The 112591-nt window shown below is 72.2% G+C and carries 106 protein-coding genes, 3 rRNA genes and 1 riboswitch (1 of these 110 cut by a window edge); of the genes, 57 read left to right on the forward strand and 52 right to left on the reverse strand.

Translation table 11 applies throughout. The features are described from left to right. From DTB53_RS09780 to DTB53_RS09790, 3 genes are all read right to left on the reverse strand, one after another. Positions 1-1076, reverse strand: partial view of a TerD family protein gene (locus tag DTB53_RS09780; RefSeq protein WP_012381420.1) — the 5' portion only. The gene continues 139 nt to the left of window position 1, outside the view; only the first 1076 of its 1215 coding nucleotides appear in the window; it begins with the start codon at positions 1074-1076; its stop codon lies beyond the left edge, outside the window. A 75-nt stretch (positions 1077-1151) separates the two neighbouring features. Continuing rightward, positions 1152-1373: a hypothetical protein gene (locus DTB53_RS09785; RefSeq protein ID WP_012381421.1), complete on the reverse strand. Its 222-nt coding sequence runs from the start codon at positions 1371-1373 to the stop codon at positions 1152-1154. Between the two features lie 77 nt (positions 1374-1450). Then, positions 1451-2260 carry an NAD-dependent epimerase/dehydratase family protein gene (locus DTB53_RS09790; RefSeq protein ID WP_012381422.1) on the reverse strand — a complete coding sequence of 270 codons (810 nt, stop codon included), beginning with the start codon at positions 2258-2260 and terminating at the stop codon, positions 1451-1453. Between the two features lie 208 nt (positions 2261-2468). On the opposite strand from DTB53_RS09790, the gene DTB53_RS09795 reads away from it, so the two are divergent. Then, complete coding sequence (locus DTB53_RS09795) at positions 2469-3431, forward strand: 5-dehydro-4-deoxyglucarate dehydratase (protein WP_012381423.1); 963 nt, start codon at positions 2469-2471, stop codon at positions 3429-3431. Next, positions 3428-4603: a hypothetical protein gene (locus tag DTB53_RS09800; protein ID WP_012381424.1), complete on the forward strand. Its 1176-nt coding sequence runs from the start codon at positions 3428-3430 to the stop codon at positions 4601-4603. Before DTB53_RS09795 ends, DTB53_RS09800 begins: the two co-directional genes overlap by 4 nt. On the opposite strand, the gene DTB53_RS09805 is transcribed toward DTB53_RS09800, so the two are convergent. From DTB53_RS09805 to DTB53_RS09830, 6 genes are all read right to left on the reverse strand, one after another. Further along, positions 4589-5893, reverse strand: coding sequence for an MFS transporter (locus DTB53_RS09805; protein ID WP_012381425.1), 1305 nt, complete (start codon positions 5891-5893; stop codon positions 4589-4591). The two genes, DTB53_RS09800 and DTB53_RS09805, sit on opposite strands and share 15 nt — an antisense overlap. A 192-nt stretch (positions 5894-6085) precedes the next feature. After that, the gene (locus DTB53_RS09810; protein WP_012381426.1) at positions 6086-7006 is read right to left on the reverse strand and encodes an alpha/beta fold hydrolase; all 921 of its coding nucleotides are present in this window, start codon (positions 7004-7006) and stop codon (positions 6086-6088) included. A gap of 122 nt (positions 7007-7128) precedes the next feature. Next, positions 7129-8580 (reverse strand): peptidoglycan D,D-transpeptidase FtsI family protein, encoded by a 1452-nt coding sequence (locus DTB53_RS09815; RefSeq protein ID WP_003969926.1) that lies wholly within the window; start codon positions 8578-8580, stop codon positions 7129-7131. Between the two features lie 64 nt (positions 8581-8644). Then, a complete protein-coding gene (locus DTB53_RS09820) occupies positions 8645-8941 on the reverse strand; it encodes a response regulator transcription factor (protein WP_012381427.1) in 297 nt (98 codons plus the stop codon). 18 nt (positions 8942-8959) lie between these two features. After that, the gene (locus DTB53_RS09825) at positions 8960-9436 is read right to left on the reverse strand and encodes a GNAT family N-acetyltransferase (RefSeq protein WP_012381428.1); all 477 of its coding nucleotides are present in this window, start codon (positions 9434-9436) and stop codon (positions 8960-8962) included. Further along, entirely contained in the window at positions 9436-10206 is a 771-nt protein-coding gene (locus DTB53_RS09830) for an IclR family transcriptional regulator (protein WP_003969928.1), read from the reverse strand. The genes DTB53_RS09825 and DTB53_RS09830 overlap by 1 nt, the downstream gene beginning before the upstream one ends. A gap of 210 nt (positions 10207-10416) precedes the next feature. Here DTB53_RS09830 and DTB53_RS09835 point away from each other — a divergent pair, with 210 nt between their 5' ends. The 4 genes from DTB53_RS09835 to DTB53_RS09850 all read left to right on the forward strand — a co-directional run bounded on the left by DTB53_RS09835 (position 10417) and on the right by DTB53_RS09850 (position 14594). After that, positions 10417-11937: an aldehyde dehydrogenase (NADP(+)) gene (locus DTB53_RS09835; RefSeq protein WP_012381429.1), complete on the forward strand. Its 1521-nt coding sequence runs from the start codon at positions 10417-10419 to the stop codon at positions 11935-11937. Beyond that, a complete protein-coding gene (locus DTB53_RS09840; RefSeq protein ID WP_003969930.1) occupies positions 11934-12545 on the forward strand; it encodes a DUF1349 domain-containing protein in 612 nt (203 codons plus the stop codon). The genes DTB53_RS09835 and DTB53_RS09840 overlap by 4 nt, the downstream gene beginning before the upstream one ends. A gap of 183 nt (positions 12546-12728) precedes the next feature. After that, positions 12729-13445 (forward strand): DsbA family oxidoreductase, encoded by a 717-nt coding sequence (locus DTB53_RS09845; protein ID WP_012381430.1) that lies wholly within the window; start codon positions 12729-12731, stop codon positions 13443-13445. Between the two features lie 90 nt (positions 13446-13535). Continuing rightward, a complete protein-coding gene (locus DTB53_RS09850) occupies positions 13536-14594 on the forward strand; it encodes an aminotransferase class V-fold PLP-dependent enzyme (RefSeq protein WP_012381431.1) in 1059 nt (352 codons plus the stop codon). 16 nt (positions 14595-14610) lie between these two features. Here the strand turns inward: DTB53_RS09850 and DTB53_RS09855 are convergent, their stop codons facing one another. Beyond that, entirely contained in the window at positions 14611-15117 is a 507-nt protein-coding gene (locus tag DTB53_RS09855; RefSeq protein ID WP_003969933.1) for a MarR family winged helix-turn-helix transcriptional regulator, read from the reverse strand. Between the two features lie 152 nt (positions 15118-15269). On the opposite strand from DTB53_RS09855, the gene DTB53_RS09860 reads away from it, so the two are divergent. Beyond that, a complete protein-coding gene (locus DTB53_RS09860) occupies positions 15270-16340 on the forward strand; it encodes an alkene reductase (protein WP_012381432.1) in 1071 nt (356 codons plus the stop codon). On the opposite strand, the gene DTB53_RS09865 is transcribed toward DTB53_RS09860, so the two are convergent. The 6 genes from DTB53_RS09865 to DTB53_RS09890 all read right to left on the reverse strand — a co-directional run bounded on the left by DTB53_RS09865 (position 16316) and on the right by DTB53_RS09890 (position 22204). Beyond that, positions 16316-17353, reverse strand: a complete 1038-nt coding sequence (locus DTB53_RS09865) for a VOC family protein (protein ID WP_030705052.1) — start codon at positions 17351-17353, stop codon at positions 16316-16318. The two genes, DTB53_RS09860 and DTB53_RS09865, sit on opposite strands and share 25 nt — an antisense overlap. Before the next feature lie 102 nt (positions 17354-17455). Beyond that, positions 17456-18349, reverse strand: a complete 894-nt coding sequence (thpD, locus tag DTB53_RS09870) for an ectoine hydroxylase (RefSeq protein WP_003969936.1) — start codon at positions 18347-18349, stop codon at positions 17456-17458. Between the two features lie 6 nt (positions 18350-18355). After that, complete coding sequence (locus tag DTB53_RS09875; RefSeq protein WP_003969937.1) at positions 18356-18754, reverse strand: ectoine synthase; 399 nt, start codon at positions 18752-18754, stop codon at positions 18356-18358. An 84-nt stretch (positions 18755-18838) separates the two neighbouring features. Then, on the reverse strand, positions 18839-20101 hold the full coding sequence (ectB, locus tag DTB53_RS09880; RefSeq protein WP_003969938.1) for a diaminobutyrate--2-oxoglutarate transaminase: 1263 nt from the start codon (positions 20099-20101) through the stop codon (positions 18839-18841). Between the two features lie 157 nt (positions 20102-20258). Continuing rightward, entirely contained in the window at positions 20259-20789 is a 531-nt protein-coding gene (ectA, locus tag DTB53_RS09885; RefSeq protein WP_003969939.1) for a diaminobutyrate acetyltransferase, read from the reverse strand. A 308-nt stretch (positions 20790-21097) separates the two neighbouring features. Next, the gene (locus tag DTB53_RS09890; RefSeq protein ID WP_012381434.1) at positions 21098-22204 is read right to left on the reverse strand and encodes a pyridoxal-phosphate-dependent aminotransferase family protein; all 1107 of its coding nucleotides are present in this window, start codon (positions 22202-22204) and stop codon (positions 21098-21100) included. 77 nt (positions 22205-22281) lie between these two features. On the opposite strand from DTB53_RS09890, the gene DTB53_RS09895 reads away from it, so the two are divergent. Together DTB53_RS09895 and DTB53_RS09900 are read left to right on the forward strand one after the other, a co-directional pair. Continuing rightward, on the forward strand, positions 22282-23382 hold the full coding sequence (locus DTB53_RS09895) for an amidohydrolase family protein (protein ID WP_012381435.1): 1101 nt from the start codon (positions 22282-22284) through the stop codon (positions 23380-23382). 306 nt (positions 23383-23688) lie between these two features. Further along, entirely contained in the window at positions 23689-24645 is a 957-nt protein-coding gene (locus DTB53_RS09900) for an SCO1860 family LAETG-anchored protein (protein WP_030705047.1), read from the forward strand. Between the two features lie 60 nt (positions 24646-24705). On the opposite strand, the gene cobC is transcribed toward DTB53_RS09900, so the two are convergent. Next, complete coding sequence (cobC, locus tag DTB53_RS09905) at positions 24706-26307, reverse strand: Rv2231c family histidinol phosphate aminotransferase CobC (protein ID WP_012381437.1); 1602 nt, start codon at positions 26305-26307, stop codon at positions 24706-24708. A 160-nt stretch (positions 26308-26467) separates the two neighbouring features. On the opposite strand from cobC, the gene DTB53_RS09910 reads away from it, so the two are divergent. After that, positions 26468-27199: a ZIP family metal transporter gene (locus tag DTB53_RS09910; RefSeq protein WP_003969944.1), complete on the forward strand. Its 732-nt coding sequence runs from the start codon at positions 26468-26470 to the stop codon at positions 27197-27199. A 47-nt stretch (positions 27200-27246) separates the two neighbouring features. Here the strand turns inward: DTB53_RS09910 and DTB53_RS09915 are convergent, their stop codons facing one another. From DTB53_RS09915 to DTB53_RS09945, 7 genes are all read right to left on the reverse strand, one after another. After that, the gene (locus tag DTB53_RS09915; protein ID WP_012381438.1) at positions 27247-28599 is read right to left on the reverse strand and encodes a cobyrinic acid a,c-diamide synthase CobB; all 1353 of its coding nucleotides are present in this window, start codon (positions 28597-28599) and stop codon (positions 27247-27249) included. Next, positions 28593-29192 (reverse strand): cob(I)yrinic acid a,c-diamide adenosyltransferase, encoded by a 600-nt coding sequence (gene cobO, locus DTB53_RS09920; RefSeq protein ID WP_003969946.1) that lies wholly within the window; start codon positions 29190-29192, stop codon positions 28593-28595. The genes DTB53_RS09915 and cobO overlap by 7 nt, the downstream gene beginning before the upstream one ends. Then, positions 29192-31231 carry a putative cobaltochelatase gene (locus tag DTB53_RS09925; RefSeq protein ID WP_012381439.1) on the reverse strand — a complete coding sequence of 680 codons (2040 nt, stop codon included), beginning with the start codon at positions 31229-31231 and terminating at the stop codon, positions 29192-29194. The genes cobO and DTB53_RS09925 overlap by 1 nt, the downstream gene beginning before the upstream one ends. Next, on the reverse strand, positions 31228-32892 hold the full coding sequence (locus DTB53_RS09930) for a cobyric acid synthase (RefSeq protein WP_012381440.1): 1665 nt from the start codon (positions 32890-32892) through the stop codon (positions 31228-31230). The genes DTB53_RS09925 and DTB53_RS09930 overlap by 4 nt, the downstream gene beginning before the upstream one ends. Further along, positions 32889-33914, reverse strand: a complete 1026-nt coding sequence (locus DTB53_RS09935; protein WP_003969949.1) for a cobalamin biosynthesis protein — start codon at positions 33912-33914, stop codon at positions 32889-32891. Before DTB53_RS09935 ends, DTB53_RS09930 begins: the two co-directional genes overlap by 4 nt. A gap of 138 nt (positions 33915-34052) precedes the next feature. Continuing rightward, a riboswitch (cobalamin riboswitch) is annotated at positions 34053-34182 on the reverse strand. A 151-nt stretch (positions 34183-34333) separates the two neighbouring features. Next, on the reverse strand, positions 34334-34564 hold the full coding sequence (locus DTB53_RS09940; RefSeq protein ID WP_003969950.1) for a hypothetical protein: 231 nt from the start codon (positions 34562-34564) through the stop codon (positions 34334-34336). Positions 34565-34576: 12 nt separating this feature from the next. Beyond that, positions 34577-35836, reverse strand: a complete 1260-nt coding sequence (locus DTB53_RS09945) for an inorganic phosphate transporter (RefSeq protein WP_003969951.1) — start codon at positions 35834-35836, stop codon at positions 34577-34579. A gap of 277 nt (positions 35837-36113) precedes the next feature. On the opposite strand from DTB53_RS09945, the gene DTB53_RS09950 reads away from it, so the two are divergent. The 3 genes from DTB53_RS09950 to DTB53_RS09960 all read left to right on the forward strand — a co-directional run bounded on the left by DTB53_RS09950 (position 36114) and on the right by DTB53_RS09960 (position 39499). Beyond that, on the forward strand, positions 36114-36773 hold the full coding sequence (locus DTB53_RS09950; protein WP_012381441.1) for a class II aldolase/adducin family protein: 660 nt from the start codon (positions 36114-36116) through the stop codon (positions 36771-36773). A gap of 67 nt (positions 36774-36840) precedes the next feature. Continuing rightward, entirely contained in the window at positions 36841-37968 is a 1128-nt protein-coding gene (locus tag DTB53_RS09955; RefSeq protein WP_012381442.1) for an alpha/beta hydrolase, read from the forward strand. A 184-nt stretch (positions 37969-38152) separates the two neighbouring features. Then, entirely contained in the window at positions 38153-39499 is a 1347-nt protein-coding gene (locus DTB53_RS09960) for a hypothetical protein (RefSeq protein WP_003969954.1), read from the forward strand. 69 nt (positions 39500-39568) lie between these two features. On the opposite strand, the gene DTB53_RS09965 is transcribed toward DTB53_RS09960, so the two are convergent. Both DTB53_RS09965 and ypfJ read right to left on the reverse strand, forming a co-directional pair. Continuing rightward, positions 39569-39979, reverse strand: a complete 411-nt coding sequence (locus tag DTB53_RS09965; protein WP_003969955.1) for a VOC family protein — start codon at positions 39977-39979, stop codon at positions 39569-39571. A gap of 127 nt (positions 39980-40106) precedes the next feature. Continuing rightward, on the reverse strand, positions 40107-40997 hold the full coding sequence (gene ypfJ, locus DTB53_RS09970) for a KPN_02809 family neutral zinc metallopeptidase (protein ID WP_042497443.1): 891 nt from the start codon (positions 40995-40997) through the stop codon (positions 40107-40109). Positions 40998-41200: 203 nt separating this feature from the next. On the opposite strand from ypfJ, the gene DTB53_RS09975 reads away from it, so the two are divergent. The 3 genes from DTB53_RS09975 to DTB53_RS09985 all read left to right on the forward strand — a co-directional run bounded on the left by DTB53_RS09975 (position 41201) and on the right by DTB53_RS09985 (position 44299). Continuing rightward, positions 41201-42799, forward strand: coding sequence for an ABC-F family ATP-binding cassette domain-containing protein (locus DTB53_RS09975; RefSeq protein ID WP_003969957.1), 1599 nt, complete (start codon positions 41201-41203; stop codon positions 42797-42799). A 341-nt stretch (positions 42800-43140) separates the two neighbouring features. Beyond that, positions 43141-43362 carry a helix-turn-helix domain-containing protein gene (locus tag DTB53_RS09980; RefSeq protein ID WP_009337982.1) on the forward strand — a complete coding sequence of 74 codons (222 nt, stop codon included), beginning with the start codon at positions 43141-43143 and terminating at the stop codon, positions 43360-43362. A gap of 145 nt (positions 43363-43507) precedes the next feature. Further along, positions 43508-44299: an enoyl-CoA hydratase/isomerase family protein gene (locus DTB53_RS09985; protein WP_012381446.1), complete on the forward strand. Its 792-nt coding sequence runs from the start codon at positions 43508-43510 to the stop codon at positions 44297-44299. Between the two features lie 29 nt (positions 44300-44328). Here DTB53_RS09985 and DTB53_RS09990 read toward each other — a convergent pair whose 3' ends face one another. Next, positions 44329-45090, reverse strand: coding sequence for a hypothetical protein (locus DTB53_RS09990; RefSeq protein WP_012381447.1), 762 nt, complete (start codon positions 45088-45090; stop codon positions 44329-44331). Positions 45091-45183: 93 nt separating this feature from the next. Between DTB53_RS09990 and DTB53_RS09995 the strand changes: the two genes are divergently transcribed. Genes DTB53_RS09995 through amaP form a run of 5 tightly spaced genes read left to right on the forward strand, consistent with a single transcriptional unit; the run spans position 45184 to position 47511 of the window. Beyond that, a complete protein-coding gene (locus DTB53_RS09995) occupies positions 45184-45654 on the forward strand; it encodes an Asp23/Gls24 family envelope stress response protein (RefSeq protein ID WP_003969961.1) in 471 nt (156 codons plus the stop codon). 51 nt (positions 45655-45705) lie between these two features. Continuing rightward, complete coding sequence (locus tag DTB53_RS10000; RefSeq protein ID WP_012381448.1) at positions 45706-45897, forward strand: hypothetical protein; 192 nt, start codon at positions 45706-45708, stop codon at positions 45895-45897. Continuing rightward, on the forward strand, positions 45894-46247 hold the full coding sequence (locus DTB53_RS10005) for an Asp23/Gls24 family envelope stress response protein (protein WP_003969962.1): 354 nt from the start codon (positions 45894-45896) through the stop codon (positions 46245-46247). The genes DTB53_RS10000 and DTB53_RS10005 overlap by 4 nt, the downstream gene beginning before the upstream one ends. Continuing rightward, entirely contained in the window at positions 46244-46927 is a 684-nt protein-coding gene (locus DTB53_RS10010; RefSeq protein ID WP_003969963.1) for a DUF6286 domain-containing protein, read from the forward strand. Before DTB53_RS10005 ends, DTB53_RS10010 begins: the two co-directional genes overlap by 4 nt. Before the next feature lie 5 nt (positions 46928-46932). Beyond that, the gene (amaP, locus tag DTB53_RS10015; RefSeq protein WP_003969964.1) at positions 46933-47511 is read left to right on the forward strand and encodes an alkaline shock response membrane anchor protein AmaP; all 579 of its coding nucleotides are present in this window, start codon (positions 46933-46935) and stop codon (positions 47509-47511) included. A 52-nt stretch (positions 47512-47563) separates the two neighbouring features. Here amaP and DTB53_RS10020 read toward each other — a convergent pair whose 3' ends face one another. From DTB53_RS10020 to DTB53_RS10045, 6 genes are all read right to left on the reverse strand, one after another. Beyond that, positions 47564-48319, reverse strand: a complete 756-nt coding sequence (locus tag DTB53_RS10020; protein WP_012381450.1) for an SDR family oxidoreductase — start codon at positions 48317-48319, stop codon at positions 47564-47566. Between the two features lie 4 nt (positions 48320-48323). Beyond that, positions 48324-50117, reverse strand: a complete 1794-nt coding sequence (locus tag DTB53_RS10025; RefSeq protein WP_012381451.1) for a glycoside hydrolase family 15 protein — start codon at positions 50115-50117, stop codon at positions 48324-48326. A 68-nt stretch (positions 50118-50185) separates the two neighbouring features. After that, positions 50186-50992 carry an SURF1 family cytochrome oxidase biogenesis protein gene (locus tag DTB53_RS10030; protein ID WP_003969967.1) on the reverse strand — a complete coding sequence of 269 codons (807 nt, stop codon included), beginning with the start codon at positions 50990-50992 and terminating at the stop codon, positions 50186-50188. A gap of 78 nt (positions 50993-51070) precedes the next feature. After that, positions 51071-51304 (reverse strand): metallothionein, encoded by a 234-nt coding sequence (locus DTB53_RS10035; RefSeq protein WP_012381452.1) that lies wholly within the window; start codon positions 51302-51304, stop codon positions 51071-51073. A 63-nt stretch (positions 51305-51367) separates the two neighbouring features. Continuing rightward, complete coding sequence (locus DTB53_RS10040) at positions 51368-52399, reverse strand: DEDDh family exonuclease (protein ID WP_030705028.1); 1032 nt, start codon at positions 52397-52399, stop codon at positions 51368-51370. A 105-nt stretch (positions 52400-52504) separates the two neighbouring features. Beyond that, positions 52505-55093: an MXAN_6230/SCO0854 family RING domain-containing protein gene (locus tag DTB53_RS10045; protein ID WP_012381453.1), complete on the reverse strand. Its 2589-nt coding sequence runs from the start codon at positions 55091-55093 to the stop codon at positions 52505-52507. A 271-nt stretch (positions 55094-55364) separates the two neighbouring features. Here DTB53_RS10045 and DTB53_RS10050 point away from each other — a divergent pair, with 271 nt between their 5' ends. From DTB53_RS10050 to DTB53_RS10060, 3 genes are read left to right on the forward strand one after another with little or no spacing between them, the layout of a single operon-like run. Continuing rightward, complete coding sequence (locus DTB53_RS10050) at positions 55365-56312, forward strand: sterol desaturase family protein (protein WP_012381454.1); 948 nt, start codon at positions 55365-55367, stop codon at positions 56310-56312. Beyond that, on the forward strand, positions 56309-57025 hold the full coding sequence (locus DTB53_RS10055) for a lysoplasmalogenase (protein WP_012381455.1): 717 nt from the start codon (positions 56309-56311) through the stop codon (positions 57023-57025). Before DTB53_RS10050 ends, DTB53_RS10055 begins: the two co-directional genes overlap by 4 nt. A gap of 21 nt (positions 57026-57046) precedes the next feature. Further along, positions 57047-58105 carry a zinc-dependent alcohol dehydrogenase family protein gene (locus DTB53_RS10060; protein ID WP_012381456.1) on the forward strand — a complete coding sequence of 353 codons (1059 nt, stop codon included), beginning with the start codon at positions 57047-57049 and terminating at the stop codon, positions 58103-58105. Between the two features lie 70 nt (positions 58106-58175). Here the strand turns inward: DTB53_RS10060 and DTB53_RS10065 are convergent, their stop codons facing one another. Beyond that, on the reverse strand, positions 58176-59714 hold the full coding sequence (locus DTB53_RS10065) for a S8 family peptidase (RefSeq protein ID WP_012381457.1): 1539 nt from the start codon (positions 59712-59714) through the stop codon (positions 58176-58178). 333 nt (positions 59715-60047) lie between these two features. Here DTB53_RS10065 and DTB53_RS10070 point away from each other — a divergent pair, with 333 nt between their 5' ends. The 3 genes from DTB53_RS10070 to moaA all read left to right on the forward strand — a co-directional run bounded on the left by DTB53_RS10070 (position 60048) and on the right by moaA (position 63245). After that, positions 60048-60413 (forward strand): DUF485 domain-containing protein, encoded by a 366-nt coding sequence (locus DTB53_RS10070; protein ID WP_003969975.1) that lies wholly within the window; start codon positions 60048-60050, stop codon positions 60411-60413. Then, a complete protein-coding gene (locus tag DTB53_RS10075) occupies positions 60410-62053 on the forward strand; it encodes a monocarboxylic acid transporter (RefSeq protein WP_003969976.1) in 1644 nt (547 codons plus the stop codon). The genes DTB53_RS10070 and DTB53_RS10075 overlap by 4 nt, the downstream gene beginning before the upstream one ends. Before the next feature lie 202 nt (positions 62054-62255). After that, on the forward strand, positions 62256-63245 hold the full coding sequence (gene moaA / locus DTB53_RS10080) for a GTP 3',8-cyclase MoaA (protein WP_003969977.1): 990 nt from the start codon (positions 62256-62258) through the stop codon (positions 63243-63245). 108 nt (positions 63246-63353) lie between these two features. Here the strand turns inward: moaA and DTB53_RS10085 are convergent, their stop codons facing one another. Together DTB53_RS10085 and DTB53_RS10090 are read right to left on the reverse strand one after the other, a co-directional pair. Next, positions 63354-63611, reverse strand: coding sequence for a hypothetical protein (locus tag DTB53_RS10085; protein ID WP_012381458.1), 258 nt, complete (start codon positions 63609-63611; stop codon positions 63354-63356). Between the two features lie 242 nt (positions 63612-63853). Beyond that, positions 63854-64231 (reverse strand): DUF3099 domain-containing protein, encoded by a 378-nt coding sequence (locus tag DTB53_RS10090; protein ID WP_003969979.1) that lies wholly within the window; start codon positions 64229-64231, stop codon positions 63854-63856. Positions 64232-64452: 221 nt separating this feature from the next. On the opposite strand from DTB53_RS10090, the gene DTB53_RS10095 reads away from it, so the two are divergent. Then, positions 64453-64731, forward strand: a complete 279-nt coding sequence (locus DTB53_RS10095; protein ID WP_003969980.1) for a GlsB/YeaQ/YmgE family stress response membrane protein — start codon at positions 64453-64455, stop codon at positions 64729-64731. 79 nt (positions 64732-64810) lie between these two features. Here DTB53_RS10095 and tyrS read toward each other — a convergent pair whose 3' ends face one another. The 3 genes from tyrS to DTB53_RS10110 are packed head-to-tail and all read right to left on the reverse strand — an operon-like array spanning position 64811 to position 69048. Beyond that, entirely contained in the window at positions 64811-66082 is a 1272-nt protein-coding gene (gene tyrS / locus DTB53_RS10100) for a tyrosine--tRNA ligase (RefSeq protein WP_003969981.1), read from the reverse strand. Between the two features lie 51 nt (positions 66083-66133). Next, positions 66134-67528 carry a metallopeptidase TldD-related protein gene (locus DTB53_RS10105; RefSeq protein ID WP_012381460.1) on the reverse strand — a complete coding sequence of 465 codons (1395 nt, stop codon included), beginning with the start codon at positions 67526-67528 and terminating at the stop codon, positions 66134-66136. Then, positions 67525-69048 carry a TldD/PmbA family protein gene (locus DTB53_RS10110; RefSeq protein WP_012381461.1) on the reverse strand — a complete coding sequence of 508 codons (1524 nt, stop codon included), beginning with the start codon at positions 69046-69048 and terminating at the stop codon, positions 67525-67527. The genes DTB53_RS10105 and DTB53_RS10110 overlap by 4 nt, the downstream gene beginning before the upstream one ends. Positions 69049-69264: 216 nt before the next feature. On the opposite strand from DTB53_RS10110, the gene fabG reads away from it, so the two are divergent. The 3 genes from fabG to DTB53_RS10125 all read left to right on the forward strand — a co-directional run bounded on the left by fabG (position 69265) and on the right by DTB53_RS10125 (position 71313). Further along, positions 69265-69984: a 3-oxoacyl-[acyl-carrier-protein] reductase gene (gene fabG / locus DTB53_RS10115; RefSeq protein WP_003969985.1), complete on the forward strand. Its 720-nt coding sequence runs from the start codon at positions 69265-69267 to the stop codon at positions 69982-69984. A 5-nt stretch (positions 69985-69989) separates the two neighbouring features. After that, the gene (gene fabI / locus DTB53_RS10120) at positions 69990-70757 is read left to right on the forward strand and encodes an enoyl-ACP reductase FabI (RefSeq protein WP_003969986.1); all 768 of its coding nucleotides are present in this window, start codon (positions 69990-69992) and stop codon (positions 70755-70757) included. Between the two features lie 184 nt (positions 70758-70941). Further along, entirely contained in the window at positions 70942-71313 is a 372-nt protein-coding gene (locus tag DTB53_RS10125; RefSeq protein WP_012381462.1) for a hypothetical protein, read from the forward strand. 129 nt (positions 71314-71442) lie between these two features. On the opposite strand, the gene DTB53_RS10130 is transcribed toward DTB53_RS10125, so the two are convergent. Beyond that, positions 71443-72117 carry a FadR/GntR family transcriptional regulator gene (locus DTB53_RS10130; protein ID WP_012381463.1) on the reverse strand — a complete coding sequence of 225 codons (675 nt, stop codon included), beginning with the start codon at positions 72115-72117 and terminating at the stop codon, positions 71443-71445. A gap of 115 nt (positions 72118-72232) precedes the next feature. Here DTB53_RS10130 and DTB53_RS10135 point away from each other — a divergent pair, with 115 nt between their 5' ends. The 4 genes from DTB53_RS10135 (at position 72233) to DTB53_RS10145 (ending at position 74642) form a co-directional block, all read left to right on the forward strand. Next, positions 72233-73531, forward strand: coding sequence for a CynX/NimT family MFS transporter (locus DTB53_RS10135; protein ID WP_012381464.1), 1299 nt, complete (start codon positions 72233-72235; stop codon positions 73529-73531). Between the two features lie 17 nt (positions 73532-73548). Further along, a complete protein-coding gene (locus tag DTB53_RS37365; protein WP_007446146.1) occupies positions 73549-73665 on the forward strand; it encodes an SGM_5486 family transporter-associated protein in 117 nt (38 codons plus the stop codon). Positions 73666-73821: 156 nt separating this feature from the next. Next, the gene (locus DTB53_RS10140) at positions 73822-74031 is read left to right on the forward strand and encodes a hypothetical protein (protein WP_012381466.1); all 210 of its coding nucleotides are present in this window, start codon (positions 73822-73824) and stop codon (positions 74029-74031) included. Positions 74032-74123: 92 nt separating this feature from the next. Next, on the forward strand, positions 74124-74642 hold the full coding sequence (locus DTB53_RS10145) for a SixA phosphatase family protein (protein WP_003969992.1): 519 nt from the start codon (positions 74124-74126) through the stop codon (positions 74640-74642). A 228-nt stretch (positions 74643-74870) separates the two neighbouring features. Here the strand turns inward: DTB53_RS10145 and serB are convergent, their stop codons facing one another. Further along, positions 74871-76166, reverse strand: a complete 1296-nt coding sequence (gene serB / locus DTB53_RS10150) for a phosphoserine phosphatase SerB (protein ID WP_003969993.1) — start codon at positions 76164-76166, stop codon at positions 74871-74873. A gap of 410 nt (positions 76167-76576) precedes the next feature. Between serB and DTB53_RS10155 the strand changes: the two genes are divergently transcribed. Continuing rightward, positions 76577-79171 (forward strand): ABC transporter ATP-binding protein/permease, encoded by a 2595-nt coding sequence (locus DTB53_RS10155; RefSeq protein WP_012381467.1) that lies wholly within the window; start codon positions 76577-76579, stop codon positions 79169-79171. A gap of 116 nt (positions 79172-79287) precedes the next feature. Here the strand turns inward: DTB53_RS10155 and DTB53_RS10160 are convergent, their stop codons facing one another. The 3 genes from DTB53_RS10160 to DTB53_RS10170 all read right to left on the reverse strand — a co-directional run bounded on the left by DTB53_RS10160 (position 79288) and on the right by DTB53_RS10170 (position 82403). Continuing rightward, entirely contained in the window at positions 79288-80085 is a 798-nt protein-coding gene (locus DTB53_RS10160) for a transglycosylase SLT domain-containing protein (protein WP_003969996.1), read from the reverse strand. 273 nt (positions 80086-80358) lie between these two features. Beyond that, the gene (locus DTB53_RS10165; protein WP_012381468.1) at positions 80359-81681 is read right to left on the reverse strand and encodes an S-adenosylmethionine:tRNA ribosyltransferase-isomerase; all 1323 of its coding nucleotides are present in this window, start codon (positions 81679-81681) and stop codon (positions 80359-80361) included. Then, a complete protein-coding gene (locus tag DTB53_RS10170) occupies positions 81678-82403 on the reverse strand; it encodes an SDR family NAD(P)-dependent oxidoreductase (protein ID WP_012381469.1) in 726 nt (241 codons plus the stop codon). The genes DTB53_RS10165 and DTB53_RS10170 overlap by 4 nt, the downstream gene beginning before the upstream one ends. Before the next feature lie 241 nt (positions 82404-82644). Here DTB53_RS10170 and DTB53_RS10175 point away from each other — a divergent pair, with 241 nt between their 5' ends. From DTB53_RS10175 to DTB53_RS10185, 3 genes are all read left to right on the forward strand, one after another. Beyond that, a complete protein-coding gene (locus DTB53_RS10175; protein ID WP_003969999.1) occupies positions 82645-83790 on the forward strand; it encodes a GAF domain-containing sensor histidine kinase in 1146 nt (381 codons plus the stop codon). Then, positions 83783-84427, forward strand: coding sequence for a response regulator (locus DTB53_RS10180; protein ID WP_003970000.1), 645 nt, complete (start codon positions 83783-83785; stop codon positions 84425-84427). Before DTB53_RS10175 ends, DTB53_RS10180 begins: the two co-directional genes overlap by 8 nt. 144 nt (positions 84428-84571) lie before the next feature. Next, positions 84572-84823, forward strand: coding sequence for a chaplin (locus DTB53_RS10185; RefSeq protein ID WP_012381470.1), 252 nt, complete (start codon positions 84572-84574; stop codon positions 84821-84823). Between the two features lie 179 nt (positions 84824-85002). On the opposite strand, the gene DTB53_RS10190 is transcribed toward DTB53_RS10185, so the two are convergent. Next, a complete protein-coding gene (locus DTB53_RS10190) occupies positions 85003-85788 on the reverse strand; it encodes an Rv1486c family protein (RefSeq protein ID WP_012381471.1) in 786 nt (261 codons plus the stop codon). A gap of 132 nt (positions 85789-85920) precedes the next feature. On the opposite strand from DTB53_RS10190, the gene DTB53_RS10195 reads away from it, so the two are divergent. The 4 genes from DTB53_RS10195 to DTB53_RS10210 all read left to right on the forward strand — a co-directional run bounded on the left by DTB53_RS10195 (position 85921) and on the right by DTB53_RS10210 (position 89325). Then, a complete protein-coding gene (locus tag DTB53_RS10195; protein WP_003970003.1) occupies positions 85921-86718 on the forward strand; it encodes an ABC transporter ATP-binding protein in 798 nt (265 codons plus the stop codon). Positions 86719-86898: 180 nt separating this feature from the next. Then, on the forward strand, positions 86899-87327 hold the full coding sequence (locus DTB53_RS10200; protein ID WP_030704999.1) for an NfeD family protein: 429 nt from the start codon (positions 86899-86901) through the stop codon (positions 87325-87327). A gap of 165 nt (positions 87328-87492) precedes the next feature. Next, positions 87493-88473 (forward strand): SPFH domain-containing protein, encoded by a 981-nt coding sequence (locus DTB53_RS10205; RefSeq protein ID WP_003970005.1) that lies wholly within the window; start codon positions 87493-87495, stop codon positions 88471-88473. An 84-nt stretch (positions 88474-88557) separates the two neighbouring features. Continuing rightward, the gene (locus DTB53_RS10210) at positions 88558-89325 is read left to right on the forward strand and encodes a sulfite exporter TauE/SafE family protein (RefSeq protein WP_042498842.1); all 768 of its coding nucleotides are present in this window, start codon (positions 88558-88560) and stop codon (positions 89323-89325) included. 62 nt (positions 89326-89387) lie between these two features. Here DTB53_RS10210 and DTB53_RS10215 read toward each other — a convergent pair whose 3' ends face one another. The 3 genes from DTB53_RS10215 to DTB53_RS10225 form a co-directional block, all read right to left on the reverse strand. Next, complete coding sequence (locus tag DTB53_RS10215) at positions 89388-89900, reverse strand: HNH endonuclease (RefSeq protein ID WP_003970007.1); 513 nt, start codon at positions 89898-89900, stop codon at positions 89388-89390. A gap of 138 nt (positions 89901-90038) precedes the next feature. Then, on the reverse strand, positions 90039-90575 hold the full coding sequence (locus DTB53_RS10220) for a YbhB/YbcL family Raf kinase inhibitor-like protein (protein WP_042497449.1): 537 nt from the start codon (positions 90573-90575) through the stop codon (positions 90039-90041). Between the two features lie 65 nt (positions 90576-90640). Continuing rightward, positions 90641-91423 (reverse strand): sporulation protein, encoded by a 783-nt coding sequence (locus DTB53_RS10225; RefSeq protein ID WP_003970009.1) that lies wholly within the window; start codon positions 91421-91423, stop codon positions 90641-90643. Positions 91424-91510: 87 nt separating this feature from the next. Between DTB53_RS10225 and DTB53_RS10230 the strand changes: the two genes are divergently transcribed. The 6 genes from DTB53_RS10230 to DTB53_RS37875 all read left to right on the forward strand — a co-directional run bounded on the left by DTB53_RS10230 (position 91511) and on the right by DTB53_RS37875 (position 100154). Continuing rightward, on the forward strand, positions 91511-92164 hold the full coding sequence (locus DTB53_RS10230; RefSeq protein WP_012381475.1) for a DNA-3-methyladenine glycosylase: 654 nt from the start codon (positions 91511-91513) through the stop codon (positions 92162-92164). Positions 92165-92851: 687 nt separating this feature from the next. Continuing rightward, positions 92852-94377: ribosomal RNA gene (locus DTB53_RS10240) — 16S ribosomal RNA — on the forward strand. A 306-nt stretch (positions 94378-94683) separates the two neighbouring features. Then, a 23S ribosomal RNA gene (locus tag DTB53_RS10245) occupies positions 94684-97809 on the forward strand. 111 nt (positions 97810-97920) lie between these two features. Next, a 5S ribosomal RNA gene (rrf, locus tag DTB53_RS10250) occupies positions 97921-98037 on the forward strand. The 16S, 23S and 5S rRNA genes sit together here, the layout of an rRNA operon. A gap of 315 nt (positions 98038-98352) precedes the next feature. Beyond that, positions 98353-99456 (forward strand): hypothetical protein, encoded by a 1104-nt coding sequence (locus DTB53_RS37980; protein WP_198409281.1) that lies wholly within the window; start codon positions 98353-98355, stop codon positions 99454-99456. Beyond that, positions 99453-100154, forward strand: a complete 702-nt coding sequence (locus DTB53_RS37875; RefSeq protein WP_012381477.1) for a tetratricopeptide repeat protein — start codon at positions 99453-99455, stop codon at positions 100152-100154. The genes DTB53_RS37980 and DTB53_RS37875 overlap by 4 nt, the downstream gene beginning before the upstream one ends. 71 nt (positions 100155-100225) lie before the next feature. On the opposite strand, the gene DTB53_RS10265 is transcribed toward DTB53_RS37875, so the two are convergent. Then, positions 100226-101506, reverse strand: a complete 1281-nt coding sequence (locus DTB53_RS10265) for a DUF1015 family protein (protein ID WP_003970013.1) — start codon at positions 101504-101506, stop codon at positions 100226-100228. Between the two features lie 70 nt (positions 101507-101576). Between DTB53_RS10265 and DTB53_RS10270 the strand changes: the two genes are divergently transcribed. After that, entirely contained in the window at positions 101577-102608 is a 1032-nt protein-coding gene (locus DTB53_RS10270; protein WP_012381478.1) for an HAD-IIA family hydrolase, read from the forward strand. A 319-nt stretch (positions 102609-102927) separates the two neighbouring features. Next, entirely contained in the window at positions 102928-103728 is an 801-nt protein-coding gene (locus tag DTB53_RS10275; RefSeq protein ID WP_030706100.1) for an ABC transporter ATP-binding protein, read from the forward strand. 140 nt (positions 103729-103868) lie between these two features. On the opposite strand, the gene DTB53_RS10280 is transcribed toward DTB53_RS10275, so the two are convergent. Further along, on the reverse strand, positions 103869-104216 hold the full coding sequence (locus DTB53_RS10280) for an SCP2 sterol-binding domain-containing protein (RefSeq protein ID WP_012381480.1): 348 nt from the start codon (positions 104214-104216) through the stop codon (positions 103869-103871). Positions 104217-104258: 42 nt separating this feature from the next. Here DTB53_RS10280 and DTB53_RS10285 point away from each other — a divergent pair, with 42 nt between their 5' ends. From DTB53_RS10285 to DTB53_RS10305, 5 genes are all read left to right on the forward strand, one after another. Beyond that, positions 104259-104558: a hypothetical protein gene (locus tag DTB53_RS10285; RefSeq protein ID WP_012381481.1), complete on the forward strand. Its 300-nt coding sequence runs from the start codon at positions 104259-104261 to the stop codon at positions 104556-104558. Positions 104559-104565: 7 nt separating this feature from the next. Further along, positions 104566-105381, forward strand: a complete 816-nt coding sequence (locus DTB53_RS10290; protein WP_012381482.1) for a TlyA family RNA methyltransferase — start codon at positions 104566-104568, stop codon at positions 105379-105381. 8 nt (positions 105382-105389) lie between these two features. Continuing rightward, a complete protein-coding gene (locus tag DTB53_RS10295; protein ID WP_012381483.1) occupies positions 105390-106295 on the forward strand; it encodes an NAD kinase in 906 nt (301 codons plus the stop codon). Between the two features lie 118 nt (positions 106296-106413). Then, complete coding sequence (recN, locus tag DTB53_RS10300) at positions 106414-108156, forward strand: DNA repair protein RecN (protein WP_012381484.1); 1743 nt, start codon at positions 106414-106416, stop codon at positions 108154-108156. Positions 108157-108393: 237 nt separating this feature from the next. Beyond that, positions 108394-109491 carry a glycosyltransferase family 4 protein gene (locus tag DTB53_RS10305; protein ID WP_012381485.1) on the forward strand — a complete coding sequence of 366 codons (1098 nt, stop codon included), beginning with the start codon at positions 108394-108396 and terminating at the stop codon, positions 109489-109491. A gap of 24 nt (positions 109492-109515) precedes the next feature. On the opposite strand, the gene DTB53_RS10310 is transcribed toward DTB53_RS10305, so the two are convergent. Together DTB53_RS10310 and DTB53_RS10315 are read right to left on the reverse strand one after the other, a co-directional pair. Further along, complete coding sequence (locus DTB53_RS10310) at positions 109516-111141, reverse strand: PucR family transcriptional regulator (RefSeq protein WP_012381486.1); 1626 nt, start codon at positions 111139-111141, stop codon at positions 109516-109518. Positions 111142-111281: 140 nt separating this feature from the next. Then, positions 111282-111626 (reverse strand): MerR family transcriptional regulator, encoded by a 345-nt coding sequence (locus DTB53_RS10315; RefSeq protein ID WP_003970023.1) that lies wholly within the window; start codon positions 111624-111626, stop codon positions 111282-111284. 60 nt (positions 111627-111686) lie between these two features. Here DTB53_RS10315 and DTB53_RS10320 point away from each other — a divergent pair, with 60 nt between their 5' ends. Then, on the forward strand, positions 111687-112493 hold the full coding sequence (locus DTB53_RS10320) for an aminotransferase class IV family protein (RefSeq protein ID WP_012381487.1): 807 nt from the start codon (positions 111687-111689) through the stop codon (positions 112491-112493). The last annotated feature ends 98 nt before the right edge of the window (positions 112494-112591 follow it).

The following is a 112591-nucleotide window of genomic DNA, read 5'->3' on the forward strand; positions in this document are numbered from 1 at the left end:
CCGGTGAGGTCGAAGCGGACCAGCTCCTCGCCGGACGCGTCGTCGATCAGCCGGCAGTAGGCCTTGGCCACCTCGTTGAACTTCTGGCCGGTGAACGAGTTCACGGTGAAGACCAGGCCGGTCGCCTCGGCGGGGATCCGGCCGAGGTCCACCATGATCACCTCGTCGTCGCCCGCGCCCTCACCGGTGAGGTTGTCGCCGGAGTGCTTGATCGCCCCGTTCAGGATGGTCAGCTTGCCGAAGTAGCAGCTGTCCAGGTGGTTGCGGTTGGGACCGTAGGCGATCACCGACGCGTCCAGGTCGATGTCCTTGCCGCGGAACGCGGGCTCCCAGCCCAGGCCCATCCTGACCCGCGAGAGCAGCGGTGCGCCGCCCTTGACGAGGGACACGGTCTGGTTCTTCTGGAGGTTGACCCGACCCTTGTCCAGGTTGATCTTCCCGGAGCCCGCGGGGGCCGCCGGGGGAGCGGGCGGAGCGGCCGGAGCGGGCGGCGCGATCCTCGGGTCGACGGGGGCGGCGACCGGGGCGACCGGAGCGGGGGCCGTCGGAGCGGGAGGGGCGACGGGGGCCGCGGGCTCCTCGACCGAGACGCCGAAGTCCGTGGCGATCCCGGCCAGCCCGTTGGCGTAACCCTGGCCGACCGCGCGGGCCTTCCAGGCCCCGTTGCGCAGGTAGATCTCGATGACCACGAGCGCCGTCTCGGTGCCCAGCCGCGGCGGGGTGAAGGTGGCGAGCGCGCTGCCGTCGTCCGCGTTCCGCACGGTGGCGGTGGGCTCGACGCCCTGGAAGGTCTGGCCCGCGGCGTCGGGGCTCGCGGTGACGACGATCTTCTCGATGCCGGGCGGGACGGCCGCGGTGTCCACCACGATCGCGTCGGGCGCGGAGCCGCCGCCGGAGCGGTAGGTCACGCCGGGGCCCGAGGGCTGGTTGTAGAAGATGAAGTCGTCGTCCGAGCGCACTTTGCCGTCGGCGGTGAGCAGCAGGCCCGAGACGTCGAGCCGCACCGGAGCGGCGACGTCCACCGCCACGCGGGCGGCGGAGAGAGGGATGTTCGAGCCGGGGGTCATTGCGGTCATGCACGGGGTAACGAACGACCCGGCTTTGCCGTTCCCTTACCTTCGGCCGTCCGGAGCACGGCCGCGCGAGCGCGCTCAGCGGCGGTTGCGCGGGTGGTTCCGGGCGGTGCGCTCGTTGCCGTGCTTGTAGGCGCCGGTCCAGCGCGCCATCACCAGCTGGGCGTCGCCCGAGCCCACCTCGGCCAGGAACTTCTCCGCCCGGCCGCCGCGCAGGGTGCCCGCGGGACGGCCGTGGTGGGTGATGGTGACGCTCCGGTCGTGGTGCTGTTCGTACTGGAATCCTGAAGGTCTCGGCATGCCCGTATCGTGCCCGCCCGGCCGTCCCCGCGTCGCCCGGATTTCCGCCGCCCCGCCCCGCCGCCGCCCGGGGCGGCTCAGTGCGGCCAGATCGGCGGGTCGGTCGCGAAGTGGCCGCCCACCCGGGCGTGCGCCGGGTTGTCCGGGGCCAGTTCGCCCTGCTCGGCGATGAGCTTCGCCGCGTACGGCTCCGAATCGTCCAGCGGCCGGTAGCCCAGCGCCCGCGCCGGGGCCAGATCCCACCACAGGCGGGTGTTGGCGGAGGACCCGTAGACCACGGTGTGCCCGACGTCCTCGGCGGTGAGGGCCGCGTGGAACAGCCGTGCGCCGTCGCCGGGGCTCATCCAGACCGACAGCATCCGCACCGAGGTGGGTTCGGGGAAGCAGGACCCGATGCGCACCGAGACCGTCTCCAGTCCGTGCCGGTCCCAGTAGAGCTGGGCCAGGTCCTCGCCGAAGCACTTCGAGAGCCCGTAGAAGGTGTCGGGGCGGCGGGGGGCGTCCAGGGCGATCGGCGGATCGCCCGGAGCCGGCCGAGGGGTGTGCCCGATGACGTGGTTGGAGGAGGCGGCGACGATACGGCGGACGCCCTCCTCGCGCGCGGCCTCGTAGAGGTGGTGCGTGCCCTGGACGTTGGCGCGGAGGATCTTGTCGAACGTGGACTCCAGCGAGATCCCCGCCAGGTGGACCACCGCGTCCACCCCGCGCACGGCCTCGCGCAGCGCCTCCCGGTCGTTCAGGTCGGCGGTGATCGCCTCGGGCGCGCCCTCCACCGGGACCAGGTCGAACAGCCGCAGGTCGTATCCGTACGCGGGCAGCAGCCCCCGCATCAGGGTGCCGAGGCCGCCTGCGGCGCCGGTGAGCAGGACGGTACGGGGAGCGGTCATACGGGGGTCTCCTCGGGGCGTACGCGGGCGCTGTGCGCAATCCTGGCTGGCATTCACATGCGTGGACAAGCTAAGGAGGCGCGGTGAGATGCGTCAAGAGCTCGCGTCCGCCTTGACCTGCCATCAGAGGCTGCCTTAGCGTTGCGCTGTTCAGAAATATGGACACCGATCAGAATTGTGCACGCCTGCATCTGTTCAGGGAGCGCCCGTGACCTCAGCCCCCCTTGCCGCCCGGCTCCGCGACGTCGCCGGGCCGCTCTTCTTCCCCGTGACCGCGTTCGGCCCGGACGGCGCCGTCGACCTCGCCGTCTTCCGCGCCCACGTGCGCGCGGGGATCGACGCCGGAGCCGCCGCGGTCTTCGCCTGCTGCGGCACGGGCGAGTTCCACGCGCTGACGCCCGAGGAGTTCCGCCTCGCGGTCGGCGCCGCCGTCGAGGAGAGCGCCGGACAGGTCCCCGTCCTCGCCGGGGCCGGCTACGGCACGGCGCTCGCCGTCCAGTACGCGCGGGCCGCCGAGGAGGCCGGTGCGGACGGGCTCCTCGCCATGCCGCCCTACCTCGTCGTCGCCGACCAGCAGGGGCTGCTGCACCACTACGCCGCGCTCGCCGCCGCCACCGGCCTGGAGACGATCGTCTACCAGCGCGACAACGCGGTCTTCACCCCCGAGACGGTCGTCGCCCTGGCCCGCACCCCCGGCGTCATCGGGCTCAAGGACGGCCACGGCGACCTCGACCTCATGCAGCGCATCGTCAGCGCGGTCCGCACCCACCGTCCCGGCGGCGACTTCCTCTACTTCAACGGACTGCCCACCGCCGAACTCACCGGCCCCGCCTACCGGGGCATCGGCGTCACCCTCTACTCCTCCGCCGTCTTCGCCTTCGCCCCGGACATCGCCCTCGCCTTCTACCGGGCCCTGGACTCCGGGGACGACGCCCTCGTCGACGGACTGCTCGACCACTTCTACCGGCCGCTCGTCGAACTGCGCGCCCAGGGCCGCGGATACGCCGTCTCCCTGGTCAAGGCCGGTGTCCGGCTCCAGGGCCTGGACGTCGGCGAGGTGCGCACCCCGCTCACCGAACCGACCGCCGCGCACGTCAAGGACCTCATCGAGATCATCGCGAGCGGCCGCGCCCTGCTGGCGGAGCACGCCGCGGCGGGAGGCGGCGCGTGAAGGCGGGCGCGTTCCTCTACCCGTGGGACGTCGTCGGGGACCCGGACGCCGCCGCCCGGATCGCCGACCTCGGTGTCCGGCAGGTCACGCTGGCCGCCGCCTACCACTCCACCCGCGCGCTGACCCCCCGCCACCCCGCCCACCGGGTCGTCACCGCCGAGCACGCCGCCGTCCTCTACCCGCCGGACCCGGACCGCTGGGCGGGGCGGGTCCCGGCCCCGCACCGCCAGAGCTGGACGGCAGGCGACGACCCGTACGGGGAGGCCGCGGGCGCGCTGGCCGCCGCCGGTCTCCAGGTGCACAGCTGGGTGGTCCTCGCCCACAGCTCGCGGCTCGGCGCGGAACACCCCGACACCTCGGTGGTCAACGCCTACGGGGACCGCTACCCGTGGGCCCCCTGCATCGCCCGCCCGGCCGTGCGCGCCTACCTCGTGGACCTCGCGGCGGAGGCCGCCGCCCGGCCCGGCGCCCACGGGACCGAGCTGGAGTCCTGCGGCTGGTACGGCTTCGCCCATCTGCACGCCCACGACAAGGTCGCCGGCGTGGGCCTCGGCGAGGCGGCGCAGTACCTGATGTCGCTGTGCTTCTGTTCGGTGTGCCGCGAGGGGTACGGGGAGGAGGGCGCCGACCCCGGAGACCTGTCCGCCGCCGTACGCCGCGCGCTGGAGCCGGTCTGGTCCGGCGCCGGCTCCCCGGAGTCCGGCCGGGACGGCATCGGGAGGCTGCTCGGACCCGGGCTCGCGGACGCCACCCTGCGATGGCGCGGCCGGATCGCCCGCGCGTTCCAGGAGGCGGTCGTCGCGGCGGTACGGGACGCGGCCCCGCCCGGCTTCCAGGTGCTGCTGCACGCCGACCCGGTCCCGTACCGCGCCGGGGCCAACGTCGGCGTCGACGCGGACCACATCCTGGCCGTGGCCGACGGCGTGGTGCTGCCCTGCACCGGATCCGACGCCGTCCGGGAAGCGGCCCTCGGGCCGTTCGCGGGCCGGGGCGGCGTGCGCGCCGCCAACTTCGGGATCGTCACCGGGATGGGCGGGAGCCCGCGCACCCTGGAGCGCGACGCGGCCCACGCCGCCTCGCTCGGCGCGGACGAACTGCGCCTGTACCACGCGGGACTGGCCTCGGGCCCGGATCTGGAGGCGGTCGCCGCGGCGCTCTCACGGCTGGGATGAGGGGTCGGCGTCCGCCCCCGCGTCGGCGCCCGCACCCGCGATTCCGGGCGCCCCGGCTGGTCCGGACTCCTGCGCGGGTCCGGACTCCGGCGGATGGCCGGTGCGGCGACGTGCCGCGCCCGCCACCGGCAGCGCCGCGGCCAGCAGCCCCGCCACCCCGGCCACCGCTGTCAGCACCCGCACGTCCACCACCGCGACGAGCCCCGCCCCCACCGCCAGGGCCACCGCGTTGGGCGCCGTCAGCAGCGAGCCGGCCGTCGCCGCCGTCCGCCCCAGCTCCGCGTCCGGCGTCTCCCGCTGCACCGCGGTCATCGTCGCGATCAGCACGCACGGCAGACCGAACCCGATCAGCGCGCTCGCCGCCATCGCCACCCCGTCGTGCGGCACCGTCCGCGCGCCCACCGCCAGCGCGAACAGCGCCGTCCCCGCCGCCGCGAACACCGGCTCCGGCAGCCGGCGCAGCAGTGGCCCCGCCAGCAGGCCGACCGCGACGGAACCGGCGCCCTGCACCGCGTACAGGACCCCCGCGTACTCCGGCGCCCGGCCGAGCACGTCGTCGACGTAGGCGAACGTCACGGCCCCGTTCACCCCGGCCAGCAGCATCGTCGCCGCCCCCGCCGCCACCAGCGGGCGCAGCACGGCCGAGGCGCGTATCCGACGCAGCCCGGCGAGGAGGTCACCGCGCCACGCCCCGGCCGGGGGCCGCGGAGCCTCCCGTACCCGGAGCCGGGCGAAGATCAGGGCGGCCAGGGCGCACGTCGCCGCGTCCAGCAGGGCCACCGCCGGGCCGCCGAACCGCGCGTACAGCCCGGCCCCCGCCAGCGGGGCGACCAGCTTCATGCCCTCGTTGGCCGTCGTCCGCAGCCCGTTGAAGTCCGCCAGCAGCGAGGCGTGCACGGTCCCCGCGACCAGCGCCGACTCCGCCGCGTCGAGCAGCACGCCGCTCGCCCCGTAGAGGACCAGCACCACGAAGACCAGCCAGACGGCGCGGCCCGAGTCCACCAGCACCAGCGTGGCCAGCAGGGCGGCCATCGCCAGGTTGACCCGGACCAGCAGCTTCTTGCGGTCCATCCGGTCCGCGAGCGCGCCGAGCGCGGGCCCGGCCAGCACCGGGGCCCACATCGCGCACACCGTCAGCGCCGCCAGACTGTTCGACCCCGTCAGCGACTTGACCCAGATCCCCGCCGTGAGCCACATCGCGGACGTACCGAACCCGGAGACGACCACCCCCGCGAGATACCGCCCCGCCGCCGGGTCCCGCAGGACCCGCACCGCCGCCGGACCGCCCATGCCGCCCCGCCCTCCGCCTCGTGCTCCGCGCCCCGTGCGTGCGGGCCGTGCGGCTCATGCTGCGGAGTAAGGCGGTGCGGCGGCATCGGGCGGATGCCCTAGGGGTATTGCCCGGTGAGGTGGGGGACGCACCGCGCCCCGGGGAGGGCCGGATCGGGGAGCACGTACTCGAACGGGCCCGGGCCGTCGCGCTCAGACCAGCAGCCGGCGGATCTCCTCGGCGAGTTCGGCGGCCGACGTGGTCAGCACCAGGTGATCCGCCTCGGGCAGGACCACGTGCCGCCCGTGCGGCGACTGCCGGGCCCGGTAGGCGTGCGAGGCGGTCGCCCGCTCCCGGACGGTCCTCGGCATGCCGGGCGACACCCGCCCCGCCGACACCACGGTCACCGGCAGCCCCGCCAGGCCCGGCGGGTTCTGCTTCAGGGCCCGCAGGTCGCCCGCCGTGTCCGCCAGTTCGCGGCCCCGGGTGCGGGTCATGGCGACGGTGTAGCCCTCGGCCCGCATGTCGGCGGCGGCGTCCGGCGGCAGCGCGGCGGTGAGCGCGCGGTAGGCGCGGCCCAGCAGTCCCAGCCGGGCCAGCACGACCGTCGCCGCCTGTCCGATCCGCTCGGTCCGCCGCACCGAGGGCTGGAACAGCAGCTCGCAGGACTCGTCGGTGGGGTCGACGAGCACCAGCCCCGCCACCCGGGCGGGCCCCGCGGCAGCCGCCAGCCGCACCAGCGGGCCGCCCCAGCTGTGGCCGACGAGGACGTAGGAGCCACCGGGTTCGACGCGGTCGAGGTGGTCGAGCAGATCACCGAGGTCGTCGGCGAGCGCGGCGAGTCGGCGCGAGGCCCCGGCCGGGGCGGCCGGGCTGCGCCCCAGCCCGCTGCGGTCGTACACCACGGTCGGCGCGACGTCGGCCAGCGCGGCCTGGACTCCGGCCCAGTAGGAGCGGCCGGCGGCGAGCCCGCCCTCGAAGACCACGGTGGGCCGCCCGGCCGTCCCGGCGGGACCCGGCAGCCGCTGGTAGTACAGCTCGCGCCCGTCGCGGGTGCGGGCCCGGGCCGCCTCGCCCTGGCTGTGTCCGGGGCCGACGGCGTCGGCCCCCGTCCCGTGCTTCGCCGAACCCATCCCCGTACCTCCAGCCCGCCCGCACGCACGCCCGACCCCCGGCGCTCCGGGACCGTCCGGAGCGCCGAGTAAGGGAAGGGTAACCTAAGTTAGGTCGGGTGGGTGTGCCCGGGAAGGAGCGCTCACCGCTCCAGCGCCGCCCGCATCGTCTTCTGCGCGATCGGTGCGGCCAGCCCGTTGCCGCTGATCTCGGAGCGCGCCGCCCCCGAGTCCTCGACGATCACCGCGACGGCGACCTCCTTGCCGCTGTCGCGGTCCTTCGCGTACGAGGTGAACCAGGCGTACGGGGTGTTGCTGTTGTCCACGCCGTGCTGCGCGGTGCCCGTCTTGCCGCCCACCTCGGCCCCGGGGATCCGGGCGTTGGTGCCGGTGCCCTCCTCGACGACTGTCACCATCGCACTGCGCAACTGCTCGGCGGTCGACTCCCTCACCACCCGCTCGGTGTCGCCGTCGGCGGTCTCCTCCAGCACCGTGCCGTCCCCGTCGGTCACCTGGGAGACCATGTGCGGCGCGGCCAGCTCACCGCCGTTGGCGAGGGCCGCGGTGACCATCGCCATCTGGAGCGGGGTCGCCGTGACCTCGAACTGGCCGATCCCCGTCAGCGCCGTCTGGGCCTTGTCCATACCGGTCGGGTAGACGCTCTCCGCCGCCCGCACCGGAACGTCCAGCTTCTCGGTGTCGAAACCGAAGGCGTCCGCCATCTTCTTGACCTCGTCCTGGCCGAGGTCGGCGGCGGCCTTCGCGAAGACGTTGTTGCAGGAGTACCGGAGCGCGGTGCGCAGGGTCGCGTTCTCGCAGGGGGCGGAGGCGTTCTCGTTGGGGAGCACGGTGCTGGTGCCGGGCAGGGTGTACGGGTCGGGGCTGTCGGTGCGCTCGTCGACCGAGCCGTACAGCCCGTTCTCCAGCGCGGCGGCCGCGACCACCAGCTTGAACGTCGAACCCGGCGGCAGCGGCTGCCGCATCGCCCGGTTGACCAGCGGCTTGTCCGGATCGTCCAGCAGGGCCTGCCAGGCGTCCTGGTCCGTCGTCCCACTGATCTTCGAGGGGTCGTACGAGGGGGTGGAGACCATGCCGAGGATCCGGCCGGTCCCGGGGTCGATGGCCACCGCCGCGCCCTTGGCGTCGCCGAGAGCCCCGTAGGCCGCCTTCTGGACGTCCGGGTCGATCGTCGTCAGCACATTCCCGGGGTCGGCCTGCCCGCCGGTGAGCAGGTCCTTCGGGTTCTTCAGCCGGTCGTCCGTGCCGTCCAGGACATCGCCGTAGATGCCTTCGAGCTGGTTCGCCCCGTACGCCTGCGAGCTGTAGCCGGTGACCGGCGCGTACAGCTCGCCCTGGGTGTAGGTGCGCTTGTACCGGAGGTCGCCGCCACTGGTCCCCTTCGATCCGGTGACCGGCGAACCGGCCACGATGATGTCCCCGAGCGGCTGCGCGTACTGCGCGATGGTGTTCCGCCGGTTGTGCTCGTCGTCTGCGAGCGCCTTGGCCTGGTAGCCCTGCACCCACGTCGCCCGCACCAGCAGGGCGAGCACCATGAGCAGACAGAAGACCGAAGCGCGCCTGATTGTCTTGTTCATCCCGCTGGAGGGACGAGCGGGCGCGCTCCGGTCGTTCCCGGCCGTGCCCCTTCTCACTGATTTCTCAGGTGGCCGGGCGGGCCCGGAGCCCGGCCGGCGGCTCAGCCCGGGGTGACCAACCGGCCTCGTACGCCACGATGACCGCCTGGGTGCGGTCCCGGGCGCCGGTCTTCGCCAGGACCGCCGCCACGTGCGTCTTCGCCGTCGCCGGGCCCACCTGCAGCCGGCCCGCGATCTCCGCGTCGGTCAGCCCCGCCGCCATCAGCCGCAGCACGTCCGCCTCCCGCCCGGTCAGCCCCGCCACCCACGCCGGAGCCCCGGCCGTCCGCCGTCCTGCCCGGCGACGATCCGTCTCCGCCACACGGGGGAGGGGCCCGCCTCAGCCGTCCAGAGTGACCAGGACCTCGTCGATCTCCTCGCCCCGCGCCCGGGCGAATCCGCGGTCCTTGCCGGTCACCGCGAAGCCGCACTTCTCCAGCACCCGGCGCGAGCCGAGGTTGTCGGCCGCCGCCCGCGCGTGCAGCGGGCGCGTGGGCGTCTCGTCGAGGTAGGCCCGCAGGGCGGCCGTCGCCAGTCCCCGGCCCCAGTGCGCGCGGCCGATCCAGTAGGTGACCTGGCGGTCGCCGGGGTCCCCGTACTCCCCGACGTGGCCCACCACCGCGCCGTCGGCCAGCACCGTGCGCATCACCACCCGGGACCCCGACCGGATCCGCGCCCAGTGGGCGTCGAACGCGGCCCGGTCGGTGGGGTCCTCGGCGGTGAACGCGGCGACGCGGGTCGCCTCGGGGTCGCTCATCCAGGCGAAGAACAGCGGCAGGTCCCCGTCCTCGACCGGGCGCAGGACGACATCGGCCATCAGAGTCTCCGGGTCGCGAGGGTCAGCCGGTCCCGCGCGTCGAACAGGGCGTCCTTCACCAGCTGTTCGTGGCCGGGGGTGAGCCGGGCGACCGGCACCGAGCAGCTGATCGCGTCGCGCGCGGGCGTCCGGTAGGGGATCGCCACGCCGAAGCAGCGCAGACCGACGGTGTTCTCCTCGCGGTCCACCGCGAAACCCTGCTCGCGGACCAGTCGCAACTCCTCGATGAGCCTCTCGCGGTCCGTGATGGTGTGCTCGGTCAGCGCCGGCAGCGACTCGGGCAGCATCTTGCGGACCTGCTCGTCGCTGTGGGTCGCCAGCAGCGCCTTGCCGAGCGAGGTGGAGTGCGCGGGCAGCCGGCGGCCGACCCGGGTGAAGGGGCGCAGATAGTGCTGGGACTGCCGGGTGGCGAGGTAGACCACGTTCGTCCCGTCGAGGCGGGCCAGGTGGATGGTCTCCGTGGTGTCGTCGGACAGCCGGTCCAGGGTGGGCCTGGCGGCGGCCACGACCTCGTCGCCGTCGATGTAGGAGGTGCCGACCAGCAGGGCGCGGACGCCGATCCCGTACCGGGTGCCCGTGGCGTCCGTCTCCACCCAGCCCAGCTCCACCAGGGTGCGCAGCAGCATGTAGAGACTCGACTTGGGATAGCCGACGGCCTCCTGGACGGCGGCCAGCGAGTGCATGCCGGGCCGCCCCGCGAAGTATTCGAGGAGCTCCACGGTCCGTACCGCGGACTTGACCTGTGCCCCACCGGACTCGGCGACCGACATCGCCCACGCCCCCTTCTCCAGCTCATCGACTTCTCGTCCGCGTCGGCGTCCGAAAAGCCGCCACACGATTGCCAACACGGAACGCCCGGAAATAGAGTCCAGGACATTCACGTTCAGGAACTCCGTTCAGAATACCGAACACTCGCCGACGTGCGGCCGAAGCCGCCCGGAAGTCGGCGGCGGACGGTCGCACCACGGGAGGTAATCACGGTGAGCGCAGCACCAGTCTGGAGTGTCGACCCCCGAACCGGGAACCCGCGCGAGCAGGTCGCGGTGGAGGCCACCGCCGAGGAGGTCGACCGGGCGGTCCGGGCGGCCCACGCCGTCCGCGACGCCCTCGCCGACCGCGCGGCGCGCGCCGCGTTCCTGCGGGCGGCGGCGGAGCTGCTGGAGGAGTCCGGGGCGCACATCGTCGAGGCGGCCGACGCGGAGACCGCCCTCGGTCCCGCCCGGCTCACCGGTGAACTGGCCCGCACCGCAGCGCAGTTGAGGTCGTTCGCCGAGGTCGTCGACGAAGGCGCCTACCTCGACGTGCACATCGACCACCAGGACGGCTCCCGCACCCCGCCCTGGCCCGACCTGCGCCGCTACAAGATCCCGCTCGGGGTCGTCGCCGTGTACGCGGCCAGTAACTTCCCGCTCGCCTTCTCCGTCCCCGGCGGCGACACGGCCAGCGCGCTCGCCGCCGGCTGCCCGGTCGTGGTCAAGGCCCACCCCGACCACCCCGCCACCTCCGAGCTCTGCGCCTCGGTCCTGCGCCGCGCGGCCGCCCGCACCGGACTGCCCGAGGACGTCGTGACCCTGGTGCACGGCTTCGACGCGGGCGTCGAGCTGATCCGCCACCCGCTGGTGAGCGCGGCCGGCTTCACCGGCTCGGTGCGCGGCGGACGCGCCCTGTTCGACGCCGCCGCCGCCCGCCCCGCCCCCATCCCCTTCCACGGCGAACTCGGCTCCCTCAACCCGGTCGTCGTCACCGGGGCGGCAGCCGCCGAACGCGCCGGGGAGATCGGGGCCGGGCTCGGCGGCTCGATGACCCTGGGCGCGGGCCAGTTCTGCACGAAGCCCGGCTTCGTCCTGGTCCCCGAGGGCGCGACCGGCGACCAGCTCCTGAAGGCGCTCACCGAGACGGTCAGCTCCACCGGCTCCGGCGTCCTGCTGGACCACCGCATGCGGGACGCCTTCGTCGCCGGCGTACGGGAGCGGGCCGCGCTGCCCGACGTCGTCGCCCCCGTCACCCCCGGCGCGGCCGGCGAGCACACCGTCTCCGCCGGATTCCTCACCGTGCCGGCCGCACGGCTGGCCGCGAAGGGCCCGCACGACGCGCTGCTGGAGGAGTGCTTCGGGCCAGTCACGGTGATCGCCCGGTACACCTCCGTCGACGAGATCGCCGCCGTCCTCGCCCGGCTGCCCGGGAACCTCACCGCCACCCTCCAGACCGCCACCGAGGGCGACGACCCCGACGCGGCGCGCCTGCTGGCCGCCCTCACCCCGCTCGCCGGGCGCATCCTCGTCAACGGCTGGCCGACCGGCGTCGCCGTCGCCCCCGCCCAGCACCACGGCGGCCCCTACCCGGCCACCACCTCCACCTCCACCTCCGTCGGCGCGACGGCGATCGAACGCTGGCTGCGCCCCGTCACCTACCAGTCGACCCCCGAGGCGCTCCTCCCACCGGAGCTGCGCGAGGACAACCCGCTGGGCCTGCCCCGCCGGGTGGACGGACGCCGCGCATGAGCCTTCACTTGGACACCCTTCCCTTCGCCCTGGACGCGGAGGGCCCCGACGGACGCTGGACCCACGCGGACGGCGTGCTGACCGGCCGGGCCGGCCCCGGCCAGGATCTGTTCGTCCCGCCGTCCGGCGACTCCCTGGACCCGGAATCCGACGCCCCGCGTCTGCTCGGGCCGGTGGGCGGGGGCGACTTCCGGCTGGTGGCCCGGGTGCGCCCGGGGCTGCTGTCGGCCGGTGACGCGGGCGCGCTGTACCTCCACGTCGGGGACCGCGCGTGGGCCAAGCTCTGCCTGGAGCACTCCTCGGACCTCCCGACCGTCTGCACCGTCGTGACCCGGGGCCACTCCGACGACGCCAACGCCTTCGTCGTGGAGGAGGGCGTCTGCTGGCTCCGCCTCAGCCGCACCGGCGGGGCGTACGCCTTCCACGCCTCCACCGACGGCGAGACCTGGACCTTCGTCCGCGTCTTCACGCTGGGCACCGAGACGGAACGGTCGGCCGCCCGCGCCGGCTTCCTGGTGCAGTCGCCCACCGGCGAGGGGTGCGGCGCCGTCTTCGACCGGATCGCGTTCCTGGCCGGGGGAGTGGCGGACCTGCGCGACGGGCGGTGAGGAGCGACGCGGCGGTCACGGGGGACGGGCGGCGGTGACGGGGGCGGGGCGGCCGGTCGTGGGAGGAAGAGGAGACGGGCGGGAAGATCCGGGAATCACCCGGTACGGATTCGCGTTCGACTCACTGACCCCACGCGGAGGATCCCTCCGTGCCCGCCGCCACCCCTGGAGAGCAGAAGAGTCATGCGCGTCGAGATCTGGAGCGACATTGCCTGTCCGTGGTGCTACATCGGCAAGGCCCGTTTCGAGAAGGGCCTCGCGGAGTTCGCCCACCGGGACGAGGTCGAGGTCGTGCACCGCTCCTTCGAGCTCGACCCGGGGCGGGCCAAGGGGGAGACGGAGCAGGTCCTCGACATGCTGGCCGCCAAGTACGGGCGGACCCGCGAGGAGGCCGCCTCGATGGAGGCCAACGTCGCGGCCAACGCGCAGGCCGAGGGCCTCGGCTACCGCACCGAGGGCCGTGACCACGGCTCCACCTTCGACCTCCACCGGCTGCTGCACCTGGCCAAGGCCCGTGGCCGCCAGGACGAGCTGCTGACCCTCGCCTACCGGGCGAACTTCGCCGAGGAGCGGTCCGTCTTCGACGACGCGGTGCTGCTGGCCCTCGCCTCGGAGGCCGGTCTGGACGCGGAGGAGGCCCGCGCGGTGCTCGCCGACCCGGAGGCGTACGCGGACGACGTCCGCGCCGACGAGCGCGAGGCGGCCGAGCTGGGCGCCAACGCCGTGCCGTTCTTCGTCCTCGACCGCCGGTACGGGATCTCGGGCGGCCAGCCGTCGGAGGTCTTCGTCCAGGCGCTGGAGCAGGCCTGGAAGGACCGCCCCGTCACCGCTCTCACCCCCGTGGGCGGGGAGGCGGCGGGCTGTGACGCGGACGGCTCCTGCGAGGTTCCGCGCGGCTGAACCACCCGGACGCGCTGTATAAGCGTTCCTTTGAAGCCCTCCTGAATCCGCGTGATTGACGTTGATTCACGGGGGCTTCAGGGTGGGCGTATGACGATCCTTGCGCCCATCCAAGCGGCAGCCGTCGAGTTCGCGCCCGAGGTCACCTACCTCAACACCTCCAGCTGGGGCCTGCTGCCCCGCCGCACGATCGCCGCCGTCAAGGCCCTGGCCGACGAGAACGCCGCGGGGCGCCGGGTGGGGGCGGGCAGCTTCGACGCGGTGGAGGCCGCCCGGAGGGGTTTCGCCCGGATCGCCGGGGTCCGCCCGGACCGGGTCGCCACCGGGAGTTCCGTCACCGTCCACGTCGGCCTGATCGCCGCCTCCCTGCCGCCGGGCGCCGAAGTCCTCTGCCCCGAGGGGGAGTTCTCCTCCGTGGTCAGCCCGTTCGCGCTCCGCGGTGATCTGCGCGTGCGGTACGCGCCGCTCGACGGGCTCGCCGGGGCCGTACGCCCCTCGACCGACCTCGTCGCCTTCTCCGCCGTGCAGTCGGCCGACGGCCGGGTGGCCGATCTCGCCGCCGTCCGCGCGGCCGCCGCGGCGCACGGCGCCCGGACCCTGCTGGACGGGACCCAGGCGGCGGGCTGGTTCCCGCTGGAGGCGGGGGCGTACGACTACACCGTGACCGGCGGCTTCAAGTTCCTGCTCTGTCCGCGCGGTACGTCGTTCCTGACCGTCACCGAGGAGGCGCAGGACACCCTGCCGCCCCTCTTCGCCGGCTGGGTCTCCGCCGGCGCTCCCTGGGCGAGCAACTACGGCCCGCTGGAGCGCCTCGCCCCCACCGCCCGCGGCTTCGACGAGCCGCCCGCCTTCCTCTCGTACCACGGGGCCGAGCACTCCCTGGAACTGCTCGGCGACGTGGGGGCCGACGCCCTGTACGCGCACGCCACCGGGCTCGCGGCCCGGCTGCGGGCGGGGCTGGCGGGGCTCGGTCACCGATCCGTTCCCGGGGAGTCGGCGATCGTCTCCGTGCCGGGCCTCCAGGGCCGTCACGGAGAGCTGGTGGATGCGGGGGTCGCCGTTTCCGCCCCGGCCGGGAACCTGCGGATCTCCTGCCACCTCTACAACACCGAGGCCGACGTGGACCGGGTGCTGGACGTCCTCGCCTGAGCCGCGCGGCCGCGGCTCAGCACCGGTCCGGGCAGTCCGCGGTCTCCCGGCAGAGGTTCTCCTCGACCTTCGCCAGCAGCCGGAGCAACTCCGTGCGCTCGGCCGGGTCGAGGCCCGCCAGCGTCTGCTCCTCCAGGCTGCCCCAGGCGTCCCGGACCGCGGTGTGCAGCGCGCAGCTCTCGTCCGTCGCCTCGACCAGCACGGCCCGCCGGTCGGCGGGGTCGGGGCGGCGGCGCACATGCCCGGTCTGCTCCAGCCGCTGGAGCATCTTCGTGACCGTGGACGGGTCCAGGTCCAGGGCCCTGATCAGCTCCGTCTGACGGACCGCGCCCCGGTCCCACAGGTGCATCATCAGCAACTCCTGCCCCGGATAGAGGTCCACCCCCTTGAGCGCCTTGCCCGCCGCGGTCCGGTGCAGCCGGGCCACCCGGGACACGGCGTGGCTGACGGGTCCGCTGAGCGCCGTCAGGGGCGGCGCGTTCGTACAGGCGTCTTCCGCGGGGGTGGCGCGGCCGGTGGTCATGGCGGGCTCCTGGGGGTCCTCGGTGGGGCAGACGGCGGTTCTCGATGATGCCCGACGGTTTCCCGCAACTTTACCTTGGTCGGCCAATTAATGGGCTACAGTTGCCGCTGTCGCCGATGCTTGGCCGACCACATACTTTCTTGGGAGCCCTTATGACCACCGCTTTCGACCCGATCGACCTGGCCGGCACCCAGCTGGCCAACCGGATCGCCCTGGCCCCGATGACCCGCAGCCGGGCCGGCGAGGGCGGTACCGCCACCGAGCTCACCGCCACGTACTACGCCCAGCGGGCCTCGGCCGGCCTCGTGATCACCGAGGGCATCCAGCCGTCCCTGGTGGGCCAGGGCTACCCCACCACGCCGGGGCTGCACAGCGCCGAACAGGTCGCCTCCTGGCGCAGGGTCACCGACGCCGTGCACGCCGAGGGCGGGCGGATCTTCGCCCAGATCATGCACGCCGGCCGCATCGGCCACCCGGTCCTGCTCCCCGACGGCCTGGTCCCGGTCAGCGCCTCCCCGGTCAAGGCCGAGGGGCAGGTCTACACCCACGTCGGCCCGAAGGACTTCGTCGAGCCGCACGAGCTGACGGACGCCGAGATCCACGCCACCGTCGCCGACTTCGTCACCGCCTCCCGCAACGCGGTGGAAGCCGGCTTCGACGGGGTCGAACTGCACGGCGCCAACGGCTATCTCATCCAGCAGTTCCTGGCCCCCAACACCAACCTGCGCACCGACGCGTGGGGCGGCTCCGACGAGGCCCGCATCCGCTTCGCCGTCGAGGTCGTCAAGGCCGTCGCCGCCGAGATCGGCCCGGAGCGCACCGCACTGCGCATCTCGCCCGGCAACCCCTACAACGACATCGACGAGCCCGCCCCGGAAGCCACGTACACCGCCCTGGTGCAGGCGATCGAGCCGCTCGGCATCGCCTACCTGCACATCCTGGAGGCCGCCCCGATCCGGGAACTGACCCTCGCCCTGCGCAAGGAGTTCTCCGGGACCGTCGTCATCAACGTGCACTCCGACGGCGCCACCGGACCCGACGACCACACGGTGATCGACGACGGCGTCGCCGACCTGATCTCCTACGGGGCCCTCTTCCTCGCCAACCCGGACCTGCCCGCCCGGCTCAAGGCGGGCGGCCCGTTCAACGCCCCCGACCCGTCGACCTTCTTCGGCGGCGACGCCGAGGGGTACACCGACTACCCGGCGCTCGACGCCGTCTGACCCTCCTCGCGAGGCCGCCCGTCCCACCGCCACGAGGTACGGCGCGGGTGGTCCGGCAGCGCGGCGCGACCGGTGGCCCAGAGCAGTACGGCCCACCGGTCGCCGCCCGCCGGGGCATCCGGGAAGAGCCGGGCCAGCACCCGGTCGCAGAGCGCCGGGGACGGCGACCAGTCCAGCCCCAGGCCCTCGGCCAGGTCATAGGTGTGCACCAGGGTCTCCACCACGCCCATCGCGGCGAAGCCCTCCGGGTCGGAGATCCCGTACCCGTGGTACGAGCGCACCTCGGGCGGGGTCGTCCGCACCATCGACGTCAGCAGCGCCCCGCTCGCCTCCAGCGTGGCCAGCAGCCCGCCGGGACCGGCGGCACGGTCGGCGAAGACCGCGTTGTGCGGACCGCCCTGCCGCTCGGGCGCCCACCGGTAGGGCACCTCGCGGTCCAGCGGAGGCGTACGCGGCCCCAACTGCACGGCGTACGCGAACAGATCGTCGCCCAGGTGCTCCACCGTCTCCCAGCAGGTCCAGTCGAGGCTTCCCGCGGGCGCGTCCCAGCGGTCCGCCGGGGCCCCGGCCAGCACGTCCACCGCGAGCCGCACCGCCGAGGCCACGTCGTCGGCGGTCACCGGCAGCCGGGCCCCGGTGAGCGCCGCCCGTTCGGCGGCGGAGCACTCCACGCAGAACTCGTTGCCCTCGGGATCGGCGAGCGTCGCCCAGCCGCGCCCGTTCGGCCTGCGGTGGTCGCCCACCAGGGTCGCGCCGAGCGCGAGCAGCCGCTCCACCTCCTCGTCCCGGGAGCGGTCCTGCGGCTGGATGTCCAGGTGGACGCGGTTCTTGGTCCGCTTCCTCTCGTCCACCCGGACGAAGAGGACGGCCGCGCCGGGGGCCTCCACCAGCGCCTCCGGGTCGCCGGGGGAGTCCTCGGCGGAGAGCGGCGCGTCGAGCACCCGGGCCCAGAATTGGGCGAGCCCGTAGGCGTCCGCGCAGTCGATCGTGATGTGGCGCACGTGGGAAGTCATGGCGGACACCCTCTCGGCCGGCCGGGCTCCGGTCCAGCGAGTTACGCGGACAGGGGCCGCGACGGCGTACCGTCGCGGCCCCTGTCCCACCCGTTCGTGCCGCTACCTCACCGGGGTGAAGTCGCGGGCCCCGATGAACTCGGGGCGGCGGATCGGAGCCGCGAAGGGCTCCTGCGCCGCGTTCTCCACGCTGTTGAAGACGATGAAGACGTTGCTGCGCGCGTACGGGGTGATGTTGTCGCCCGAGCCGTGCATGGCGTTGCAGTCGAACCAGGTCGCCGAACCGGCCTTGCCGGTGAACAGCCTGATGCCGTGGCGGTCGGCCATCTTCGTCAGCGCCTCGTCGGACGGGGTGCCGGCGTCCTGCATCTGGAGCGACTTCTTGTAGTTGTCCTTCGGCGTCTCGCCCGCACAGCCGAGGAACGTCTTGTGCGAACCGGGCATGATCATCAGCCCGCCGTTGGTGTCGAAGTTCTCGGTCAGCGCGATCGACACGGACACCGTCCGCATGTTCGGCAGGCCGTCCTCCGCGTGCCAGGTCTCGAAGTCCGAGTGCCAGTAGAAGCCCGAGGCGCCGAAGCCCGGCTTCACGTTGATCCGGGACTGGTGGACGTACACGTCCGAGCCGAGGATCTGGCGGGCCCGGCCCACCACCCGCTCGTCGCGGACCAGACCGGCGAAGACCTCGCTGATCCTGTGGACCTCGAAGACGGACCGGACGTTCTGCGACTGCTTCTCGACGATCGAGCGCTCGTCGGCGCGGACGGCCGGGTCGGAGATCAGCCGGTCCAGTTCCGCCCGGTAGACGGCGACCTCGTCCGGGGAGATGAGCTGGTCGACGGTGAGGAAGCCGTCGTGCTCGTAACCCTGGAGGTCCTTGGCGGCGACCGGACCCGGTGCGCCCGGCGCGGACCAGATGACCGGGTCCTGGCGGGGAGTGGTCATCTCGGCGGCGCCGCGCGAGGGGTACAGATCGGCGCGTACTTCGGTGGTCATGGTGGTTCAGGCCTCCTCGGTCAGCAGTGGGTAGACACCGTTCTCGTCATGGTCCTCCCGTCCGGTGACGGGAGGGTTGAAGACACACACGCAGCGGAAGTCCGTCTTGGGCCGCATGGTGTGCCGCTCGTGCCCGTCCAGCAGATACATGGTCCCGGGCGTGATCCAGTGCGTCTCGCCGGTCTCGTCGTTGGTGAGCTCGGCCTCGCCCTCGGTGCACAGCACCGCCTCGATGTGGTTCGCGTACCACATGGAGGTCTCCGTGCCCGCGTACAGCACGGTCTCGTGGAGCGAGAAGCCCACCTTCTCCTTGGCGAGCACGATGCGCTTGCTCTCCCAGGTGCCGGACGCGGACTTCACATGCCGGTCGGTGTTCTCGATGTCACTGAAAGATCGGACGATCACGGTGAGCGGTTGCCTTTCTCTCTGCAGAGTCCCGGGCCTCGCGGCCCGGGACCTCTCTTCTCCGCCTGCCCCGGCAGTGCCGGGTCAGGCCGTTTCGCGGACGGCGCGGGCCAGCGTGCGCAGGCCCTCGTCCAGTTCCTCGGGGGTGATGGTCAGCGGCGGCAGCAGCTTGACGACCTCGCTCTGCGGGCCCGAGGTCTCCAGCAGGAGCCCCAGCCGGAAGGCGCGGGCGCAGACCGCCGAGGCGCGCGCCGGGTCCTCGAACTCCATGCCCCACACCAGGCCCCGGCCGCGGAACTGCGCGGTCGGCTCCTCGGCGCAGATCGCCAGCAGCGTCTGCTCGACCTGCTCGCCGCGGGCCAGGGTCTGCTTCTCCATCTGGCCGTCCGCCCAGTAGGCGTCCAGCACGGCGGCGGCCGTGACGAAGGCCGGGTTGTTGCCGCGGAAGGTCCCGTTGTGCTCGCCCGGCTCCCAGATGTCCAGCTCCGGCTTGAACAGGCAGAGCGACATCGGCAGGCCGTAGCCGCTGATGGACTTCGACAGGGTGACGATGTCCGGGACGATGCCGGCCTCCTCGAAGGAGAAGAAGCCGCCGGTACGGCCGCAGCCCATCTGGATGTCGTCGACGATCAGCAGCATGTCCTGGCGGTGGCACAGCTCCTGGAGCGCGCGCAGCCACTCGGCGCGGGCGACGTTGATGCCGCCCTCGCCCTGGACGGTCTCCACGATCACGGCGGCGGGCTTGTTCAGCCCGGAGCCCTGGTCCTCCAGCAGCCGCTCGAACCAGAGGAAGTCGGGGACCGTGCCGTCGAAGTAGTTGTCGAACGGCATCGGGGTGCCGTGCACCAGCGGGATGCCGGCCCCGGCCCGCTTGAACGCGTTGCCGGTCACGGCGAGCGAGCCCAGCGACATCCCGTGGAAGGCGTTGGTGAACGAGACGACGGACTCGCGGCCCTTGACCTTGCGGGCCAGCTTCAGCGCCGCCTCGACGGCGTTGGTGCCCGTCGGGCCGGGGAACATCACCTTGTACGGCAGGTCGCGCGGGCGCAGGACCACGTTCTGGAACGTCTCCAGGAACGCCCGCTTGGCGGTGGTCGCCATGTCCAGGCCGTGGGTGATGCCGTCGCGCTCGATGTAGTCGATGAGCGCTCGTTTCAGCACCGGGTTGTTGTGGCCGTAGTTGAGCGAGCCGGCCCCGGCGAAGAAGTCCAGGTAGGAGTGGCCGTCCTCGTCGGTCAGCCGGGCGCCCTGCGCGCGGTCGAAGACGGCGGGCCAGCCGCGGCAGTAGCTCCGTACCTCGGACTCCAGGGTCTCGAAGACGCTCAGGGCGGGCGGGGTGATGGTCACAGCTGATCTCCTGCGTGAGGGGGGTGTGACGGGCAGTGGTCCAGTGCTCCCCGCCGCACGGATGCGGCCGGGACCGCGCCGATCGGTCGGTCGGCGCGAAAAGTCGGTGGGGCCCGGCGTACGGGTCGGGTACGCCGGAGTGCGGTGCCGGTGCGGCTCAGTCGGCGAACGGGCCTATCCGGTAGAGCACCTCGGGCAGGTGCGTCTCCTCGGGGAACAGCGCGCCGTCGAACAGCACCTCCTTCTCCAGCGCGACGTCGTGGCGCTGGGCGTAGGAGGTGAACAGCCGCTCGGAGGCGGTGTTGTCCGGCGTGATCGTCGTCTCCACGGACGCCAGGCCCTGGTCGGCGGCGACCCGGGCGGTCAGCGCGTCCAGCAGCGCGGCGGCCAGCCCCTTGCCCCGGTGGGCCTGGTCGACGGCCACCTGCCAGACGACGAGGGTCTGGGGGCGGTCGGGCCTGATGTAGCCCGTCACGAAGGCGATGGGCTCGCCGTTCTCGCCACGGGCGACGGCGGACGTCGCGGCGAAGTCACGGCACCACAGCAGGTAGCTGTACGAGGAGTTCAGGTCCAGGACCTTGGAGTCGCGGGCTATGCGCCAGATCGCGGCTCCGTCCTCCACTCGTGGCGCATCGATACTGAGGAATTCGCTTCGGGCACGGGCAAAATCTGCTGGTGCGGCGGTCATGCGAATTGAATTTACCCAGCAAATTTAGAAATTGCATCGACGCAGAGGGTTGGGTGAAGGGCGTTCATCTGTTATCAGGCGTGCGCGAGGTTCGCCGTGATTCGGGTACAACTTCCTGCACTTTGTCCTGAATTAATCGGGCATAATGCCGCTCTTGTGGAGTCGGTCACAGGGTTGTAACTCTCGCGAGACGTGTCCGAATCATGAAGTTCGAGGCCGGAAAAAACTGGCCCGTTTAGGTGACGGAAAAGCGGGCAGAAGAATGTGGGAAGCTGCTTTTAATAAAGCAGCTTCCCACACTATGAATATCAGAGGCTCGGCCAGGTTTCCGAAACAGCCCTACGGGCAGCCTCGATATCGACCGGCAGGCCCGCGTCGGCCAGCACCGCACCCAGAGCAGCGAGCGAGGACAGCACCGCGCCCCGCGTCGCATCCGCCCCGTAATGGTTGACCCGGATCATCTCCTTGGACAGCGCCCCGCCACCCGCGACCAGCGGCAGCGCGGGGTCGGCCGCCAGCGCCCCCGCGACGAGCACCGCCGCGTCCGTCCCCGCGGGGGCGCGCAGCGTCGTCGCCACCGGGGCCGCGTCCCGCGCCTCGTGGACGTAGGGCTCCAGCCCGCCGCCCAGGGCCACCGCCCCGGCCCGGGTCGCCGCGGCGGCCGAGGCGTGGCGGGCCATCACCGTCTCCGGGCCCTCGTCCTCGATCCGCGCCACGCAGGCCTCCAGGCCCAGCATCTCCAGCTGCGCCGGGGCGTGCGGCAGCGCGGTCCGGCCGGCGTCGATCCAGCGCTCCTTCCAGTCCAGGAGGGAGAGGTAGGAGCGGCGCGGTGCGGCCGGGTTGGCGGCGAGCCGCTCCCACGCCCGCGCGCTCACCGACACCGCGGAGACCCCGGCGGGCCCGCCCATGGCCTTCTGCGCGCCGATCACGCACAGGTCCACGCCCCAGGCGTCCGGCAGCAGCGGCTCGGCGCCCACCGAGGCGACCGCGTCGAGCATGAACAGCGCGCCGTGCCCCCGGACCACCTCGCCGATCTCCGCGACCGGATTGGTGTTGCCGGTCGCGGCCTCCGCGTGCACCAGCGAGACGAAGTCGATCTCCGGGTGGCCGGCGAGCGCCTCGGCGACTTGGTCGGCGGTGACCGCCGTGTGGAAGGGCACCGTGAGGTCGACGACCCGCGCGCCGCAGTCCCGCAGCCAGTTGCCGAAGGTCTGCCCGTACGGGCCCGTGACCACGTTGAGCGCGGTCGAGCCGGGCCGCGCGCCGCCGCGGATGCAGCCCTCCAGCGGCAGCAGCGCCTCGCCCTGGGTGATGACGACGTCCTGCTCCGTGGCGAGCAGCCGGGCCACGCGCCGCTCGATCGCCGCGAAGCGGTCGGCGGTGAGCGGGGGGAGGTCGAGGAAGGGGTGCGTCACGGTGGGGCTCTCTTCGGGTTCGGTCGACGTTCGGAATCGCACAGGCAGCCTACCGACGGCCTCGTACAGTGCCGCGTATGAGTGATCAGGAGGAGCAGCGGGTGCTGCGGGTGAAGGGCCGGGTGCTCGTCGGCCCGGACGAGGTGCGGGACGAGCTGTGGGCCGTGGGCGGTCGGATCACCTACGAGCGGCCGCCCGGGGCCGACGGCGCGGTCACGGTCCGGGGCTGGGCGCTGCCCGGCCTGGTCGACGCGCACTGCCACGTGGGCCTGGACCGGCACGGTCCGGTCGACGCCGCGACCGCCGAGGAGCAGGCGCTCACCGACCGGGAGGCCGGGACCCTGCTGATCCGGGACGCCGGATCGCCCTCCGACACCCGGTGGATCGACGACCGCGAGGATCTGCCGAAGATCATCAGGGCCGGCCGGCACATCGCCAGGACCCGCCGCTACATCCGCGACTACGCCCACGAGATCGAGCCGGGCGACCTCGTCGCGTACGTCGCCCGGGAGGCCCGGCGCGGCGACGGGTGGGTCAAGCTGGTGGGGGACTGGATCGACCGCGAGGCGGGCGATCTGACCGCCTGCTGGCCGCGCGGCGAGGTCGAGGCGGCCATCGCCGAGGCGCACCGGCTGGGCGCCCGCGTCACGGCGCACTGCTTCGCCGAGGAGTCGCTCACCGACCTGGTGGAGGCGGGCATCGACTGCGTCGAGCACGCCACCGGCCTCACCGAGGACACCATCCCGATCTTCGCCGAACGGGGGGTCGCGATCGTCCCGACCCTGGTCAACATCGCCACCTTCCCCGACCTCGCGGCGGGCGGCGAGGCCAAGTTCCCCCGCTGGTCGGCCCATATGCGGCAGCTGTACGACCGCCGCTACGACACCGTGCGCGCCGCGTACGACGCCGGGATCCCCGTCTACGTCGGCACCGACGCGGGCGGCTCCCTGGCGCACGGCCTGGTCGCGGGTGAGGTCGCCGAACTGGTCAAGGCGGGCATCCCGCCCCTGGAGGCCCTCTCCGCCACCACGTGGGGGGCCAGGCGCTGGCTGGGACGGCCCGCGCTGGAGGAGGGAGCTCCGGCGGATTTGGTCGTGTACGACGACGACCCGCGCGCGGACGTCCGGGTGCTGGCGGCCCCCCGGCACATCGTGCTGAACGGGCGGGTGATCGGGTGAGCCGTCACGGAGTTGACGTGCGGTGACGGATGCCGCCCCGGATCGTTGAACCACTTCTGCGCACGCTCCGGCGCGAACGCGCCCGGTAGGGCCCACGGCGGGTGAAACGAGGGACACCTGCGAACGCGCGTGCCGAAAGATTCGAATATGCGCGCGGAAACCCCCCTTTGGGGTGAACTCACGCCAGGTGTCCGTCAGTTCACCCTCAGTGCGTAAAGATTCACGGAGCCGAGGCCACCGGCGCAGGCTATGTCCCCCATGGGACTGTGCCGGTGGCTCCATGTCTCTTGTGGGGGTTCCACCATCTTGAACAGCAACACCTTCCGTCTCGCCGCCCTGGCCCTCGCCGCCGGCCCCGTCGCCCTGCTTGCCGCCGTCCCCGCGCAGGCGGCCCCGGCGACGCCCGCCACCGGCGGCGAGGGCCGGGCGAGCGCGGTCGTGCTCCGTACCGGACTCGACGTCTCGCTCCTCGACAAGTCCGTCCAGGTGCCCCTCAAGGTCACGCTCAACGAGGTGCAGGCACCGGCGAGCGCCGAGAAGACCGCGCTCACCGTGGACGTGGACGGAGTGGAGGGCGGAGCCCCGGTCAGCATCCTGCGCGCCGACGTGGCCACCGCGAACGCCACGGTGGACGCGCACCGGGCCGAGGGCCGCAGCAACCTGGCGAAGGCCCGGATCCATGTCCCCGGACTGCCGGTCCTCTCACTCGTCGAGGTCGAGAAGGTCACCTCCGAGGCGGTCTGCGAGACCGGCAGGAAGCCCGTCGCCGAGTCGAACGTGCTCGGCCATGTCGCGGTGCTCGGGAAGAAGGTGACGCTCAGCGCGGGCGGGCCGACCCGGGTGGCGGTGCCGGGCGTCGGCGAGGTCTCGCTCGACCTGTCCCGTACGGTCACCACCGAGCGCACGGCTGCCGCGACGGCACTGCGGCTCAAGGTCTCGGTCAACCCGCTGAACCTCAACGTCGCCGAGGTGGAGGGCGAGGTCACCCTCGCCGAGGCGACCTGCGAGACCCCGAAGGCGCCGAAGCCCTCCGAGGAGCCGAAGACGCCCGAGGAGCCGGGCTCCGCGGACGGCGGCTCCACGGGCGGCGACGTGAAGACGCAGACCGGCTCCGACACCGGCACCGCCCCCACCGGGGCCAGCCTCGCCGAGACCGGCGGCAGCTCCACCACCCCGTACATCGCGGGCGGCGCGGCCCTGCTCCTGGCCGTCGGCGCGGGCGCGACGGTGCTGGCGCGCAGGCGCTCCGGCAGCCGGGGCTGATACGTGCGAGCGGGGGCGGCGTTCGCACGACGAACACCGCCCCCGCCCCTGCCGGGGTCCTCAGCGCCCCGATCTCGTGGGCAGCGCCTGCACGGCCTGGTCCAGGGCCTGGAGGAAACGATTGGTCGTGGCCCGGTCGCGCACCGCGAGCCGCAGCCACTGCGGCCCCAGCCCCGGGAAGGTGTCCCCGCGCCGCGCCGCGAAGCCCAGCAGCCGCAACCGCTCCCGCACCTCCGCAGCCCGCTCAAGACGTACCAGGACGAATGGACCCAGGGCCGCGTCCACCACCTCCACCTCGCTGAACTCGGCCAGCCCGGCCAGCAGATGGGCCCGGTCCACCGTGATCCGGTCCGCCGCCTCGGCCGCCTCCACCAGCGCCCGCGGCTCCATACAGGCCTGCGCCGCCGCCAGCGCCGGGGTGGACACCGGCCACAGCGGCTGCGCCTCGGCGAGCCGCGCCACCGTCTCCGGCTCGGCCAGCACGTAACCGATCCGCAGCCCGGCGAGCCCCCACGTCTTGGTGAGGCTGCGCAGCACCACCAGCCCCGGGACGTCCGTCCGGTCGCACAGCGCCTCGCGCTCACCCGGCACCACGTCCATGAACGCCTCGTCGACCACCAGCGTCCGCCCGGGCCGCGCCAACCGCTCCACCAGCGCCGCCGGGTGCAGCACGGACGTCGGGTTGGTCGGATTGCCGATCACCACGAGGTCCGCCTCCTCCGGCACCGCCTCCGGATCGAGCCGGAAGCCGTCCTCGGCGCGCAGCAGCACCCGGTCCACCCCGTGCCCGGCCGCCCGCAGGGCGGCCTCCGGTTCCGTGAACTGCGGATGCACCACGACCGGGCGACGGGCCGGAAGGGCCCGGGCGATCAGGACGAACGCCTCGGCCGCCCCCGCCGTCAGCAACACCCGCTCCACCGGCAGACCGTGCCGGTCGGCGACCGCGGCGCGGGCGGAGGACCCGTCCGGGTAGGAGGCCAGCGAGGTGAGCGACGCGGCTATCCGTTCGCGCAGCCACTTCGGGGGAGTGTGGGTACGGACGTTCACGGCGAGGTCGGTCAGATTCTCACCGCGCACCTCCGCGTCGCCGTGGTGGCGCAGGTCGGGCCCTGCGCTCTCGATGTTCCACGTGGGGGGATTCATGGCAGCCATGGTGAACGGGTGGGAGCCCGGCGTCACCGGTGAGGTGGAAGTTTTCCTCCCGGAAACCTCGAAAGCACCGGCGACCGCCGGATACCGCCGGGCCACCGCACAGGTCGCCATCCCCCCGCCGGCCGCCTTCCCGCCCGGAGCGCGGGTCTTCGGCACCACCAGTTCGTCCGCCTCGATCAGCGCCGCCGCCTCCGCGACCGACGGGGTCCCCACCGCGGCGCCCACCGTGCCCGAGGGGTGCGGCACGCGGACCGCGGCCAGCGCCCCGGCCGGGTGGGTCCGCAGCGGCACCCCGAGCCGGGCCGCCGCACCCACGATCCCCGGATCGTCCGCCCTGGCGTCGACGGTCGCCACCTCCAGCACGTCCGCCGCGTCCAGCCCCGCCCCGCTCAGCACCGCCTCGATCAGGGCGAACACCACATCATCGGGGGCGCCCCGGCGCGCGCCGACCCCCACCACCAGACTGCGGCCCCCGGACTCCGGTCCGGTGCCGACGGATGCTCCGGTCATCGGCGGAGTCCTGCCTTTCAGGTCGTACGTCCCGGTGCTACGGGGGAGGAGGCGGGGCCGTTCCGTATACGGAGACGGGCGGTGGGAGGGGCGCGGCGGACGCGGCCGGTAAGGACACCCTGAGATGCGGAGGGAGGCCCGGATCGGCTAGCAAGGCCCCATGGCGGTGTTCGTCGCGCTCGGCGCGTTCCTGATGACCCTGGCCGGCGGCTGGGTCGCACAACGCGTCACCGACCGCCGTCATCTGGTGCTCGGCCTCGCGGGCGGGCTGATGCTCGGCGTGGTCGGACTCGACCTCCTGCCGGAGGCGATCGAGGCGGCGGGCACGCCCGTGTTCGGGGTCCCCGCGGCCCTGCTCCTGTTCGTCGGCGGCTTCCTGGCGGCCCATCTGGTGGAGCGGCTGCTCGCCGGACGCCAGGTGGCACACGGGGCGAGCGGTCACCACGGCGACCGCGTACCGCAGGTGGGGCTGACGGCGGCCGCCGCGATGGTCGTCCACAGCCTCATGGACGGCATCGCGCTGGGCGCCGCCTTCCAGGTCAGCGGCTCCATGGGCGTGGCCGTCGCGCTGGCGGTGATCAGTCATGACTTCGCCGACGGATTCAACACGTACACCCTCACCAGTCTGTACGGGAACGCCCGCCGCAAGGCGCTCCTCATGCTGTTCGCGGCCGCCGTGGCACCGGTCGTGGGCGCCGCGACGACGCTGCTGTTCACCCTTCCGGAGGAACTGCTCGGCGGCTATCTCGGCTTCTTCGGCGGAGCGCTGCTCTACCTGGCCGCTGCGGAGATCCTTCCCGAGGCGCACCACACCCATCCCGCCCGCTCCACCCTTCTCTGCACCATCGGGGGCGTGGGCTTCATCTGGCTGGTCGTCGGCGTCGCGGAGTGAGCCACGCGTACGCCCGCACACGTCGCCGAGATGCGTGCGCGGGCCGCTCACCGCGCCCGGCAGTGCCCGACGAACCGCCGGGCCACCTCGGGGGAGGCCGCCCAGTGGGTGTGCAGATAGCTCGCGTGCACGCCCCGCTGGACGTAGCCCTCGACCCGCCGCTCCGGCTGGTGCATGCCCCAGGCGGGCGTGGTCCCCGCCCCCGGCTCCAGCACCGTGCGGTGGAACTCATGACCGCGCATCCGGGTTCCCGCCACCGCCAGCGCGCTGTCCGACACGGCGACCGCCTGGCGGTACCCGAGGGTGAGCCGCTCGGACATCCGGGCCTCGGCGTCCAGCACCCCGCACATGGGCTTCCCGTCCAGCTCCCGCGCCAGATACAGCAGTCCCGCGCACTCGGCCGCCACCGGGGCGCCGCTCAGGGCCAGTTCCGTCACCGCCCGCCGCAACGGCTCGTTGGCCGACAACTCGGGGGCGTACATCTCCGGGAACCCGCCGCCGATGACGAGCCCCGCCGTGCCCGCCGGCAGCTTCTCGTCCCGCAGCGGGTCGAAGACCACCACGTCCGCGCCGGCCGCCGTCAGCAGCTCGGCGTGCTCCGCGTACGCGAAGGTGAACGCCGCCCCGCCCGCCACCGCGACAACGGGCTTCTCGCCGCCGGGCCCGGGGGTGTACGCGGGCTCCCACGGCTCGTCCGCCAGCGCGGGCGCCGTCCGCGCCAGCGCCATCAGCGCGTCCAGGTCGCACCCCGCGCGCACCCGCTCGCCCATCGCCGCCACGGCGTCCACCGCGTCGGCCCCCCGCTCGGCCACCGGGACCAGCCCCAGGTGGCGCGAGGGCGTCGCCACCTGCGGGGCCCGCCGGATCACCCCGAGCACCGGGAGCCCCGACTCGTCCAGCGCGTCCCGCAGCAGCGCCTCGTGCCGGTCGGATGCCACCTTGTTGAGGATCACCCCGCCGATCCGGACCTCGGGGTCCCAGGAGGCGAACCCGTGCACCAGGGCCGCCACCGACCGGGACTGCGAGGAGGCGTCCACCACCAGCACCACGGGCGCCCGCAGCAGCTTCGCCACCTGCGCGGTGGACGCCAGGTCCCCCTGCCCCGAGGCGCCGTCGTACAGCCCCATCACGCCCTCGACCACGGCGAGGTCGCACCCCGCCGACCCGTGCGCGAACAGCGGGGCGACCAGCTCCGTCCCGCACATGTACGCGTCGAGGTTGCGGCCGGGACGGCCCGTCGCCAACGAGTGGTAGCCCGGGTCGATGTAGTCCGGCCCCACCTTGTGCGGCGAGACGGCGAGCCCGCGCGCGGCGAAGGCGGCCATCAGGCCGGTGGCGACGGTGGTCTTGCCGCTGCCCGAGGCCGGAGCGGCGATGACCAGGCGGGGCGTACTCACCACTCGATGCCCCTCTGGCCCTTCTGCCCCGCGTCCATCGGGTGCTTGACCTTCGACATGTCGGTCACCAGGTCGGCGGCCTCGATCAGCGCGTCCGGCGCGTTGCGGCCGGTGATCACCACGTGCTGGGTGCCGGGCCGGTTCCGCATGACCTCGACGACCTCGTCGGTGTCGATCCAGCCCCAGTGCATCGGGTAAGCGAACTCGTCGAGGACGTACAGCTTGTACGTCTGGGCCGCGAGGTCGCGCTTGACCTGCTCCCAGCCCTCGCGCGCCTTCTCCTCGTTGTCGAGCTGCCCGTCGCGCTGGACCCAGGACCAGCCCTCGCCCATCTTGTGCCAGGCGACGGTGCCGCCCTCACCGCTCGCGCCCAGCACCTTCAGCGCGTTCTCCTCGCCGACCTTCCACTTCGCCGACTTCACGAACTGGAACACCCCGATCGGCCACCCCTGGTTCCAGGCGCGCAGCGCGAGCCCGAAGGCGGCCGTCGACTTGCCCTTGCCCACGCCCGTGTGGACGAACAGGAGCGGGCGGTTGCGCCGCTGACGGGTGGTGAGCCCGTCGTCCGGCACCGATGTCGGCTGTCCCTGCGGCATTAAGCGGCCCTCCCGGCTGCGGTGACGTCCTTGACGAGCCCGGCGATGGAGTCGGCCCGCAGCTCGTCGAGCGTGACGGCGGCGCCTCCCAGTTCCCGGGCCAACTCCCCGGCGAGACCGAGGCGTACGTACCCCGACTCGCAGTCCACGACGACGGACGCCGTCCCCTCCGAGCGGTGCAGCCGCCCGGCCCGGCCCGCGAGCGCCACCGGCTCCGGCCCGCCGGTCGCCCTGCCGTCCGTGACGACGACGAGCAACGGCCGACGCGAGGGATCGCGCAGCCGCTCCACCCGCAGTACGTCGTGGGCCTTGAGCAGCCCGGCGGCGAGAGGCGTACGGCCACCGGTCGGCAGCGACTCCAGACGGGAGGCGGCGGCGTCCACGGACGAGGTCGGCGGCAGCGCCACCTCCGCCTCCCTGCCCCGGAAGGTGACCAGGCCGACCTTGTCCCGCCGCTGGTAGGCGTCCAGCAGCAGCGACAGCACGGCCCCCTTGACCGCGCTCATCCGCTGCCGCGCCGCCATCGAGCCCGACGCGTCCACGACGAACAGCACGAGGTTGCCCTCGCGCCCCTCGCGGGTCGCCTGCCGCAGATCGTCCCGGCGCACCACGAGCCCCCGCCCGGAACGCCCGCGCGCCCGCTGGTGCGGGGCGGCGGCCTGGACGGTGGCGGCCAGGTGCAGCTTGGTCAGCGCCCCCTGCGGCCGGCGCGCGCCGGTCGTACGCCCATGCTCGGTACGCGCCCGGGAGCGCCGACCCGCAGCACCCTCGCCGAGCCCCGGCACGCTGAGCGTCTTCGTCCGGAACGGCTCGGCGGACGCCACCGGCCGCTGCTCGGCCCCGGTGGACCGGCCGGGCGCGTCGGGGCCGCCCTCGGGGGCCCCGGACGGCGCGTCGTCCGAGCCGCCGTCCGCCCGGGGCGGCGTACGGTCCTCCCCGTCGGCCTGCGGCGGCACACCGCCGCCCCCTCCGCCGTCGCCGTCCGGGCCGGGGCCGGGGTCGTCGTCGTTGTCGTCGTCCTGCCCCTGGTCCCCGGCCTCGTCCAGGGTCCGGTCGAGCTTGTCCTCGTCCAGACCGGGCGCGTCGAAGGGGTTGCGGCGACGCCGGTGGGGGAGGGCCAGCAGGGCCGCCTGCCGCACGTCGTCGGCGGTGACCTCCTCGCGGCCCGCCCAGGCGGCGAGCGCGGTGGCGGTCCGGGCCATCACGATGTCGGCCCGCATCCCGTCCACCTCGAACGCGGCGCAGGTCGCGGCGATCTGCCGCAACACGCCGTCGCCGAGCACGACGCGGGGCAGCAGGGCGCGCGCGGCGGCGATCCGCTCGCGCAGGGCGCTCTCCTCCGCCGCCCAGCGCGCGGCGAACCCCTCGGGGTCGTCGTCGTACGCGAGCCTGCGCCGCACGACCTCGACCCGCTCGTCGGTGTCCCGGGACGCGGCCACCTCGACGGTCAGCCCGAACCGGTCCAGCAACTGCGGCCGCAGCTCGCCCTCCTCCGGGTTCATCGTCCCGACCAGCAGGAACCGCGCCGCATGCCGTACGGAAACGCCCTCGCGCTCGACGTACGAGGCGCCCATGGCCGCCGCGTCCAGCAGCAGGTCCACCAGGTGGTCGTGGAGGAGGTTGACCTCGTCGACGTACAGGATCCCCCGGTGCGCGTCGGCCAGCAGGCCCGGCTCGAACGCCTTCACGCCCTCCGAGAGCGCCCGCTCGATGTCCAGCGCCCCCACGAGCCGGTCCTCCGACGCGCCGACGGGCAGCTCCACGGTCCGCGCGGCCCGCGACACACCGGCGGCCTCCGCGTGCGGCCCGTCGGGACACGCCGGATCGGGGGAGCCGGGATCGCAGGAGAACCGGCACCCGGGCACGACGGAGACCTCGGGCATCAGCGCGGCCAGGGCCCGCACGGCGGTGGACTTGGCGGTCCCCTTCTCGCCCCGCACGAGCACCCCGCCGACGGCCGGACTGACCGCGTTCAGCAACAGTCCGAGCCGCAGGTCGTCCTGCCCGACGATCGCGGTGAAGGGATACGGCGTACTCACAAGGCCTCCTCGTCGACATGAACATCAGCACCATCGCGCCCCTGGGGTCGTGGGGCCTTCCCCCGCGTCCCCGGGCGACCCGCTTCAAGCCCCTCCGGCGATCGAGGAGCGGGGGCCGGGGCGGCGCCCCGGCTCTCCGGCCCACCCGCCCCCGACGGCGGCGCCCCCGGCGGCACGAACGGCAACGCGGGCGGCGCCCCGCCCTCGATCAACCGCCACAACGCGTCCGTGTCCGCGTGCTCCTCCACCAGATCCCCGAGCCGGTCCAGCTGCTCCTCCCGCAGCTCCCCGAAGCTCGTGTCCGGCGCAGGCACGAACCGCCGCCCGGCGGCCCGCGCCACCTCCACCAGGAACCGCCGCCGGAACGCGTCGCTCTCCAGCGACCCGTGCCAGTGCGTCCCCCACACCGCCCCCACCCGGCACCCGTCGAGGAACGGCTCCCCGCCCCGCACGTCGGCCACCCCGTGGTGGATCTCGTACCCCTCCACGGGCTCGCCCAGCGCCGAACCGACGGGCCGCGCCAGCGTCTTGTCCCGGTCGAAGCGAATCCGTACGGGAAGGACCCCCAGCCCGTCCACGACGCCGGCCCGCGACTCCACCTCGTCCTCGATCCGCTCGCCGAGCACCTGGAACCCGCCGCAGATCCCCAGCACCGGCCGGCCCTCCGCCGCCCGCCGCACCAGCGCCTGAGCGAGACCGCGCTCGCGCAGCCAGGCCAGCGCCTTCACCGTGCCGCGCGTCCCGGGCACGATCACCAGGTCCGCGTCGGCCAGCTCCTCCGCCCGGTCCACGAACCGCACGACGACACCCGGCTCGGCGGCCAGCGCGTCCACATCCGTGAAGTTCGACATCAGCGGCACCGCGCAGACCGCCACCCGCAGCACGTCCTCGCCGTGCGGGGGAGCCACGACCGACTCCCGCACCGCACCCCGGAGGGAGACCCGCAGGCCGTCCTCCTCGTCGATGCCGAGCCCGTGGGCGTAGGGCAGGACCCCGTACGTCCGCCGTCCCGTCAGCCCGTACAGCATGTCCAGCCCCGGCTCCAGCAGGGAGACGTCGCCCCGGAACTTGTTCACCAGATACCCCGCGACCAGCGACTGGTCCTCGGGGCCCAGCAGCGCGGTGGTCCCGAAGAACGACGCGAAGACGCCGCCCCGGTCGATGTCCCCGACGACCAGCACGGGGAAGCGGGCGGCCCGCGCGATCCCCATGTTCACGATGTCCGTGCGCCGCAGGTTGATCTCGGCCGGGGACCCGGCGCCTTCACAGATCACCGCGTCGTACTCCGACCGCAACTGCTCCAGGCACTCCGTCACCGTGCCCAGCAGCGCCTCCTGCCGGCCCCCGTGGTACCCCCGGGCACTCATCTCGCCGACCGGCTTTCCCATCAGCACCACCTGGCTGGACCGGTCGCTCCCGGGCTTGAGCAGCACCGGGTTCATCAGCGCCGTCGGCTCCACCCGGGCGGCCTGCGCCTGCATCGCCTGGGCCCGCCCGATCTCCGCGCCCTGACGGGTCACGAAGGAGTTCAGGGACATGTTCTGCGCCTTGAAGGGCGCGACCTTCACGCCCCGGCGCACCAGCCACCGGCAGATCCCCGCCGTGACGACGCTCTTGCCCGCGTCCGACGTGGTCCCCGCGACCAACAGCCCACCGCTCATGCCCGTCCCCGCTTCCGTACCGCGTTCCGCGCCGCGCCGTTCACGACGGCCCCCGCTTCCGTGCCGGCGACGCCCCGACCCGCGACCACGCGCCCCGCGAGCATCCGCCCCGCCACGCACACGCCGAGGGCGAGCGTGCTCACCCGGCGGGACAGCCGTACCGCGCGCTCGATGTCCGCGCCCCGCACGTCCCGCCCGGACTCCCCGTTCAGCACCGGCCGGTGCTCGACGCGCCCCGCGTACGCCAGGGTCCCGCCCAGCCGTACGCCGAGCGCCCCCGCGAACGAGGCCTCCACCGGCCCCGCGTTCGGGCTCGGATGGCGTCCCGCGTCGGCCCTCCAGGCGCGGACGGCCGCCCGGGGCCGCCCGCCCGCCGCCACCGCCAGCGCGGCCGTCAGACGTGCGCCGGGCCACCCCGCGAGGTCGTCCAGGCGGGCCGAGGCCCAGCCGTAGCGGCGGTAGCGGGGCGACTTGTGGCCGACCATGGCGTCCAGGGTGTTCACGGCCCGGAAGCCGACGAGCCCCGGCACCCCGCCGATCGCCCCCCACACCAGTGCGCCGACGACGGCGTCCGAGGTGTTCTCGGCGACCGACTCGACGACGGCGCGGGCGATCCCCGGACCGTCCAGGGAGTGCGGATCGCGCCCGCACAGGTGCGGCAGCCGCTCCCGGGCCACCTCCAGGTCCCCGGCGGCCAGCGCGCCCCCGATGGCGCGGGCCTCCCGGCCCAGCGACGTACCGCCGACGACGGACCAGGCCGTGGCGGCGGTCAGCGCGACGGCGAGCGCCGGGCGACCCCGGACGGCGCGCGCGGTCAGCGCGGCGGCCCCCACGGCGCCTCCGGCGCAGACGAGGGTGTGCAGCGCGCCCCGGCCCCGGTCGTCACGCCACAGCAGGGACTCCACCCGCGCGGCGGCGCGGCCGAATCCGGCGACGGGGTGGCCCCGGCGGGGGTCGCCGAGAAGGGCGTCGGCGATCAGTCCGGCCGTGGCGCCGTACGCGAAGACGCGGTCGGCACGCACGGCTCAGCCGGCCGCGGGGCGAGGAGTTCCGGCGCGACGGCCTGTCGTGGGGGGTACGGGGAGCGGCGCACGGCGGCCGGGCATGGCGTAGGTCCTCACTCAGGGTCCGCGCCCTGGTTCGACGTGACCGGCGACGAGAGTCTCCTGGCTCCCGGATCCGCGGTTCCCCCGGCCTTCCAGCCCGCGTGGAGCGAGCCGTGACGTCCGATCTGGGGGAGTGCTCCCCGGTGACAGTGGCGGGACCGCGCCGGATTCGCACCGGCTTCCTCTGCTGTCGCCGTAAATGGCTCCGGCAGTCCACCACGCCCCGCGAACAGCCGTCAACTCACTGTTGACCTGCGAGGCTCCACTGTGGGCGGACGCACATCGGGCCGGACACACGAGAGTGTGTCCGGCCCGATGGAGTGCGGAGTTCGGGGTCAGGCGACGATCAGGTAGATCCCGTACGAGACGGCCGCGACGCACAGCGCGAAGCAGGCGTACGCGCCGGTGCGCGCCAGCGCTACCGACCCGCCGGAGGCGCTGCCCCCGGACGTGGCGGACTGCTTGGAGAGGGCGATGATGCCCACGGTGAAGACGCCGACCAGCGCGACGGTGACCACGAGGCTGACACCGAACACGGAGGCGAGAGCTGCCCAGTCGATTTTCATGCGGATCTGTCCTTACACCTTGGCCGGCGGCCGGGCCGGGTCGTCGGGAGCCGAGGCCGGGGCCGGGATGGTGGTCGAGAGGTCGGAGGCGGGACCGCCGACGGGCGGCGGCTGGACCGCGGCCATGGCGGTGGTGACGACGCCCTGGGGCTCGTCCTCGCCCGTGTCGTTGACGTTGGTGTGGTCGACCGGCTGGCGGCGCGAGGCCACCCAGATCGCGAACGAACCGCCCACCAGGATGACCGCCGTGACGGCGATGCCCCAGGGGCCCTGCTTCGTGAGGAACTCGGCGCCCGCGCCGACCAGGCCGGCGGCCGGGAGCGTCAGGCCCCAGGCGACGAACATCCGGGTGGCGGTGGACCAGCGGACCACACCGCCCTTGCGGCCCAGGCCCGCGCCCATCACGGCCCCGGAGCAGGACTGCGTGGTGGAGAGCGAGAAGCCGAGGTGCGAGGAGGCCAGGATGACGGTCGCCGCACTGGTCTGGGCGGCGAAGCCCTGCGGCGGCTGGAGGTCGGTCAGGCCCTTGCCCATGGTGCGGATGATGCGCCAGCCGCCGAGGTAGGTGCCGAGCGCGATGGCCACACCGGCCGAGACGATGACCCACATGGGCGGGTTGGAGCCGGGGGCGAGGACACCGCTGGTGACCAGCGCCAGCGTGATGATGCCCATCGTCTTCTGGGCGTCGTTGGTGCCGTGGGCGAGCGAGACGAGACCGGCGGAGGCGATCTGTCCGGCCCGGTAGCCCTTGGCGGTCGACTTGAGCTGACCCTCGTCGGTGACGTTCCGGTTGATCCGGTACGTCAGCCGCGTGGCCAGCATCGCGGCGATACCGGCCACCAGGGGGGCCGCGATCGCGGGGAGCAGCACCTTCGTGACGACGGTGCCGCCGTTGATCGAGGACCAGCCTGCCGACATGACGGCGGCGCCGATCAGTCCGCCGAACAGGGCGTGCGAGGAGCTGGACGGCAGGCCCAGCAGCCAGGTCAGGAGATTCCACAGGATGGCGCCGACGAGCGCCGCGAAGATGACCTCTGTTCTGATGCCGTCTTCGTTGACGATCCCGCCGGAGATCGTCTTGGCGACCTCCACCGACAGGAACGCGCCGATCAGGTTGAGAACGGCGGACATCGCCACCGCTGTCTTGGGCTTCATCGCGCCGGTCGAGATGGTGGTCGCCATCGCGTTGGCGGTGTCGTGGAAACCGTTCGTGAAATCGAACACGAGAGCTGTTACGACCACAATCGCAAGCAGCAGCGTGATGTGTTCCATTTACCCAGGCAATCGTTCGACGTCAGTGGCACGTGGACCGTAGGCAACCTGGATGAACGGAAGATGAACTGGGCAGGGCGTTGCGGTGACCCCAAACGGAGTGGGTGGCCTCCGCTTGTGCGCGGGAGGGGCTGCGCTGCGCCTGTGGGGCGGGTCGTGGGCTGTCCTTTGCCTCCGGTTGGCGAACATTTTGAACGGCTGTTCGGCACTCGGAAGAGACCTCCGTCACCCCGGATGTGACGTTCCGGTTGCGCCTCTTGACCCCTACGCTCGCCCCATGAGCGAGCAGCAGCCGGAATCCATCGGCCGGGCCTGGCTGGACGTCGTCGCGACCGCCCGTCGCAGCGCGGCGGACGGCCTGGTCGTCGGCACCTCGGGCAACGTCTCGGCCCGCGTCGGCGACCTGGTCCTGGTCACGCCCAGCGGGGTCCCCTACGACCGGCTCGGACTCCGGGACGCGGTCGGGGTCGACCTGGAGGGCCGCCAGGTCCTCGGCGACCTCGGGCCGACCAGCGAGCTCCCCCTCCACCTCGCGGTCTACCGCTCCACCGGCGCCGCCGCGGTGGTCCACACCCACGCCGTGCACGCCACCGCCGTCTCCACCCTCGTCACCGAGGTCCCGCTCGTCCACTACGCCGCCGCCATCCTCGGCGGCCCCGTCCGCACCGCCGCCTACGCCCGCTACGGCACCCCGGAACTGGCCGAGGCGATGCTCGGGGCCCTGGCGGACCGCACCGGCTGCCTGCTGGCCAACCACGGCACCGTCACCTACGGCGACACGCTCGACCAGGCCTACGAGCGCACCGCCCAACTGGAGTGGCTCTGCCGCCTCTGGCTCACCGCGAGCTCCGTGCCCGGCCGCACCCCGACCCTGCTCGACGCGGCCCAGCTGGACGAGGTGACGGAGGCGCTCAAGGGGTACGGCCAGCCCGGCTGAACCGCGCCACGGCCCCGGACGGCCCCGTCCGCTGGCAGCCCGCCCCGCGCCCCACGACACTGGAGCGGTGCGCCCGGTAACCGCGACGGCAGCGGCCGTCACCACGATCCTCGGCGCCGGCGCGACAGCGGTCGCGGCCGGCCGGTACGCCAGCGACGTCGCCCTCAAGGCGGCGCCCGGACGTCCCCTCCCCGCCGACCGCAGACTCACCGTGCATGCCACGGCGGCCGGACAGGTCACCCTGACCCGGTCCCTCCCGGCGCTCAGGCCCGGCACCTACGGCCTGTCCGGACCCGGCGTCCACGCGGTCGTGGGACCCGTCATGGAAGGCGCCTCCCAGGCCGCCGACACCGTCGTGCGCCGGCTGGAGAGCGTCGGCCGGGGCCTCCTGGAACCCGGCGGGAAAGTACGGCTCACCCCCGCGCTGTACGACGGGAACCCGAGCGGCGACCTCGGCCTGGACCACCAGGAGGTGGAGATCCCCGGCGAGCTGGGAACCCTGCCCGCCTGGTACGTCCCCGGCGCCCGCGACACCTGGGTCATCACCGTGCACGGCCTCGGCGCCACCCGCGCCCACCCCATGAACCTGATGGGCTTCCTGCACGAACAGCGCTTCCCCGTGCTCGACCTCGCCCACCGGGGCGACCCCGGGGCCCCCCGCCCCGCGGACGGCCTCGGCCACTTCGGCGCCTCCGAGTGGCGCGACCTCGACGCCGCCCTCCGCTGGGCCCTGCGCTACGGCGCCCGCAACGTGATCCTCCACGGCTGGTCCACGGGCGCCACCATGGCCCTGTACGCCGCCGTCGAGTCCCCGCTCCGCGACCGGATCAGCGGCCTCGTCCTCGATTCCCCGGTGCTGGACTGGACGGTCACCCTGCGCGCCCTGGCCGCGGCCCGCGGCGTCCCGGCGGCCCTGCTGCCGCTCGCCGTCCGCGCCGCCCAGGGCCGGACCGGGATGAGCCCCGCCCCGCTCCTGGAGACCTCGGCGCCCGCCTCCCTGCGCACCCCGACCCTGATCCTGCACGGCCCGGACGACACCATCGCCCCCTGGGGCGCCTCCCGCGAGCTCGCCGCCCGCCGCCCGGACCTGGTCAGCCTCCACGCCGTACCGCAGGCTCCGCATGCGTCGATGTGGAACGCCGACCCGGCCCGCTACGAGGAGACCCTGCGACGCTTCCTCACGCCCCTGATGTGAGCCGATGGGGTGAACTCTCCCGCTTGCCGCCGCACCGCGGGAACCTTTCCCGTACCGGTGAAACGCCTTCCGTTTGGGCTTTCGGGCCGTCAGGAGCAAGACTGCTCCCGTGACGTCCCGTACTCCGCGCGACTCCAGGCTGCGACTTGTCCGCCCGCGACCCCTCGCCACCGCCCGCAAAGCGGTGACGACCCGGCGTACCAGGCCGGCTCCCCGGCCCCCCGAGGGCACCCCGCCCCGGACGGAACTGGCCCGCCAGGCCAGGGCGGTACTCGCCGACGCCGTACGCATCGCCCACTGGGCGGCGGGCACCCCGGGGCCGGGCACCGCCGCCCCGCTCGCGGCCCACGCCCTCGAACGGGCGGCCACCGCCCTGGAACTCTCCCCGGCGCAGGTCCGCGCCGGCTGGGACCGGGCCCGGCTGGCCGGACTGATCGAACTGCACGGCGACACCGCCCGCCCCGGCTGGCGGCTGCGCGCCTGGGACCGGGACGACTCCGCCGTCCTGCGCGGCTGGGTGGCGCTCTTCGACGCCTGGTCGCTCGTCCACGCCGCACCCGCGGACATCGAGGCGGGCGCCGTCGCCGAAGCCGTCGAGGCCGTGCCGCAGGTGCTCTCCCTCCTCCAGCTCTCCGCGGGCCCCGTCACCGTCCCCGCCCTGCTGGACCTCCTCGGCCAGCGCGTCGCCGAACTCCAGGAGGAGCGCTGCGAGGTGCCCCTGGGACCCGGCAGAACCGCGCCCGCCACCCCGGCCGACACCCCCGCCGGGGCGGCGGCCGAGAACGGCGCCGGACCCGCCCGGAGCGCCGACCTCAACGCCCTGCTGCTCGACTGGGCCCTGGAAGGGCTCGCCGCCGTCGGGGCGCTGACGCTCGGCAACGGGCACGCCACCCTCACCCCGCTCGGCAACTGGGCGGTCTGGGTCAAGCTGGAACAGATCTGCGTCGCCGCCCAGAGCCCGGCCGGCAACATCGAGCAGTCCGCCGCCGACATGCTCCTCGGCTGCGCCCGGCTCACCCCCGGACCGGCCCGCGACGAATACCGCGCCTGGCTCGCCGCCCGCACCGTCGGCAGCGCCGTCGCCGAACTCCTGGCCGTCGCCCGCGGCGAGGACGCGCTGCTGCGCGGACTGGCCTTCGAGGCGCTGCGGGTCGTCGGCGCCCCCGCCGAGCCCGAGGTCCGCGCGGTGGTCACCGAGCCCTCGCTGCGGCCCTACGCGCTGCTCTGGCTCGCCGAGTACGAGGGCAACGACCCGGACGACGCCCAGGACGTCCTCAGCCGCGAGGAGTCCACCTGGCTCTGGGTCGACACCGCGGCGGCCGTCGCCGACCACGGGGAGATCGGGCTGCTGGTGCGCCACCTCGACTCCGCCGTCCAGGGCACCGTCCCGGCCCTGCTCGACGAGGTCAGAGCCGTCGGCCACCCGCGCACCGTGCAGGTCCTGGTCGCCCTCGCCGCGGCCCACCCGGACCCGGCCCTGGCCAAGGCGGTCCGCCGGGCCGCCTTCCAGGTGCACACCGGAGGAGCCTGAGCCGCGCCCCGGCGGGCCCCGGCGGCGGCCGAGCGAGAGCCCGGCCGCCGCCGGGGCCCGCCGGCCCGCTCAGCCGGACCCCGGGGCGTAGGTCCCGAAGCTCCACACATTGCCCTCGCCGTCCCGCGCCATGTAGTCCCGGGAGCCGTAGTCCTGGTCGGTCGGCTCCATGAGGATCTCCACGCCGAACTCCCTGGCCCGGGCGCAGTGCTCGTCCACCTCGTCGACCACCACGTACACCCCCGCGGGGCCCGCCCCCGCCATCGCCCGCGCGAACAGCCCCTCGCGCCCCCGGGAACCGAGCATCACCCTGCCGTTGCCCAGGGACAGCTCGGCATGCAGCACGCTGCCGTCCTCCCCCTCGTAGACCGCCTCCTCGGTGAAGCCGAGGCCCTGCGTCAGCGTCCTGATCGCGGCCTTCGCGTCGTCGTACAGGATCGTCGGGTAGATCGTGGGAACGCCGCTCGCTCCGCCTGTCATCGCACTCACCTCTCCCGGTGTCGCGTCCGCTGTCCGGACCACCCTGATGTGATCTGCGTCTCAGTCTTCCACCGGTCACCGGACATGCCCTCCCGGGAAGCGTTCCCGCCGCTCGGGCCGGTCCGGATCAGGGGAAGGTGTCGCACCGCGCCATGTCGCCCGTGCGGAACCCGGTGGAGAACCACTGCTGCCGCTGCGCGGCCGAACCGTGCGTCCACGACTCCGGGGTGACCCGCCCCTGGTACCGCTCCTGGATCCGGTCGTCGCCCACCGCCGCCGCCGCGTCCAGCCCGTCCCGGACGTCCGCCCGGGTCAGCTCGGTGACCAGCGGCCGGCCGGTCGACCCGTCCGGCGTGGTCGTGGCGTGGTGCGCCCAGACCCCGGCGTAGCAGTCGGCCTGCAACTCGACCCTCACCGCGTTGCTGTTCTCGCCCCGCCGCCCGTCCCGCGACCGGCCCAGGGTGCCCATCAGGTCCTGCACATGGTGGCCGTACTCGTGCGCCACCACGTACGCCTGGGCGAACGGTCCGCCGCTGGAGCCGAACCTCGTCCGCAGGTCGCCGAAGAACCCCAGGTCCAGATAGACCTTCCGGTCGCCGGGGCAGTAGAACGGCCCGACCGCCGACGTGGCGGCCCCGCACGCGGTACCGACCCGCTCGCTGAACAGGACCGTCCGGGCGGGCGTGTAGTCCGCGTCGCGCCGCCCGAACTCCAGCCGCCAGAAGTCCTGCACGCTGTTGACCACCGCCACCGTCCGGCAGTCCTCCCGGCTGTTCGCGTCCTGCCCCTTCAGGCAGCTCTCCTGCACCTGCCCGGCCGACGACGCGGTCGCCGCCGGGTCCGCCCCGTCGGAGGTGAGCCCGAGCTGATCCGGTCCGACGCCGAACAACAGGCCCAGGACCAGGGCGATCACCCCGGCGATACCGCCGCCCACGGTGGCCCTCCCGCCCGGGATCCGGCCACCGCGGACATCCTGGACCTCGGAGGTGTCCAGATCGGCGTCGTCGTCGAACCGCACGGTCGCACCACCCTCGGGCCGGGGCGGGCGACGGGGCGCCGCCCTGCGCCGAGTATCGGCCGGTTCGTCCCGGCGGGCACGCGGAAAAGGAGTTGCGTACCGCCAGTAGAATGGGCCGTATGGCCTTTCTCCTTGTGCATTAGCGGCGTCGAGAGACCTCCGCCCTCGTCCCTCCGCCGTCCATACTGCCCTGGAGTTTTTCCGTGATCACCGCTTCCGGCATCGAGCTGCGCGCCGGCGCCCGCATCCTCATCGAATCCGCTTCCTTCCGCATCGCCAAGGGCGACCGCATCGGCCTCGTCGGCCGCAACGGAGCGGGCAAGACCACTCTCACCAAGTGCCTCGCGGGCGAGGGCACCCCCGCGGGCGGCACCATCACCCGCTCCGGCGAGGTGGGCTACCTCCCGCAGGACCCGCGCACCGGCGACCTCGACATCCTCGCCCGCGACCGCATCCTCTCCGCCCGCGGCCTCGACACGATCCTGCGCAAGATGCGCGAGAACGAGGACCGGATGGCGAACGGGCAGGGCGCCACCCGCGAGAAGGCCATGAAGAAGTACGAGCGCCTGGAGACGGAGTTCCTCACCAAGGGCGGGTATGCCGCCGAGGCCGAGGCCGCCACCATCGCCGCCGCGCTCAGCCTGCCCGACCGGGTCCTCGGCCAGCCCCTGCACACGCTCTCCGGCGGTCAGCGCCGCCGCGTCGAGCTGGCCCGGATCCTCTTCTCGGACGCCGACACCCTGCTCCTGGACGAGCCGACCAACCACCTCGACGCCGACTCCATCGTCTGGCTGCGCGACTACCTCAAGTCCTACCGCGGCGGCTTCGTCGTGATCTCCCACGACGTCGAACTGGTCGAGACGGTCGTCAACAAGGTCTTCTACCTCGACGCCAACCGCTCCCAGATCGACATCTACAACATGGGCTGGAAGCTCTACCAGCAGCAGCGCGAGGCCGACGAGAAGCGCCGCAAGCGCGAGCGCCAGAACGCCGAGAAGAAGGCCGCGACCCTCAACGCGCAGGCCGACAAGATGCGCGCCAAGGCCACCAAGACCGTCGCCGCCCAGAACATGGCCAAGCGCGCCGACCGGCTGCTCTCGGGCCTGGAGGCCGTACGGGTCTCGGACAAGGTCGCCAAGCTGCGCTTCCCCGACCCCTCGCCCTGCGGCAAGACCCCGCTGATGGCCGAGGGCCTCTCCAAGTCCTACGGCTCGCTGGAGATCTTCACCGACGTCGACCTCGCCATCGACAAGGGCTCCCGCGTCGTCATCCTCGGCCTCAACGGCGCCGGCAAGACCACGCTGCTCCGCCTGCTCGGCGGCGCCGAGAAGCCCGACACCGGTCAGGTCATCGAGGGCCACGGCCTCAAGCTCGGCTACTACGCCCAGGAGCACGAGACCCTCGACCCGGAGCGCACGGTCCTGGAGAACATGCGCTCCGCGGCCCCCGACCTCGACCTGGTGGCCGTCCGCAAGACGCTCGGCTCCTTCCTCTTCTCCGGCGACGACGTCGACAAGCCCGCGGGCGTGCTCTCCGGTGGCGAGAAGACCCGGCTCGCCCTGGCGACCCTGGTCGTCTCCTCGGCCAACGTGCTCCTGCTCGACGAGCCGACGAACAACCTCGACCCCGCCAGCCGCGAGGAGATCCTCGGCGCCCTGCGCACCTACAAGGGCGCGGTCGTCCTCGTCACCCACGACGAAGGGGCCGTCGAGGCGCTCCAGCCGGAGCGGATCATCCTGCTCCCGGACGGCGTCGAGGACCTCTGGGGAGCGGACTACCGCGACCTCGTCGCGCTCGCCTGATCCACCGGGGCCCCGCCCGATCCACCGGGGATAGATCATTCGGCCTACGCGTGATCCGTCATCTGCGTGAGGACGTCTCGTACTCCGGTGGTGCGCCCGGCGCTCACCCGTCGTGCGCCCCTTTTCCGGCCACTCTTCCCCCTACGGCCCTGACCTGGATGTTCTTCCACCGGTCCCGGCCGTACGCCCTCGCGGGCCTTGCGGAATCGGGGATTCGAAGCGCGTCGACGCGCTTCGCGTCCGGGAAACCGCTCGCACCGACCTTGCCGAATGGGTGGCCAGGAAGGGCGGGAGGGGTGATCATGAGAAGTCCAGAGCGCACTTCCCATGAGGAGGCACGGGTGGCCGAGACTCTGAAGAAGGGCAGCCGGGTAACCGGCGCCGCGCGTGACAAGCTCGCGGCAGACCTGAAGAAGAAGTACGACTCCGGTGCGAGCATTCGGGCGCTGGCCGAGGAAACCGGCCGCTCCTACGGGTTCGTCCACCGGATGCTCAGTGAGTCCGGAGTGACGCTGCGAGGGCGCGGCGGCGCGACACGGGGCAAGAAGGCCACTTCGGCCTGAGGCCTCCGCGTTCCCGGTGCCTTCGGCGTCATACGGGCCCAACGGATTTCGGGGTGGCCACCCGGCTGACCGCAAGGTCGTCCGGGTGGTTACTGTTCAGTCACTTAGTTCTGAGTGCTGACTGCACCCGATCCGGAGGCGCCCCATGACCTCGCTCGACACTGTGCTCGACAAGGACGGCGTACGGCTCACCGTCGACGAAGCCGTCGCCACGGTGACGCTCACCCATCCGGCCAAGCGCAACGCTCAGTCTCCCGCTCTGTGGCGGGCGTTGACCGAGGCCGGAAGGGCGCTGCCCGGCACGGTCCGGGTGGTGGTGCTCCGCGGCGAGGGCATGTCGTTCTCCGCGGGCCTCGACCGGCAGGCCTTCACTCCCGAGGGCTTCGACGGCGAGCCGTCGTTCCTCGACATGGCGCGCGGCCCGGAGGCCGAGCTCGACGCGATCATCGCCGAGTACCAGGAGGCGTTCACCTGGTGGCGCCGCAACGACCTGGTGTCGATCGCCGCGGTCCAGGGCCACGCCATCGGCGCCGGCTTCCAGCTCGCTCTCGCCTGCGATCTGCGGATCGTCGCCGAGGACGTGCAGTTCGCCATGCGCGAGACCAGCCTCGGCCTCGTCCCCGACCTCACGGGCACCCACCCCCTGGTGCACCTCGTGGGGTACGCCCGCGCGCTCGAGATCTGCGCCACCGGCCGCTTCGTGCACGCCGAGGAGGCCGAGCGCACCGGCCTCGCCAACCTCGTGGTCCCCGCCGACCAGCTCGACGCGGCCGCCGGCGACCTGACCGCGGCCCTGGTGGCGGCGCCCCGCGACGCCGTCGTCGAGACCAAGGCCCTCCTGGCCGGCGCGCTCTCGCGCGGCTACGAGGAGCAGCGCGTCGCCGAGCGGGCCGCCCAGGGCCGCCGGCTCCGCGACCTGGCGGGCATCACCGACTGACGGACGCCGACCGGAGCGCCGAGCCGGGCTCAGCCGTTCGAGCCCGGCTCCACCACGTCCGTGACCAGCACCGACACCGGCAACCGCGCCTCCTTTGAGGCCGCCGCCACCGCCGTGCGCACCGACCGGGCGACATCCAGCGCCCGGCGGTCCCCGGCCGTCGCCACCTCGACCCGCACATGGTCGTGTGCGGTGTGCACCGGGCCGCCCAGGACCCGGGTCAGCGAGACGACCCCCGGCACCCCGGCGGCAGCCGCCGCCACCGGCCCCTCCGGCTTCGCGCCCGGGGCCGGCGACCCCGTCTCCGCGCCCGTCACCTGATCGGTCGCACCGTCCGCCAGCAATGCCGTGACCGTCAGGTCCACCTCGGCGATCTCCAGGCCCAGCCGGGTCGCGGCGGCCGTGAGCAGCGCCGCGCGCAGGGCCGCCGCCGCGTCGGGCAGCGGCCGGTCCGGGGTGGTGGAGAACTCCGCCTCGATGCGCAGCGCTACCGACGGCAGCGCGTTCGGCGGAGCCGGGGGCGGCGGCGCACCCGCAGCGCCCCGCGACGCGCCCCCGGCGCCCCCGGCCACCGCCGCCTGGACCGCCGCCTCCGTGGGGCCGATCCGCAGTTTGCCCAGCACCGTCCCGGGGCGGGCCGTCGCCCCGCGCAGCACCGCGGCGGCGGCCGTCTCGGCGATCCACGCGCCGTCCGCCGGGCCGCCCAGCGGCAGCAGTCTGCCCAGGCCCAGCCGTTGCCGTACCGCGGCGGTCCATCCGTCGACCCTCTGCGGGTCCCGCGCTGTTGTCATCGCCCCAGCCTGCCGCATCCACGGCGCGGGATGGGGAAAGCGCACTTAACGTGGGCAAGGAAGTCCAACCCTGTCCCGAAGGGAAGATCGGCGATGACTGAGAGCTCCCAGCGCAACAACCCCGACAGCGGCTCGGGCGGCAAGAACCTCGGCAAGCGCGGCGGCGGCGACCCCGGCACCCGGGGCCGCACCACCATCGCCGACGGCGTCGTGGAGAAGATCGCCGGAATGGCGGCACGCGATGTGGTCGGCGTCCACGCGATGGGGAGCGGCCTGTCGAGGACCTTCGGCGCGGTCCGCGACCGGGTCCCCGGCGGCGGCAAGTCCGTCACCCGCGGCGTGAAGGCGGAGGTCGGCGAGTCCCAGGCGGCCCTCGACCTGGAGATCGTCGTCGACTACGGCGTCTCCATCGCCGACGTGGCCCGTGACGTGCGCGAGAACGTCGTCTCCGCGGTGGAGCGCATGACCGGTCTCGAAGTCGTCGAGGTCAACATCGCGGTCAGCGACGTCAAGCTCCCCGACGAGGACGACGACGAGGACGAGTCCGAACAGCGTGTCCAGTAGCCCTTCCGCATTCTCCGTCGCACGCGCACGCCAGTTGAGGAGAGAAACACGATGAGCATGGCTGTCGCCGGTCTGTTGGCCGGCATGGCGCTCGGGTTCGCCGGGTACTTCGGCGGGTTCGGAGCCTTCGTACTGGTGGCCGCGCTGGGCGCGGTCGGCTTCATCGCCGGCCGCTTCCTGGACGGCGACCTGGAGCCCGGCGACTTCTTCCGGAGTCGCGAGCGCGGCGACCGGCGACGGTGACGGCGGTGACCGGCCGGGTCGCCGCCGCGGTACGGGGCGAGACCCGGATCGCCGACCGCGTCGTCGCGAAGATCGCCGCCCAGGCGGCGAAGGAAGCGGTCGACGAACCGCCCGCGGACGGGGCGTCGCCGCGGGCCACCGTCACGGTGCACCGCGACGCCGCCCGGGTCCGCGTCAGCCTGGAGCTCGGCTACCCCAGCGACATCGGCCGCCAGTGCGGCGCCGTACGCCGCCGGGTCGCCCAGCGGGTCAAGGCGCTGGCCGGCATGGAGGTGCCCGAGGTCGCCGTACAGGTCGAACGGCTGCACCCCGCCGGACCCGGCGCCGCCGCACAGGGGAGGATCCGATGACCGAACCCGGTGAACCGACAGGCTCCACCCGGCGGATGCCCACTGTGGGACAGGACGACGCCGGTACGGCCCGGCAGGCCCCGGACACCTCGGCCGACCGCCGCGAACCGGTCCCCACCCTGGAACAGGGCGACGGTTCCGCCGGCCGCTTCTGGTCCGCCCGCCGCGTCCCGGCCGCCCTGCTGGCCCTCGTCCTCCTGGGCGCGGCCGGGCTGCTCCTCTACGACATCGCCGCCGTCCGGGCCGACCACCCGGCCATGCAGTGGCGTCGCTCCCTCGCCGACGGCCTGGCCGAACGGCAGCTGGACGACGTCGCGGTGCTCGTCGGGGCGGGCGTGGCGGCGCTGATCGGCCTCTGGCTGATCCTCCTCGCCCTCACCCCGGGGCTGCGCGACCTGCTGCCGATGCGCCGCGACCGCGCCGACGTCCGGGCGGGCCTCGACCGCACCGCCGCCGCACTGGTCCTGCGGGACCGGTCCGTGGAGGTGTCCGGCGTGCAGTCCGTGCGGGTCAGGATGGGACGGCGCAGGGCGAAGGTGCGTGCGCTCTCCCACTTCCGGGAACTCGACGACGTGCGGACCGACCTGGACGCCGTGCTGGAGAAGGCCGTACGGGAGCTGGGCCTGGCGCGTCCGCCGGCCGTCTCCGTCGAGGTGCACCGACCGGCGAAGAAGGGATGAGCAGCATGCGCTCCACCGTCAACCGGGTCCTGCTGGCCCTGGCCGGGCTGGTGCTGGTCGTCGTCGGCGGAGCGGTGCTCGCCGCCGGCCTCGGCGCGTCCGTGCCCTCCTGGTGGCCCTGGGACGGCAAGACCGACGTCCTGCTGAGCACGGCCGACCGGCAGCGCTGGCGCGACGACGGCTGGTGGTGGCCGACGGTGATCGCGGCCCTCGCCGTCCTCGTGGTCCTCGCCCTGTGGTGGTTCCTCGCCCAGCTCCGCCGCGGCCGGCTCGCCGACGTCCTGGTCGACAGCGGCGACGGCGAAGGAGCCCAGCTGCGGGGCCGCGCCCTGGAGGGCGTCGTCGCCGGGGAGGCGGAGGCACTGGACGGAGTGGCCCGCGCCCAGGCGATGCTGACCGGCCGCCGGACCGCCCCCCGGGCCCGGGTCCGCCTGCTGCTGGAGCCGCACGCCGCGCCCCTGGGGACGCTGAACGCGGTCGCCGACGGGGCGCTGAGGCACGCGCGCACCTCGGCCGGCCTGGACGCGCTCCCCGCCGAGGTGCGCCTGCGGGCCGTCAAGCACCGTGCGGAGCGGGTGTCCTGACGGCCCTGGGCGTATGGACCCGCGGGGTTGTCGGCGCGGCTGATCGGGCGGGTCAGAACCCGTTCCGGGATCCGCCGTCCACCGGGACCATGATGCCCGTGAGATAGGAGGCGGCCGGGGAGAGCAGGAAGGCCGCGGTCCTCCCGAACTCCTCGGGCGTACCGTAGCGGCGCAGCGGAATCCGCGCCTCGTTCGCCGTGCGGGCCGCCTCCGCGTCGCCGGACAGGGCGTCCAGCTCACGGACCCGGTCGGTGTCGATCCGGGCCGGCAGCACGCCGACCACCCGGATGCCGCGCGGGCCCAGCTCGTCGGCCAGCGACTTGGCAAAACCGGCGAGACCGGGGCGCAGCCCGTTGGAGATGGTCAGCCCCGCGATCGGCTCATGGACCGATCCGGAGAGCACGAAGCCGATCACGCCGCCCTCGCCGAGCGCGGCGGCGGCCGTCCGGGCGAGGCGCACCGCGCCGAGGAACACCGTCTCGAACGCCGTCTGCCACTGGTCGTCCGTGTTGTCCGCGAGGAAGCCGGGGGCGGGTCCGCCGACGCTGATGAGGATGCCGTCGAGCCGCCCGAAGCGGTCCCGCGCGGTGTCCACCAGGCGCTGCGCGGCGGCCGGGTCGGCGTTGTCGGCGGCGAGCCCGACCGCGTCCGGGCCCAGCTCGGCGGCGGCCTCCACGACGGACTTCTCGTCCCGTCCGGTGATGATCAGCTTCGCGCCGTCGGCGGCCAGGGAGCGGGCCGTGGCGTTGCCGAGGCCCCGGGTCGCTCCGGTGACGATGTAGACGCGGTCCTTCAGTCCAAGATCCATGCCCCTATCCTGCCGGGTCCTCCCCGGCCAGGTCGACAGCGGAGTTCACCAGTCCGATGTGGCTGAAGGCCTGCGGGAAGTTGCCCAGCTGCCGCCCCGCCGCCACGCCGTACTCCTCGGCCAGCAGGCCCACGTCGTTGCGCAGCTCCAGCAGGTGCTCGAACAGCTCCCGGGCCTGGTCGGGCCTGCCGATCCGCTGCAACGCGTCCACCAGCCAGAACGAGCAGGCGAGGAACGCGCCCTCGTCGCCCGGCAGCCCGTCGACGGAGGAGCCCTGGGTGCTGTAGCGGCGGACCAGCCCGTCGCTGCCCAGCTCGGCGCGGACCGCGTCCACCGTGCCGATCACCCGCGGGTCGTCCGGCGGCAGGAACCCGGTCCGCACGATGAGCAGCGTCGAGGCGTCCAGCTCCCGTGACCCGTAGGACTGGGTGAAGGTGTTCCGCTCGGGGTCGTACCCCTTCTCGCAGACCTCGGCGTGCACGGCCTCGCGCATCGCCCGCCAGCGCTCCGCGTCGCCGGGCAGTTCGGGGTTCTCCTCCAGGGAGCGCACGGCCCGGTCGGCGGCGACCCAGGCCATCACCTTGGAGTGCACGAAGTGCCGCCGGGCGCCGCGGATCTCCCACAGCCCCTCGTCCGGCTCGCGCCAGGTCGACTCCAGGAAGCCGAGCAGGCTGAGCTGGAGGTTCCAGGCGTGCGGCTTGTCGTCGAGACCGGCGACGCGGGCGAGCCGGAGCGCGTCGATGACCTCGCCGTACACATCGAGCTGACGCTGCCGGACGGCCGCGTTCCCGGTGCGCACCGGCCGGGAGTTCTCGTATCCGGCGAGCCAGGGCAGCTCCGACTCGGGCAGCCGCCGCTCGCCGGCCAGCCCGTACATGATCTGGAGGTCGGCCGGGTCGCCGGCGACGGCCCGCAAAAGCCAGTCCCGCCAGGCCTCCGCCTCCTCCAGATAGCCGGCCGAGACCATCGCCCCGAGTGTCAGCGTGGCGTCCCGCAGCCAGCAGAAGCGGTAGTCCCAGTTCCGTACGCCGCCGATCTCCTCCGGCAGGGAGGTGGTCGGGGCTGCCACGATGCCGCCCGTCGGGCCGTACGTCAGCGCCTTCAGGGTGATCAGGGAGCGCAGCACGGCATCGCGGTAGGGGCCTTCGTAGGTGCAGTGGTCGGTCCACTTCGCCCAGTCGTGCAGGGTGTGCTTCAGCGCCTTGTGCGGGTCGATCAGCTTCGGACGCGGTGAGTGCGAGGGGTGCCAGGTCAGGACGAACGCCACGCTCTCGCCCTCGGCGACGGTGAACGAGGAGCAGGTGCTGAACTGCTGGCCCCACGTCTTGACCGGCGGTTCGCTGCGCAGCCAGACGGAGTCGGGGCCCGCGACGGCGACCCGGTGGCCGTGGGACTTGCGCACCCAGGGCACCACGGACCCGAAGTCGAAGCGCAGCCGCAGCACCGAACTCATGTCGACGGTGCCGCTGACGCCCTCGACGATCCGCATCAGGTCCGGCGCCTTGTCGCGCTGCGGCATGAAGTCGATGACCTTCACCGTGCCGGTCCGCGTCTCCCAGTACGTCTCCAGGACCAGGGAGTCCTTCACGTACGCGCGCCGGGTGCAGGTGTCCGAGGGGCCCGCCCCCTTGGGCGCGACGCGCCAGTGGCCGTTCTCCTCGGTGCCCAGCAGGGCGGCGAAGCAGGCGCCGGAGTCGAAGCGGGGCAGGCAGAGCCAGTCGACGGAACCGTTCCTGCCGACGAGCGCGGCGGTCTGGAGATCGCCGATCAGGGCGTAGTCCTCGATGCGTGGGGTCACGCCAGGCGTTTTCCCGAACCGGGCCCTTGTCAACCAGCCCCTGTGGCCCGATGGGTGTGGAGCGTGTCTCAGGCGCTCGCCGGTTCGGGCTGCTCGGGGGCGTCGGCCGTCGTGTTCCCGGCCGCGGCGGCCTGGTCGCGGTCGCGCTTCTCGCGGCGTACGAGAATGATCCAGCCGACCGGGACGGCGGCGACGAACAGCCACCACTGCACGGCGTAGGCCATGTGCGGGCCGATCGAGCTGTCGTCGGGGGAGGCGATCTGCTCGGGCAGGTCACCCGCCGGACGGGGCTCGGTCTGTTCGATGTATCCGCCGAGGACCGTGCGGGAGAGCAGCTGGGACTGCTGGTCGCTGTTGATCAGCATCACCTGCCGGTCCGGCAGCCCCGCCAGGTCCTTGATGCCGCTGCTGCCGGTCGTCTCGTCCGCCTTGAGGCGGCCGGCGACGGTCACTTCGCCGCGGGGCGCGGGCGGCACGTCGGGGAAGGCGGTCTGGTTCGGCGCGGCCGGCACCCAGCCGCGGTTGACCAGGACGGTGCCGCCGCCCTTGAGGTCCAGCGGGGTCAGGACGTGGACGCCGATGCGGTCGTCGTCCGAGGTCCGGCGGCGGACGACCACCTCGTGCTCGGTGTCGAACGTGCCCGTCGCGGTGACCGCCCGCCAGTAGTCCGAGCGCGGGACCGTGTGTCCCGGAGAGGTGAGCTCGGAGACCGGGACCGGCCGCGCTTCGAGGTTGCGCGAGATCAGCCCGTTCTGCTCGACCCGGTGCTCGTGCTTGTGGAACTGCCAGAAACCCAGCTCGATCATCGTCGGGATCAGCGCGAGGCCGAGCAGGGTGAGGATCACCCACTGCCGGGTCAACAGGAAGCGGTACACCCCATGACCGTACAACCGGGGCCATGGGGTGCGGCACTCAGGGGTGCCACCGGAGCGGCCCGGCGGCGGGGCGTTCCCTCACACTTTGTCCACGATGCCCGCCCTCCCCTCGGCGCGGGCGCAGTGGGCGCCGCAGTACCAGTGCCCGTCGGCCTCGACGCCCTGCCCGATCACCTGGACCCGGCAGTGCTCGCAGATCGGCGCCATGCGGTGGATGGCGCAGGAGAAGCAGTCGAAGACGTGCACCGCGCCCTGCGCGTGCACCTCGAAGGACATGCCGTAGTCGTTTCCGCAAACCTCACAACGTGCCATGCGCCACAGGGTGGGACGCCCGGCGGTCCCGGGCGAGCGGCTGCCGGGCGAGTCGCGGGCGGTTCACTCCGATGACGGGGTCGCTTCCGGTGGCGGCGGGGGCGCCTGCTGCGGCAGGACGGCCCCGCCGGCGGGGGCCACATCGCGCAGCAGATGGGTGAAGGCGCTCTCCTCCAGGATCGGCGTGCCGAAGGACTTCGCCTTCTGTGTCTTGGAGGTGGCCGCGTCCGGATCGTTGGTCACCAGCAGACTGGTCAACCGCGACACGCTGGTCGCCACATGGAGCCCGGCCTCGATCGCCCGGTCCTCCAGCAGCTCCCGGTCGATCGAGGTGTCCCCGGAGAAGGCCACCCGCATCCCCTGCTGGAGCGGCTTCTCCTTCTCGTACCGCCCCGGATTGGGATACGGGCAGGCCGGCCGCTTCCGCGAGGGCCGCCAGCTGTTCGGCTGCCGCGAGGGCTGGTACCCGACGCGCGGGGTGACGGGGGAGTCGGACCACTCCGTCAGCGGCCGGCACTCCAGCAACGGCAGCCGCACCCCGCCCCGGGCCGCCGCGTGCAGGCTCGGCCGGAACGCCTCGGCCAGCACCCGGGCGTCGTCCAGCGCGTGGTGGGCCCGCTGCTGGACGACGCCGAAGTGCGCGGCGAGGGAGGCCAGCTTGTGGTTGGGCAGCGGCAGCCGCAGCTCCTTGGCGAGCGCGATGGTGCACAGCCGCTGCTCGACCGGGGCGACGACCGAGGCCCGGGCGTACTCCCGGGCGATCATCGACCAGTCGAACGCCGCGTTGTGCGCCACGAGCACCCGGTCCGCGAGCCGCGCGGACAACTCCTCGGCCACCTCGGGAAAGAGCGGAGCCCCTTCGAGCACGTCGCTCGTCAGCCCATGGATCCAGACGGGCCCGGGGTCGCGCTCCGGGTTGACCAGCGTGTACCAGTGGTCCTCGACGTTGCCCAGGGCGTCCAGCCGGTAGACGGCGGCGGAGATTATCCGGTCGTCGCGGGCGAGGCCGGTGGTCTCCACGTCGACGACCGCGTACCCCTGGGGGTAGGCGGTCGGCCACGGTGCGGCTGTCTGGCGGTCGTCGGGCATGGTCACAGAGAATACGGGCCGCGACCGACAGTCCCCTATTCGGCCGGGTAGGGCCGTGCCCGGTGGGGCGCCGGGTCCCCGCAACTCCCGCCCCTGCCCGCCGCCTTCGGGTCAGCCGAGCGCGGCGACCAGATCGCCCGCGGTCACCCGGTCGAGACCGCAGCCGTCCACCGGCCCCGGCAGCAGCCGGTAGACCGTGCCGCTCACCCTCTCCGGGGCCGCGTCCCCGCTCACCAGGGCGAGCAGCACCCGCTTCCCGGCCGCCGTCCGTTCCGTGGCGGCGACCGCGCCCCCGTCCTCCGCGGAGTGCGGCTCCTTTTCGTCCGGGGTGCGGAGCACGCGTATCCGGTCGGCGAAGGCCGCCGTGTCCTCCCCGGCCGCCCGGCGGTAGCGCAGGAGGGCGTCCCCGCGGGAGACCGCCACCTCGTCGGTCCGGGCCGCCGCGTGCCACACCGCCAGATCCCACAACGTCGTACGCCCCGACGAGAAGTACTGGTACAGGTCCCTGCCCGCCCGGCCCAGTTCGTCGACGTGCCGGGCCACGCTGTGGTGGCCGTGGGACGGCGGCAGATGCAGATCGGTCCACAGGAAGGTGCGCCGCGCCACGTCCACCACCATCGGGACATGGACCCGCGAGTGACCGATCAGGTCGTAGCGCTGACGGACGGTGCGGGCGTCGAAGTGCGCCCCGCGCCCCTCCACCGACGGCAGCGCCATGAACCCGGCGAACGCGTCGGGCAGCAGCTCGAACGGCACGTTGTTGTAGCTGAACACCACCGGCATCGCGAACCGCACCCCGGCCGCGGTGAGCCCGCGCAGGTCGAGGTCCGCGTATTCGCTGGCGCCCCTCGGCGCGGGCGCGGACGTCAGGTCGCCGGAGTGCACGGCCAGCCGGTCCCCGTGGACCAGGTTGGTGTAGTCGCAGAGCCCGGTGTACTTCCAGTCGGCGTCGAAGAACGCCACCGACAGGTCGAGGTCGACGGTCGTCGCGGGCGGCTGCGTCCAGTGCAGGAACATCCGCAGCACTTCGCCCTCGGGCAGGTGCTGGGTACTGCCCCGGGGAACCGCCACCAGCGCCTTGGCCGCCGCGCTCTCGGAGGCCGGTACGGCGAGCGCGGCCAGCCCCTCGTCGAGCACCGCCAGATCGAAGCGGGAGGCGGCGGAGAGCCGCCGCAGCACTTCGCGCTCCAGCAGCGCGCAGACCCGTGCGACGGTCGCGGCCGGCAGCGGGGGACGGGTGTCGTCCAGGGTGAACGAGTGCGTCACCCGGCCCCGGGGGAAGAAGACCCGCCGGGCGCCGGGGACGTCACGGATCCTCAGCCGGCCCAGCGCCGCCAGCAGCGGACCGGGGCCGGCCCCGGCGAGTCCGCTCTCCAGCGCCTCGACCAGCGCGTGCGGCGGCTCCCCGTCCCCCGCCGCCCGCAGCACGTGGTCCAGTCGGCGCAGGAGGGTGCCCGGTCGCCGGGCGAGCAGCGCGATCGCGGTGTCGGTGTCGCCCGCGGCGAAGGCCTGCTCGACCCGCCCGGTCCAGGTGTCGGCCTTGAACAGCGCGCCGTCCGCACGGACCGCCCGCGGGTGTTCGGCTGCGGTACGCGCCAGGGTCGCCGCGAGCGGCTTCGTCACCGTGGACAGATGGGTGGCCCGCAGCACCGCGAAGGCGAGGGCGGCCCGGGGGTGGCGCGCGTGCTGCTCGTTGGGGTGCAGCGTCTCACCGGCCCGCTTCCACCGCTCCGGGTGCCGCAGCAGGTCCTCGACGAGTGAGGTGGGGGACAACCCGTCGAGTACGGCGAGGAGTTCGCGCCGGAGCCCGCGCGGCAGGGAACGGTTGCGAGGTGTGTCCAGCAGGTCCGCCCCGCCGCCCGACCAGACGGCGAGCAGCCGCAGCACGTCCGTGGCGGTGGTCAGCCGCTCGGGCAGCACCTCCCGCACCGCGTCCCGGGTCCGCCGGTCCCGCAGCAGCGTGCCGAGGACCAGCGCCTTCGTCTCCCGTACGGGAATCTCCTCGGGCAGCCAGCCGAGCCCCGCCGGAGTGTGGTCGAGCAGGCTCGCGACGTCCTCCCGGTCCTCCGGGGAGAGCGGGGTGCGCCGCGCCAGCAGCCGGCCGAGCGCCCGGACCGCGTCGGCCGCCGCGTCGGTGCCCAGGACCAGCGGCTGCACGGGGCCGGCCGCCGTCTCCACCGGCCGCCCGGGCGGCGAGGGCTTCAGGAAGGGGTCGTCGTCGGCGGTGCGGCGATGGCAGATCGGGCAGCCTGAGTAGTCGGCTCCGTCCCAGCACTCGCGGCACACGAGGTGGGCGCACGGAGCGACCGGTCGCACGCTGCCGACGGTGGAGCAGAGCACGCACGGCTGGTGCGGCCACTGGAACAGCAGGGTGAACACCCGGTCCACGTACAGCTGGAGCGTGTCGTCCGGCACGGAGGCCGGGAAGCTGCGGAAGAGCGGCATATGGGTGCGGTCCGCGCCCAGCTCCGCGTCGATGTGGCGCACCAACTGCTTTCCCGCGTCCGCCAGCCCGGTCGGCCCCAGCGAGGCGAGGGCGGTGTGCAGGGCCGGAGTCAGTGCGAACCCGCGGTCCAGGAGCTCGGCCTCCAGGGCCACCAGCCCGGTCGTCGGCGGAGGATCACCGGGCCGGCGCCCGGCCTCCCCGACGTACACCGTCCGAAGACGGCGGAGCAGCACGGACGACAGTGACGGCGACACGGACAAACAGGCCCCAGGGGAGGAGAGGGAGGAGGAAGGGGCGGGGGCGGAGAGTGGGTGCGCTACGGGTGTCGTAGAGGTGGAGAAGGAAGCACAACGCGGAGCCGCCCCCGCGCAGGAGGGAGCTTACGGAGGCGGGTAGAGGCGCGCCACGTGTTTAACGGCCCGTGGTTCCTTGGCAGAAGGTGCCAAAGACTGCTGACGGCAGGTCGCGCATACTTGTGGGTAACAACGTCTAGCCCTCGCCGACCCACGGCCCTACGGTGCTCGCATGGAGCCGAACCTGCCCGATGTCGTGCTGTGGTCAATACCGGCCTTCGTGCTGCTCACCGTGATCGAGATGGTCAGCTACCGCCTCCACCCGGACGAGGACGCCGCCGGGTACGAGACCAGGGACGCGGCCACCAGCCTCACCATGGGGCTCGGCAGCCTGGGCTTCGACCTGCTGTGGAAGATCCCCATCCTGGCGATCTACATGGGGGTCTACGAGCTGACACCGCTGCGGGTGCCCGTGGTGTGGTGGACCGTCCTGCTGATGCTCCTCGCCCAGGACTTCTTCTACTACTGGTCCCACCGCGGCCACCACGTGATCCGGATCCTGTGGGCCTGCCACGTGGTCCACCACTCCAGCGAGAAGTTCAACCTGACCACCGCGCTGCGCCAGCCCTGGACCTCCGCCACCGTCTGGCCCTTCTACCTGCCGCTGATCGCCTGCGGCGTGCACCCGGCGGCGCTCGCGTTCTGCCAGTCGGCCAACCTCGTCTACCAGTTCTGGGTGCACACCGAGCGCGTCGGCAAGCTCCCGCGCCCCTTCGAGTACGTCCTCAACACGCCCTCCCACCACCGCGTCCACCACGCCTCGCAGGGCGGGTACCTGGACCGCAACTACGGCGGGATCCTCATCATCTGGGACCGGATGTTCGGGTCCTTCGCGGCGGAGGTCGAGCGGCCCGTCTACGGGCTCACCAAGAACATCACCACCTACAACCCGCTGCGGGTCGCCACCCACGAGTACGCCGCCATCGCCCGGGACGTCCGGGCCGCCGGCACCTGGGGCGAGCGGGCCGGCCGGGTGTTCCGCGGGCCCGGCTGGCAGCCGGCGCCGAAGGCGGGGGCAGGGGCGGGAGCGGGGGTGGAGGCTCCGGCAGCCGCCTCCGTACCCGCCCGGGCCACCGCCTCCGCGTCCTCCGCCGCCCCGGCCCCGGAGCGCACCCCGTGACCGCCACCGCGTCCCGCACCGGCCGCATCGGGCACGGCGGTCGCGCCGAGCGCTTCGCCCGCCCCGTGCTCCTCGCCTTCCTCCTCGCCGCCGCGGTCGACCTGGCCGGGCTGATCGCCGGGGCCGAGACCGTCCACCTGGTCGCCAAGCCGCTGCTGATGCCGCTGCTCGCCGGGTACGCGGCGCTGAGCGGCGGGCCCCGACTGCTCGTCGCGGCCCTGCTGTTCGGATGGGGCGGCGATGTCTTCCTGCTCGCCGACAACGACCTGGCCTTCCTCGTCGGCATGGGCTCCTTCGCCGTCGGCCACGTCTGCTACCTGACGCTGTTCGGCCGCGACCAGGCCCGCGCGCCACTGGCCACGGGCGCCGGATACGCCCTCGTCCTCGTCGTCTTCCTCGTGCTGATCTGGCCGGACCTCCCGGCGGACCTGCGTATCCCGCTGACCGGCTACAGCCTGCTGCTCACGGCGGTGGCCTGGCGGGCCGGCGTGCTCGGCCGGTACGCGGCGGCCGGCGGGGCGCTGTTCCTGGTCTCCGACGCCCTCATCGCCACCGGCATCGCCGACTGGCCCCAGGCCCCCGCCCCCGACTTCTGGGTGATGCTCACCTACATCGCCGCCCAGGCCCTGCTGACCCTCGGAGTGCTCACGGCGGCCCCGGGCCGGAGAACCGGACGAACCGGCGCGTACGGTGAGGGGAGTACCAGCGGCTAGACCGGCAAGGACCCCCAACGTATGCGCGCCACCGTCATCCACGCCCCCCACGACATCCGGGTGGAGGAGGTGCCGGACCCGGGGATCCAGCACCCCACCGACGTGGTGCTCAGGGTGGTGCGGGCCTGTATCTGCGGCAGCGACCTGTGGGCCTACCGGGGCGAGTCGGCCCGGCGGCCCGGCCAGCGCATCGGCCACGAGTTCCTCGGCGTCGTCGAGGAGGTCGGCCCCGGGGTGAACGGCTTCGCCGTCGGTGATCTGGCCGTCGCCCCGTTCGTCTGGTCCGACGGAACCTGCGGCTACTGCGCCGAGGGCCTCACCACCTCCTGCGCCGAGGGCGGCTTTTGGGGCTCGGTCGGCCCGGACGGCGCGCAGTCGGACGGCGGCCAGGGCGAGGCGGTCCGCGTCCCCCACGCCGACGGCACCCTGGTCAAGCTCCCGGCCGCCGCGGCCTCCGACGACCGCCTGCTCACCGCCCTGCTGGCGCTCTCCGACGTCCTGGGCACCGGCCACCACGCCGCCGTCGGCGCGGGCGTCGGGCCGGGCGGCACCGTCGCGGTCGTCGGTGACGGAGCGGTCGGGCTGTGCGGGGTGCTCGCCGCCAAGCGGCTCGGCGCCGAGCGCGTCATCGCGCTCGGCCGCCACACCGCGCGCACCGACATCGCCCGGCGCTTCGGTGCGACCGACGTGGTCGCCGAACGCGGCGAGGCGGCCCTCGCCGCCGTCCGCGAACTGACCCGGGGCGAGGGCGCGCACAGCGTCATCGAGGCCGTCGGCACCGAGCAGTCGATGCGCACCGCCCTCGGCATCGTCCGCGACGGCGGCTCCATCGGTTACGTGGGTGTTCCGCACGGCAGCGCCACGGGCGTGGACCTGGGGGTGATGTTCGGCCGGAACATCGCCCTGCGCGGCGGCGTCGCCCCGGTACGCCGGTACATACCGGAGCTGCTCCCCGACGTACTGGACGGCACGATCGACCCGTCGCCCGTCTTCGACCGGTCCATCGGCCTGGACGACGTACCCGTCGGCTACAAGGAGATGGACGAGCGGACCGCGCTGAAGGTGCTCATCACGCCGTAGCGCCCCGACACGGGCGGGGGCCCGGGGAGGACGTCCTCCCCGGGCCCCCGGTTCCCGCGCGGTCAGGTGCCTACCAGCGCACCGCGTCCAGCGCGTCGACCACTCCGGCCCCGTAGAAGCCGTTGTCGTTCTTGCCGCCCTCGCAGACCGCGTCGATGACACCGTCACCGTTGATGTCGTACGGCTCACCGCACGCCTTCGCGTCCGCCTGGAGCGTCAGCAGCGCCTTCACCGCGGCCGGCGAGGCGTAGGGGTGACGGGACTTGATCAGCGCCACGACGCCCGCGACGTGCGGGGACGCCATCGACGTACCGGCCTTGTAGCCGAACCTGCCGCCCGGCAGCGTCGACAGGATCAGCCCGTTGACGGCCGGCGGCTCGGGGGTCTGGTAGACCGTCGAGTCACCGCCCGGGGCCGCCACGTCGATGATGCCCTTGCCGTAGTTCGAGTAGGAGGACTTGAGGCCCTTCGCACCCGTCGCCGAGACCGTCACGACGCCCGGCAGCATGGTCGGGATGTCCGGGCAGGCGCTCGGGTCGATCGTCCGCGTGACCGGTTCGGTGTCGTTCGGGCTGGTCGTGTCCTCGATCGCGTCGAGGGCCAGGTCGTGGCGGGAGTTGCCCGCCGCCGCGACGTTGACCGTGCCCCTGCGCTCCGCGTACTTCACGGCGCGGGTGAGCGCGTCGACCAGGGCGCCCTGGTCGGCGTCGTTCTTGCAGGTGAACAGCCACGGGTCGGTGTAGTAGCTGTTGTTGGTCACCTCGACACCGCGCTCGGCGGCCCAGATGAACCCGCAGACGACGGCCTCGGTGTAGAAGAACCCGCTGGGGTTCGACACCTTGATGCCCGACACCTTCACGCCGGGGGCGACGCCGGTGACGCCGCTGCCGTTCTTCGCCGCGGCGATGGTGCCCGCCACGTGCGTGCCGTGGTCGCTCTCGCCCGCCGCCGGACGCCAGGAGCCGGCGGTGGTGTCCGGAGCGCCCGACACGCAGTTCGCCGAGGCGCCGCTGTCGAAGTTCGGGGCCAGGTCCGGGTGGGTGTCGTCGACGCCCGTGTCGATGACGGCGACCGTCACCTTCTTCGAGCCGAGCGACTTCTGGTGCGCCTTGTCCGCCTTGATCGCGGGCAGCGACCACTGGAGGGGTTCCAGCGGGTCCTCGCCGGCCTTCGCGTCCGCGGCGGCGGCCGCCGCCTGCTCGGCGGTGAGCGGCTGCGCTATCGCGCCGACGTCCTTGGTGGCCTGCGGCACGATCGGGTTCGTCCGGGTGGCGCCCGCCGACTCCACGCCCCGAACCCGACGAATCGTTTCGCCGAAGGCCGGGTTCTGCGAGTGGACGACGATGACGCCGATCTGCTCGTAGGTGATGACGACGGTGCCGCCGGCCTTGGCGATCGCCTTCTCGACGTTCTTGACGGTGCCGTGTCCGCCCCGGGTGTTGACCACGTAGGACAGCTTCGGTCCGTCGGTCCGCACACGCGCGGCCGCCTGCTCCCCGGTGGGCGCCGCCGTGGCCGTCGCCGTCGGCAGGAAGCCGAGCGAGGCCGTCAGCGCGAGTCCGACGGGCAACGCGAGTGCGCGGGTCCGTCTCGATGCCAGATGAGCCATGGGGTCTCCACATCATCCGTGCCGAACGACCGGACACCTGGCGTGTTCGGTCGCGTACATGACGAGTGAAGCTATCGCTGATCATCCCGGCGCATCAACGCTTACGGGCAAGTGAGTTCGAAGAGTGACCTGCGCGGCTGAAGGCGAACGGGTGACTTCCGGGCAACCGGGCGCACCACCGCGCCTCCGGGAAGGCGAAAGACGCGGTGAACCGCTTCGTCGCGCCCTCCGTGCCGTTGTCCAGGAGGCACATCACCGTCCCCGTCGGTAACGAGGCTTCCCTTGACACCCAACGTCCCCCAGATCACCGCACCCGCGTCGCGAGGAGATTCCGTGGCTACCGATGCACCGCCGCCCGAGGGCACATCGCCCGCCGGCCCCGCCCAGCCCACCACCGAGGCGTTCGTCGCGATGCAGGCGAGCCCGGACTTCGCCGACCTGCGCCGCGCCCACCGCTCCTTCGCCTTCCCCCTGACCATCGCCTTCGTGACCTGGTATCTGCTCTACGTCCTGCTCTGCAACTACGCGGGCGGATTCATGGCCACCGAGGTCGTCGGCAACATCAACATGGCGCTCGTCCTCGGACTCGCCCAGTTCGCCACCACCTTCCTCATCGCCTGGCTCTACTCCCGGCACGCCGCCACCAAGCTCGACCCCAAGGCCGAAGCGATCAAGTCCCGTATGGAGGCCGACGTATGAGCGCCGCCCACGCCCTCTACCCCACCGTCCAGCTCGCCGCCACCGAGGGGGCGAGCGAGCACCGGCCGCTGATCATCACGCTGTTCGCCGCCTTCGTCGTGGCCACCCTCTTCATCACCGTGTGGGCGGGGCGCCAGACCAGGAGCGCCTCCGACTTCTACGCCGGCGGCCGCCAGTTCACCGGATTCCAGAACGGACTCGCGGTCTCCGGCGACTACATGTCCGCCGCGTCCTTCCTCGGCATCGCCGGAGCCATCGCCCTCTTCGGGTACGACGGCTTCCTCTACTCCATCGGCTTCCTCGTCGCCTGGCTCGTCGCCCTGCTCCTGGTCGCCGAACCGCTGCGCAACTCCGGCCGTTACACCATGGGCGACGTCCTCGCCTACCGGATGCGCCAGCGCCCCGTCCGCACCGCCGCCGGAACGTCCACGATCGTCGTCTCGATCTTCTACCTGCTGGCGCAGATGGCCGGCGCGGGCGTCCTCGTCTCGCTGCTCCTCGGCATCACCAGCGACGCCGGGAAGATCCTCATCGTCGCCCTGGTCGGCGTGCTCATGATCCTCTACGTCACCATCGGCGGCATGAAGGGCACCACCTGGGTGCAGATGGTCAAGGCCGTGCTGCTCATCGCGGGCACCCTGCTCATCACCTTCCTGATCCTGCTGAAGTTCAACTTCAACATCTCCGACCTGCTCGGCACCGCCGCCAGCAACAGCGGCAAGGGCGCCGCCTTCCTGGAGCCCGGTCTGAAGTACGGCGTCGACAACATCTCGAAGCTGGACTTCATCTCGCTCGGCATCGCCCTGGTCCTCGGCACCGCGGGGCTGCCGCACATCCTGATCCGCTTCTACACCGTGCCCACCGCCAAGGCCGCCCGTAAGTCCGTGAACTGGGCGATCGGCATCATCGGCGCCTTCTACCTGATGACGATCGTGCTCGGCTTCGGCGCGGCGGCGATCCTCAAGCCCGCCGACATCATCGCCTCCAACAAGGCGGGCAACACCGCGGCGCCGCTCGCCGCACTGGAGATCGGCGGCGGCTCCGGATCCACCGGCGGCGCCATCCTCCTCGCGGTGATCTCCGCCGTCGCCTTCGCCACCATCCTCGCCGTCGTCGCCGGACTCACCCTCGCCTCCTCCTCGTCCTTCGCGCACGACATCTACGCCAACGTCATCCGCAGGGGGAAGGCCACCGAGAAGGAAGAGGTCCGCGCCGCACGCTGGGCCACCGTCGCGATCGGCATCGTCTCCATCGGCCTCGGCGCACTCGCCCGCGACCTGAACGTCGCCGGGCTCGTCGCCCTGGCCTTCGCGGTCGCCGCCTCCGCCAACCTGCCGACGATCCTCTACAGCCTGTTCTGGAAGCGCTTCACCACCCAGGGGGCCCTCTGGTCCATCTACGGAGGCCTCGCCTCCTCCGTCCTGCTGGTGCTGTTCTCGCCGGTCGTCTCCTCCAAGCCGAGCTCGATGTTCCCGGACGTGGACTTCGCCTGGTTCCCGCTGGAGAACCCCGGCCTGATCTCGATCCCGCTCGGCTTCCTGCTCGGCTGGGTCGGCTCGCTGATCTCCAAGGAGAAGGCCGACTCCGACAAGTACGCCGAGCTGGAGGTCAAGTCCCTCACCGGCGTCGGAGCCCACTGAGCGCACCGGACCGGGCGGGCCCGTTCGGCCCATCGCCCACCACTCGCGGCCGGGCCGCGTCGTAGAGTCCTACGACGCGGCCCGGCCGCACCTCGTGGCAAACGCGCCACTCCGATGTCACACGACTCACGTAGGCTCGGAAGGACAAGAGGCCACAGGAGCGACCGCACCACCGCGGACACCACCGGGGGAGGGACCCACCGTGCTCATCGACACCTATGACCGGGTCGCCACCGACCTGCGCGTGTCACTCACCGACAAGTGCAACCTGCGCTGCACCTACTGCATGCCCGAAGAGGGCCTTCAGTGGCTCGGCAAGAGCGAGCTGCTCTCCGACGACGAGATCGTGCGCCTGATCCGTATCGCCGTCACCCGGCTCGGCATCACCGAGGTCCGCTTCACCGGCGGCGAGCCCCTGCTGCGCCCCGGCCTCGTCTCCATCGTCGAGCAGTGCGCCGCGCTCACGCCCCGCCCCCGCATGTCGCTCACGACCAACGGCATCGGGCTCAAGCGCACCGCCACCGCCCTCAAGGCCGCGGGGCTCGACCGGGTCAACGTCTCGCTGGACACCCTGCGCCCCGACGTCTTCAAGACCCTCACCCGCCGTGACCGCCACCGGGACGTGCTGGACGGCCTGGAGGCCGCCCGCGAGGCCGGGCTCACCCCGGTGAAGGTCAACTCCGTCCTGATGCCGGGACTCAACGAGGACGAGGCCCCCGAGCTGCTCGCCTGGGCCGTCGCCCACGACTACGAGCTCCGCTTCATCGAGCAGATGCCGCTCGACGCCCAGCACGGCTGGAAGCGCGACGGCATGATCACCGCGGGAGACATCCTCGCCTCGCTGCGCACCCGCTTCACCCTCACCGCGGAGAGCGACGAGTCCCGCGGCTCCGCCCCCGCCGAGCGCTGGACCGTCGACGGCGGGCCGCACCGCGTCGGCGTGATCGCCTCCGTCACCCGCCCGTTCTGCCGCGCCTGCGACCGCACCCGGCTCACCGCCGACGGCCAGGTCCGCACCTGCCTCTTCGCCCGCGAGGAGACGGACCTGCGCGGAGCGCTGCGCGGGGACGCGCCGGACGAGGAGATCGCCGAGCTCTGGAGGACGGCCATGTGGGGCAAGAAGGCGGGCTCCGGACTGGACGACCCGTCCTTCCTGCAGCCCGACCGCCCGATGTCGGCGATCGGCGGCTAGGCCCTGTCGTCGGGCGGGTTCCGTCCCTTCCCGTCGCCGCCCGCGGTGCGTCGCACGGCGGACGGGACCGGTCGGACCGGACCGGACCGGGGGATCAGGGCCCGGGAATCAGGCCCCGGTCTCCTTCCCGTCCCCGGCTTCCCAGTCCTCCAGCGCCACGACGTCCTTGAGGAAACCCCGTACACCGAGGAACGAGGACAGGTGCTCGCGGTGCTCGTCGCAGGCCAGCCAGGTCTTGCGCCGCTCGGGCGTGTGCAGCTTGGGGTTGTTCCAGGCGAGCACCCACACGGCGGCGGCCCGGCAGCCCTTGGCGGAGCAGAGCGGAGCGCCGGTGGGACTCTCGGCGGACGTCTCGGGAAAAATCACGTGGCCCAGCCTAAGTCAGGTGCTCCACGAGCCGAGGCGGGTGCTCCACGGGCCATCTGACGCATACCCGGCCGGAGAAAGGGCGACGCCGAGCAGCCACGGGGGGAGCTGCCCGGCGTCGGTCCGTCGCTCCGACGGGGGATGCGGAGCGCTTGGGAAGTATGTCACGGGGACCGGGGTGCGGTGCACCGGAACGTCATGATTGATCTGAGCTTTTATTGAGCTTTGAGAGACGTGCGAGCTCAGGTGTGCTCGTGCGGCGGCCGGGCCCCGCCGGACGCCCCTTCGGCGTCCCCCGACTCCGCGGGACCGGGCGCCGGGGCGGCCTCCAGAGCCGGTTGCAGCGGCATCTGCACGAACGTCGTCGGCAGCGAAGTCACGTTCTCCCGCCCGGCGTTGGCGATGACCACCGCCACGTACGGCAGCAGCACCCCCAGCACGAGCGCCACGATCGCCACATGCCGCTCCACATTCCACAGCACCGCGGCCAGCACCACCGACACCGTGCGCACCGACATCGAGATCACATAGCGTCGCTGTCGGCCGCGGACGTCGTCCGTCAGCCCCTGACGGGCGCCCGTGATCCGGATGACCTCCGTACCCGCGCTCTTCCGCAGCATGCTCCACCACCAGATCTCGTCGCCGGCCGCTCCCGGACCGGGCCGCATCCACGGTACGCCCGGCACCGGCCGGGCAGGCGACCGGGGCACGCCGTACGAAGGGCGCGGCCCCGGGGCGGGGCCGGACCGGGGCTCCACGGACGGCCCAACCGGGCATGCGCCACCCGGACGGCGGGCCGAGACTGGGCGGACGCGCACTCCGCGCCGCACGAGGAGGCGAAATGAGCTGGTTGTGGGCAATCATCGTGGGACTGGTGCTGGGTGTCATCGCCAGAGCGATCCTGCCGGGCAAACAGGACATCCCGCTCTGGCTGACGGCCGTGTTCGGCATCCTCGGCAGCATCCTCGGCAACGCCGTGGCCGGCTGGATCGGCGTGGAGGACACCAAGGGCATCGACTGGATCCGTCACCTGCTGCAACTGGCGGGCGCCGTGGCGGTCGTCGCCGTCGGCGACATGGTCTGGCAGTCCCTCCGCGGCAACCGTAGACAGCGGACCTGACCCGCCGGGGTCACACGGCGCCGCGGCCGGACACGCGTTCCTCGCGTGTCCGGCCGCGGCACGGTGACGCGGGGGAGGGTCAGCCGACCGGGCCGACCTCCACCGCCGCCAGGTTCTTCTTGCCCCGGCGCAGGACCAGCCAGCGCCCGTGCAGCAACTCCCCGGCGTCCGGTGCGACTTCGCCGTCGACGACCTTCACGTTGTTCACGTAGGCGCCGCCCTCCTTGACCGTGCGTCGGGCCCCCGACTTGCTGGGCGCCAGACCGACCTCCACCAACAGGTCCACCAGCGGACCCAGCTCGGCGACGGTCGCGTGCGGCACCTCGGACAGGGCGGCGCTCAGCGTCGCCTCGTCCAGCTCGGCCAGATCGCCCTGGCCGAACAGCGCCTTCGACGCCGCGATGACGGCCGCGCACTGCTCGCCGCCGTGCACCAGCGTGGTCAGTTCCTCGGCCAGGGCCCGCTGCGCGTTGCGCGCCTGCGGCCGCTCCTCGGTGAGCTTCTCCAGCTCCGCCAGCTCCTCACGGCTCTTGAAGCTGAGGATGCGCAGGTAGCGGGAGACGTCCCGGTCGTCCACGTTCAGCCAGAACTGGTAGAACGCGTACGGCGTCGTCATCTCCGGGTCGAGCCAGACGGCGCCGCTCTCGGACTTGCCGAACTTCGTCCCGTCCGCCTTCGTCATCAGCGGCGTCGCCAGCGCGTGCACGACCGCGCCCGGCTCCAGCCGGTGGATCAGGTCGATGCCCGCGGTGAGGTTGCCCCACTGGTCGCTGCCGCCCTGCTGGAGGGTGCAGCCGTGCCGGCGGTACAGCTCCAGGAAGTCCATGCCCTGGAGCAGCTGGTAGCTGAACTCGGTGTAGCTGATGCCCTCCTGCGACTCCAGCCGCCGGGCCACCGAGTCCTTGGTGAGCATCTTGTTGACCCGGAAGTGCTTGCCGATGTCCCGCAGGAACTCGATCGCGGACATGCCCGCGGTCCAGTCCAGGTTGTTGACCATCGTCGCCGCGTTCGGGCCCTCGAAGGTGAGGAAGGGCTCGATCTGCCCCCGCAGCCGCTGCACCCAGGCGGCGATGGTCTCCGGGTCGTTCAGCGTCCGCTCGGCGGTGGGCCGCGGGTCACCGATCTGACCCGTGGCCCCGCCGACCAGGGCGAGCGGCTTCAGGCCCGCCTGCTGGAGCCGCCGCATGGTGAGCACCTGCACGAGGTGCCCCACGTGCAGGCTGGCGGCGGTCGGGTCGAAGCCGCAATAGAAGGTGACGGGACCGTCCGCGAGAGCCTTGCGCAGTGCGTCCTCGTCAGTGGACTGGGCGAACAGCCCGCGCCACTTCAGCTCGTCGACGATGTCCGTCACGGTTCCGGTGCTCCTTACGAAAGCAGAGATGTAGAGGTCAGTCTAGGCGGGTCACACCCCCGGGCTGACCGAGCTCATGTTGAAGTCCGGGATGCGCAGCGGGGGCATCGCGGCCCGGGTGAACCAGTCGCCCCACTCGCGCGGCAGCGTCCTCTCCGTACGCCCCGCCTCCGAGGCCCGGGACAGCAGGTCCACCGGCGACTCGTTGAAGCGGAAGTTGTTCACCCCGCCGACCACCTCGCCGTCCTCGACCAGATAGACGCCGTCCCGGGTCAGCCCCGTCAGCAGCAGCGTCGCCGGATCCACCTCGCGGATGTACCAGAGGCAGGTCAGCAGCAGCGCCCGCCCGGTCGTCGCGGCGACCATCTCCTCCAGCGACCGCTCGCCGCCGCCCTCCAGCAGCAGGTTGTCGATGGCCGGGGCGACCGGCAGCCCGGTCAGGTCCGCCGTGTGCCGGGTCGTCGTCAGCCGCTCCAGCCTCCCCTCCCGGACCCAGTCCGTCGGGGCCAGCGGCAGCCCGTTGTCGAAGACGGAACCGCTGTCGCCGGAGGAGTGGGCGATCACGAACGGCGCCGACTCCAGACCCGGCGCATGCGGGTCGCTGCGCAGGGTGAGCGGCAGCGGGGCGAGCTTCTCGCCCAGCCGGGTACCGCCGCCCGGCGTGGAGAACACCGTCCGGCCCTCCACGGCGTCCCGCGCGGTCGACGACCAGAGCTGGTAGATCAGCAGGTCCGCGACGGCGGCCGGCGGCAGCAGCGTCTCGTACCGGCCGGCGGGCAGCTCGACGCGCCGCTCCGCCCAGCGCAGCCGCTGCGCCAGCTCCGCGTCCATCGCCGCCGGGTCGACGTCCCGGAAGTCCCGGGTCGCCCGGCCCGCCCACGCGGAGCGCGCACGGTCCGGCGACTTCGCGTTCAGCTCCAGCGTCCCGTTCGGCTGGTCGTGGCGCAGCCGCAGCCCCGTCGACGTCCCCAGGTAGGTGGAGGTCAGCTCGTGGTTCGCGAACCCGTACAGCTCGCGGCCCCCGGCCCGGGCGCGCGCGAAGGCGTCGCCGAGCGCCGGGGCGAAGCCGGCGAAGACCTCCGAGCCGGTCTCGGCGGGCGCGTCCGTGAAGCCGGGGGAGGAGGGGACCCCGCTCACCAGCGGCTGTGCGTCCTCCGCCGGATCCGCGCCCCGGGCGGCGGCCTCGGCGGCCCGCACCAGCGGCTCCAGGTCCTCCGTGGTCACCGCGGACCGGGAGACGACGCCGGAAGCCGTCCCCTTCGCCCCGTCCACGGTCGCGACGACGGTCAGGGTCCGTCCCCGGGTCACCCCGTTCGTGGTGAGCGCGTTGCCGGCCCAGCGCAGATTGGCGGAGGACTGCTCGTCGGCGATGACCACCAGGCCGTCCGTGGTGGACAGCTCCAGAGCCCGCTCGACGATCTCGTGCGGCTTGCTGACGCGGCTCATCGTCCGGCCTCCTGCGTCGTGTTGAGGATGTTGACGCCCCGGAAGAGGGCGGAGGGGCAGCCGTGCGAGACCGCGGCGATCTGGCCCGGCTGGGCCTTGCCGCAGTTGAACGCGCCGCCCAGGACGTACGTCTGGGGGCCGCCGACCTTCTCCATCGAGCCCCAGAAGTCCGTGGTCGTCGCCTGGTACGCCACATCGCGCAGCTGCCCGGCCAGCCGGCCGTTCTCGATGCGGAAGAACCGCTGTCCGGTGAACTGGAAGTTGTAGCGCTGCATGTCGATGGACCACGACCGGTCGCCGACCACGTAGATCCCGCGCTCCACCCCGCCGATCAGATCCTCCGTGGAGAGCCCGCCCGGGTCCGGCTTCAGGGACACGTTCGCCATGCGCTGTACGGGGACATGGCCCGGCGAGTCCGCGAACGCGCAGCCGTTGGAACGGCCCAGGCCCGTCAGCTTCGCGATGCGGCGGTCCAGCTGGTAGCCGACCAGCGTGCCGTCCTTCACCAGGTCCCAGGACTGCGCCTCGACGCCCTCGTCGTCGTAGCCGACCGTCGCGAGCCCGTGCTCGGCCGTCCGGTCGCCGGTCACGTTCATCACGGGGGAGCCGTACGCCAGCTTGCCCAGCTGGTCGAAAGTGGCGAACGAGGTCCCGGCGTACGCCGCCTCGTACCCCAGCGCCCGGTCCAGCTCGGTGGCGTGGCCGATCGACTCGTGGATCGTCAGCCACAGGTTCGACGGGTCGACGACCAGGTCGTACGTCCCCGCCTCGACGCTCGGCGCGCGCATCTTCTCCGCGAGCAGCCCGGGGATCCGCTCCAGCTCGTCGTCCCAGTCCCAGCCGGTCCCGGTCAGATACTCCCAGCCCCGGCCCGCCGGCGGTGCGACGGTCCGCATCGAGTCGAACTCGCCGCTCGTGCCGTCCACCGCGACGGCGGTGAACTGCGGGTGGATCCGCACCCGTTGCTGCGTGGTGACGGTGCCCGCCGTGTCCGCGTAGAACTTGTTCTCGTGCACGGCCATCAGGGACGCGTCCACATGCGCGACCCCCTCCGCGCCCAGCAGCCGCCCGCTCCACTCGGCGAGCAGCGCCGCCTTCTCCTCGTCCGGGACGGAGAAGGGGTCGACGTCGTACGCCGACACCCAGGTCCGCTCGTCGTGCACCGGCTCGTCCGCCAGCTCGACCCGCTCGTCGGAACCGGCGGCAGCGATCACCTTCGCCGACAGCTTCGCCATCGCGACCGCCTGCGAGGCCACCTTCGCGGCGGCGTCCATCGTCAGGTCGACGCCCGAGGCGAACCCCCACGCACCGCCGTGCACCACCCGCACCGCGTACCCGAGGTCGGTGCTGTCCGACGCGCCGGCCGGCCGCGCGTCCCGCAGCCGCCAGGTGGCACTGCGCACCCGCTCCAGCCGGAAGTCGGCGTGGGTCGCGCCCAGCGCCCGCGCCCGCGCGAGCGCCGCGTCCGCCAGCGCGCGCGACGGCAGGGCCAGGAATGACTGATCTACCTCGTGGGGCACAGGGAGTTCCCTTCTCGATACACCACGGCAGTGAACCACGCCGGAGGGTGACCGCACCGGGGGATATCGAGGACGCGTGGGCCGACCACCTACCCGCGTGGACTGTAGGAACCCGACAGCACCCCGGACAAGCCACTGTCAGGGCCCGATTCCTCGATCGGAGCACGGTACCGATAGGTTTTCGACGTACCAGACCGCCAAGGAAAGGGTGATCCGTTGAGCCGCTCGGTTCTCGTCACCGGAGGAAACCGGGGCATCGGCCTCGCCATCGCCCGCGCCTTCGCCGACAACGGCGACCAGGTCGCGATCACCTACCGTTCCGGAGAGCCGCCCCGGGCGCTCACCGACGCCGGTGTCCTCGCGGTCCGCTGCGACATCACCGACGCCGAGCAGGTGGAGCAGGCCTACAAGGAGATCGAGGAGAAGCACGGTCCCGTGGAGGTGCTGGTCGCCAACGCGGGCATCACCAAGGACCAGTTGCTGATGCGGATGTCGGAGGACGACTTCACCTCCGTGCTCGACACCAACCTCACGGGGACCTTCCGGGTCGTCAAGCGCGCCAACCGCGGCATGCTGCGCGCCAAGAAGGGCCGTGTCGTCCTGATCTCCTCCGTCGTCGGCCTCCTCGGCTCGGCCGGCCAGGCCAACTACGCCGCCTCCAAGGCCGGGCTGGTCGGCTTCGCCCGGTCGCTGGCCCGTGAACTCGGATCGCGGAACATCACCTTCAACGTCGTCGCCCCCGGTTTTGTCGACACCGACATGACCCAGGCGCTCACCGAGGAGCAGCGCGAGGGCATCGTGGCCCAGGTGCCGCTCGGCCGCTACGCGCGGCCCGAGGAGATCGCCGCCGCCGTGCGCTTCCTCGCCTCCGACGACGCGTCGTACATCACTGGAGCCGTCATTCCCGTTGACGGCGGATTGGGCATGGGTCACTGATCACCATGAGCGGAATTCTCGACGGCAAGCGCATCCTCATCACCGGGGTGCTGATGGAGTCGTCCATCGCGTTCCACGCCGCGAAGGTGGCCCAGGAGCAGGGTGCCGAGGTCATCCTGACGGCGTTCCCGCGTCCCACCCTGACCGAGCGCATCGCCAGGAAGCTGCCGAAGCCGGCCAAGGTCATCGAGCTGGACGTGACCAACCAGGAGCACCTGGACCGGCTGGCGGGCCTGGTCCGCGAGGAGCTCGGCTCGCTCGACGGTGTCGTCCACTCCATCGGCTTCGCGCCGCAGGACGCGCTCGGCGGCAACTTCCTCAACACCCCGTTCGAGTCCGTCGCCACCGCGATGCACGTCTCGGCGTTCTCGCTGAAGTCACTGGCCATGGCCTGCAAGCCGCTGATGAGCGAGGGCGGCTCGATCGTCGGCCTCACCTTCGACGCCCAGTACGCCTGGCCGCAGTACGACTGGATGGGCCCGGCCAAGGCCGCGCTGGAGGCCACCTCCCGCTACCTCGCCCGTGACCTGGGCAAGGACGGGCTGCGCTGCAACCTGATCTCCGCCGGACCGCTGCGTTCCATGGCCGCCAAGTCCATCCCGGGCTTCGAGGAGCTGGCCGACGTCTGGAACACCCGCGCCCCGCTGGCCTGGGACATGAACGACCCGGAGCCGGCCGGCCGCAGCATCGTCGCGCTGCTCTCCGACTTCTTCCCGCGCACGACCGGCGAGATCATCCACGTCGACAGCGGCGTGCACATGATGGGCGCCTGACCGCGCGCCACCCCGCCCGACGCCCCCGGCCGCGTACCCCCTCCCGTTCTCCGGAGGCGGTACGCGGCCGGGGGCCGTTCACGGTCCGTGGCCCCCCGGTGCCGCTCCGGTCGAAAAGTCGGCCGATCCACCGCAGAATGAGGAGGAACCGGACTTCTTGTCAGGCTGCGGGAGGGAGATCGCCGTGCGTCCCACGCGCCGCCGAACCCGTCTCCTCCTGGCCGCCCCGGTGGTCGCCGCCGCCCTCGCCGTCCCCCTGGGGGTCCACGCCGCCAGGGGTGCCGACGCCGGTACGGAAGCGGAGCCCCCGAAGCCGGAACCGGCCGGCTCGGAGTGCCGTACGGCCGTCGAGGGCTCCCGGGCCGTCGCCTACTGCCACAACCCCTACCCCTCCACCGACCTGGTCCGGCTGCACGTCGAGTGCGACCGCTGGTGGGACGTCGACGCGGACGGCGTGGCGGTCGCGGTGGAGCCCGGACGGACCGTGCGGCTGGAGGACCGCTGCTGGAAGGAGATCGCCACGGCGTGGGTCAGCCACCGCCCCGCCCCCGCCTGATCCGGGCGGTGCTCCGCCGCCGGGGTGCCGCTGTCCACGGACGCGCGGTGCTCCGCCGCCGCGGTGCGCCTGTCACGGCCGTTCCGCCGCCCGGGGTGCTCGCCCGTGCCGTAAGGGGCCCGACCGCCGCTACACGCGGTCCGTCAGGCAGGTCAGCGCGTGGCTCGCCGCCTCGGACGCCGCCGTCTCCGCGTCCCCGGCCCGGATCGCCTCGACCAGCCGCCCGTGGTCCATGTGGTTCTCCGGTCGCAGCTCGGGACCCACGTCGCCGCGCAGGTAGTCGCGCAGCAGATCGCCGAGGTCGGCGTAGAGCCCGGTCAGGACGTCGTTGTGCGAGGCCGCGACCACCGCCAGGTGCAGCGTCGCGTCCGCCGCCACGAACGCCTCCGCGTTCCCCGACGCCCAGGCCTCCTCCCGGCGCGCCATCAGGGTGTCCAGCTGCCGCAGGTCCCGCTCGGTGCGCCGGGCCGCCGCCAGCCGGGCCGCCGACGACTCCAGCGTCGAGCGCAGCTCCGCGATGTGCCGCGGATCGGCGGCCGCGAACCTGCGGTGCATCACTCCCGCCAGCTCGCTCGTGGCGATCACATAGGTGCCGGAGCCCTGCCGGATGTCCAGCAGCCCGTTGTGCGCGAGGGCCCGCACGGCCTCGCGGACGGTGTTGCGGGCTACGCCCAGCTGCTCGACCAGCTCGGGCTCGGTCGGGATCCGCGAACCGACCGGCCACTCGCCCGAGGTGATCTGATTCCTCAGCTGGGCGATCACCTGGTCGGCGAGTGCCGAACGCCGTGGAGACGTCAGCGCCATGATGCTCCTTGCTTCTGAGCCGTCGGGTCCGATCCGGATTGTCTCAGGGACTCCGGGGGATCAGGGGGTGGGACGGATTGGACAATCAATCATCCCATGATTCTATGATGGCCTCATGCCGGACGACGATACGCAGACCCCGACCCTGAACCGCGGCTCCGCCGCGCGCACCTCCCCCGAACTCCGCGCCCAGCGGCTCCCCGGTGCGGGCGAGGCCCCCGCGCCCTGGTTGCTGCGCCTCATCGCCGTGGGACTCGTCCTGGCCGCCCTGAACCTCCGCCCCGCCATCACCAGTCTCGGCGCCCTCCTCGAAGAGGTCCGCGAGGGGCTGAACATGAGCGGGAGCGTGGCCGGCGTCCTCACCTCCGTACCGCCGCTCTGCTTCGCGGTCTTCGGCGTCATGGCGCCCCGCCTGGCCCGCCGCTTCGGCGCGGGCGCCGTGGTCTGCGCGGGCATGGCCGCCATCGCCGCCGGCCTGGTCGTCCGCCCGTACATCGGCTCCACCGCCGGGTTCCTGGCCGCCAGCGCGCTGGCCCTGATGGGCATCGCCGTCAGCAACATCCTCATGCCGGTGATCGTCAAGCACTGGTTCCCCGACCGCGTCGGCACCATGACGGGCCTCTACTCCATGGCCCTGGCCCTCGGCACCGCCCTGGCCGCCGCGATCACCGTCCCCGTCACCGGGGCGCTCGGCGGCGACTGGCAGACGGGGCTCGTCGTCTGGGCCGTGCTCGCCGCCGTCGCCGTGCTGCCCTGGATCGTCCTCGTACGCGACCGGACCCCGGCCCCGGGCCGGCCCGCCCCGGCGGCCGCGACCGCCTCCGAGGCGCCCGCCCTGCGGATCACCCGCAGCCGCACCGCGTGGGGCCTCGCCTGCTTCTTCGGGCTCCAGGCCACCGCCGCGTACATCACCATGGGCTGGATGCCGCAGATCTTCCGCGACGCCGGGGTCTCCGCCGGCACGGCGGGACTGCTGCTCGCGGTCACCATGGCCATGGGCGTCCCGCTCGCCTTCGTCATCCCCCGGGTCGCCTCCCGGCTGAAGCAGCAGGGCCCCATCGTCGTCGTCCTCGGCCTGTGCGGTCTGATCGGTTACGCCGGCCTCTACCTCGCCCCCGCCGCCGGCGCCTGGGCCTGGGCCCTGCTCCTCGGCGTGGCCAACTGCGCCTTCCCGCTCGCCCTCACCATGATCGGCATGCGGGCCCGGTCCGGCGCGGGCGTCGTCCGGCTCTCCGCCTTCGCCCAGTCCACCGGCTACCTCCTCTCGATCCCCGGTCCGCTGCTCGTCGGCGTGCTCTACCAGCACAGCGGCGGCTGGGGGCTGCCGATCGCGCTGATGGCGGGCCTGATGATTCCCCAGATGGTGGCCGGGATCCTCGCCGGCCGGGACCGGACGATCGAGGACGAATGCTGAGATGCGACACTGGCCTCATGCCAGTGCTCGATCCGAATCCCCAGAACGGCCAGAAGAAGCTTCTCCTCGTGTTCGGGGCGATGCTCCTCATCACCGTCGTCATCGGCGTGATCGCCACGATCGCCTCGCCCTGACGCCCGAGGACCCCGAGAGACCCCGAGGGGTGGGGCCGGCCCCCCTACCCCTAGGGGGCCAGGGTCAGGGTGAAGTGGGTGGGTCACCGGATGGGACCGCCCGTCCCCGTTCCGTAGGTTCTTCGGTGACGACCCGATGACTTGACGGAGGCGGACATGCCGGCACCGACGCACACCAGGTCCCCCCGGCCGGCCGCGGACGGTGTCGAGATCCGGCTGCCCTGGTGGGCCGTCGCCCTGCCCGCCGTCGCGTTCGCCGCTCTGCTGCTGATGATCATCGCCCCCGGAGAGGCCCAGGCCGCCACCCCCGGCGATCCCGCACTCGGACAGCTGATCGAGCGGGCCCTCCAGCTGCTGTCCCGTTGAGGCGAATCAGCCCCGGACCAGCGCGCCGACTCCCCGCACGAGCCCGTCAACACCCTGCGCCAGAGGCCGCGTTTCGTGCGAAGCTGAGGTGTATGAGCGTCGAGACACCTCGCAGGATCGTCCTTCTCCGGCATGCCAAGGCGGAGTGGTCACAGGCTTCCGATCATGAGCGTCCGCTGGCCGAGCGCGGCCGCAAGGACGCGCCAGTGGCCGGCCGCAGGCTCGCCGATTCCGGCATCGATTTCGATCTGGCCCTCTGCTCCACCGCCGCCAGGACGCGGGAGACCTGGAAGCTGGCGGTCCACGAATTCTCCCGGCGACCCCGGACCGTCTACGAGGAGAGGCTCTACGAGGCCTCCCTCGGCGACCTGATCGCCCTGTTCAACGAGACCCCGGACGAGGTGCGCGACCTCCTGGTCATCGGCCACAACCCCGGGATGCACGGGGCCGCCGACGCCCTCTCCGGCTCGGCCGAGGGCGACACCCTGGCCCGGATGACCCGGGACGGCTTCCCCACCGCCGCGTACGCCGTGGTCGAGTTCCCCGGCTCCTGGAAGAGCGTGGAGCACGGGGCCGGCAGGCTCACCGAGTACTGGACGCCGAACGACTGAGCGCGGCACCGGCCGTCCGACGACCGGCCGCCCGGTACCGCCCACCACGGGGAACGCGCGGGCCCCGGCACCCATCACGTGCCGGGGCCCGCGCGCACGATCGCGTCAGGCCGGGTAGGACGGCCCGCGACCGTGCAGGGCAGTCTGCGGCGGTTCACAACCGCCTTCGACGGCGTACGGCCACCAGACCGGCGGCCCGGGTCTCGGCCGGTCCGCCGGTCCGGGGCTTCAGTCGACGAGACCGTCCGCCGCCTCGACCTCTTCCCGGGTGATGCCGAGCAGATAGAGCACGGTGTCCAGGAACGGCACGTTCACCGCGGTGTGCGCCGCCTCGCGGACCATGGGCTTGGCGTTGAACGCGACCCCGAGCCCGGCGGTGTTCAGCATGTCGAGGTCGTTCGCCCCGTCCCCGATCGCCACCGTCTGGGCCAGCGGCACCCCCGCCTGCTCGGCGAAGCTGCGCAGCAGCCGGGCCTTGCCCGCCCGGTCCACCACCTCGCCGACGACCCGGCCGGTGAGCTTGCCGTCCACCACCTCCAGGGTGTTGGCCGAGGCGAAGTCGAGGCCGAGCCGCTCCTTCAGGTCGTCCGTGACCTGGGTGAAGCCGCCGGACACGACGCCGACCTGGTAGCCGAGCCGCTTGAGCGTACGGATCAGGGTGCGGGCGCCGGGGGTCAGCCGTACCTCGGTGCGGACCTTGTCCACCACCGAGGCGTCCAGACCGGCCAGCAGCGCGACCCGGGCGTGCAGCGACTGCTCGAAGTCCAGCTCGCCGCGCATCGCCTGCTCGGTCACCCGGGCGACCTGCTCCTCGCAGCCGGCGTGCGCCGCGAACAGCTCGATCACCTCGTCCTGGATCAGCGTGGAGTCGACGTCCATGACCACCAGCCGCTGGGCCCGGCGGCTCAGCCCTGCCGAGACCACCGCGACGTCCACGCCGATCTCCGCGGCCCCGGTCGCCAGGGCGGTCCGCAACCGCTCGGTCCCGGTCCCCGAGACCGCGAACTCGACGGCGGTGACCGGGTACTTCGCCAGCCGGAAGATACGGTCGATGTTCCCGCCGGTCGAGGTGATGGTGGCCGCTATGGCGGCGGTCGACTCCGCGGTCAGGGGGTGCCCCAGCACCGTCACATGGGAACGGCCGTCACCGCGCGGGCGGTTGTCGCCGATGCCGGAGATGATCTCGGCCTGGAGCTTGAGCGATTCGGCCCAGCTGTGCACGGTCGCCCGCAGATCGCCCTCGGTGGTCCCGCCCGCCGTGGGGGAGGTGACCAGAGCGCACAGCACGATGCGGCCCCGGGTGACGACCTGCTCGATGTCCACGACGTCGACCGCGTACGCGGCGAGGGTGTCGAAGAGGCCGGCCGTGATGCCGGGACGGTCCTTGCCGAAGATCTTGACGAGAAGCGTGGGTGCGTCGCCGCCCGGAGGGGACCCGTCGCCGGGGCCGCCGACCCGACGGGACTCAGGGGGCTCAGGGGGCTCAGAAGGAGAGAGGGGCTGAGGTGGCTGAGATGCGCTCATGGTGCTCCCACCGTATCGGTCCCGCCGCTTCCTCCGGCCGCCCGTCCCGAGTGCCGGACGGATTCCGCCCGGGCGCCGTCCGCCGCGCCGAGCGGCGGTCTCCGCGCCCCCGCCCCGGGTACCGGGGGCGTCCCGGATCTGGCCGGTAGAGGTCTTGCGCTCGGCCGCGCCCACCGTCTCGTATCCGCTGCTTTGCGGTCGATGAACCTTCTCCGGGGGTTAACCGGTCCTTCATCCTTGCTTCGTCCGGTCCGTCCCTGTTTCGCTCTCCGGTATCGGGGCGTTCGCACCGGTCTCCGCGCGGTCTTCACCCGCCCGACTTTCGAATAGGGGACTGGTCCTGGAATAGTTCCCCACGATGTTCAGCATCCCTAGACTCCCTGCGACGGGGGTAACACGGGGGACAACAAGTGGGGCGCGGAGTGCCGGAACTCGTACTGGAATTGAATGGCAACACCTGGACGCTCGATCCGTCCAGGTCGTACACCCTTGGACGTGATCCGCAGGGAGACCTGGCGATCGACGACGCCAGGGTGTCGTGGCGGCATGCCACGATCAGCTGGAGCGGCCGTAGTTGGTTCATCGAGGACCACGGCAGCACCAACGGCACCTATGTGCGGGGTCAGCGGATCCAGCAGGTGGAAATCGGCCCCGGCTCGGTGCTGCACCTCGGCAACGCCACCGACGGCCCCCGGGTGAGCCTCAGCGCCGCCGCGGGCGCCGGTGCCGCCGGCGGCCACGCGGCCGGTGCACAGCAGGCCCCCCTGCAGCAGCCGCACCACCAGCCCCAGGGGAGCGGCGCGGGCTGGCACGGACAGCAGGCTCCCGCGCACCAGGCCCCCGCCCAGCAGCAGGCCTGGCAGCAGCAGCCGCAGGCACCGCAGCAGGTCCCGCCGCAGCAGTCCTCGCACCAGAAGGTGCCGCACCAGCAGAGCCCCGGGCATCCGGCCGGACCGGGACAGGGCGGTGCCGCGGGGGCGCCGCCGGTCTACGGCGACCGCAGCCCGACCACGTTCCACCAGCTGGCCCTCGGCCGGGTCATGCGCATCGGTCGTGCGCTGGAGAACGAGCTGGTCGTCTCCGACCTCCAGGTCTCGCGCCACCACGCCGAGTTCCACGCGACGCCCGACGGCCGCTTCGAGATCCGCGACCTCGGATCGCACAACGGCACCTACGTCAACGGTCTGCCGCTCCAGAAGTCCGGCTCGGCGCTCATCGGCCCGAACGACATCGTCGGCGTCGGCCACTCGACGTTCCGCCTGGTCGGGGACCGGCTGGAAGAGTTCGTCGACACCGGTGAGGTCTCCTTCTCCGCCCGCCACCTCACGGTGACGGTCGACGGCGGGAAGCAGATCCTCAAGGACGTCTCCTTCGGCGTCCCCGAGAAGTCGCTGATCGCGGTCATCGGCCCGTCCGGTTCCGGGAAGTCCACGCTGCTCAAGGCGCTCACCGGCTACCGGCCCGCCAACCAGGGTGACGTCCTCTACGACAACCGAAACCTGTACAAGCAGTTCGCCGAGCTGCGCCAGCGCATCGGTCTGGTCCCGCAGGACGACATCCTGCACAAGGAACTGTCCGTCACCAAGGCCCTCAAGTACGCGGCCAAGCTCCGCTTCCCCGCGGACACCACCGAGGCCGAGCGCCAGTCCCGGATCACCGAGGTCCTCGCCGAGCTCAAGCTCGACATCCACAAGGACAAGAAGATCACGTCGCTCTCCGGCGGCCAGCGCAAGCGCGTCTCGGTCGCCCTGGAGCTGCTCACCAAGCCCTCGCTGATCTTCCTGGACGAGCCGACCTCCGGCCTCGACCCGGGCATGGACCGCGATGTCATGCAGCTCCTGCGCGGCCTCGCCGACGACGGCCGCACGGTCCTGGTGGTCACGCACTCGGTCGCCGAGCTGGCGATCTGCGACAAGCTCCTCGTGATGGCCCCCGGCGGTTCCGTGGCCTACTTCGGCCCGCCGGAGGAGGCGCTGAACTTCTTCGGCTACACCAGCTGGGCCGACGTCTTCTCCGCCTTCGAGAACTACCGCGACTACGACTGGGCGGGCCGCTGGCGCGGTTCGCAGCACTACCAGATGTACGCCGCCGACATCGACGCGGTCGCGGCCCAGCCGGTCAACATGCCGCCCCCGCAGCAGATGCGCCCGCCGAAGCCGCAGGGCTGGGGGGCGCAGCTGTGGACGCTGATCCGGAGGTACTCCTCCGTCATCGCGTCCGACAAGGGCTTCATGGGCCTGATGCTGATCCTGCCCGCCGTGCTGGGCGTGGTCAGCGTGGTCATCCCGGCGGAGTTCGGCCTCGCGGAGCCCGACCCGCCGTCCCGGTTCAACGGCAAGGCCGGAACGATCATGCTGATCCTCGCGGTCGGCATGTGCTTCTCCGGCGCGGCCAACTCCGTACGAGAACTGATCAAGGAACGGGTCATCTACGAGCGTGAGCGGGCCACCGGCCTCTCCCGCTCCGCGTACCTGATGTCCAAGGTGATCGTCCTCGGCGTGATCACCGCCTTCCAGGGCGTGATCATCTGCGCCATCGGCTTCGCCACCCGCGATCTGCCCGCGGAGGGGCTGATCATGCCGCCGGCCGTCGAGATCTGCCTCTCGATCATCGCGCTGGGCTTCACCTCGATGATGTTCGGCCTGGTCATCTCCTCGCTGGTGAGGACCGCCGAGAAGACCATGCCGCTGCTGGTCATGTTCGCGATCATCCAGGTCGTCTTCACCGGTGTGCTCTTCCAGGTGTACGGGTCGCCCGGCCTGGAGCAGTTCGCCTGGCTGATGCCGTCCCGCTGGGCGATGGCCGCGGCCGGCACCACGCTGGACCTGGCGCACCTGATGCCGCCGTGGGACCCGAAGAACCCCACCGACCTGGACCCGCTGTGGGAGCACAGCGCGAGCCAGTGGGGCATCAACATCACCGTGCTGCTCGCGCTCGGCGTGATCTGCGGCATCGCGGTCGCACGCCTCCTGCGGCGCCACGAGCCCGAGGTCATGCGCAAGTAGTCAGGTCCGGGCCGGGTCCGGGTCCGCGGCGAGGTCCGCGGGCACCGACCCGGACAGGGACGACGCCGAGGCCGGCACCCCGCGGGGTGCCGGCCTCGGCGTGTGTACGGCTGGGCTCAGTACGCGCTGTTGACGTTGTCCATGGAGCCGTAGCGGTCGGCCGCGTAGTTGCAGGCGGCGACGATGTTGGCGACCGGGTCGTACAGGTCCTTCTTGGTGCCCGCCACGTGGTAGCGGTCGAAGGTCGGCTGGATCACCTGGAGCAGACCCTTGGAGGGGATGCCGTTCCGGGCGTTGATGTCCCAGTTGTTGATGGCCCAGCGGTTACCGCTGGACTCCCGGATGATGTTGCGGTGGATCCCCTCGTAGGAGCCGGGGATGCCTTCCTTCTTCATGATCGACATGGCCTCGCGGATCCAGCCGTCCAGGTTGTTCGCGTAGACGGGCTTGCGCGCGGTGGAGCGGTTCGCGGCCTCGGTGCCGCGCTTCTCCGCGTCCGCCTTGGCCTTGGCGGCCTTGTCCTTCGCGTCGGCGGCGGCCTTCGCCTTCGCCTTGGCGTCCGCGGCGGCCTTGGCCTTCGCCTCGGACGCGGCCTTCGCCTTCGCGGCGGCGGCCTTGGTCTCGGCGGCGGCCTTCGCCTTCGCGGCGTCGGCGGCCTTCACCAGCTGCTCGGCGGTGGAGTGCTGCTCCAGCATGCTGTTCTGCACGGTCTTGGCCTGGGCGGAACCCGCGGCGTTGGTGAAGGCGACCGGCGCGGCGGCTGCCGCCGCCTGCGGGGAGACCTCGGCCTCGGCGTTCGACGGGACGAGCGAGAAGGTCAGGGCGGCGACGCCCAGGGCCGACACACCGGCCACGGAGATCTTCTGGACCTTGTTCAGACGACGGACACGGCTGGGTATGCGAGTCGCAGACATGTAGGGCTACCTCTTCGAATGCTCAGGGTGTCCTCACGGAGGACGAGACCGGAGGCGGTGATGCGTACCTCCGTCGGGGACGAGAGCAATTCTTAGCGGCAGCAAAATCCTGTGGCAAAGGTGTGACGTACGAAGATGCGTAGTGGAACAGGGTCCCGTTAGTCCGAATTGACCCCCATGTGCTCCTGCTCGAATCGCCCTTATGCGCCCACTAGGGGCGTTCGTAAGTGACGTAGACCCTATGCCTGGGCTCACATCGGCGAGGCGGCGGTCTCACCATTCGTTGCTGAAGCAATTCGGAGCGTCACGTTCCTCATCCGGCAGGATGAGGTGGACGTCCCCGAACTCATGCCAGAGGTACCGCTCCTGGAGCGCCGCCTCGTACCCGAGGCGCAGCGCCTCGCGCCCCGCCACCGCCTCCAGCATCAGCAGATGCGAGGCCTCCGGCTCGTGCAGCCCGGTCAGCAGCCCGTCCACCACCCGGACGCCCCGCCGGGGCGTCACCACCAGGTCCGTCCACCCCTCGGCCTGCCGGACCACCCCGTCCGCCCCCGCCGCCGACTCCAGCGCCCGCACGGCGGTCGTGCCCACCGCGATCACCCGCCCGCCCGCCGCACGGTCCCCGCCGCGCGCCGCCCGCACCGCGTTCACCAGCCACGCGGTCGCCGCCGGCACCGCGAACCTCTCCGGGTACGGCGGCTCGTGCGCCTCCGCCGAAGCCACCCCCGTATGCAGGGACAGCGGAGCGAACAGCACCCCCCGGCGCACCAGCCCCGCCACCAGCGCGGCCGTGAAAGGGCGCCCGGCACTGGGCATCTCCGCCGAACCGCTCCCGTCCTGCGAGGGCGTCGCGAACACCGTCCGGTACGCCGACAGCGGCTGGTCCCGCTCCGTATACCCGTACCGGATCGGCCGTCCGTACCGCCGCAACAGCTCCGGCACCCGCTCCGGCGTCCGCGCCCACCACAGCCGCGCCCCCGCCACGGGCCCCAGCGGCTCCTCCAGGACCAGGGCCCGCCCACCCGGCAACCGCACCACCGCCCCCGCGGGCCCGCCCGGGCGCGGCCCGGTGGCCCCCGCCCGGCCCGGGGCCCGCAGCTCCACCGCCCACCGCCCGTCGGCACCCCGCGTGGAGAAGTGCACGACGACCCGCTCCCCGCCCACCCTTCCGTTCACGGCGGCGGGCAGCGTCATGGACGTGTTCACCACCAGCACGTCCCCGGCCCGCACCTGCCCGGGCAGCTCCCGGAACGCATGGTGCGACACCGCGCACCCGCGTGACACGAGCAGCCGTACGTCGTCACGCCCCGACCCCCGCTGCTCGGCCGGCACCCGGGCCGACAGGGCGTCCGGCACCCGCCACGCCACCGGGCTCTCCGGCCCGCGCGATGCCGCCGGAGCCTCCGGCCCGCGCGGCGCCACCGGGCTCTCCGACCCGCGCCACGCCTCCGGGGCCTCCGGCCCGTCGCCCCCGGCCCCCGGCCGCGCGGTTCCGTCGACCGGGGCCCCGCCCGCTCCTGCCGAGCCGGGGCCCGGCCCGCCGTCCCGCGCCCCGCCCGTCGCCACCCGCTCCGGGTACCGCTCCCGCCCGGTCACCGCGGGCCCCCGCCCGGTCCCGCCCATCCCTCCAGCAGGGCCGGAGCGGCGAACCGGCCGCCGGCCGGCCGCTCCCGGATCAGCCGCAGGAACGCGGGCGCCACGCTCTCCGGCGTCGGCCGCACCTCGTCCGCCTCCTCGGGGACCGCCGCGGCGTACAGGTCCGTACCCATGTCACCCGGGTCGACCGCCCACACCCGCAGTCCGGGCTCCTCCGCCCCCAGCACCGCCGCCAACTGGTCCAGCGCCGCCTTCGACGCCCCGTAACCGCCCCACGTCGGATACGGCTCCGCCGCCGCGTCCGAGCTGATCACCACCACCGCCCCCGCCTCCGCGGCCCGCAGCGACGGCAACGCCTCCTGCACGAGACCGAGCGCCGCCACCACATTCGTCTCCAGCGCCCGCCTCAGCCCCTCCAGCGGCAGCGCGTCCAGCCGGACCAGCGGTTCCGCGCCCAGCACGCTCGCGTTGCTGACCAGCAGATCGAGACCGCCCAGCGCCCCGGCGGCCGCCACCAGATCCGCCCGGTGCGCCGCGTCCGTGACGTCCCCGGGAACCGCCACCACCCGCGTACCGAACCGCCCGCGCAAGTCCCGCGCCGTCTCCTCCAGCACCCCGGCGGTCCGGGCGTCCAGCACCAGGTCCCACCCCTGCCCGGCCAGTTCCGCGGCCAGCGCGCGTCCCAGTCCCTTCGAACCACCCGTGATCAGTGCGACCGGCATGGCGACCGTCCCCTTCGTACCTCGGCGTCCGCCGGGAGGCCCCGGCGAATCCACCGTAGGAAGCCCCGGCCGCACCACGCCTCGCCCCGCGGCCGCAGCCGCCCCCGGTACTTCGGCTTAGGTCCCGAGCAGTCCTACGACCTCCGGCGGAGGGCTCCACCGCACGGACCTAGGCCACCCGCACACCCACCACCGACCCCGGTCCGATACGGCCGCGGGGCGCCGCCGGTACGGTGATCCCATGAGTCACCGCCCACCGTCGGGCCTCGCCGCGGTGAGTGCCGCGCTCCTCGCCATGAGCCGGCACCTGGAAGTGGGCGACGTCCTCAAGACGATCGTCGCCTCCGCCCGTGAACTGCTCGACGCCCAGTACGCGGCCCTCGGCGTCCCGGACGACCACGGCGGCTTCGCCCAGTTCGTGGTCGACGGCGTCAGCGACGAGCAGTGGAAGGCCATCGGTCCGCTGCCCCGCCAGCACGGCATCCTCGCCGCGATGCTCCACCAGGCGAAGCCCGAACGCCTCGCCGACGTCCGCGAGGACCCCCGCTTCGAGGGCTGGCCCGACGCCCACCCCGACATGTCCGACTTCCTCGGCCTGCCCATCACGGACGGCGACGAGATCATCGGCGCGCTGTTCCTCGCCAACAAGCTGTGCCCCAAGCCCGAGGGCGGCTGCGGCTTCACCGCCGAGGACGAGGAACTGCTCCAGATGCTCGCCCAGCACGCCGCCATCGCACTCACCAACGCCCGGCTCTACGAGCGCAGCCGTGAACTGACCATCGCCGAGGAGCGCTCCCGGCTGGCCCACGAACTGCACGACGCGGTCAGCCAGAAGCTGTTCTCGCTCCGCCTCACCGCCCAGGCCGCCACCGCCCTCGTCGACCGCGACCCGGCCCGGGCCAAGGGGGAACTCCAGCAGGTCGCCGCCCTCGCCGCCGAGGCGGTCGACGAGCTGCGGGCCGCCGTCGTGGAGCTGCGTCCCGCCGCCCTCGACGAGGACGGGCTCATCGCCACCCTCCGCACCCAGATCCAGGTCCTGGACCGGGCGCACGCCGCCGAGGTCGCCTTCGAGAGCGGCGGAGTGCGCGCGCTGCCCGCCGCCCAGGAGGAAGCGCTGCTCCGGGTCGCGCAGGAGGCCCTCCACAACGCCCTGCGCCACTCCGGTGCGGAGCGCGTGAGCGTCACCCTGGCCCGGCGCGGCACCGGCACCGTCCTCCGCGTCACCGACGACGGGGCGGGCTTTGACCCCACCGCCGTACGGAGGGCGGGCCGCCACCTCGGCCTCGTCTCCATGCGCCACCGGGCGAACAGCGTCGGCGGCCGACTCACCGTTGCCTCGGAGCCCGGCAAGGGCGCCACGATCGAGATGGAGGTCCCCGGTGGCTGACAAGATCATCAGGGTGCTGCTGGTCGACGACCACCAGGTGGTCCGCCGCGGACTGCGGACCTTCCTGGAGATCCAGGAGGACATAGAGGTCGTCGGCGAGGCGTCCGACGGTGCGGAGGGCGTGGCCCGGACCGAGGAGCTCCGCCCCGACGTGGTGCTGATGGACATCAAGATGCCCGGCACCGACGGCATCGAGGCCCTGCGCCGCCTCCGGGAGCTCGACAACCCCGCGAAGGTCCTCATCGTCACCAGCTTCACCGAGCAGCGCACGGTGGTCCCCGCCCTGCGCGCCGGAGCCTCCGGGTACGTCTACAAGGACGTCGACCCGGACGCCCTGGCCGGGGCGATCCGCTCGGTCCACGCCGGGCACGTCCTGCTCCAGCCGGAGGTGGCGGGAGCGCTGCTCGCCCAGGACGACGCGGGCACCGGCACGGGCCGGGGAAGCACGCTCACCGAACGGGAACGCGAAGTGCTCGGCCTCATCGCGGACGGACGTTCCAACCGCGAGATCGCCCGTGCGTTCGTCCTCTCGGAGAAGACGGTCAAGACGCATGTGTCGAACATCCTGATGAAGCTCGACGTGGCCGACCGGACCCAGGCGGCGCTGTGGGCGGTACGGAACGGAGCGGCGGGCTGACGTCGACGCCCCCGGGTTCCCGTCCGGACTGAGATTCATACTGTCGGGTGTATGTCACCCGTACGGCGCATCCTTCCGGGGTGCGGGGCGTTCTCCAGGGCGTGCTGCGACGGCTTGTCGCAGCCTTTCTAGGAGGAACCTGAAGTGAAGAACCTGAAGAAGGCCGCCGCCGTCACCATGATCGCGGGCGGGCTGATCGCCGCCGGCGCCGGAGCCGCCTCCGCCACCGGCCACAGCGGCGCCGACGCGCACGGCGTGGCCACCCACTCCCCGGGTGTCGCCAGCGGCAACCTCGCCCAGGTTCCGGTCGCCGTCCCGGTCAACGTGGTCGGCAACACGGTCAACGTGGTGGGCCTGCTCAACCCGGCCTTCGGCAACCTCGGCCTCAACCACTGACCCACCCCCAGCCCCTCCCGAAAGCCGGACGCCCCTGCACCCCCCAGGGCCGTCCGGCTTTCGCCGCCCCACGCCGGCGGGGCCCCGGCACCCCACTCCGGCCGCCCCGACACCCCACTCCAGCGGGCGGGCCGCACCCACTCAGCCCGTCCGGCGCTCGAGGACAGAGGCCCGCGGGCCTACCGCCGAACCTCCCCGCCCTCCACGTACGCGTTGTAGGCCGCCACCTGCGCCCGCCGAGCCACCCGTTCCACCGGCCGCAACGCCTCCCCCCGCGCCGCGATCTCCGACGCGCTCACCGCACCCCCGTGCCCGTTCTCGTACGCCACCGAGACCAGCAGCCCCACCCGCTGCGCCATCTCCAGCACCCGCACCGCCCGCGGCGGATACCCCGGCGCCAGCACCTCGCGCCCCCGCTCCGCCCGCGCCCGGTACGCGTCCACCGCGGCCTCCGCCACCGGTCCGGAACCGGCCACGTCCAGCCGCGACAGCACCGCCGTCGCATCCCGCAACGCCTCCGCCAGCTCCCGCTCCGCCTCACCCAGCGACGGCACGTCCGCGGGCGGCGCCTCCCGTACCGGCAGCACCCGCCACACCACCTCGACGTGGACATCACCGGCCGGCCCCGCCTCGGCGACCTCAGGCACCAGCCCGTACGGCACCCCGTAGGCGACCACCGCCTCCTCCGCCTCCAGCGCCCGCGCGTTGAAATCGGGCGGACCGCTCAGCCCCAGCGGATGCCCCGGCACCGGCAACGCGACCCGGAACCCGGTCGCCCCCAACCCCCTCAGCCGGCCGAGCGCCAGCGTGAGCCCCACCGGGCCCACCTCGCCCGGCAGTCCGTCGACGCGGTGCACCGCGTCCTCCCCGACAATCGCGAGGGCCGCCTCGTCCGGCGAGACGAGTCCCGCCAGAAGCGCGTTTCCCCAAGCGGCCAACAGTCCTGAACGTGGTTCGACAAGCATGCCGACAGCCTAGGCAACGCCTGGGAACGGCCCTCACGCCTGAAGCACTCGCGCGGTGGCGTAGGTTTTCCCTGGGAGCCGTGCCCACCGGCACGCGACGATCGACGAGACTGCATGGGGAGACAACGCGCCATGAGCGATGTACTGGAGCTGGTGGACGTATCCGTGGTCCGCGACGGACGCGCTCTGGTGGACGACGTCTCCTGGTCGGTCAAGGAGGGGGAGCGCTGGGTCATCCTGGGCCCCAACGGGGCCGGCAAGACGACCCTCCTGAACCTCGCCTCCAGCTACCTCTTCCCGAGCACGGGAACGGCCACGATCCTCGGCGAACAGCTCGGCGGCGTCGGCACCGACGTCTTCGAGCTCCGCCCCCGGATCGGCATGGCGGGCGTCGCGATGGCCGACAAGCTGCCCAAGCGCCAGACGGTCCTGCAGACGGTCCTCACCGCCGCGTACGGCATGACCGCCACCTGGCACGAGAACTACGAAGCCGTCGACGAGGAGCGCGCCCGCGCCTTCCTCGACCGCCTCGGCATGACCGAGTACCTGGACCGCAGGTTCGGCACGCTCTCCGAAGGAGAGCGCAAGCGCACCCTGATCGCCCGCGCCATGATGACCGACCCCGAACTGCTGCTCCTGGACGAGCCCGCCGCCGGGCTCGACCTCGGCGGGCGCGAGGACCTCGTACGCCGCCTGGGCCGCCTCGCCCGCGACCCGTTCGCCCCCTCCATGATCATGGTCACCCACCATGTCGAGGAGATCGCCCCCGGCTTCACCCACGTCCTGATGATCCGCCAGGGCAAGATCCTCGCGGCCGGCCCGATGGAGACGGAGCTCAGCTCCCGCAACCTCTCCCTCTGCTTCGGTCTCCCGCTCATCGTCGAGCACACCGGCGACCGCTACACCGCCCACGGCCTCCCGCTCTCCTGACCCCGACCCCGACCCCGCACCCGGCACACCGGGAGCACGCACCTGAGCCCGCAGGGCCGCCCTCCGGGCGACGACGGCAGCTCGACGACAGGACCCGGCGTCACGATCGGCCGACCGTGCACCGCAGTTGGGCACCCGTGCGCCCTGTCGGTGACGCACCGACAGTCCTACGATGACCATGTGGACATCGACGCATGGGTGTGGTGGCTGATCGGCGCGGTGGGGCTGGGCATCCCCCTCGTCCTGACCGCGATGCCCGAATTCGGGATGTTCGCCGTCGGGGCGGTGGCCGCATCGGCCGTCGCCGCCCTCGGCGGCGGAATCGTCGCCCAGGTTCTGGTCTTCGTCCTGGTCTCGGTCGCGCTGGTCGCCGTCGTGCGCCCGATCGCCGCGAGACACCGGGCCGGACAGACCGGGCACGCCAGCGGCATCGACGCCCTGAAGGGGCGTCAAGCCGTCGTGCTGGAACAGGTGACGGCCTCCGGAGGCCGTATCAAGCTCGCCGGCGAGGTCTGGTCGGCCCGCACGCTCGACTCCGACCAGGTCTTCGACCCCGGCAGCCAGGTCGATGTCGTGGACATCGACGGAGCAACAGCCGTCGTCATGTGACCGAAGCGCGCACGGGGCGGGCCCAGGTCTGCCAGAATCGAAGTCGATCATGTCGATCATCATGGAGAACCGGACCGGCCCGCAGCACGCCGACCACCGGCCGCACCTGAGGACCGACCCCGATAATTGCGATCCGCCGGCCAACCGAAGGGCACGAGAGACACCATGAATGCGATCGTCATCGTCCTGATCATTCTGGTGGTGCTCGTCTTCATCGCCCTGATCAAGACGATTCAGGTCATCCCGCAGGCCAGCGCCGCCATCGTGGAGCGGTTCGGCCGCTACACCCGCACCCTGAACGCGGGCCTGAACATCGTCGTCCCGTTCATCGACTCGATCCGCAACCGGATCGACCTCCGTGAACAGGTGGTGCCCTTCCCGCCGCAGCCGGTGATCACCCAGGACAACCTGGTCGTCAACATCGACACCGTCATCTACTACCAGGTCACCGACGCCCGCGCCGCGACCTACGAAGTCGCCAGCTACATCCAGGCGATCGAGCAGCTCACCGTCACCACCCTCCGCAACATCATCGGCGGCATGGACCTGGAGCGGACCCTCACCTCCCGCGAGGAGATCAACGCCGCCCTGCGCGGAGTCCTCGACGAAGCGACCGGCAAGTGGGGCATCCGCGTCAACCGCGTCGAGCTCAAGGCCATCGAGCCGCCGACCTCCATCCAGGACTCGATGGAGAAGCAGATGCGCGCCGACCGCGACAAGCGCGCCGCGATCCTCACCGCCGAGGGCATCAGGCAGTCCCAGATCCTCACCGCCGAAGGTGAGAAGCAGTCCGCGATCCTGCGCGCCGAAGGCGAGGCCAAGGCCGCCGCCCTGCGCGCCGAAGGTGAGGCCCAGGCCGTCCGCACGGTCTTCGAGGCCATCCACGCCGGGGACCCGGACCAGAAGCTCCTCTCGTACCAGTACCTCCAGATGCTCCCGAAGATCGCCGAGGGCGACGCCAACAAGCTCTGGATCGTGCCCAGCGAGATCGGCGACGCCCTCAAGGGCCTCAGCGGCGCCTTCGGCAACCTCGGCGGCGGTGTTCCCGGCTTCAACACCGGCGGCGACGGTGGCAACGGCGGGGGCCCCAAGGGCGGCATCCCCGCCCCCGCGGTGGAACGACGCGAGGAACCCCCGGTCTCCTGACCCGAACGCCTCTTCGTGCATGATCAGTGAGGCCCCTCGACCTTCATGGCGGGGAGGCGTCACTGACCACCGAAGGAGATGGCCTTGTCCATCTGGGAAATACTCGCCGTCTTCGCGGCGGGCATCGGAGCGGGCACGATCAACACGATCGTCGGCTCGGGCACCCTGATCACCTTTCCCGTCCTGCTCGCCACCGGCCTCCCCCCGGTCACCGCGACCGTGTCCAACGCGCTGGGCCTCATCCCCGGCTCCATCAGCGGGGCCATCGGCTACCGCAAGGAACTCGCCGGACAGCGCCGACGCATCATCAAGCTGAGCGTCGGCGCGGCGATCGGCGGCCTCTGCGGGGCGACCCTGCTCCTCGCCCTGCCCTCCACCGCCTTCGAGACGATCGTCCCGGTCCTGGTCGCCCTGGCCCTCGTCCTGGTGATCCTGCAACCACGCATCAGCAAAGCCGTCCAGCGCCGCCGCGAACACACCGGCGCCGCGCCCCGCACCGACGGCGGTCCGCTCCTGTTCGCGGGCCTGATGCTCGCCAGCGTCTACGGCGGCTACTTCACCGCCGCCCAGGGGATCATCTACCTGTCGTTGATGGGCATGCTGCTCGACGACACCATGCAGCGCCTCAACGCCGTCAAGAACGTCCTGGCGGCCGTGGTCAACACCATCGCCGCACTGTTCTTCCTGTTCGTCGCCCACTTCGACTGGACGGCCGTCGTCCTCATCGCGGTCGGCTCGGCCATCGGCGGCCAGATAGGCGCCAAGGTCGGCCGCCGACTGAGCCCCACCGTCCTGCGCGCCCTCATCGTGGCCGTCGGCACGGCGGCCATCGTCCAACTGCTGCTCCGCTGACACAGGTGGGCCCGCCCCCTCACAGGGACGGGCCCCTCCCTACATCACCAGGCGTACGCCGACTACGCCGCCGCGGCCGCCCGGTCCAGCCACTCCGGCAGCGCCGAGCGGTCGCCTGCCCCCATCGCCAGCAGCATCGCCTCGGCGGGGGAGGGGACGAAGGGCTGTTTCAGCAGCGGCATCCCCGCCTGGTCGGGTGTCCGGGCGGCCTTGCGGTGGTTGTCCTCGGCACAGGAGGCCACCGTGTTCAGCCAGGTGTCCTGCCCGCCCTGGGCACGCGGCACCACATGGTCGACGGTGGACGCCCGCCGCCCGCAGTACGCGCACCGGTGCTGGTCCCGTATCAGCACACCCCTTCTGGACCACGGCGCCTGTCTTCGGAACGGCACCCGTACGTACCGGCAGAGCCTGATCACCCGGGGCGCCGGAATGTCCACGGCGGCACCACGCATACGGAGCTCGGGATGCGACTGCTCGACGACGGCCTTGTCCGTCAGGATCAGGACCACCGCGCGGTTGAGCGTCACTGTCGACAGCGGCTCGAAGCTCGCGTTGAGAACCAGCGTGTCACGCATCCTGCCCACCTCCCGTGTGCCGCCCGCCCCCTGGCAGGCCCGGATCAACTCTGGCTGGGCAGGCCGCGATGGACAACGCAATAAAAAATGCCCTGCTCTGGTCTCTCCAAGACCAGAGCAGGGCAAACAGCGGACGAACTAATCGCCGGAGGGAGCCTCGTACTCACCGATCAGCTGAGCACGCCCCAACGTGTGGAAACGAAGGTTGAACCCGGCGACCGCGGGGGACACGTCACTGTCGATACCGAGCTTCTCGGTGTCCACCGCGTACACGGTGAACACATAGCGGTGGTTCTCCCCGGGCGGCGGCGCGGCGCCACCGAAATCCTTGGAGCCGTAGTCGTTACGGGCCTGGACGGCCCCCGCCGGCAGCCCCTCGAACGTGCCGCTGCCCGCACCGGCCGGAAGCTCCGTCACCGAGGCCGGGACATCGAAGAGCACCCAGTGCCAGAACCCGCTGCCCGTCGGGGCGTCCGGGTCGAAGCACGTGACGGCGAAACTCTTGGTCCCCTCGGGGAAACCCTCCCACCGCAACTGCGGCGAAGTGTTCCCACCCGCAAGCACCTGGGCATCGCCCAGTCCGGCCCCCGGGGCCAGGTCGTCGCTCACCACGGTGAACGCCGCCACCTCCGGATGGAAGTCGTGCGGCAGCGGGGCCCTCTTCGACTCGGTCACGTCTCGCACCTCTCCTGATCGATTCGTCTGCCTTCCCGTCCGACCCTAGGGGTCGGCACCGGGTCTCAGAGCCAGTTGCGCTGTCCGCCGACCTGGGCGAGCCACTGGTTGAGGTATGCGGCCCAGTCGGTGCCCTGGTAGTCGTGCAGCCCCACCTTGAACGCGCGGTAGGAGTCGCTGCCCTCGCTGAACAGTCCAGGCTTCTTGTCCATCTCCAGAATGACGTCCATCTCGCGGTCGTCGGCGACGAAGGTCAGCTCCACCTGGTGCAGCCCGCGGTACTGCGTCGGCGGGACGAACTCGATCTCCTGGTAGAACGGCAGCCGCTGGCGCGTGCCGCGGATGTGACCGCGCTCCATGTCCGCGCTGCGGAAGCCGAAGCCCAGCTGGCCGAAGGCGTTGAGGATGGCCTCCTGCGCCGGCAGCGGGTGAACGTTGATCGGGTCGAGGTCACCGGAGTCCAGCGCGCGGGCGATCTCCAGCTCGGTGGTCACCCCGATGTTCATCCCACGCAGCTGCTGGCCGCCGAACATGGTGATCGGCGTCTCCCACGGGATCTCCAGGCCGAACGGCACCACGTGCACCGCGCCCGCCTGGACCTCGAAGGCCCCGCCGAGGTTCAGCTTGGTGAACTCGATGTCCTGCTTGGTCTCCTGGTCCCCGCTCTCGACCTCGACCCGCGCCTGGAGCCCGACGTTGAGTCCCTCGATCTGCTGGGCGACCGAACCGCCCTGGATCCGGACCTCGCCCTGGACGATCCCACCGGGGACGACGTTCACCTCGGTGAGCTCGGTCTCCACCGAGGCACCGCCGGCACCCATGCTCGCGAGCAGCCGCTTGAAGCCCATAGTCACTCCTTCTAGGTTCTGACCCCTACATACGCGCCACGACGGTAGCCGGTTCCCGTCGGAGCGATCCCAGTACCCTCGGAGGCCATGACCAAAAGCCTGGACCGCACTCCACTGACGCGAGACTTCTTCGACCGCGACGTCCTGGAGGTCGCTCCGGACCTGCTCGGCCGCACCCTCGTACGCCGGGAGCCGGCGGGCACGATCGAGCTCCGCCTGACCGAGGTGGAGGCGTACGCGGGCGAGGTCGACCCCGGATCGCACGCCTTCCGCGGTCGCACAGCCCGCAACAGCACGATGTTCGGGCCGCCCGGCCACACGTACGTCTACTTCACGTACGGGATGTGGCACTGCCTCAACCTGGTCTGCGGCCCGGACGGACACGCCAGCGGGGTTCTGCTCCGGGCCGGCGAGATCGCCGTCGGCGCCCATCTGGCCCGCGACCGACGGGTCTCGGCCCGCAATGACAAGGAACTGGCCAAAGGTCCGGCCCGACTGGCCACCGCCCTCGATGTCGACCGTGCCCTGAACGGCAGCGATCTCTTCGGCGGCCCGGCCCCGGCCCTGTCCGTACTGCACGGCACCCCGCCGCCGCGTGACCTCGTACGGAGCGGCCCCCGCACGGGGGTGGGCGGCGACGGAGCCCACCAGCCGTGGCGCTTCTGGATCGACGGGGACCCCACGGTGAGTCCGTACCGCGCGCACGCACCGCGCCGCCGTCCGAGCCGCAAGGCAACTTGACGCGCCTGCGGCAGACGCCTAATGTAGTCCGAGCCGCTTGACACGGGTACAGCTATCGGCACAGTCCATCGGACCGAATCGAGCCACCTGAAGCGGCCAAACCACTACCTACGACTCACCCTGGCGGGTGCGAATTCGGCATGCCTGTATTCGCCCTATCGGCTCGATTATGAGTTGCCAAGCGAATCGGCTAACGTAGTGAACACGCCGAAAGGCAAGGCCTTCCGCAGGCCACCAGAAATCACCTTCGGACCGGAAACGGAACGAAAAAGAGTCTGGTAAAGTCGGACTCGCCGGAAAGGGAAAACGCGAAAGCGAAGGACCTGGAAAGCGAAACTGCACGGCCCGCTTCGACCGGGAATCGGACACGAAAGAGTCTGATAGAGTCGGAAACGCAAGACAGCGAAACAGAGCAGTACCGAAGGGAAGCGCCCGGAGGGGCCCGGTGAAACGGGACCGAAGGAAGCGTCCGTTCCTTGAGAACTCAACAGCGTGCCAAAAGTCAACGCCAGATATGTTGATACCCCGGCCTGCTTCGGCAGGTTGGTGGTTCCTTTGAAAGTCCTGTCGTTCCGCCCCGTTGTGGGTGGCGGCAGGCAATACACAGCGAGGACGCTGTGAACAACGGGTCTTATTCCGACCGGTTGTTCCGCTCTCGTGATGTGTGCACCCGATTACGGGTAAACATTCACGGAGAGTTTGATCCTGGCTCAGGACGAACGCTGGCGGCGTGCTTAACACATGCAAGTCGAACGATGAAGCCTTTCGGGGTGGATTAGTGGCGAACGGGTGAGTAACACGTGGGCAATCTGCCCTTCACTCTGGGACAAGCCCTGGAAACGGGGTCTAATACCGGATAACACTCTGTCCCGCATGGGACGGGGTTAAAAGCTCCGGCGGTGAAGGATGAGCCCGCGGCCTATCAGCTTGTTGGTGGGGTAATGGCCTACCAAGGCGACGACGGGTAGCCGGCCTGAGAGGGCGACCGGCCACACTGGGACTGAGACACGGCCCAGACTCCTACGGGAGGCAGCAGTGGGGAATATTGCACAATGGGCGAAAGCCTGATGCAGCGACGCCGCGTGAGGGATGACGGCCTTCGGGTTGTAAACCTCTTTCAGCAGGGAAGAAGCGAGAGTGACGGTACCTGCAGAAGAAGCGCCGGCTAACTACGTGCCAGCAGCCGCGGTAATACGTAGGGCGCAAGCGTTGTCCGGAATTATTGGGCGTAAAGAGCTCGTAGGCGGCTTGTCACGTCGGATGTGAAAGCCCGGGGCTTAACCCCGGGTCTGCATTCGATACGGGCTAGCTAGAGTGTGGTAGGGGAGATCGGAATTCCTGGTGTAGCGGTGAAATGCGCAGATATCAGGAGGAACACCGGTGGCGAAGGCGGATCTCTGGGCCATTACTGACGCTGAGGAGCGAAAGCGTGGGGAGCGAACAGGATTAGATACCCTGGTAGTCCACGCCGTAAACGTTGGGAACTAGGTGTTGGCGACATTCCACGTCGTCGGTGCCGCAGCTAACGCATTAAGTTCCCCGCCTGGGGAGTACGGCCGCAAGGCTAAAACTCAAAGGAATTGACGGGGGCCCGCACAAGCAGCGGAGCATGTGGCTTAATTCGACGCAACGCGAAGAACCTTACCAAGGCTTGACATATACCGGAAAGCATCAGAGATGGTGCCCCCCTTGTGGTCGGTATACAGGTGGTGCATGGCTGTCGTCAGCTCGTGTCGTGAGATGTTGGGTTAAGTCCCGCAACGAGCGCAACCCTTGTTCTGTGTTGCCAGCATGCCCTTCGGGGTGATGGGGACTCACAGGAGACTGCCGGGGTCAACTCGGAGGAAGGTGGGGACGACGTCAAGTCATCATGCCCCTTATGTCTTGGGCTGCACACGTGCTACAATGGCCGGTACAATGAGCTGCGATGCCGCGAGGCGGAGCGAATCTCAAAAAGCCGGTCTCAGTTCGGATTGGGGTCTGCAACTCGACCCCATGAAGTCGGAGTTGCTAGTAATCGCAGATCAGCATTGCTGCGGTGAATACGTTCCCGGGCCTTGTACACACCGCCCGTCACGTCACGAAAGTCGGTAACACCCGAAGCCGGTGGCCCAACCCCTTGTGGGAGGGAGCTGTCGAAGGTGGGACTGGCGATTGGGACGAAGTCGTAACAAGGTAGCCGTACCGGAAGGTGCGGCTGGATCACCTCCTTTCTAAGGAGCATCTAGATTCCGCAAGGAATCCAGAGCCACTACGTCGGCAAATGTTCGACGGTGGTCAGCTCATGGGTGGAACGTTGACTATTCAGTACCTGCTGGTTCAGCCGGGACACGAGTACTGCTCCTCGGAGCGTGGAAAGTGAACCGAATGAATGACAGGTACTGGGCGCGCTGTTGGGTGTCTGAAGGTACGGCCGATAAGGCTGCCTTCGACGCCGGCCCCAGTGAACTCGCCTTCAGGGCGGGGTGATGGGTGGCTGGTCGTTGCTTGAGAACTGCACAGTGGACGCGAGCATCTGTGGCCAAGTTTTTAAGGGCGCACGGTGGATGCCTTGGCACCAGGAACCGATGAAGGACGTGGGAGGCCACGATAGTCCCCGGGGAGCTGTCAACCAAGCTTTGATCCGGGGGTTTCCGAATGGGGAAACCCGGCAGTCGTCATGGGCTGTCACCCGCTGCTGAACACATAGGCAGTGTGGAGGGAACGAGGGGAAGTGAAACATCTCAGTACCCTCAGGAAGAGAAAACAACCGTGATTCCGGGAGTAGTGGCGAGCGAAACTGGATGAGGCCAAACCGTATGCGTGTGATACCCGGCAGGGGTTGCGCATGCGGGGTTGTGGGATCTCTCTTTCACAGTCTGCCGGCTGTGAGGCGAGTCAGAAACCGTTGATGTAGGCGAAGGACATGCGAAAGGTCCGGCGTAGAGGGTAAGACCCCCGTAGCTGAAACATTGACGGCTCGTTTGAGAGACACCCAAGTAGCACGGGGCCCGAGAAATCCCGTGTGAATCTGGCGGGACCACCCGCTAAGCCTAAATATTCCCTGGTGACCGATAGCGGATAGTACCGTGAGGGAATGGTGAAAAGTACCGCGGGAGCGGAGTGAAATAGTACCTGAAACCGTGTGCCTACAAGCCGTGGGAGCGTCGCTGGCAGCACTTGTGCTGTCAGTCGTGACTGCGTGCCTTTTGAAGAATGAGCCTGCGAGTTAGCGGTGTGTAGCGAGGTTAACCCGTGTGGGGAAGCCGTAGCGAAAGCGAGTCCGAACAGGGCGGTTGAGTTGCACGCTCTAGACCCGAAGCGGAGTGATCTAGCCATGGGCAGGTTGAAGCGGAGGTAAGACTTCGTGGAGGACCGAACCCACCAGGGTTGAAAACCTGGGGGATGACCTGTGGTTAGGGGTGAAAGGCCAATCAAACTCCGTGATAGCTGGTTCTCCCCGAAATGCATTTAGGTGCAGCGTCGTGTGTTTCTTGCCGGAGGTAGAGCACTGGATAGGCGATGGGCCCTACCGGGTTACTGACCTTAGCCAAACTCCGAATGCCGGTAAGTGAGAGCACGGCAGTGAGACTGTGGGGGATAAGCTCCATGGTCGAGAGGGAAACAGCCCAGAGCATCGACTAAGGCCCCTAAGCGTACGCTAAGTGGGAAAGGATGTGGAGTCGCAGAGACAACCAGGAGGTTGGCTTAGAAGCAGCCACCCTTGAAAGAGTGCGTAATAGCTCACTGGTCAAGTGATTCCGCGCCGACAATGTAGCGGGGCTCAAGCGTACCGCCGAAGTCGTGTCATTCGTACATGTATCCCCAACGGGAGTACGGATGGGTAGGGGAGCGTCGTGTGCCGGGTGAAGCAGCCGCGGAAGCGAGTTGTGGACGGTTCACGAGTGAGAATGCAGGCATGAGTAGCGATACACACGTGAGAAACGTGTGCGCCGATTGACTAAGGGTTCCTGGGTCAAGCTGATCTGCCCAGGGTAAGTCGGGACCTAAGGCGAGGCCGACAGGCGTAGTCGATGGACAACCGGTTGATATTCCGGTACCCGCTTTGAAACGCCCAGTACTGAATCAGGCGATGCTAAGTCCGTGAAGCCGGCCCGATCTCTTCGGAGTTGAGGGTAGTGGTGGAGCCGATGAACCAGACTTGTAGTAGGTAAGCGATGGGGTGACGCAGGAAGGTAGTCCAGCCCGGGCGGTGGTTGTCCCGGGGTAAGGGTGTAGGACGCACGGTAGGCAAATCCGTCGTGCATATAAGTCTGAGACCTGATGCCGAGCCGATTGTGGTGAAGTGGATGATCCTATGCTGTCGAGAAAAGCCTCTAGCGAGTTTCATGGCGGCCCGTACCCTAAACCGACTCAGGTGGTCAGGTAGAGAATACCGAGGCGTTCGGGTGAACTATGGTTAAGGAACTCGGCAAAATGCCCCCGTAACTTCGGGAGAAGGGGGGCCATCACTGGTGATCCGATTTACTCGGTGAGCTGGGGGTGGCCGCAGAGACCAGCGAGAAGCGACTGTTTACTAAAAACACAGGTCCGTGCGAAGCCGTAAGGCGATGTATACGGACTGACGCCTGCCCGGTGCTGGAACGTTAAGGGGACCGGTTAGCTGACTTTCGGGTCGGCGAAGCTGAGAACTTAAGCGCCAGTAAACGGCGGTGGTAACTATAACCATCCTAAGGTAGCGAAATTCCTTGTCGGGTAAGTTCCGACCTGCACGAATGGCGTAACGACTTCTCGACTGTCTCAACCATAGGCCCGGTGAAATTGCACTACGAGTAAAGATGCTCGTTTCGCGCAGCAGGACGGAAAGACCCCGGGACCTTTACTATAGTTTGATATTGGTGTTCGGTTCGGCTTGTGTAGGATAGGTGGGAGACTTTGAAGCGGCCACGCCAGTGGTTGTGGAGTCGTCGTTGAAATACCACTCTGGTCGTGCTGGATGTCTAACCTGGGTCCGTGATCCGGATCAGGGACAGTGTCTGATGGGTAGTTTAACTGGGGCGGTTGCCTCCTAAAGAGTAACGGAGGCGCCCAAAGGTTCCCTCAGCCTGGTTGGCAATCAGGTGTTGAGTGTAAGTGCACAAGGGAGCTTGACTGTGAGACCGACGGGTCGAGCAGGGACGAAAGTCGGGACTAGTGATCCGGCAGTGGCTTGTGGAAGCGCTGTCGCTCAACGGATAAAAGGTACCCCGGGGATAACAGGCTGATCTTCCCCAAGAGTCCATATCGACGGGATGGTTTGGCACCTCGATGTCGGCTCGTCGCATCCTGGGGCTGGAGTCGGTCCCAAGGGTTGGGCTGTTCGCCCATTAAAGCGGTACGCGAGCTGGGTTTAGAACGTCGTGAGACAGTTCGGTCCCTATCCGCTGTGCGCGTAGGAATATTGAGAAGGGCTGTCCCTAGTACGAGAGGACCGGGACGGACGAACCTCTGGTGTGCCAGTTGTCCTGCCAAGGGCATGGCTGGTTGGCTACGTTCGGAAAGGATAACCGCTGAAAGCATCTAAGCGGGAAGCCTGCTTCGAGATGAGTATTCCCACCCTCTTGAAGGGTTAAGGCTCCCAGTAGACGACTGGGTTGATAGGCCAGATGTGGAAGCCCGGTAACGGGTGGAGCTGACTGGTACTAATAGGCCGAGGGCTTGTCCTCAGTTGCTCGCGTCCACTGTGTTGTTCCCGGGTTGCGAACAGTTATCGCACCGGTTGAACAGTTTCACTACTTAATTGAAGAGTGTGCTTGTTCGCTAGAACCCGATAGGGTTTCGGTGGTCATTGCGTTAGGGAAACGCCCGGTTACATTCCGAACCCGGAAGCTAAGCCTTTCAGCGCCGATGGTACTTCAGGGGGGACCCTGTGGGAGAGTAGGACGCCGCCGAACAATCTTTCAAGGACCCTTGGTCCCAGCGTTCAACGCTGGGACCAAGGGTCCTTTTGTTTTTCCCGAAGCGCGTCGGCTGGTCGGCTGCGCGAGAATGTCTGTGGTACCCGAAGACAGGAGTCACACCCATGTCCACCAACTCTCCCGACGATCGTCCGGAGCGCGAGCCGCGTCGCCGGGACGGCGGTGACAGGGGCGGTTACCGCGGTGGTCGTGACGACCGGTCCGGCTCCGGAGCACCTCGACGCGACAACGACCGAGGCAGCTTCCGCCGTGATGACAACCGGCCTTCCGGCGCCGGCGGTGGCTTCCGTCGTGACGACCGGGACCGCGATCGCGGCCCGCGTCGTGACGACAGCCGGGGCGGTGGCTCCGGTGGTGGGTTCCGTCGTGATGACGACCGTGGTGGGTACCGGGGTGGTCAGCAGCGTGATGACCGTGGTGGCCGTCCGGGCGGTGGTTTCGACCGTCGTGACGACCGGCCCCGTGGTCCGCGTCGTGACGACGATCGGCCTTCCGGTGGCGGTTTCCGCCGGGATGACAACCGCGGTGGTGGGTTCCGCCGGGATGACAACCGTGGTGGTGGCTCCGGCGGTGGGTTCCGCCGCGACGACAACCGTGGTGGTGGCTTCGAGCGTCGTGACGACCGGCCTCGGGGTCCGCGTCGTGACGACGATCGGCCTTCCGGTGGCGGTTTCCGTCGTGACGACAGCCGGCCCTCCGGTGGTGGGTTCCGTCGTGATGATGACCGTGGTGGGTACCGGGGTGGTCAGCAGCGTGATGACCGTGGTGGCCGTCCCGGTGGTGGTTTCGACCGTCGTGACGACCGGCCCCGTGGTCCGCGTCGTGACGACGATCGGCCTTCCGGTGGCGGTTTCCGCCGTGACGACAACCGGCCCTCCGGTGGTGGATTCCGTCGCGACGACAACCGGGGTGGTGGCTCCGGCGGTGGGTTCCGCCGTGACGACAACCGCGGTGGCGACCGCGATCGCGGACCTCGTCGTGATGACGACCGTGGTGGGTACCGGGGTGGTCAGCAGCGTGATGACCGTGGTGGCCGTCCCGGTGGTGGTTTCGACCGTCGTGACGACCGGCCGCGCGGCCCGCGTCGTGACGACGACCGGCCTTCCGGTGGCGGTTTCCGTCGCGACGACAACCGGCCCTCCGGCGGTGGATTCCGCCGTGACGACAACCGCGGTGGTGGCTCCGGCGGTGGGTTCCGCCGTGACGACAACCGTGGTGGCGACAGGGACCGGGGCGGATACCGCGGCGGTCGTCGTGACGACCGGGACCGCGGTGGTTTCCGGGGACGCGACGACCGGGGCGGCGACCGCGATCGTGAGCCGATCAAGCGGCTGCCGATCCCGGACGACGTCACGGGCGACGAGATCGACAAGGACGTACGCCAGGAGCTCATGAGCCTGCCGAAGACCCTTGCCGAGGACGTCGCGCGCAACCTGGTCATGGTGGCCCGGCTGATCGACGAGGACCCCGAGGAGGCGTACGCGTACTCCCGTATCGCCCTCCGGCTCGCGTCCCGCGTCGCCGCCGTGCGCGAGGCGGCCGGCTTCGCGGCGTACGCGACGCAGAAGTACGCCGAGGCGCTCGCCGAGTTCCGGGCGTCCCGCCGGATGACCGGGTCCGTGGACCTGTGGCCCGTCATGGCGGACTGCGAGCGTGGGCTCGGGCGTCCCGAGCGGGCGATGGCCATGGCCGGCGAGCCCGAGGTGCAGAAGCTGGACAAGGCCGGGCAGGTCGAGATGCGGCTGGTGGCCGCCGGGGCCCGCCGTGACATGGGGCAGCTCGACGCCGCCATCGTGACGCTCCAGAGCCCCGAGCTCGCGTCCAACTCCGTGCAGTCGTGGACGCCGCGACTGCGCTATGCGTACGCGGACGCCCTGCTGGAGGCCGGGCGCGAGGACGAGGCGCGGGAGTGGTTCGGGAAGGCGCTGGAGGCCGACAAGGACGGTTCCACCGATGCGTCGGACCGGCTCGCCGCCCTCGACGGCGTGGAGTTCGTCGACGCCCTCGGTGACGACGGGACGGCCGAGGAGGACGTGGCCGACGCGGACGACGACGACCTTGACGGGCCCACGGACGGACCGGGCAAGGCCTAGCGACCGGTGAAGGGGGGGCGGCACTCCGAACGGAGTGCCGCCCCCCTTCGCGTTCCGTGCAGGTCCGCCGGTCAGTCGAGGCTGAGGCTTCGCATGACCAGGCCCGTGGCCGGCTTCGGGCCGAACGACGTCGACTTGCGGGGCATGGTGACGCCCTGCCGTGCCAGGTCCCGGACGACCTCTTCGCGTACGGGATGCATCAGCACCGCCGTGGCGTCGAGCCGCTCCGCCTGTTCGACGGCCGCCGCCGCGTCGTGGAGGTATCCGATGTGCTCCGGCGCGTCCGGGATCCGCCACACGTCGTCGAGCAGCGCCGAGTGCAGGACCGTCGCGTCCAGGGTGCGCCAGGCGTCCGGGCGGTCCGCCCGGACGGTGCGGGCCAGCAGGGCCGGATCGGGGCGGTCCACCAGGTGGAAGCCGCCGTCGCCGGCGAGGAGGAACGCGTTGCCCCCGGCCGCCGCTCCGGCCAGCGCGTCGAGGGCTTCGGGGAGCGGCCCCTCGACCGGCCGGACGCGGAAGAGTCCGGTCAGCGCCTCCAGGGCCCGGGAGACCGGCAGCCCGCGCAACAGCCGGTGGATGGCGCGGACCTGGAGGGGGTGGCGGGCCGTGTCGACGAGGAGGACGAGGCCGAGGTCCCACGGCCCGGGCGCGCTCTGCTCCCGCTGGAGCCGGAGATAGGTGGCCCAGCGGTGGTGGCCGTCGGCGATGAGCGCCTGGTGCCGGGCGAGGTCCGATGCGATCTCGCTCCGTTCGGCCGGATCCGCCACGGCCCACAGGCGGTGCCGGAAGCCGTCCTCCGTCGTGGTCGCGAGCAGCGGTTCCCGCAGGACCGTGCGCTCGATGACCGCCGCCGCCCCGGTCGGCTCGCCCTCGTCGCCGCGGTAGGTCAGCAGCAGCGGCTCCAGATGCGCCCCCGTCGTACGCATCAGCTCCGCCCGGTCCGCGACGACGTCGTCCATGACGTCCTCGTGGGGCAGCACGATGCCCTCGGCGGCGGGGGAGAGGGCCAGCGCCCCGATCAGGCCCCGCTGGAGGATCTCGTCGTTCCGCTGCTCGTAGACGTACAGCACCGGGTCCGGATCCGGTGCGATGACCCCCTCGGCCAGCCAGCGGTCCAGTGTGTCGGCCGCCTGCCGGTGCCGGTCCCGGGCCGTGTCCGCCTGGGGGAGGATGAGGCGCACGATGTTGTGCGGATCCGCGGACTCCAGGTGGTGCAGCCCGTCGGGCCTGACGACCACGTCGTACGGGGGCGAGGTCACTGCGGCAAGGCTGCCGACCCGCTCGGGGACGTAACGCAGTCCGCGGAACGGGAAAAGCCGCAGCCCCTGGTCGACGGGGCCTGAAGTGTTCATCAGGGCATCGTATGTGTGCAGAGGGCATACGCGATGATCGGGGCAGAAGCGTGGAAGAGGAGCGAGCCATATGAGCCACCAGCAGGACAGGTCCCGGCCGTCGGGGAGCAGCACGGCGCTGAGCGAGGCGTACGACACGGCCCTCCTCGACCTCGACGGGGTCGTGTACGCGGGCGGCGAGGCCATCGGCCACGCCGTGGAGTCGCTGGCCCGGGCGCGGACCGGGGGCATGCACCTCGCGTACGTCACCAACAACGCGCTGCGGACGCCGGACGCGGTGGCGCGGCATCTGACCGAGCTCGGGGTGCCCGCCGAACCCACCGACGTGATCACCTCGGCCCAGGCCGTCGCCCGGCTGGTCGCCGATCAACTGCCGCCGGGGGCACGGGTGCTGGCGATCGGCGGCGAGGGGCTGCGGGTCGCGCTGCGCGAGCGCGGGCTGGTGCCGGTGGAGTCGGCGGACGACGACCCGGCCGCCGTGGTCCAGGGGTACGGCGGACAGGACATGGCGTGGGGGCGGTTCGCCGAGGCGAGCTACGCGATCCGGCGCGGGCTGCCGTGGTTCGCGTCCAACACCGACCTGACCATTCCGGGCGCGCGGGGCATCGCCCCCGGGAACGGGGCCGCCGTCGAGGTCGTCCGGATCGCCACCGGGGCCGAGCCGCAGGTGGCCGGGAAGCCGTTGCCGCCGATGCACCGGGAGACCGTGCTGCGGACCGGGGCGAAGCGGCCGATCGTCGTCGGGGACCGGCTGGACACGGACATCGAGGGCGCGTTCAACGGAGGCGTGGACTCGCTGCTGGTGCTGACCGGGGTGACCGACGCGGCGCAGCTGCTGGCCGCCCCGCCGCAGCACCGTCCGACCTATGTGGACCGGGACCTGCGGGGGCTGCTGACCGGGCAGCCCGAGGTGACGCCGGCCGGTGGGGCCCATCGGTGCGGGGGCTGGACGGCCGCCGTGCGCGGGGGCGGGCTGGTGCTGGAGGGCGAGGGCGAGCCGCTCGACGGGCTGCGGGCGCTCTGCGCGGCGGCCTGGACCGCGGCCGGCGCGGGTGTGTGCGGGCTGGAGACGGGGAAGGCCCTCGCCGGGCTCGGACTCTGAAACCGCGGCGCCGCCCGGCGGACCGACTTCCGGTGCCCCCGCCGTACCGACTCCCGAGGCCGTCCGCCGGGCCGACCCTCGGTGCCGTCCGCCCCACCGACTCCTGAAGCCGCCCGGCGGACCGGCCCCGGTGCCGCCCGCGCGTCGGGGGCGGCACGGCCCGACGCCCCTGGCGCGCGCAGGCGTTGAGCGGGTGGGGCGGTGGCCCGGGACCCGTGGCGCGAAGAGGAAGATAGGTTAACCTAACCTGGTGCTGCTCGGTGGTCCGCCCGTGCCCCGCGCCGTGCCGCTCCACCTCACCGACTCCGGGAGTACGACCATGCAGCGCCTCACCGCAGAATCGGTGACCCTCGGCTACGACCAGCGGGTCATCACCGAGAACCTCTCGGTGGAGATTCCCGACAACTCCTTCACCGTGATCGTCGGTCCCAACGCCTGCGGCAAGTCGACCCTGCTGCGTGCCCTCGCCCGGATGCTGAAGCCGAGCCGGGGGCAGGTGCTGCTGGACGGGGAGGCCATCCACCAGCTGCCGGCGAAGAAGGTCGCCCGGACGCTGGGGCTGCTGCCGCAGTCCTCCATAGCCCCCGACGGGATCACCGTCGCCGACCTCGTCGCCCGCGGCCGCTACCCCCACCAGGGGCTGCTGCGGCAGTGGTCGCCGGAGGACGAGCGAGTCGTCGAGGAGTCCATGGAGTCCACCGGCGTCGCCGAGCTGGCCGATCGCTATGTCGACGAACTCTCCGGTGGTCAGCGCCAGCGGGTCTGGATCGCCATGGCGCTGGCCCAGCAGACGCCGCTGCTGCTGCTCGACGAGCCCACGACGTACCTCGACATCCAGCACCAGATCGATGTCCTCGACCTGTGCGCGGAGCTGCACGAGACGCAGGGCCGCACGCTGGTCGCGGTGCTCCACGACCTGAACCACGCCGCGCGGTACGCCACCCACCTCATCGCGATGCGGGACGGGGCGATCGTCGCGGAGGGGCCGCCTTCGGAGGTCGTCGACGCGGAGCTGGTGGAGCGGGTGTTCGGGATGCGGTGCCAGGTGATCGACGATCCGGAGACCGGGACGCCGCTGGTCGTGCCCGCGGCCCGCAAGGCTCGGAAGGTCGCCGCCTGAGGACTCCGTTCGGAAGGCCGCCGCCCGAGGACTCCGTGTGGGGGAGCCGGGAGGCGCGCTCCGTCCCCGGGGCCGAGACGGGCCCGACCGGTGCCCGTACGTTCTCCGCGCGCTGACGAGGGGCGGACTCGCGGTGCGGTCTACAGCAGCGATCTCAGTTTCAGCAGGTCCCTGAAGCCCGCCTCCAGGCGTACGCGGCCCGAGCCCCACGCCTTCGCGAAGTTCAGGTCGCCGTCCACCAGCGCCACCAGGTCGTCGCCCGTCATCGCGAGCCTGATCTCGGCCTTCTCCCGGGGCGGCCCCTCGACCGTGTCCCGGACCTGGATCCGGCCGTCGGCCAGCCTGCCGGTGAACGTGACGTCGAGGTCCTTGATGTGACAGCTCAGCGAGCGGTCGAGGGAGGCCGCGCCGCGCACGTCGCCCTCGGCAGCCGCGAGGTTGTCGGAAAGTCTTGTCAGTGCGCTGCGGCACTCAGCCATGGTCGCCATCGTCCTCGACGGTACACCGGCCCGCCGATGTAGCGTTTCGGCATGAGCGACGTGATGCCGGAGGCCGGAGCGCCCCCCATGAGCACGCCCGAGGAGCCCGTGCCCCTGGGCGTCGAGCGCACCCCCACCGGCCGGGCCGAGGTGGACGTGGTGCTGGGGCGGCTGGCGGACGCGGACCACCTCCCGGCGGACGGGCACATCGAGGTGTACGAGGATGTACACCGCGGTCTGCGGTCCGAGCTCGCCTCGCTGGACGCCCGTCCGGCCGCCGGGCCCGTGCCCACGCCTTCGCACCGTCCGCACGACCCGCACCACCACCCGCATCACGACAACAGGAGCTGAACCGAACGTGGCAGGAGTGGCACGTCGCCGCCTCGACGCCGAGCTGGTACGCCGCAAGCTCGCCCGCTCGCGCGAGCACGCGAGCCAGCTGATCGCCGCGGGGCGCGTCACCGTGGGCCGCACCACCGCGACCAAACCCGCCACCCAGGTCGAGACGGCCGCCGCGATCGTCGTCACCCAGGACGACGACGACCCGGACTACGTCTCGCGCGGCGGCCACAAGCTGGCCGGGGCGCTCGCCGCCTTCGGCCCGCTCGGGCTGACCGTTCGGGGCCGGCGGGCGCTGGACGCCGGGGCCTCCACCGGCGGGTTCACCGACGTGCTGCTGCGGGCCGGGGCCCGGCAGGTCGTCGCCGTCGACGTCGGCTACGGGCAGCTCGCGTGGTCCTTGCAGTCCGACGAGCGGGTCGTCGTCAAGGACCGTACGAACGTGCGGGAGTTGACCTTGGAGGCCATCGACGGGGAGGCGGTCGACCTGGTGGTGGGGGATCTGTCCTTCATCCCGCTGGGCCTCGTGCTGCCCGCCCTCGCCCGGTGCGCCGCGCCCGACGCGGACCTGGTCCTCATGGTCAAACCGCAGTTCGAGGTGGGCAAGGAGCGGCTGGGCAGCGGCGGAGTGGTGCGGAGCCCGGAGCTGCGCGCCGAAGCCGTGCGCGAAGTGGCACGCCGGGCCTGGGGGCTCGGACTCGGCGTCCAGGGGGTGACGGCCAGTCCGCTGCCCGGCCCGTCGGGGAACGTCGAGTACTTTCTGTGGCTGCGGGCCGGCGCACCCGAGCTGGATCCCGCGGATGTCGACCGTGCAGTGGCGGAGGGGCCTCGTTGACGACGAATGTGACCACGAATGCGGCACGAACAGTCTTCCTTTTGGCGCACACCGGCCGGCCGGCCGCGATCCGCAGCGCTGAGCTCGTCGTGCAGGGGCTGCTGCGCAACGGGCTCGGCGTACGGGTCTCGGCGGCCGAGGCGGCCGATCTGCCGCTGCCGGACACCGTCGAGACGGTCACCGACACCAGCCCGTCGGCCGTGGACGGCTGCGAGCTGCTGATCGTCCTGGGGGGTGACGGCACCCTGCTGCGCGGCGCGGAGTTCTCCCGCGCCTCCGGGGTGCCGATGCTCGGCGTCAACCTCGGACGCGTCGGCTTCCTCGCGGAAGCCGAGCGCGACGACCTCGACAAGGTGGTCTCCCGGGTCGTCACCCGCGACTACGAGGTCGAGGAGCGGATGACGATCGACGTCCTCGTCCACAGCAACGGCGACGTCGTGCACGCCGACTGGGCGCTCAACGAGGCGGCGGTACAGAAGGTGTCGCCCGAGCGGATGCTCGAAGTGGTCCTGGAGATCGACGGCCGCCCGGTCACCGGGTTCGGCTGCGACGGGATCGTCTGCGCGACCCCGACCGGTTCGACCGCGTACGCCTTCTCGGCGGGCGGGCCCGTCGTCTGGCCCGAGGTCGAGGCGCTGCTGATGGTGCCGATCAGCGCCCACGCGCTGTTCGCCAAGCCGCTGGTGACGTCGCCCACGTCCGTGCTCGCGGTCGAGGTCCAGCCGCACACCCCGCACGGGGTGCTGTGGTGCGACGGGCGGCGGACCGTGGAGCTGCCCGCCGGGGCGCGGGTCGAGGTGCGGCGCGGCGCGGTGCCCGTACGGCTGGCGCGGCTGCACCAGGCCTCCTTCACCGATCGTCTGGTGGCGAAGTTCGCGCTGCCCGTCTCGGGCTGGCGGGGCGCGCCGCACTGAGCTTTCCGGGGACGCCGCGCTGAGGGCCGTGAGGACGTCCCACGGCCCTCGCGACCCTCGGGAGAGTGAATCCGGGAGCGGGGGCCGTCGCGCGCCCGGCCCGCGACCTCGTAAGGTCATGTCCGTGTTGGAGGAGATGCGGATACGGTCGCTCGGAGTCATCGACGACGCGGTGGTGGAGCTGTCACCCGGTTTCACCGCGGTCACGGGTGAGACCGGAGCGGGCAAGACCATGGTCGTCACGAGCCTCGGGCTGCTGCTCGGCGGGCGCGCGGACCCCGCCCTCGTACGGGTCGGGGCCAAGGCCGCGGTCGTGGAGGGCAGGATCACGGTGTCCGAGGGCGACGCCGCGGCGCTGCGGGCCGAGGAGGCCGGAGCGGAACTCGACGACGGCGCGCTGCTCATCAGCCGTACGGTGTCGGCGGAAGGGCGCTCACGGGCCCATCTCGGCGGCAGATCCGTGCCGGTGGGGATCCTGACCGAGCTGGCGGACGAACTCGTCGCCGTGCACGGACAGACCGACCAGCAGGGCCTGCTCAAGCCCGCGCGGCAGCGCGGGGCGCTCGACCGGTACGCCGGGGACGGCGTGGCGGTCCCGCTCGCCGCGTACACGGCGGCCTACCGGCGGCTGCGGACCGTCGCCGCGACCCTGGAGGAGCTGACCACCCGGGCCCGGGAACGGGCCCAGGAGGCGGATCTGCTGCGGTTCGGTCTGAACGAGGTCGCCGCCGTCGAGCCGTTGCCGGGCGAGGACGTCGAGCTGGCCGCCGAGGCGGAGCGGCTCGGGCACGCCGAGGCGCTCGCCTCCGCCGCCGCCCTCGCGCACACCGCGCTCGCCGGGAACCCGGAGGACCCGGAGAGCATCGACGCGACGACGGTCGTCGCCGCCGCCGGACAGGCCCTGGACGGGGTCCGGGCCCACGATCCGGCGCTGGCCGCGCTGGCCGACCGGATCGGGGAGATCTCCATCCTGATCGCCGACGTCTCCGGCGAGCTGGCCGGATACGCCGACCAGTTGGAGGCCGACCCGCTGCGGCTGGCCGCCGTGGAGGAGCGCCGGGCCGCGCTGACCACCCTGACCCGTAAGTACGGGGAGGACATCTCGGCCGTGCTGGCCTGGGCCCAGGAGGGCGCGGGCCGGCTCACCGAGCTGGAGGGCGACGACGAGCGGATCGGCGAGCTGACCGCCGAGCGTGACGGGCTGCGGGCCGAACTCTCCGTGCTGGGGCAGGCGTTGACCGATGCCCGTACGGAGGCCGCCGCCCGGTTCGCCGAGGCGGTGACCGAGGAGCTGGCCTCGCTCGCCATGCCGCACGCCCGGGTCTCCTTCGCCATCTCGCAGACCGGGGCGGCGGACGAGGCGTCCGGCATCGACATCGGCGGGCGGAGCGTCGCGTACGGCCCTTCGGGCGCCGACGAGGTGGAGCTGCTGCTCGCCCCGCACCCGGGCGCCCAGCCCCGGCCGATCGCCAAGGGGGCGTCGGGCGGTGAGCTGTCCCGGGTGATGCTCGCGGTCGAGGTCGTCTTCGCGGGCTCCGACCCCGTACCGACGTACCTCTTCGACGAGGTCGACGCGGGCGTCGGAGGCAAGGCGGCCGTCGAGGTCGGCCGGCGGCTCGCCAAGCTCGCCCGGTCCGCGCAGGTGGTGGTCGTGACCCATCTGCCGCAGGTGGCGGCCTTCGCCGACCGGCAGCTGCTGGTCGAGAAGACCGTGGACGGCTCGGTGACCCGCAGCGGCGTCACGGTCCTGGAGGGCGAGGACCGGGTCCGGGAGCTGTCGCGGATGCTGGCGGGCCAGGAGGACTCCGAGACGGCCCGAGCCCACGCCGAGGAGCTGCTGGCCACGGCCCGCGCCGACTAACGGCCCGCGGCGGGCCGGGCGGGTACGGGCGGGGGATTGCTCCCGCCCGTACGTGCTTCCGGCGGGCGATGTCGTCAACCTCGCGCCCCGATATTCACCCTTGAGGGTGGTGGGGTCCGGTCGGTTGTCGCCATGTGCGCGGCAGCAACGTTCCGCCGGTCCCGGAACGCGCGTACGGGCTGGCATCCTTGGCGCTGTCCCTTCCGCCGACTCCGGAGCCCCGGGGAGCCAATCAACGTGTCACAACTGCGTACGGTCCAAGTCCTGGGCGGCGGCAGTGCGAGCAGCAGCGCGCACGTCGGTTCGCTGGCCGCCGGGCTGGTGGCGCGCGGGGTGCGGGTGACCGTCTGCGCCCCGTCCGCGGCGGACCGCGCTCACGACTTCACGTCGACCGGGGCCCGGTTCCTTCCGGTGCCCCGGCGCAGCGACCCGGCCGCCGTCGCCGCGCTGCGGGCCGCCTGCGCGGGCGCGGACGTCGTCCACGCCCACGGGCTCCACGCGGCCGCCCGCACCGCCCTCGCGCTGAGCGGACGCACGGTGCCCCTGGTGATGACCTGGCACACCCGGCGGTACGCGGAAGGCGCCCGCCGTCAGATCCTGCACCTGCTGGAACGGCGGGCCGCACGGGCGGCGGCCGTGGTCCTCGCCCCCTCGTCCGACCTGGTGGACCGGGCCCGCGAGCGGGGCGCCCGCGACGCCCGGTTCGCCCCGGTGGCCCTCCCGCGCCCGCGCCCCGCGGCCGTCGACGACGAGGGCAAGACGCGGGTCGAACTGGGCGCGGCGGACCGGCCGTTGCTGGTGGCCGTCGGCAGCCTCCTGCCGCACCACGGCTTCGACGTCCTGCTGGACGCGGCCCGCCTCTGGCGGACTCTGGACCCGGTGCCGCTGCTCGTCATCGCGGGGGAGGGGCGCGACCGGGGCGCTCTGCAACGGCGGATCAGGGACGAGGGGCTGCCCGTCACCCTCGTCCCGGGCCCCGACGGCGCGGGGGAGTTGCTCGCCGCCGCCGACCTGGCCCTGCTGCCGAGCCGGTGGGAGGGCCGCTCCCCGCCCGCGCAGGAGGCGCTGCGGGCCGGTGTGCCGCTCGTCGCCACCGCGGTCGGCGGCCTGCCCGAACTGGTCGGTACGGCAGCCGAACTGGTGCCCTACGGCAACGCCGAGGCCCTCGCCCGTACGGTCGTGCGGCTCCTCGGGGACCCGGCGGAGCGCGCCCGGCTCGCCGAGGCCGGGCGGGTGCAGGCGGCCGGCTGGCCCACCGAGGACGACACGATCGCCCATGTGCTCAGCGTCTACGACGAGCTGGCGGAGCCGCTGGCGACCGGCCGGACGCGCTGACGGAACGGGTTCCCGGGCCCGCTCTCAGGTCGTGTGGCGGCGGGCCCGCAGCGCCAGGCTCAGCGCCAGCACCGTCTGCGGGTCGTCCAGGTCCGTGCCCAGCAGCTCGCCGATCCGGGCCAGCCGGTTGTAGAGCGTCTGGCGGTTGAGGTGCAGCTCGCGGGCGGTCTCCGCCTTGCGGCCCGCGTGCGCCAGATACGCCTGGAGCGTCGGCAGCAGCGGCGGGCGCGAGGTGCGGTCGTGCTCGCGCAGCGGACCGATCGCCCGGTCCACGAACGCCGCCAGGTCCGGATGGTCCCGCAGCCGCCACAGCAACAGGTCGATGTCGAGGCGCCGGGCGTCGTACCACGGCCGGTCGTCCAGGCCCTGCGCGGCCGTCGCCGTCTCCGAGGCGTGCCGCAGCCCGGCGCCCGCCGCGGCCCAGCCGCCCGCGACACCCACCACGACCACCGGCGGCCGCGATCCGGCACGGTCGAGGCCCGCCCGCTCCACCCCGGCCCGCAGCGCCGCCGCCACCCGGTCCGCGACCGCGGTGCGCTCGCCCTCCGAACGCAGCCCCACCAGCAGCGGAACCCGCCCCTCCACGGGCCGCACACCGAGCAGCACCGGCACCCCGACCGAGGCCAGCTCCTCCAGGACCGCCCGGGCCAGCACCGCCCAGTTGCCCGACGGGGACAGCTCGGGGGCCAGCCGCATCACCACCGGGAGCAGCGGGGTGTCGCCGGGCCGGAAGCCGAGCACCCGCGCCTGGGCGGGGGCGTCCTCCGGGGCGATCCGGCCCTCCGCGAGGTCGGTGAGGAAGTCGCCCCGGCCCCGGGCGGCCAGCTCCTCCTCCTGCCGGGCCTGCATCAGCACGACGGCGAGGAGCCCCGCCGCGCGCTCCGCCGCCATCCGGTGCACGGTCGCCAGCGGCCCGGCGACCGCGAGCAGCACCAGCCGGGCCCGTACCGCACCGGTCTCGGGCCCGCCACCGGGCACGTCCACCAGCACCGCGCCGGCCGGCGGGCTCTCCCGGGCCGCCCGGTCGCCGCGCATGCCCTCCCAGACCTGGAGCGGGTCCGCGCCCACCGGTCCCGTGCCGGTGGACGCCGCGTACAGGAGCCGGCCGTCGGGCGTCTCCAGGAAGACCGGGTTGGCGGTGAAGTCGGCGAGGATCCCGAGGACCTGGGGCACCCCGCCGCCGTCGAGCAGCGCCCGGGTGGCGCGCCGGTGCACCTCCTCGGCCTGCTGGAGCAGCGCGTAGTGCCCGTTGACGATCTCGGTGTGCACCTCCTCGGTCACCGCGACGAACGGCACCTCGCGGTGCAGCTGGACCAGCGGGAGCCCGGCCGCGCGGGCGGCGTCCACGATGGAGGCGGGCAGTCGGCCGAAGCGCGGGCCGAGCTCCACCACCAGGGCCGCGATGGACCGGTCGGCGAGGCGGCGGACGAAGGCGCGCTGTTCGGCGGGGCGGGCGCCCAGGCCCAGGCCGGTGGTCAGGAGCAGCTCGCCGCCCTTGAGGAGCGAGGCGATGTTGGGGACCTCGCCCGCGTGCACCCAGCGCACGGTGCGGTTCAGCCGGTCGGCGCCGGCCACCACCTCCGGGAGCCCGGCGCGCAGCCCCGGCAGCTCCAGCGCCCGCTGCACGGTGATTCCGCTGTGGCTCTCCACGTACCGGCCCGCTTCCCTTGTGCCCTGCCCCGACCCCCGTCGATCGGGCGGCCGTCCTGGTCAGGACGCTACCGCCCGGGGGCCGGGGCGCGCATCGCAGGGGAGGAGCGCGGACGCGCCGCCGGGCCGGGCCCCGCCGGTCAGGGCTTCGTCAGCAACTCCGCGAGCGCGCCGCGGTTCAGCCGCAGCGCCTCGATCCGCTCGTCCATCACCGCCAGCTCCCCGCCGAGGATCTCCCGCAGCTCCGCGCACCAGTCGAACACGGGTCCCTCGCCCCGGGCGCACGGCAGCACCTGGGCGATCACCTCGGTGGTCAGGCCCGCCCGCAGCAGCGCGCGGATCTGCGCCACGGTCACCACGGCCTCCTCGCCGTAAGCCCGGTAGCCGTTGACGCCCCGCCCGGCCGACAACAGCCCCTGCGCCTCGTAGTACCGCAGCGACCGCGCGCTGGCGCCCGTCCGCCGGGACAACTCCCCGATCAGCATGTGCCCGTGCCCCGTTCCCTCTTGACCTTGTCACCGGTGTCAGGCCCTAACGTCCGGACCATGAACCAGGATTCCCCGTACATCGTTCAGGTGAACGGCCGGCCGGCCACCGCCGCCGACCTCGCGCCGCTCGCCTTCGCGGGCCACGCCCACTTCACCGCCGTACAGGTCCGCGAAGGCCGGGTGCGCGGCCTCGATCTCCATCTGGAGCGGCTCAGGTCCGCTTCGGCGGAGCTGTTCGGCCGGGCCCTGCCGGACGACCTGGTGCGCTCGCGCCTGCGCACGGCGCTCCGCGACGGGCCGGCCGATCTCTCGCTGACGGCCACGGTGTACTCCCCGGCGGGCGAGTTCACCGCGGCCGACGCCGATCCCGCGCTGCTGGTGCGCACCGGACCGGCGTCGTCCGGACCCGCCGGGCCGCTCGCCCTGGCCGCGGTCCGGCACGACCGGTTCCAGCCGCACATCAAGCACGTGGGGGAGCCGGCCAAGACGCGGCTGCTCCGCGGGGCCGTCGCCGACGGCTTCGACGACGCCGCGTTCCTGGACGCGGAGGGCCGGTTCAGCGAGGCGACGATCTGGAACCTCGCCTTCTGGGACGGTGCGTCGGTGCTGTGGCCCCGGGCCGGACTGCTGACCGGGACGACCCTGGGCATCGTCCAGCGGCAGCTGGACCGGCTCGGGGTCGGACAGCGGACCGTCGCGGTCACCCCCGGCGACCTGCCGGGCCTCGCCGGGGCGGTCGTCATGAACTCCTGGACGCCGGGCGTGGCCGTCCACCGGATCGGCGCGGTCGAACTGCCGGCCGCCCCGTCGTTCCTGGAGCTGCTCCACCGGGCGTACGAGGCCGAACCGCTCACCGCCCCCTGAACACGCGCGACGACCGCTCCGCGAGCGCGCGAGGACGGTCACCGAGAGCGCGCGACGACGGCCGGGAGCACGCGACGGCCGCCCCGGGGAGCCCGGGG

Source organism: Streptomyces griseus (genome assembly GCF_900460065.1).
GTDB lineage: Bacteria > Actinomycetota > Actinomycetes > Streptomycetales > Streptomycetaceae > Streptomyces > Streptomyces griseus.

Bases quoted from the DNA above. Each gene is read 5' to 3' on its own strand.
- DTB53_RS09785 (WP_012381421.1), bottom strand. From the start codon at position 1,373: ATGCCGAGACCTTCAGGATTCCAGTACGAACAGCACCACGACCGGAGC.
- DTB53_RS09790 (WP_012381422.1), bottom strand. From the start codon at position 2,260: ATGACCGCTCCCCGTACCGTCCTGCTCACCGGCGCCGCAGGCGGCCTC.
- DTB53_RS09805 (WP_012381425.1), bottom strand. From the start codon at position 5,893: ATGGGCGGTCCGGCGGCGGTGCGGGTCCTGCGGGACCCGGCGGCGGGG.
- DTB53_RS09810 (WP_012381426.1), bottom strand. From the start codon at position 7,006: ATGGGTTCGGCGAAGCACGGGACGGGGGCCGACGCCGTCGGCCCCGGA.
- DTB53_RS09815 (WP_003969926.1), bottom strand. From the start codon at position 8,580: ATGAACAAGACAATCAGGCGCGCTTCGGTCTTCTGTCTGCTCATGGTG.
- DTB53_RS09825 (WP_012381428.1), bottom strand. From the start codon at position 9,436: ATGGCCGATGTCGTCCTGCGCCCGGTCGAGGACGGGGACCTGCCGCTG.
- DTB53_RS09830 (WP_003969928.1), bottom strand. From the start codon at position 10,206: ATGTCGGTCGCCGAGTCCGGTGGGGCACAGGTCAAGTCCGCGGTACGG.
- DTB53_RS09840 (WP_003969930.1), top strand. From the start codon at position 11,934: ATGAGCCTTCACTTGGACACCCTTCCCTTCGCCCTGGACGCGGAGGGC.
- DTB53_RS09845 (WP_012381430.1), top strand. From the start codon at position 12,729: ATGCGCGTCGAGATCTGGAGCGACATTGCCTGTCCGTGGTGCTACATC.
- DTB53_RS09850 (WP_012381431.1), top strand. From the start codon at position 13,536: ATGACGATCCTTGCGCCCATCCAAGCGGCAGCCGTCGAGTTCGCGCCC.
- DTB53_RS09855 (WP_003969933.1), bottom strand. From the start codon at position 15,117: ATGACCACCGGCCGCGCCACCCCCGCGGAAGACGCCTGTACGAACGCG.
- DTB53_RS09860 (WP_012381432.1), top strand. From the start codon at position 15,270: ATGACCACCGCTTTCGACCCGATCGACCTGGCCGGCACCCAGCTGGCC.
- DTB53_RS09865 (WP_030705052.1), bottom strand. From the start codon at position 17,353: ATGACTTCCCACGTGCGCCACATCACGATCGACTGCGCGGACGCCTAC.
- thpD (WP_003969936.1), bottom strand. From the start codon at position 18,349: ATGACCACCGAAGTACGCGCCGATCTGTACCCCTCGCGCGGCGCCGCC.
- ectA (WP_003969939.1), bottom strand. From the start codon at position 20,789: ATGACCGCCGCACCAGCAGATTTTGCCCGTGCCCGAAGCGAATTCCTC.
- DTB53_RS09895 (WP_012381435.1), top strand. From the start codon at position 22,282: ATGAGTGATCAGGAGGAGCAGCGGGTGCTGCGGGTGAAGGGCCGGGTG.
- cobC (WP_012381437.1), bottom strand. From the start codon at position 26,307: ATGACCGGAGCATCCGTCGGCACCGGACCGGAGTCCGGGGGCCGCAGT.
- DTB53_RS09910 (WP_003969944.1), top strand. From the start codon at position 26,468: ATGGCGGTGTTCGTCGCGCTCGGCGCGTTCCTGATGACCCTGGCCGGC.
- cobO (WP_003969946.1), bottom strand. From the start codon at position 29,192: ATGCCGCAGGGACAGCCGACATCGGTGCCGGACGACGGGCTCACCACC.
- DTB53_RS09930 (WP_012381440.1), bottom strand. From the start codon at position 32,892: ATGAGCGGTGGGCTGTTGGTCGCGGGGACCACGTCGGACGCGGGCAAG.
- DTB53_RS09940 (WP_003969950.1), bottom strand. From the start codon at position 34,564: ATGAAAATCGACTGGGCAGCTCTCGCCTCCGTGTTCGGTGTCAGCCTC.
- DTB53_RS09945 (WP_003969951.1), bottom strand. From the start codon at position 35,836: ATGGAACACATCACGCTGCTGCTTGCGATTGTGGTCGTAACAGCTCTC.
- DTB53_RS09950 (WP_012381441.1), top strand. From the start codon at position 36,114: ATGAGCGAGCAGCAGCCGGAATCCATCGGCCGGGCCTGGCTGGACGTC.
- DTB53_RS09965 (WP_003969955.1), bottom strand. From the start codon at position 39,979: ATGACAGGCGGAGCGAGCGGCGTTCCCACGATCTACCCGACGATCCTG.
- DTB53_RS09985 (WP_012381446.1), top strand. From the start codon at position 43,508: ATGACCTCGCTCGACACTGTGCTCGACAAGGACGGCGTACGGCTCACC.
- DTB53_RS09990 (WP_012381447.1), bottom strand. From the start codon at position 45,090: ATGACAACAGCGCGGGACCCGCAGAGGGTCGACGGATGGACCGCCGCG.
- DTB53_RS09995 (WP_003969961.1), top strand. From the start codon at position 45,184: ATGACTGAGAGCTCCCAGCGCAACAACCCCGACAGCGGCTCGGGCGGC.
- DTB53_RS10000 (WP_012381448.1), top strand. From the start codon at position 45,706: ATGAGCATGGCTGTCGCCGGTCTGTTGGCCGGCATGGCGCTCGGGTTC.
- DTB53_RS10010 (WP_003969963.1), top strand. From the start codon at position 46,244: ATGACCGAACCCGGTGAACCGACAGGCTCCACCCGGCGGATGCCCACT.
- amaP (WP_003969964.1), top strand. From the start codon at position 46,933: ATGCGCTCCACCGTCAACCGGGTCCTGCTGGCCCTGGCCGGGCTGGTG.
- DTB53_RS10020 (WP_012381450.1), bottom strand. From the start codon at position 48,319: ATGGATCTTGGACTGAAGGACCGCGTCTACATCGTCACCGGAGCGACC.
- DTB53_RS10035 (WP_012381452.1), bottom strand. From the start codon at position 51,304: ATGGCACGTTGTGAGGTTTGCGGAAACGACTACGGCATGTCCTTCGAG.
- DTB53_RS10050 (WP_012381454.1), top strand. From the start codon at position 55,365: ATGGAGCCGAACCTGCCCGATGTCGTGCTGTGGTCAATACCGGCCTTC.
- DTB53_RS10060 (WP_012381456.1), top strand. From the start codon at position 57,047: ATGCGCGCCACCGTCATCCACGCCCCCCACGACATCCGGGTGGAGGAG.
- DTB53_RS10065 (WP_012381457.1), bottom strand. From the start codon at position 59,714: ATGGCTCATCTGGCATCGAGACGGACCCGCGCACTCGCGTTGCCCGTC.
- DTB53_RS10075 (WP_003969976.1), top strand. From the start codon at position 60,410: ATGAGCGCCGCCCACGCCCTCTACCCCACCGTCCAGCTCGCCGCCACC.
- DTB53_RS10090 (WP_003969979.1), bottom strand. From the start codon at position 64,231: ATGCTGCGGAAGAGCGCGGGTACGGAGGTCATCCGGATCACGGGCGCC.
- DTB53_RS10095 (WP_003969980.1), top strand. From the start codon at position 64,453: ATGAGCTGGTTGTGGGCAATCATCGTGGGACTGGTGCTGGGTGTCATC.
- DTB53_RS10105 (WP_012381460.1), bottom strand. From the start codon at position 67,528: ATGAGCCGCGTCAGCAAGCCGCACGAGATCGTCGAGCGGGCTCTGGAG.
- fabI (WP_003969986.1), top strand. From the start codon at position 69,990: ATGAGCGGAATTCTCGACGGCAAGCGCATCCTCATCACCGGGGTGCTG.
- DTB53_RS10130 (WP_012381463.1), bottom strand. From the start codon at position 72,117: ATGGCGCTGACGTCTCCACGGCGTTCGGCACTCGCCGACCAGGTGATC.
- DTB53_RS10135 (WP_012381464.1), top strand. From the start codon at position 72,233: ATGCCGGACGACGATACGCAGACCCCGACCCTGAACCGCGGCTCCGCC.
- DTB53_RS37365 (WP_007446146.1), top strand. From the start codon at position 73,549: ATGCCAGTGCTCGATCCGAATCCCCAGAACGGCCAGAAGAAGCTTCTC.
- DTB53_RS10140 (WP_012381466.1), top strand. From the start codon at position 73,822: ATGCCGGCACCGACGCACACCAGGTCCCCCCGGCCGGCCGCGGACGGT.
- DTB53_RS10145 (WP_003969992.1), top strand. From the start codon at position 74,124: ATGAGCGTCGAGACACCTCGCAGGATCGTCCTTCTCCGGCATGCCAAG.
- serB (WP_003969993.1), bottom strand. From the start codon at position 76,166: ATGAGCGCATCTCAGCCACCTCAGCCCCTCTCTCCTTCTGAGCCCCCT.
- DTB53_RS10160 (WP_003969996.1), bottom strand. From the start codon at position 80,085: ATGTCTGCGACTCGCATACCCAGCCGTGTCCGTCGTCTGAACAAGGTC.
- DTB53_RS10170 (WP_012381469.1), bottom strand. From the start codon at position 82,403: ATGCCGGTCGCACTGATCACGGGTGGTTCGAAGGGACTGGGACGCGCG.
- DTB53_RS10175 (WP_003969999.1), top strand. From the start codon at position 82,645: ATGAGTCACCGCCCACCGTCGGGCCTCGCCGCGGTGAGTGCCGCGCTC.
- DTB53_RS10190 (WP_012381471.1), bottom strand. From the start codon at position 85,788: ATGCTTGTCGAACCACGTTCAGGACTGTTGGCCGCTTGGGGAAACGCG.
- DTB53_RS10195 (WP_003970003.1), top strand. From the start codon at position 85,921: ATGAGCGATGTACTGGAGCTGGTGGACGTATCCGTGGTCCGCGACGGA.
- DTB53_RS10205 (WP_003970005.1), top strand. From the start codon at position 87,493: ATGAATGCGATCGTCATCGTCCTGATCATTCTGGTGGTGCTCGTCTTC.
- DTB53_RS10215 (WP_003970007.1), bottom strand. From the start codon at position 89,900: ATGCGTGACACGCTGGTTCTCAACGCGAGCTTCGAGCCGCTGTCGACA.
- DTB53_RS10225 (WP_003970009.1), bottom strand. From the start codon at position 91,423: ATGGGCTTCAAGCGGCTGCTCGCGAGCATGGGTGCCGGCGGTGCCTCG.
- DTB53_RS10230 (WP_012381475.1), top strand. From the start codon at position 91,511: ATGACCAAAAGCCTGGACCGCACTCCACTGACGCGAGACTTCTTCGAC.
- DTB53_RS37875 (WP_012381477.1), top strand. From the start codon at position 99,453: ATGAGCCTGCCGAAGACCCTTGCCGAGGACGTCGCGCGCAACCTGGTC.
- DTB53_RS10265 (WP_003970013.1), bottom strand. From the start codon at position 101,506: ATGAACACTTCAGGCCCCGTCGACCAGGGGCTGCGGCTTTTCCCGTTC.
- DTB53_RS10270 (WP_012381478.1), top strand. From the start codon at position 101,577: ATGAGCCACCAGCAGGACAGGTCCCGGCCGTCGGGGAGCAGCACGGCG.
- DTB53_RS10275 (WP_030706100.1), top strand. From the start codon at position 102,928: ATGCAGCGCCTCACCGCAGAATCGGTGACCCTCGGCTACGACCAGCGG.
- DTB53_RS10280 (WP_012381480.1), bottom strand. From the start codon at position 104,216: ATGGCGACCATGGCTGAGTGCCGCAGCGCACTGACAAGACTTTCCGAC.
- DTB53_RS10285 (WP_012381481.1), top strand. From the start codon at position 104,259: ATGAGCGACGTGATGCCGGAGGCCGGAGCGCCCCCCATGAGCACGCCC.
- recN (WP_012381484.1), top strand. From the start codon at position 106,414: ATGTCCGTGTTGGAGGAGATGCGGATACGGTCGCTCGGAGTCATCGAC.
- DTB53_RS10315 (WP_003970023.1), bottom strand. From the start codon at position 111,626: ATGCTGATCGGGGAGTTGTCCCGGCGGACGGGCGCCAGCGCGCGGTCG.
- DTB53_RS10320 (WP_012381487.1), top strand. From the start codon at position 111,687: ATGAACCAGGATTCCCCGTACATCGTTCAGGTGAACGGCCGGCCGGCC.